The sequence below is a fragment of the Nonomuraea sp. NPDC051298 genome, assembly GCF_055586305.1.
Genome location: NZ_JBVJIM010000001.1, coordinates 500,915 through 616,257 on the forward strand (window position 1 = coordinate 500,915; position 115,343 = coordinate 616,257).

The following is a 115,343-nucleotide window of genomic DNA, read 5'->3' on the forward strand; positions in this document are numbered from 1 at the left end:
GGACGACATGCTGGCCAAGATCGACAGCAGTGAGGGCGTCGAGCGGCGCGGGCTGGTCCTGTCGGCCATGGCCAAGCTCAAGCAGGTCTGCAACCACCCCGCCCACCTGCTCAAGGACGGCTCGCGCCTGGCGGGCAGGTCCGGCAAGCTGGCCCGGCTGGAGCAGCTCTGCGAGGAGATCCTGGCGGAGGGGGAAAAGGCGCTGCTGTTCACCCAGTACGCCGAGTTCGGGACGATGCTCCAGCCCTACCTGGCCCAGCGCCTCGACCGCCCGGTCCTGTGGCTGCACGGCGGCCTGCCGAAGAAGACCCGCGACCGCCTGGTCGACAGGTTCCAGAGCGACCCCGAGCCCACGCTGTTCGTGCTCTCGCTCAGGGCCGCCGGGGTCGGGCTCAACCTGACCGCGGCCAACCACGTCGTCCACGTCGACCGCTGGTGGAACCCGGCCGTCGAGGACCAGGCCACCGACCGCGCCTTCCGCATCGGGCAGCGCAAGAACGTCCAGGTGCGCAAGCTCATCTGCGCCGGCACCCTGGAAGAGCGCGTCGACCAGATGATCGAGCGCAAGAAGGCGCTGGCCGAGCGGGTCGTCGGCACCGGGGAAGACTGGCTGACCGACCTGTCCACCGAGGAACTGCGCGAGGTGTTCAGGCTGACCGCCGAGGGGGTGGGCTGATGCCGCGCGGATGGTACGACGGCGGCGGGCCGATCAGGGTCGAGGGCGGGCTCAAGGCCCGTACGCGGCGCGGCAGCATCGGCTCCACCTGGTGGTCGCGCCGGTTCATCGACCTCCTGGAGCGCGTCTGCGACAAGGGACGCCTCTCGCGCGGCCGGGCCTACGCCCGCCAGGGCCAGGTGCTGTCCATCGATCTGACGCCGGGCGAGGTCAGGGCCGCCGTGCAGGGCTCGCGGCGCCGCCCGTACGAGGTGGTGGTCAGGATCGAGGCGTACGACGAGGCCCGGTGGAGCACCATCGAGGAGTCGATCGCGGCGCAGGCCGTCCACCGGGCCAGGCTCCTGGCGGGCGAGATGCCGCCGGAGATCGAGGAGTTGTTCGCCGCGCTGGGCGTCGACCTGTTCCCGCGCGACCTCGACATGGACTGCTCGTGCCCCGACTGGGGTTTCCCGTGCAAGCACCTGTCGGCGGTGCTCTACCTGCTGGCCGAGTCGTTCGACGACGATCCGTTCCTGGTGCTGGCCTGGCGCGGGCGCACCCGCGAGCAGTTGCTGGGGTCGCTGGCCGACGAGCCGGCGGCCGACCCGCTGGCGGTATCCGACGTGCCCTTCGCCGACCGGCTGGCCGACTTCTACGCCCCCGGCGCGACGGCGCACCGCCCGGAGGGCCGGCCTCCGGCGGCCGAGCCCGACCTGCTGCTGCGGGTCTTCCCGCCGCCGGGCGACCTGGCCGGGCCGCTCACCCCGGCCTACCGGGGGCTGGCGGAGGCGTGAGGTAAGCCCTTGTTACACGTTCGCCCTCGTGACGTACCGCGAGTGTTCGATTACCGTGGGTAGAGAGCAGCCGTACGTGAGGAAGGGCGGAACAATGGGTTTCTCCTGGGCGTGAACCGCTGACTCAGCGGTCCTCGAAATCGGCCGGCACCATGACACGCACCCCGTTCGGAACCACGCGGAGCCTGATCGGGGTGCGTAGCCGCACCTCGCCGTCGACGTCGGCGGCCATCGGCGGGTCGGTCTCCAGCAGCATCTCCCTGCCCATCACGAACGGCCCGCCCGCCAGGCTGCGCCACCGGCCGGTCGTCGCCCTGATCAGGGTCTCGCCGAGCAGGCGCAGCTTCTTGCCGGAGCCGAGCTGGTAGGCCACCAGCATGCCGTTGTCGATGCTGATGTCGCGGGCCACCTGCCAGCCGCCGTGGAAGCGGCCGTTGGCGATGTTGAGCTGGTGGGTGAGCAGCTCGTGCCGCTCTCCCTCCACCGTGATGTACGCGCGGAACGGCCGGTGGTTCGGCAGGATCGTCAGCGCCGTCATCGGGTAGGCCGGGCGGCCCACGATGCGCTTGAGCCACGGTTTGACCTTGCCCGCCACCTCGACGGACACCCCGAAGCTGGCCAGGTTGGCGAACGGCCGGTCGTCGGCCATGCCGAGGTCGATGTCGGCCACCTTGCCGGTGGCGAACACCCTGATCGCCCCCGCCAGGTCGAGCGGCAGGCCCAGGCTGCGGGCGAAGTTGTTGGTGGTGCCGAGCGGCAGGACGCCGAGCGCCACGTCGCGGTGGGCGACGTGGCGCACGGCGGAGGACAGGGTGCCGTCGCCGCCACCGACGATGAGCAGGTCGGGGTCGGTGGCGAGGGCGGTGTCGAGCAGGTCGCGCAGGCGCTTGGGGTTGTAGACCGACAGCTCCGCCAGCGGCTCGAACCCGAGGTTGTGGATCTGCTCGATCACCTCGAAGTAGTGGCGTCGGCCGCGGCGCGAGCGAGTGTTCACCACCACCGCCACCCGGCGATCCCTCCGGATCGCCTCGGTGTGCTCGCCCTTGGTGCGCAATTCGCTCATGGTCACCCATGTTAGGGGCCGCCAGGGTTCCTGGCGGCCCCTTGATTCACTTCTTCGGCGGGACCACGTGGACGACGGCGCCCAGGTTGCCCGGCAGCGGGCTCACCAGCTTGAACTGCACGCCCAGAGCCTTGCCCTCGTCACCGGGGTTGCCGGTGCCGAGCACCGAGCCGGCGGCCACCTGGCCGTACAACTCCGTGGCCGGGGTGCCGTCCTGGTGCACCACGCGGGTGGTGTAGCTCTGGTCGCCCTTCGACGGCACGACCACCGAGGCGTCGAAGTCCCGGTAGTACAGGCCGCCGTCGATCACCTCGAGGCCCGGGTACCAGGTCTTGGCGTCGGTGAACGTCGAGACGCCCTTCTGCGCGGGGAAGTCCGTGCAGTACGTGCTGTACGGCTCGTCCGCCGCCTCCAGGCACTCCTTGAACGGGTACGTCTTGCCGAACCCGAACGCGGCGTTCGAGGTCTGGACGCGGCCCTGCAGGTTCTTGTTGAGCGTCGGGTCCTTCTCCGCCGCGGTCCCGGTGCGGCGCAGCGGCTCGTAGTGGGAGTCCACGACCAGCAGGCTGCCCTTGGGCCCCACGCTCGGCGGGTTGCGGAGGGTGTCGCCGACGTTGTTGTTGATGAACGTCGAGTCGCGGTACCACACCAGCAGGCCGGGAGCGTTGTACTTCACCTTCTGCACCTTCCACGCCCCCTCACGGAGGTAGTCGGTGTCGTAGGTGTAGGCCAGGCCCTTGTCGAAGCCGTCGAAGTTGCGCCACTCCGCCAGGTAGAAGCGGGAGATCTCGCGCTCGCCGTTGTTGCGGGTCCAGCCCTCGCCGCTGGTGTTGGTGAACGTGCCGTGGACCGGCTTCCAGCCGGTGTCGCTCTCCACGTCGTCGCTCCACACGGAGGCGCCGCCGTTGGTCAGCTCGAAGTCGTCCACGTGCCAGCCGCGCATCTGGTAGGCGGCGTCGGTGTTGTACGCCAGCCGCAGCTTGATCGTCTGCCCCGCGAACGGCGTCAGGTCGACGTAGTCGTGCCGCCAGGCGCCGCCGGTGTCACCGGTGAGGCCGTACTTCTTGTTGCCGAACGTCTTCAGGTTCTTGTTCGGGTCCGGGTAGTCGTCGGGCGTGCTGACCTCGTTGCCGGCCTCGTCGTAGATCTTCTGCTGGGTCCACGACTCGCCGCCGTCGGTCGAGACCTCGACGAAGCCGAAGTCCCAGTCGGGCTCGATCTCGTAGTTGTTCCACATCCACAGCTTGAGGTCGGTGCCGGCCGGGACGGGCAGGTCGCGGCTCACCGTGAGGTTGGCCCAGTCCTGGTCGAGCCCGCTCCACCAGGCGTTCGAGCCGCTGTGGACGTCGATCATCTTGAGCGGCGAGGAGTCCAGGTTCACCCGGACGCCGTCCTGGGTGAGCTTGGGCGTTCGCGAGGACTGGCCGACCGTGACGAGCTTGGCCGCGTCGCCCGGGTTGAACACCTTCGGGTTCGCCCAGCCGAGCACCCACTTGTCCCAGAGGCCCATGTGGCTGGGCATCGACTGGAAGATGGGGCCTGAGTGGGAGCCACTGGACATCAGGTCCCAGAAGTCCACCGCGGAGCTGGCCTGGCCGGAGGTGTCGTACAGGTCGGGCAGGCCGAGGTCGTGGCCGTACTCGTGGGCGAAGACGCCGACGCCGGAGTCCTCGGGCTGCACGATGTAGTTCGAGATCTTCTTGTCGGTGCCGGGGATCTTGTAGCCGCCGGCGACCGCGCTGGAGTGGGCCCAGATCGCGTAGGTGCCCTCGGCGCCGCCGTCGGACGACTTGTCCTTGCCGGCGTGCACGAGCACGAGGTGGTCGATCACGCCGTCGGGCTCGGCGAAGTTGCCGTCGCCGTCGGCGTCGGAGATGTCCTCGACGTCGTAGTCGGCCCACGGGAAGTCGGGCTGCGACTTGGCCAGCGCCTCGACCGTGTCGATGGGAAGCTGCTGCGCGCCGAGCGGGTTGTCGGGGTGGCCCGACATGTCCTGGGGCGCGCCGCCGCAGGCCGCGGCGCCGTACCACGCCTCGGAGTGCGGGACCTTGATCCAGCCGACCGCGGAGCCGGTGACCGAGTAGGCGCCCTTCGACATCTCCTCGTACATCTTCTTCATCGTGAAGCCGGAGATGTCGATGCCGGCCTTGCCGTCGCGCGGGTCCTTCAGGTCGGGACGCACGCGCTCGGTGATGCCCGTGTCGGTGTAGAGCATCTTGTTGAAGTGCTCGGTGCTGAAGTCCTTGACCCAGAAGGAGTTGTTGTCCTTCTGCGGCAGCGTGGCCGGGTCGGGGATGTTGTTGTGCAGCGGGCCGTTCTTGAGCGTGCCCGCCGGCTCGACCGCGCAGTCGTTGGGGCCGCTGTTGACGGTACGCAGCCGGTTGAAGCCGGAGAAGTCGTCGTTGGCCTGCTCGTCGAACTCGACCAGGACGGTCAGGAGCTTGGCCGTACGCGTCTGCTTGGACTTTTTGAAGATCCATTCAGCCGGGTTGCGGCCGGTTCTGATGGCCTCGTTCTCGCGTTCGGCGAGGACGCGACCGGCCGCCGGGTTGCCGCTGCTGAACTTCCGGTCGTACTTCTGGGCCGGAGTGAGCGAGCGGGCCTTCTGGCTGTCGTTGAGCGTGGGCTCCTTCACGTCCTTCTCGACCTGTGGAGGAGCGTAGTTGATGTAGTAATCCGAGGCGGCGGGCTCGTAGCGGGCGACGGAGGTCGCCTGAGCCGGGGGCACCGTCAGGGCGGCACCGAGGACGGCGACCGCCGGGACCGTTGCTAACAGGCGCTTTCTGCTGGGCACCAGAAACCCTCTCTGCCCGGGATCGCCGGGCGCGATGGCCAAAAGGGTGGCAATGCCGGACGCTAGAGGGTGGGTCAAGGCATCGTAAAGTACGTTGTTGAAACGTGATCAAAATACGACATTCGTCGCATGAACTCATCGCGGCCCGAACATGAACACCGCCGCGACGACCCCGCCCGCCACGGCCGCCCCGTAACAGAGCAGCGCGATCGGCAGGTCGAATCGGGCGATGCCGAACAGTTCCTCGCTGGTGAAGCGGATCCGGTGCGCCGCGTGGAAGAGGCAGAGCACGACGACCACGACCAGCGCGAGGCGTACGAGGACGTGGCCGAGGAGCCCGCGCAGGTGCTCGGCCGTCGGCCAGTCCACCACGCCCAGCGGCATGAGCACCCCGAACAGCAGCACCAGCACCGGCAGCACCAGCGCCGCCACCACTCCGCCGCCGCTGAACAGCAGCCACAGGTACGGCTCCGGCGTGCGCCTCATCGAAATCCCCTCAGCACGAAGAAGGCGATGACCAGGGAGACCACCAGCCAGAGCGTGTGATTGCCGCCCTGGATCAGCCACGCGGGCAGCCGGTAGCCGTCCAGCCGGACGACGGTGGCCTTGGGCGCCAGGTTCAGGAACGTGACCGCGTGGAAGACGGTCGCGGCCAGCGCCACCAGGTTGATCGCGATCATCCACGGCCGGGCGGCCAGCGCCGCGAACTCCGGCAGGCTCCCGCCCAGCACCGCGTCGGCGAGCATCAGCAGGAACACGATCGTCCAGGCCACGAGCACGCTGGTCAGCTCGCGCAGCACGAACACCGCGTACGTGCGCCTGCGGGCGAACCAGAGCCAGTCGCGCCCCGGCCGGTAGTCACCCGAGCGGTCGATCTCCCTTCCCGCCCGCGCGTTCACCGCCTGCTCCACGGGAGCACCGAGCGCAGGGCGGCGGTCAGCTTGTAGCGCTGGATGGCCTCGGCCGGGTCCACGTGCTTGGGGCAGACCCTGGTGCACTCGCCGACGAACGTGCACCCCCACACGGCGTCGTCCGTGTTGAGCACGTCGAAGCGGTCGCCCATGTCCCGCGAGTCCAGGTTGTAGCGCTGGGCCAGCGCGATCGAGGCCGGGCCGAGGAAGTCGGGGTCGAGCACGTAGACCGGGCAGGCCGAGTAGCACAGCAGGCAGTTGATGCACATGCTGTACTGCTTGTACGCCTCCAGTTGCTCGGGCGTCTGGGCGTACTCGGTGGTCAGCGGCGGCTCCTCGCCCTCCCTGATCAGCCAGGGCCGCACCGACGACAGCTTGGCCAGGAAGTCGTCGATGTCCACCACCAGGTCCCTGATGACTGGGAATCCCTGCAGCGGCTCGATCCTGACCGGCCCGTCGCCGTACTCGCTGAGGAAGGCGCCGCACGTCAGCCGGGGCTCGCCGTTGACGGTCATGCCGCACGAGCCGCACACGCCCATGCGGCACGACCAACGGTACGACAGGCTGCCGTCGAGCTGGTCCTTGATGTGGTTGAGCGCGTCGAGCACCGCCCAGTCGGGCAGCAGGGGCACGTCGTAGCCCTGGAGGACCGGCTCGGCGTCCTCCCCCGGGCGGTACCTGGCCACCTCCAGGCGGATGGTCCGCGTGCCCGCCGCCTGCCCTACCGCTTCCGTCGTGTCAGTCACGGCCATAGACCCTTTCTCCAGGAGGCCAGCGGGTGATCGTCACGGGCAGCAGCCCGACGGACGGCGTGCCGTCGGGTGCGCGGTGCACGAGGGAGTGCGCCAGGTAGGTCTCGTCGTCCCTCGCGGTGAAGTCGGTGCGCTGGTGGGCGCCGCGCGACTCCTGCCTGTTCAGCGCGCAGGCCACGATGGTCTGCGCAAGCTCCAGCATGCCGTGCAGCTCCTGCAGGTTGATCAGCTCGGTGTTGAACGCCGTGCTGGTGTCGTCCACGCGGGCCTCCTTGGCGCGCTCGCGCAGGTCCGCGAGCGTGTCGACGGCCTTGGTCAGCGCGTCGCCCGTGCGGTAGATGCCGGCGGCCCCTTCGAGCGTGTGCTGCATCTGCTCGCGCAGGTCCGCGATCCGCTCACCGTGGCTGCTGCCCCCGCGGACGCCTTCCAACCGCCGCCGCTCGTCCCGCTCCTGACTCCGTACGGCCGCCGCCCCCGCGTCCTCGCCGCGATGTGACCTGGCGAACTCGGCGGCGGCCAGCCCGGCCCTGCGGCCGAAGACGAGGATCTCGGCCAGCGAGTTGGAGCCCAGCCGGTTGGCGCCGTTGATGCTCACACAGGCGGTCTCCCCGGCCGCGAACAGCCCGGCGATCGTGGTGGCCCCGTACAGGTCGGTGTGGACGCCGCCCATCATGTAGTGCACGACCGGGCGCACGGGGATCAGGTCGGTGGCCGGGTCGAGGTTCTGGTAGCTGCGGCACAACTCGCGCACGAACGGGATGCGGGAGTCGATCTTCGCCGCGCCGAGGTGGCGCAGGTCCAGGTAGACGACCGGGCCGTACGGCGTGTCCGCGGTGCGGCCCCTGCTCTGCTCGTGCACGAACGCCTGTGAGAGCCGGTCGCGCGGGCCCAGCTCCATGCTGCGCAGCTTCGGCGTGGGCGTGGGGCTGCCGAGGTCGTAGTCCTGCAGGTAGCGGTAGCCGTCCTTGTTGATCAGCCAGCCGCCCTCCGCCCTGGCCGCCTCGGTGATGAGGATCCCGGTGAACGGCAGGCCGGTGGGGTGGTACTGGACGAACTCCATGTCCTTGAGCGGGGCGCCCTCCCGGTAGGCCAGGGCCATGCCGTCGCCGGTCTTGATGGCGGCGTTCGTGGTGAAGGGGAAGACCTTGCCGCAGCCGCCGGTGGCCAGGATGACGGTCCTGGCGGGGATGGCCTCGATGCGGCCGGTCCGCAGCTCGACGGCGACGACCCCGTGGACGCGGCCGTCGTCCACGACGAGCTTGGTGACGTGCCACTCGTCGTACCTGATGATCTCCTGGTGTTTCAGCGTCGTCTGGAAAAGCGTGTGCAGGAGGTGGAAGCCGGTCTTGTCGGCGGCGTACCAGGTGCGCATCTTCTTCATGCCGCCGAACGGGCGCACCGAGACCCGGCCGTCGCTCTCCCGGCTCCAGGGGCAGCCCCAGTGTTCGAGCTGGATCAGCTCCGCGGGCGCGTCCCGTACGAACGCCTCCACCGCGTCCTGGTCGCAGAGCCAGTCGCCGCCCGAGATCGTGTCGTAGCAGTGCTCGTCGAGCGTGTCGTCGATGCCGATCACCGCGGCGGCCCCGCCCTCCGCCGAGACGGTGTGGCTGCGCATCGGGTAGACCTTCGACACGACCGCCACCTTGAGAGTGGGGTCCGTCTCGGCGACCGCGATGGCCGCTCTCAAGCCCGCTCCGCCGCCCCCGACGATGAGCACATCGATCATTTGGGTCACTTCCCGTGGTCGGGTTCTATCGGGTCCTTGACCCGTTTGCCGTCGTGGCGGACCGCCGACAGGTGGATGCTGCCGTCGTGGTAGTCGTGCCGGATCCGGCGGCAGCCGCAGTCGAACAACTGGTCGCGGATCACCAGGCCGTGGCCGTCGTCGTCGACGAAACGTTCACCGCCGGACGGCTTGCCGCAGGGCGCCTGCTCGGGATCGAAGGGGTGCTTCATGCCTGTCATCGCCGATCTCCTCGGACGGGCGAAACGTCAGGGGGTCAGCCGGGTGCGTCGTCGCGCGGCGGCACCTCGGGGGGCTCACGCCCGTCGGCCGCGAGCTTCTCGCGGTCGCCGGCCCCGGGGGCCTCGCCCTGCGGCACACGGGGATAGTGCAGGTCGAAGGCGGGCCGCTCGGAGCGGATGGGCGGCATGCTGGTGAAGTTGTGGCGCGGCGGCGGGCAGCTCGTGGCCCACTCCAGCGAGTTCCCGAAGCCCCAGGGGTCGTCGACCGTGACCTTGGGCGCGCGCCTGGCGGTCTTCCAGACGTTGTAGAGGAACGGCAGCGTCGAGGCGCCCAGCAGGAACGCGCCCACGGACGAGATCTGGTTGAACGCGGTGAAGCCGTCGGCCTCGCCGTAGTCGGCGTAGCGGCGGGGCATGCCGAGCTGGCCGAGCACGTGCTGGACGAGGAAGGTGGTGTGGAAGCCGATGAACAGGGTCCAGAAGTGGGCCTTGCCGAGCTTGTCGTCGAGCATCCGGCCGGTCATCTTCGGCCACCAGAAGTAGAACCCGGCGAACATCGCGAACACGACGGTGCCGAAGACCACGTAGTGGAAGTGCGCCACGACGAAGTAACTGTCGCTGAGTGGGAAGTCGAGCGGCGGCGAGGCCAGGATGACGCCCGTCAGACCGCCGAGGAGGAAGGTGATGAGGAAGCCGACCGAGAAGAGCATCGGCGACTCGAAGCTCAGATGGCCGCGCCACATCGTGCCGATCCAGTTGAAGAACTTCACGCCGGTCGGCACCGCGATGAGGAACGTCATGAACGAGAAGAACGGCAGCAGCACCTGGCCGGTCGGGAACATGTGGTGCGCCCAGACCGTGATGGACAGGCCCGCGATCGAGATCGTCGCCGCCACCAGGCTGATGTAACCGAAGATCGGCTTGCGGCTGAACACCGGGATGACCTCGGTGATGATGCCGAAGAACGGCAGCGCGATGATGTAGACCTCGGGATGGCCGAAGAACCAGAACAGGTGCTGCCACAGCATCGGCCCGCCGTTGTCGGCCACGAAGACCTGGGTGCCGAGCTTGCGGTCCGACTCCAGCACGAGCAGCGCGGCGGCCAGCACGGGGAACGCCATCAGCACGAGCATGCTGGTCAGCAGCACGTTCCAGGTGAAGAGCGGCAGCCGGAACATGGTCATGCCCGGCGCCCGCATGCCGATGATCGTGGTGACGAAGTTGACCGCCCCGAGGATCGTGCCGAGGCCGGACAGCGCCAGCCCCATGATCCACAGGTCGGCCCCGATCTGCGGCGTGTGCACCGCCGACGACAGCGGCGTGTACGCGAACCACCCGAAGTCGGCCGCGCCCCCGGCGTGACGAACCCGGCCACCACCATCAGCCCGCCGAACAGGAACAACCAGTACGCCACCGCGTTCAGCCGGGGAAAGGCCACGTCGGGGGCGCCGATCTGGAGGGGCATGACCACGTTCGCGAACCCGGCGAACAGCGGTGTGGCGAACAGCAGCAGCATCACCGTGCCGTGGACGGTGAAGAGCTGGTTGTACTGATGCTGGTTGACGAGCTGCATGCCCGGGAGCGCCAGCTCGGCGCGGATGACCATGGCCATCACGCCCGCGATCAGGAAGAACCCGAACGAGGTGATCAGATAGAGATACCCGATGACCTTGTGATCGGTCGTCGACAGCCAGGAGGCGATGACGGTCCCGGTGCGACGGCGCCTGACCTGCTCGATCGAGGTCTCTCGAACGGTCGTCACGGCTGCTCCCCTCCGACGCGGAGTTTTGCCTGCCCCGATCTACCCATTTCACGCCAACGATCGCCGCTCGTGAAGTCGTTCTTTGTTGTCGGCGGCGGAAAGCTTTGACGAAATTCCGGACTGGATGACCGAGCCGGATCTCCCGACCCCCCGTGTCCACATGGCGGATGGTTACCGGTCCACCTGGTGACATCTTCTATCCTTCGTGTGCCGGACCGACACGAAGGAGATGATCGTGACCGCTCAGCGTGACTACGCCGACCTCGTCCAGCGAGGGCTCTCGCTCGACCTCACCAGGGGCAAGCCGTCACCGCGCCAGCTCGATCTCTCCAACGACCTGATCAAACTGCCCACGTCGTATCGGGCGGCCGACGGCACCGACGGCCGCAACTACGGCAACCTCCAGGGCCTGGCGGAGCTGCGGGAGCTGTTCGCGCCGCTGGTCCAGGTGCCCGCCGGGCAGCTCGTGGTCGGGGGCAACTCCAGCCTGGCGATGATGCACGACACCGTGGTGCACGCGCTGCTGACCCCGGTGCCGGGGGCCGCGCGGCGGTGGGTCGAGGAGCCGAAGATCACGTTCCTTTGCCCCGTGCCGGGCTATGACCGGCATTTCACGATCTGCGAGCGGTTCGGGATCACGATGGTGCCCGTCCCGATGAACGCCGGCGGGCCCGACATGGACGTGGTCGAGCGCCTGGTCGCACAGGACGCGAGCGTCAAGGGCATGTGGTGCGTGCCGAAGTACAGCAACCCGTCCGGCGTCACCTACAGCGACGAGACCGTGCGCAGGCTGGCCGCCATGACCACGGCCGCGCCCGACTTCCGGATCTTCTGGGACAACGCGTACGCGGTGCACCACCTCACCGACACCCCGGACGAACTGGCCGACCTGCTCGCGCTCAGCGCCGAGCGAGGCAACGCCGACCGGGTGTTCGTCTACGCCTCCACCTCCAAGGTGACGCTGGCCGGCTCCGGCGTGTCGTTCTTCGGGTCCTCGCCCGCGAACGTGGCGTGGTTCCTGCACAACACCTCCAAGCAGTCCATCGGCCCCGACAAGATCAACCAGCTCCGCCACGTCGAGTTCCTGCGCGACGCCGCGGGCGTGGGCGCGCACATGCGGCGGCACGCCGAGCTGATCGGGCCGAAGTTCGAGCTGGTCGACAAGGTGCTGACCGAGCGGCTCGGCGGGCTGGCCACCTGGACGGCCCCGAAGGGCGGCTACTTCGTCAGCCTGGAGGTGCCGCACGCCGCCGAGGTGGTGGCCAAGGCCAAGGAAGCCGGGATCGCGCTGACTCCGGCCGGGGCCACGCACCCGTACGGGCAGGACCCCGACGACCGCACGATCAGGATCGCGCCGACCTACCCCGACCTGGACGAGGTGGAGCAGGCCATCAGCGGCCTGGCCGTCTGCGCCCGCCTGGTGGCCGCGGAGCACGCCTGAGCCCGGGGCCCCCGCCGCGGGTCAGCGGGGGCCGCCGGTCCTGAACCCGAAGATGTACTCGCGGGTCTCGCTCGGGTGGAACGTGACGTCGACGCCCGGCTCGAAGACGGCGTTGTCGCGGGCGCAGTAGTAGAGGCCCTCCCAGACGGCCAGCGCCTTCTCCCTGGCGGGGCCCTCGCGCGCGTCGCGCTTGCGGGCGCCGTGCGCGCCGAGCACGTTCAGCAGCCCGAGTCCCCAGAACAGGCCCGTCAGGCAGAACGGCGCCAGCAGCACCTCGCCCCACCGCGGGTCCTGCCCCATCGCGATCACCAGCGACACGACCAGGTGCACCAGAGCCGCGACGAGCAGCAGCACGTAGCCCTGGTTCCTGGCCCACGGGGTGTAGTGGCGGCTGGGGAACGACAGCCAGACCGCGAGCTGCGTGCGGCTCATGACGTGTTTCGACGCGCCCAGGGCCGCCGCGGTGGGCAGGTCGGCGATCTCACGCGCGCCCGGTAACCTGACCCGCCCGATCTTGTACGTGGTCCCGGCGGCCACCGCTCCGGGCACCGCGACAACCTGGTCAGTCTCCAAACACACCGGGCACCCGACTTTCACCCGGGCAGTCTGGCCGTAAGCCACGCACAGCGCAAACCGCCCCCGCACCGCGTTCACGGGCCGCTGCGGCGGCGGTTTCCCGCACCTAGAGTGCTCTTTGTGAGACCGATTGATGCCTTGGTGAACTCCCTGTCCGAAGCGCGCGTCGTGACCGACCCCGACGTGATCGACTCCTACGCCCGCGACCGTACGTTCCTGGAGCCCGGCAAACCGCTCGGCGTCGTGCTGGCCGCCTCCCGCGACGACGTGGTGACCACCATGAAGTGGGCGACCGAGCACCGGGTGCCGGTGGTGCCGCGCGGCGGGGGCACCGGGCTGGCGGGCGCGGCCGTGGGCACCGACGGCTCGGTCATCCTGTCGCTGGCCAGGATGACCGCGATCAGGGAGCTGTCGCCCGCCGACGAGATCGCGGTCGTGGAGCCCGGGGTCATCACCGCCGACCTGGACCGGGCCGCCCGCGAGCACGGGCTGATGTACGCGCCCGACCCGTCCTCGTACGAGATCTCCACCATCGGCGGCAACCTGGCCACCAACGCCGGCGGGCTGCGCTGCGTCAAGTACGGCGTGACCAGGGACTCGGCGCTCGGCCTCGAGGTCGTGCTGGCCGACGGCCGGATACTGAACACCGGACGGCGCACGATGAAGGGCGTCACCGGCTACGACCTGACCGGCCTCTTCGTCGGCTCGGAGGGCACGCTCGGCGTGATCACCTCCGCCACGGTGCGGCTGCGCCGCGCGCCGGCCGCGCCGCCGGCGACGTTCGCCGCCGAGTTCGGCTCGCTGCGGGACGCGGGGGCCGCCGTGTCGGCGATCATGGCGGCCGGCTGCCAGCCGTCGCTCATGGAGCTGCTGGACCGGGCCACGCTGGAGGCCATCGACGACTGGCGCAACATCGGCCTCGAAGCCACGACGCAGGCCATGCTGATCGGGCAGTCCGACGCGCCCGACGGGCAGGCCGCGGTCGAGCGCATGGAGCGGATCTGCACCGGCAACGGGGCCTCGTTCGTGGCCGTCTCCTCCAGCCCGGAGGAGGCCGAGGAACTGGTCGGGCTGCGGCGGCTGGCGTACGGGGCCAAGGAGCGGCAGGGGGCGTGCCTGGTCGAGGACGTGTGCGTGCCGCGATCCGTACTGCCCGAGATGATCACGGCGATCGAGGCGGCGGCGGCGCGGCACGGCGTGCGCATCGCCACGGTGGCGCACGCGGGCGACGGCAACCTGCACCCGGTCTTCATCTTCGAGCACGGCACCCTCGAACCGCCGGCCGAGGTGTGGGCGGCGGCGGACGAGGTGTTCACGCGGGCGCTGGAGTTCGGCGGCACGCTCACCGGGGAGCACGGGGTGGGGCTGCTGAAGCGGCGCTGGCTGGCGCTGGAGTCGGGGCCGGTGGCGAGCGAGGTGCAGCACGGGATCAAGGCCGTCTTCGACCCGCTCGGCCTGCTCAACCCCGGCAAGGCGATCTGACCGCGCCGATCTTGACGTCACCAAGCCGTGACCTAGCGTTGCAAACGCACACGACCTGCGATGAAACCTGACTTTGCTCGTAAAACATGAAACTTCTGACAGGTCCGGCAGACGACCCAAGGGTCACGCTGGTAGCGTTTTGCCTCATCTATTCGTTGTGATGGGGGTCCGACGTGAATCAGTTCCAGCCGTTGGCGGCGGACGATCCGCGGCGGCTGGGGGCGTATGACATCGTCGCCCGGCTCGGCGAGGGCGGCCAGGGCGTGGTGTATCTGGGCAAGAGCGACTCGGGGGAACAGGTCGCCGTCAAGCTGCTGCACCACGCGCTCGTGGCCGACGCCGACGCCAGGACGAGGTTCCTGCGCGAGGTGGCGGTGGCGCAGCGGGTGGCCCGGTTCTGCACCGCGCCCGTGCTGCACGCCGACCTCGACGGGAGCCGGCCGTACATCGTGAGCGAGTACGTCCCCGGCCCCTCCCTGCGCGAGCTGGTCATCAACGAGGGGCCGCGGCGGGGTGCGGCGCTCGAACGCCTGGCCATCAGTACGGCCACCGCCCTCGCCGCCATCCACCGGGCCGGGATCCTGCACCGCGACTTCAAGCCCGCCAACGTGCTGATGGGCCCCGAGGGTCCCGTCGTGATCGACTTCGGCATCGCCCGCGCCCTCGACTCCCCCGGCGCGACGGCCACCGGGATGGCCATGGGGACGCCCTCGTACCTGGCGCCCGAGCAGCTCAGCGGGGCTGCCGTGTCGGAGGCGGCCGACGTGTTCGCGTGGGGCGTCACGATGGTCTTCGCGGCGACGGGCAAGCCCGCCTTCGGCGCCGACTCCATTCCCGTGGTGATGAACCGGATCCTGAACGAGGAGCCGGAGCTGGGGAAGATGGAGGGGCTGCTCGGCGACCTGGTCGCGGCCTGCCTGTCCAAGGACCCGGCGCAGCGGCCCAGCGCCGACGAGCTGATCGTCCGGCTGACGGGCCAGCCCGCGCCCAACGCGGCCGTCGAGCCGGTCACCGGGCGGTCGATGACGATCCCCGCCGCGGGCGCTGCCGCGGCGGCAGCGGCGGCGGCGCAGATGGGTTCCGGCGGCGCGGGTTCCTCCGCGCCCGGCCGGGACGACTACCCGGGCCCGTGGACCCAGCCGACCGGGCCCGTCGCGGTGGGCGGCCCGCTCCAGGGCGGCCCGCAGTCCGCGGCCCCACCCCAGACCGGTGACTACGGCCACGCCGTCAGCCACGCTGTCGGCGGCGCGGGCGGCCCCGGCGGCGCACCCCATGGCGGCCCCCAGCCGGGCATGCCCCAGGGCGGGCCAGGACAGGGTGGGCTTGGGCCGGGCGGCCCCGGTCAAGGTGGCCCCGGACCCAGCGGACACGGACCCAGTGGACACGGTCAGAGCGGACACGGTCAGAGCGGGCAAGGCGGCCAGGGACAGGGCGCACCCGGAATGGGCACGCCGGGACAGAGCGGGCCCGGCTTGGGCGGCCCCGCTCAGGGCGTTCCCGGGCAGCCCGGACCAGGACAGAGCGGGCCGGGACAGAGCGGACCAGGACAGAGCGGGCCGGGACAGAGTGGCGGGCCGCAGGGCGGGGCCCCGTTCGGGGCGCCCGCGTCGCACCCCGCGGGCAACGGCCCCATGGGCGCGCCAGGCACGCCCCAGGGCCGCCCCTTCCAGGCGGGAGGCCCTGGCACCCGGCCAGGCGGGACGGCGGGCCCTGGAGGCACGCCACCGTCCAAGCAGCGCCGTACGCTGACCCTGGCCCTTTCCGGTGCCGCCGCCGCGGCCCTGCTCGTCGTCGTGGGCGCCGTGGTCGTGCAGGCCAACAGCCAGAAGGTCCCGGTCGTGGCCGTGGGCAGCGCCACCGACAACACCGGCGGCAACGGCTCTGGCGGCGGCCAGCCGCCCGCGTCGGTCGAGCAGTCGCCGCCCGTAACAGCCCCCACGGAGACCTCCGCCCCGGTCCCCACCCTGGACATCGAGCCGGAGAAGACCACCAAGAGCGAGCCCGCCAAGGAGCCGATCGCCCAGGTGCCCGACCCGGTCACGCAGGCTCCCAGGCCCGAGACCACCACGAGCAGCCCCGACCCCAAGCCGACGAAGAAGAAGCAGAGCAACCTCGTCGACCCGGACCCGGAGCCGACCGCCGCGCCGACCTCCGGCGCCACGAGGCCCACGACGACCCTGCCCCCCACCAAGAAGCCCACGGCCAAGCCGACCGCGGTACCGCCGAAGCCCAACACGACCAAGCCCACCACGGTGTGCGGCGCGGGCTACAAGGTCATCGACTCGCACGCCCTGGGCTCCAGCGCGACGATCTACCTGCTGTACCACAGCGGCGCGGCCAAGAACTGCGTGGTGACCATCTCGCGCATGCTGTGGCCCGGCAAGATGTCCATGAGCGCGACCCTCCAGGTCAAGGGCGGCTCCACGGGGAGCAACCCGGGCAAGTTCACCTCGTACGCCGGCCCGATCCGCCTGTCGGCCGCCAAGAAGTGCGTGATCTGGGGCGGCTCATGGGGGACGTCGAGCTGGAAGTCGGGCTGGAGTCACTGTGGTTGAGCCCTGCGCCCCTGTGTGACATTCGAGCCGCCGCCCACCACCGGGCGGCGGCTCGCTCTGTGCCGGAGCCCGCGGCTGCGCTAGCGTGCTTGGCATGATCATCGGCACTGCCGCGGGAGGGCGCGTGATCACGAGCGGACTCGACACCGGGAGCGACGACTACCGGGCGCGCCGCGAGGCGATGCTGGCCAAACTGGCCGAGCTGGACGCCGAGCACGCCAAGGCGGTGGCCGGCGGTGGCGAGAGGTACGTCGAACGCCACCGTGCCCGCGGCAAGCTGCTCGCCAGGGAACGCGTCGAGCTGCTGGTCGACCCCGACTCCCCCTTCCTGGAGCTGTCGCCGCTGGCGGCGTGGGGCAGCGACTTCCCCGTCGGGGCGAGCATGGTGTCGGGGATCGGGGTGATCGAGGGCGTCGAGTGCGTGATCACGGCGAACGACCCCACGGTCCGCGGCGGCGCCTCCAACCCGTGGACGCTGAAGAAGTCCCTGCGCGCGGCCGACATCGCGCTGCGCAACCGCCTCCCGTACGTGAACCTGGTCGAGAGCGGCGGCGCGGACCTGCCGACGCAGAAGGAGATCTTCATCCCCGGCGGCCAGATCTTCCGCGACCTGACCAGGTTGTCGGCGGCGGGCGTGCCGACCGTGGCGCTGGTGTTCGGCAACTCCACGGCGGGCGGCGCGTACGTGCCGGGGATGAGCGACCACGTGGTGATGGTCCGGGAGCGGGCCAAGGTGTTCCTGGGCGGTCCGCCGCTGGTCAAGATGGCCACCGGGGAGGAGTCCGACGACGAGTCGCTCGGCGGCGCCGAGATGCACGCCCGGATCAGCGGGCTCGCCGACCACCTGGCCCGCGACGAGTACGACGCGCTGCGCATCGGCCGGCGGATCATCGCCTCGCTCGCCTGGCGCAAGCTGGGCCGGCCGCCGGAGGAGGGCGCGCGGGATCCGGTGTATCCGGCCGACGAGCTGCTCGGGATCGTGCCGGAGGATCTCAGGGTGCCGTTCGACCCGCGGGAGGTGATCGCGCGGGTGGCGGACGGGAGCGAGTTCGAGGAGTTCAAACCGCTGTACGGGGCCTCGCTGGTGACGGGGTGGGCGCGGATCCACGGCTACCCGGTGGGGGTGCTGGCCAACGCGCGCGGCGTGCTGTTCAGCGCGGAGTCGCAGAAGGCCACCCAGTTCATCCAGCTCGCGAACCAATCGCGCACCCCGCTGCTGTTCCTGCAGAACACGACCGGCTACATGGTCGGCAAGGAGTACGAGCAGGGCGGCATCATCAAGCACGGCGCCATGATGATCAACGCGGTGTCCAACTCGACCGTGCCGCATCTGACCGTCGTCATGGGCGCCTCGTACGGGGCGGGGAACTACGGCATGTGCGGGCGCGCGTACGATCCTCGCTTCCTGTTCGCCTGGCCGAGCGCCAAGTCGGCGGTGATGGGGCCCGCGCAGCTCGCCGGGGTGCTGTCCCTCGTGGGCCGGGCCTCGGCGCGGGCGAAGGGGCAGGCGTACGACGAGGAGGCCGACGCGGCCATGCGCGCGATGGTGGAGGCGCAGGTCGAGGCCGAGTCGCTGGCGTTCTTCCTGTCGGGCCGGCTCTACGACGACGGGGTCATCGATCCGCGCGACACGCGTACCGTGCTGGGCCTGTGCCTGTCGGCGATCAACAGCGCGCCGGTGCCCGAGGCGGCGGGTTACGGGGTGTTCCGGCCGTGATCGACCGTCTGCTCGTCGCGAACCGGGGCGAGATCGCCCGTCGCGTCTTCCGTACGTGCCGTTCGCTCGGCATCTCCACGGTCGCCGTCTACTCCGACCCCGACGCGGGCGCGCCGCACGTGGCCGAGGCCGACCTCGCGGTACGCCTGCCCGGCGCCCGGCCCGCCGACACGTACCTGGACGTGGAACGCGTCCTGGCGGCCTGCCGGGCGACCGGCGCGGACGCCGTGCACCCCGGCTACGGCTTCCTGTCGGAGAACGCTGACTTCGCGCGGGCCGTGCTGGCGGCCGGGCTGGTGTGGGTGGGGCCGCCGCCGGAGGCCATCGCCGCCATGGGCTCCAAGGTCACCGCGAAGCGGCTGATGGCCGAGGCCGGGGTGCCCGTCCTGCCCTCGCTCGACCTGGCGGCGCCCGGGGAGTTCCCGCTGCTGGTGAAGGCGTCCGCCGGTGGGGGCGGGCGCGGGATGCGCGTGGTGCGTGGACTTGAGGAGCTGGCCGAGGCGGTGGAGTCGGCGCGGCGGGAGGCGTCGGCGGCCTTCGGCGACGGCACGGTGTTCGCCGAGCCGCTGCTGGAGCGGGCCAGGCACGTGGAGGTCCAGGTGCTGGCCGACGGCCACGGGACCGTGTGGGCGCTGGGCGAGCGCGAGTGCAGCGTGCAGCGGCGGCATCAGAAGGTGGTCGAGGAGTGCCCTTCGCCGGGCATCTCGGGCCCGGTGCGCGAGCTGCTGCACGCGGCCGCCGTCAGGGCCGCCAGGAAGATCGGCTACGTGGGCGCGGGCACGGTGGAGTTCCTGGTCAAGGGCGACCGGGTGGCGTTCCTGGAGATGAACACCCGGCTCCAGGTCGAGCACCCGGTGACCGAGCTGGTGTACGGCGTCGACCTCGTACGGTCGCAGCTCGAGGTGGCCGAGGGCGCGACGCTGCCGCCGGAGCCGCCCGCCCCCGCCGGGTGGGCGGTCGAGGCGCGGCTGTACGCCGAGGACGACGACCACGTGCCGCAGAGCGGGGTGCTGCGCCGGTTCGAGGTGCCGAGCGACGCGGCGGGCGGCGTCGCGGGCGGGGTGGCGGGCGGCGTCGCGGGCGGGGTGGCGGGCGGGGTGCGGGTGGACTCGGGCGTGGAGTCGGGGTCCGTGGTGTCGCCGCACTATGACGCGCTGCTGGCCAAGGTGGTCGCGCACGGCGAGACGCGGGCGCAGGCGGTGCGCAGGCTGGTGGCCGCACTGCGGCGGGCCAGGCTGCACGGCCTCACCACCAACCGCGATTTGCTGCTGAGAGTCCTGACAAATCGGGATTTTGTGGCTGGCGACACGCACACCGGCTTCCTCGACCCCGGCGGGCCCGTCCGCGGGGACACGAGCACGCCCGCGGGCCCCGGCGCGCTGACCGCCTCGGCCGCACCGACCGCCTCTGCCGCGCCGACCGCTTTGGCCGCTCTGGCCGCCGCCCTGGCCGTCGCCGCCGACAACCGCGGCCGGGCCCGGGTGCTGGCCGGTCTGCCGTCCGGCTGGCGCAACGTCCGCTCGCAGCCGCGCCGCGCCCACTTCGAGGAGTGCCCGCCGGTCGTCTACGACCCCCTCCCAGAAGGCGTCACGGTCATCAGCGCGGGGCCGCACGAGGTGGTCCTGGAGAGCGACGGCGTCCGGCGCGCGTTCGAGGTGGCCAGGTACGACGACGACCCCAGGGTGTACGTCGACCACGCCGAGGGCCGCGCCGCGCTGACCCCCGTCCCCGTCCTGCCCGAACCCGCCGACGACGTCGCGCCCGGATCCCTGCTGGCCCCGATGCCGGGTAGCGTGCTGCGGGTCGAGGTGGCACCCGGCGACCGGGTGGTCAGGGGCCAGGCGGTCGTGGTCATCGAGGCGATGAAGATGGAGCACCGGATCATCGCTCCGGCCGACGGCGTGGTGTCCGGCGTACACGTGGAGAAGGGCCGCCAGGTCGACGCGGGAGCGGTGCTGGCGGTCATCGAGGAGGGGAAGTCATGACGGGTCTGGTGCACAGGGACCTCGCGGCGGGGATCGCGACGATCACGCTCGACTCGCCGCCCAACCGCAACGCGCTGTCCGTACGCCTGCTCGCCGACCTGTCGGACCGGCTGGCCTGGGCGCTGGCCGAGCCGGCGGCCAGGGTGATCGTGCTGACCGCCACGGGCAAGGTGTTCTGCTCGGGGGCCGACCTCAAGGAGCAGCGCGCCGCGGAGGATCGGCCGGGCGCTCCCGTGACGGCGTCGTTCCCGCAGGTCCTGGAGCTGCTCTGGGAGAGCCCCAAGCCGGTGATCTGCCGGCTCAACGGCACCGCGCGGGCGGGCGGCCTGGGGCTGGTCGCGGCGTGCGACTTCGCGATCGCGCCGCTGACGGCGTCGTTCGCGTTCACCGAGGTACGCCTCGGGGTCGTGCCCGCCATGATCTCGGTGCCGGTGCTCAGGAGGCTCGGCCCGCGCGCGGCGGCCGACTACTTCCTGACCGGCGAGGTGTTCGACGCCGCGCGGGCCGTGGAGATCGGCCTGCTGTCGAAGGCCGTGCCGGAGGAGGAGCTCGACGCGGCCGTCGCCCACTACGCCGAGATGCTGACGAAGGGCGGGCCCGAGGCGCTGGCGATCACGAAGCGGATGGTCAGGGAGGTGCCCGAGATGTCGTTCGGCGAGGGGCTGCGGCGGATGACCGAGCTGTCGGCCGAGCGGTTCACCTCGGAGGAGGGCCAGGAGGGCATCGCCGCGTTCATGGCCAAGCGCCCGCCCGCGTGGGTCCCGCCCCAGGTCTGATCATGGTCTTGCGGATCGCGAACTGCAGCGGCTTCTACGGCGACCGGCTCTCCGCCGCCAGGGAGATGGTCGAGGGCGGGCCGATCGACGTGCTGACCGGCGACTGGCTGGCCGAGCTGACGATGTTCATCCTGGCGGGCAACCGGCTCAAGGGCCGTCCCGGCTTCGCGACGACGTTCCTGCGCCAGGTGGAGGACGTCCTCGGGCCCTGCCTCGACCGGGGCATCAAGATCGTGGCGAACGCGGGCGGGCTCGATCCGGCCGGGTGCGCGGCCGCCGTTCACGAGCTGGCCTCGCGGCTGGGCTTGTCGCCCGCCGTCGCGTACGTGACCGGCGACGACCTCACCGGCCACCCGCTCGACCTGGTCAACGCCGACACGGGCGAGCGCCTCGACGCCGCGCCCCTGACCGCCAACGCCTACCTCGGCGGCCGGCCCATCGCGGCGGCGCTGTCCGCGGGCGCGGACGTCGTGGTGACCGGCCGCGTGACGGACGCGGCGCTGGTGACGGGCCCCGGCATCTGGCGGTACGGATGGGGGCCAGGCGACCTCGACCCGCTCGCGGGCTCGGTGGTGGCGGGGCACGTCATCGAGTGCGGCTGTCAGGCGACCGGCGGCAACTACGCGTTCTTCCAGGACGTGCCCGACCTCGCGCACTGCGGCTTCCCGCTCGCCGAGCTGCGCGCGGACGGCTCGGCCGTGATCACCAAGCACCCCGGCACGGGCGGGCTCGTCTCGATCGGCACGGTCACCGCGCAGCTCGTCTACGAACTGGGCGGCCCCCGCTACCTCGGCCCCGACGTGGTCGCCCGCTTCGACACGATCACGCTGACCGACGACGGGCCCGACCGGGTGCTGGTCTCGGGCGTGCGCGGCGAGCCGCCGCCCGGCACGCTCAAGGTCGCGGTCAACCACCTGGGCGGATACCGCAACACGATGACGCTCGTGCTGACCGGTCTCGACGTGGCGGAGAAGGCGCAAGTGGCGGAGGAGGCGATCTGGGCGCGGGTCCCGCGGGAGTCGTTCGACGAGGTGGACGTGACGCTCACCGGCTCGGGGCTGCTGCGGATCACGGTCATGTCCGCGGACGAGCGGCTGGCGGGGCGCGCGTTCTCCGCGGCCGTGACCGAGACGGGGCTGGCGAGCTACCCGGGCCTCCACGGTCTCACCCCGCCCGGCAACGCCTCGCCGTACGGGGTGTACTGGCCGGTCCTGGTGCCGCGCTCGGAGGTCCGGCCCAGGGTGTTCCTGGACGGGCAGGAGATCCCGTACGCCGAACCCGACGTGCCCGACGCGGTCCCCGTGCCCTCCGGTTCGGCGGCGCGATCGGCGGCGGGCTCGTGGGGCGGGGAGGCGGCCGTCTCCGTGCCGCTCGGGCGGATCGCCGGGGCGCGGTCGGGCGACAAGGGCGGCAACGCCAACCTGGGCGTCTGGACGGACACCCGCGACCGGTACGACTGGCTGGCCGCCCACCTCACCACCGGCGCTCTCAAGCGGCTGCTCCCCGGCCTGGCCCCGTACCGGGTGGACCGCCACGACCTCCCCAACCTCAAGGCGCTCAACTTCGTCGTCCACGGCCTCCTTGGCCGTGGGGTGTCGGCCAGCCCGCGCATGGACCCGCAGGCGAAGGCCCTGGGCGAGGAGCTGCGCGCCTGCCCGGTGGAGATCCCCCGGTCCCTGACCCCCTGAGTGCCCGCGGACCGCCCGCCCGCCCCTCAACAAACACTTTGAGCGCGACCTCCCCCATGGAGAAGGATGTCCCCCATGACCGTACGCCGCCTCTCGACCGACGACCTCGACGACTGCGTCCGCCTGGCCGAAGACCGCAACTGGCCGCCCGAGCGGCGCAAGTGGGGGCTGCTGTTCGACCTCGGAGAGGCGTACGGCATCGACGCCCCCGACGGCGACGGCCTGGCCTCGACCGCCGTCCTGACCCGCTACGGCGACGACCACGCGGCGATCAGCATGGTCCTGACCGCCTCCAGGTTCGGCAGGCAGGGCCTGGCCCGCAGGGTCATGGAGCACCTGCTGGCGCAGGCCGGCGGGCGCACGGTCTCCCTCTACGCCACCGAGATGGGCCGCCCCCTCTACGAACGGCTCGGCTTCCGCGTCATCTGCCGCGCGGCCATGCACACGGGCGTCTTCCAGGGCGAGCCCTCCGGGCGGACCCGCCCGGCCACGGAGGCCGACCTGGACCGCGTCCTGGAGCTGGACGCCGAGGTGTTCGGCACGGACCGGTCGGCGGCGCTGCGGCGGATGTTCGACTTCGGCGTGCGCGTACGCGTGGCCGACGGCGGCTTCGGACACTGCTGGCGCAACGACGGCAACACCGTGATCGGGCCGGTCGTGGCCGGCGACGAGGAGACCGCCCGCGCGCTGATCGGTGACCTGGCGCTGGACGCGGGCGGCAAGGTGCGCATGGACTTCGACCTGGCCAAGGAGAAGATGATCAGGTGGGCGGGCGAGCACGGCGTCGGCGAGCCGTGGACGGTCTCGGTCATGTCGCGCGGCGGTGAGCCGCCCGGTGACCGCTCCCGGCAGTTCCTGCCGTTCATGCAGGCCCTGGGTTGACCGGGCGCGCGGCGCTCTCCAGGGTCGCCCGCTAGAATATCGTTCTACAGAAGGGCGGTCCATGAGTTCCACCCACATCGACGTCGGGGCCATCGACCTCGACGAGCTGGGCGCGTGGATGGACGCCCAAGGGCTGCCCGGCGGCCCGATCACGGACCCGGCGCCGGTCCTGGGCGGCACCCAGAACGTCATGGTCCGCTTCGAGCGCGGCGGCCGCCCCTACGTGCTGCGCCGCCCGCCCGTGCACGCCCGCCGCAGGAGCAACGAGGTGCTGCGGCGCGAGGCGCGGGTGCTGGCGGCGCTGCGCGACACCCCCGTGCCCGCGCCCCGGGTGGTGGCCGCCCAGACCGAGCGCGAGCCGGTGTTCTATCTGACGGAGCCGGTCGACGGGTTCAACCCCTCGACGGGGCTGCCCGAGCCGCACGCGTCCGACGCGGCGATCAGGCACCGCATGGGGCTGGAGGCCGCGGCGGCGCTGGCCGAGCTGGGGCGGGTCGATCCCGGCGTGCTGCCGGGGTTCGGGCGGCCGGAGGGCTTCCTGGAGCGGCAGGTGCCGCGCTGGCTCAAGGAGCTCGACTCGTACGGTGAGCTCGACGGCTATCCGGGGCCCGACATCCCCGGCCTGCGCGAGACCGCCGACTGGCTGACCCGCCACCTGCCCCGTACGTTCGCGCCGGGCGTCATGCACGGCGACTACCACTTCGCGAACCTCATGTTCGCCTGCGACGGCCCCCGCGTGGCCGCGATCGTGGACTGGGAGATGTGCACGATCGGCGACCCACTCTTGGACCTCGGCTGGCTGCTGGCCACCTGGCCCGCCGGCAACGGCCACGTTCCGGGGCTGCCGCCGCCGAGGGAGATCGTCGCGCACTACGCGGCGCTGTCGGAGCGTGACCTGTCGGCCGTCGGCTGGTACGCGGTCATGGCCTGCTTCAAGCTCGGCATCGTGCTCGAAGGCAGCCACGCGCGGGCGTTCGCCGGCAAGGCGCCCAAGGACATCGGCGACCTGTTGCACGCGACGACGCTGGGGTTGTTCGAGCGGGCGCGGGCGTTCATGGAGGGCGAGCTGGATTAGGCCGCCGGCCACAATGACCGGCGTTCACGGACAGCCTTTTATCACGATTTATGGAAGTACGAACGTGGATTGATCCATAGTCATACAATTGCGCGCAATTGCACCGATTTACGGGGAAGGATTGTCATGCGCATGCGGTTCCTCGGCTCCACCTCGGAGGCGGGCGCCTGCCCCACCCTGTACGAGACCGACCGCGGCACCATCGTGGTGCAGGGTCTGCAGGTGACCGACGCGGAAGCTCTCGCCGACCTCCGCGACGTGCTCGACGGCGAGACCGCGGTCGAGGTGCCCCGCGAGCTGATCACCGAGATCGCCCGCCGGGTCCTGCCCGACACCCGCGACGCCGCCGGCACGACGGCGGCAATCGCTTTCCCCACCAGCGGAGGAACACCCTCGGCCACCACCTGATCACAATCGGCGCGGGCCCTGGCATGATCGGCCGTCACAGGGCTAGCCTCTTGCTGCGTGACGTCCTTTCAGCAGGCGCGCATCGACCTCGGCAGCCAGTTGCGCCAACTGCGCGAGTCCGCCCATCTGTCGGGCAAGGAGCTGGCCGAGCGGCTGCGCTGGCAGCCGTCCAAGGTCTCCCGGCTGGAGAACGCCCGGCAGACGGCCACCGAGGACGACGTGGTCGTGTGGGCGCAGGCCGTCAACGCCCTGCCCGACACCACCGACGAGCTGATCAGGCAGTCGATCGCGCTGCTCGAACGGCACGACGACTGGAAGCAGCGCCACCGCAGCGGCCTGGCCGCGCTCCAGGAGGACATCCGCGACCTGGAGGCGCGCACGAAGCTCTTCCGCGTCTTCGAGCCGGGCATCGTCGTGGGCCTGCTGCAGACCTCCGAGTACGCCCGGCACGTGTTCCGCAAGGTCAAGCGGCTCTACAGCGCCGCCGACCAGATCGACGCGGCGGTCCGGGTACGCATGCAGCGCCAGGAGATCCTCTACGACCGGACCCGCACGTTCCGGTTCGTGGTGACCGAGGCGGCGCTGCGCACGGCGCTGGCCCCGCCCGACGTGATGCGCGGCCAGCTCGACCGCCTGCTCGCCGTCAGCACGCTGCCGAACGTGGAGTTCGGCGTGATCCCGTTCAGCACCGAACTGCCCGCCAACCCGATCAACGGCTTCTGGATCTACAACGAGGCCATGGTCGCGGTCGCCACGATGACGAAGGACTTCATCCTGCGCGACCCCGATGACATCGCCTTCTACGTGCGGGCCTTCGAGGACTACGCGAAAGCGGCCGAGTTCGAGGAGACGGGGAGAGAAGTCATCATCGCGATTCTTCGCGAATACCGGCAACAAACTGCACATTAACCGCAGCAATTGCTTGCCTCCCGGCCCAAGATCGTGCAATTCTGTCGCGAGACGTTGCGGAGGTGACGCATGATGCTGGATACCGCGCTCTGCCTCGAGCGGCTCGCGTGGCACGCGAGTCGGCACGCCGATCTGGCGGTCCACCGCCTCTCGTTGTCGAGCGAACCGGCCTACGTGTCGGTCCGCAACCGCTTCTCGGCCACCCTCGCGGAGACGGTGACCTGTTCCGAGGAGGGCGCCTTCATCACGTCGTGGGGCTACCGCCTGGGCACCGCCGACGACGTGGAGTCCGCCGCCGCCCGCCTCGCCTTCCTCCTGGCCGCGCTGCCCGCCTGACGCCCTCCCCCACCGGGTGCCGCGGGCGCCTGGGGTACGGGCGCCTGGGGTGCGGTGCCCCACCTCGTGGGGCACCTCGCGTGCCGTGGCCGTCAAGGCTCCGCCCCTGCGTCGGGAGGAGCCTCCGGCCCGGCTGTCCGGCGCGCCCGGCTATCCTGCGCAGTCGTACAGGCCGCTCTGGCCCTCGACCGCCGTGCAGTTCTCCTGCACCCAGGTCGTCGCCTCGCTGCCGCCCCGGCCGCCGCCGCCTGACATGACATAGCGGAGCTGCCCCGACGAGACCAGGGACCGCAGGCGTTCCACGGTCATGGCGGGGTCGCTGCCGGTGAAGCCGCCCATGGCGATCACGGGCTTGCCCGTGGACAGGATCAGGGCCGACGCCTCCCTGGCGCTGCCCACCGCCACCAGCCAGGTGGCGTCGCCCTGGTTGGCCACCAGGTAGTCGGCCATCGCGTCGTTGCCGCCGCCCTCGAATCCGCCGCCGGATCCGCCCCGGCCCGCGAAGCCGCCCCGGCCGCCGCCCGGTTGCCCCGTGGCGCCGGGCTGCGTGCTCTGGCCGGGCTGCGTGCTCTGACCGTCCTGGCCGGGCTGCCCGCCCTGCGCGTCCTGCCCGGTCTGACCGGTCTGACCGGTCTGATCGTCGTTCTGGCCGTTGGGCCGGGCCGGGCGGTCGGCCTGGGACGTCCCGGCCGGCTGGTCGTCGCCGCCCTGCTGGTCGCGCCAGCCACGGGGGGACTGGCCGCCTCCGGGCATCCCTCCTTGCCCCCCGAAGCGCATCCCGCCGCCCGTCGCGGGTCCTGCGGTCGGGTTCGTGCCGTTGATCGGCGACTGCAACGGCGTCACCGCGTACGCCGCGGGCCCGGCCAGCCCGCCGATCACCGCGGCCGCCAGCGCGACCGCCGTGACGCGTACGGTCACCAGCGCCCGCACCCTGGCCAGCGCGAGCACCCCCACGGCCACCAAGGTCGCCCCGAGCACGACCCAGGCCAGCCACGGCGCCCAGTCGGGCGTACGGCGCAGCACCACGAACGACCACGCGCCGGTCACGGCGACCGCCGTCGGCAGTACCCAGGCCCACGAACGCGACGCCCGGTACGCCTGCCACATCGCCACCACGCCCATCCCGCACAGCGCCGCCACCGCCGGAGCCATGGCGGTCGTGTAGTACGGGTGGAAGGTGCCGCTGGAGAAGCTGAACACCACGGCGTGCACGACCAGCCAGCCGCCCCACACCAGCCAGGCCGCCCCCGGCGGACCGTCACCGGACGTGAACCCCCGCCGCCTGGCCAGGGCCGCGAACACCAGCGCCACCACGCAGAACGGCAACAGCCACGAGATCTGCCCGGCGAGGATGTCGTTGAACAGCCGCCCGGCGCCCGACTCGCCACCGAAGCCACGGCCGCCCCCACCGCCGAAGCCCCCTCCGGCACCACCCTCCCCGAAGATCCGGCCCAGTCCGTTGTAGCCGACGACCAGGTCCCAGACGGTGTTGTCGGTCGAGCCGCCGATGTAGGGCCTGGAGTCCTCGGGCCACAGGTCGGCGACGACCATCCACCAGCCGCTCGACACGACCAGCACGCCCCCGGCCGCCAGCAGGTGCCCGATCCGCCGGGGCCACGTGACCCGCGCGCACACCAGGTACGCCAGCGCGAACGCCGGAACCACCAGGTACGCCTGCAACATCTTGGCGTTGAACCCCAGCCCCACGAAGAAGGCCGCCAGCAGCAGCGGGCGCAGCTTCCCCGTGCGCAGTGACTCCAGGCAGAACCACGCCGCCGCGACCAGCAGCAGCACCAGGACGGTGTCGGGGTTGTTGTCGCGGTTGATCGCCACGGTGATCGGGGTCACGGTCATGACGACGGCCGCGACCAGGGCCGCCACGTGCCCGGCGGCTCGCCCCGCACCACCGGCCGCGCCACCGGCCGCACCACCGGCCGCGCCGAAGGCCCGGCGGACGGCCGAGTACACCAGCCCGACGGCGGCCACCCCGGCCAGCGCCTGCGGGAGCAGCATGCTCCATGTGGAGTACCCGAAGATCCGCGCCGACAGGCCCATCACCCACAGCGCCAGCGGCGGCTTGTCCACGGTGATGAAGGAGCCCGCGTCGAGCGCCCCGAAGAAGAACGCCTTCCAGCTCTGCGTGCCGGACAGGACGGTGGCGGCGTAGTACTCGTTGGCGTTGCCGCTCAGCCCCCAGGCGTACAGGACGAACGCGACGGCCAGCACCGCCCAGAGCGCGGGCCGCGCCCAGCGGGGATCGTCCGCTGCGCCGAGGAACACGCGGGCGAGAAGGGGGCGGCTCCTGGGCGCCCGGTGCCCGGCCGCCCGCAGAGCGGTGACGGTCATCGGGTGTTCCCCTGCCGCTTGGGGTTGAAGACCCACACGCGCAGCAGCATGAACCGGACGAGGGTGGCGGCCGCGTTCGCGATCACGACGGCGACCAGCTCCACGCCGTGCGAGACCCCGTCGGGCAGCAGCGCCAGGCTGCCGGAGGTCAGGGCCAGCCCGACCAGGAACGCGATCAGCCCCTCGAACTGGTGCCGCAGCGCCCCGCCCGACCCCTTGACGCCGAAGGTGAAGCGGCGGTTGGCGGCGGTGTTGGCCACGGCGGTGACCAGCAGCGCGATCGCGTTGGCCGTCAGCGGCGGCACGATCTGACGCAGCAGGGAGTACAGCAGCAGGTACGACAGCGTGCTGATCGCGCCGACGATCGCGAAGCGCGGGAGCTGCCTGGCCATGCCCTTGGGCAGCTCGGCCCGCTCGACCCGGGCGGGCACCGGGATGCGCGCCGCGCCGGACAACGTCTTGCGCCCCACCCGCGCCAGGCCGCGCAGGTCGTCGAGCGCGGTCTGCACGATGTCCACCCGGCTGTCGGGGTCGTCCACCCAGTCCACGGGCACCTCGTGGATGCGCAGTCCGTGGCTCTCGGCCAGGAGCAGCAGCTCGGTGTCGAAGAACCACTGCTCGTCCTCTACGGCGGGCAGCAGGGCCTGGGCGATCTCCGTACGGACGGCCTTGAATCCGCACTGCGCGTCGGAGAAGCCCGCTCCCATGCCGAAGCGCAGCAGCAGGTTGTACGAGCGGGAGATGAACTCCCGCTTGGGCCCCCGCTCGACCCGCGACGCCTTGGCCAGGCGGGTGCCGATGGCCAGGTCGCTGTGGCCCGACAGCAGCGGCGCCACCAGCGGCAGGAACGCGTCCAGGTCGGTGGACAGGTCCACGTCCATGTAGCTGACGACGTCGGCCTCGCTCTGCGACCAGACCCGGCGCAGCGCCCGCCCGCGCCCCTTCTCTTCGAGGTGCACCGCTCGTACGCAGGTCAGCTCCCTGGCCAGTTCGACCGCGAGCTGCCAGGTGTTGTCGGTGCTGGCGTTGTCGGCGATCGTGATGCGGAAGCCGTAGGGAAAGTTCCTGGTGAGGTAGGTATGCAGCCGGGTGACGCTGTCCCGTAGCGCCCGCTGCTCGTTGTAGACGGGGACGACCACCTCGACCAGGCGTGTCCTTACTGCTGTTGTCTCCATGCAGCAAGCTCACGATTCAGGTCTTTAACGTGCCTTATCCATTTCTGAGTTGCGGATGAGAGTTCCCGGCAGCTCCAGGGTCGCGATGGCGCCGCCGCCCGGCGCGTTGGCCAGACTGACCGTCCCCCCGGCCTCGGCGACGGCCTGCGCCACGATCGCCAGCCCGAGCCCGGAGCCGGGCAGGCTGCGGGCCGACGGGGAGCGCCAGAAGCGTTCGAAGACGTGCGGCAGCTCCTCCTCCGACAGCCCGGGGCCGTGGTCGCGCACGGTCAGGCGGCCGTCGCGCAGCTTCACCTCGACCCGGCCGCCGGGGCTGAACTTGGCGGCGTTGTCGACCAGGTTGAGCACGGCGCGTTCGAGCGAGGGGGCGCTGCCCACGACGTACCAGGGGCGCAGGTCGGTGGAGACCTCCGCGCCGCGCAGCCTGGCGCGCTCGACGGCGGCGGTGACCACCCCGTGGAAGCCCAGCTCGACGTGCGGCTCGTGGTCGGTGTCGCCCCTGGCGAGCTGGAGCAGGTCGGCGACGAGCGTGGACAGCTCGGCGAACTGCGCCTTCACGTTGACCAGCAGGCGTTCCTTGGCGCCGGGGTCGAGGCTGCGGCCGGTCTGCTCGCTGCGCAGCAGCAGGTCGATGTTGGTGCGCAGGGTGGTGAGCGGGGTGCGCAGCTCGTGCCCGGCGTCGGCGACGAGCTGCTTCTGCCGCTCTCGTGACCCGGCCAGCGCGGCCGTCATGGCGTTGAAGGACGACGACAGCCGCGCGATCTCGTCGTTGCCCCTGACGGGGATGCGGGTGTCGAGGTCCTCGGTGTGCGCGATGTGCTCGACCGCCTGGGTCAGGTCACCCACGGGGCGCAGGGCGGCCCGCGAGATCGCCAGCCCGGCCCAGGCCGCGCCCACGACCCCGAGCGCGGTGATGCCGCCCAGCGTGATCGCCGCGATCCGCATCATGTTCTGGACGTCGTGGGTCGGCCGCGCCTCCAGGACCGCCACGCCGGGCCTGAAGTTGACCGCGACCACGCGGACCGGCTTGCCGTCACGGGTCTCGCCGGTGCGGAACTGCGGCTCGCACGGCTTCAGAGCCGTCAGGTCCTTCTTCAGGTCAGGCACGATGGGCGGGCCGAGCGAACACGTGGTGCCGTCGGCGTACAGCAGCGTCGCCATGCCGTCGTACAGGATGTACGAGCCGTCGGGCGTGCAGTTGCGCTCGAGGTAGCGCTTGTCGCCCTGCTTCGCCGACTCCAGGTTGCTCCGGTCGAGATTGCTCATGAGCTGGCTCTGCGTGATGTACCACGACACGCCCGCGCACATCGCGATGGCCAGCGCCACGGCCACCGTGACCAGCAGCGTCAGACGGGTGTGCAGGCTGCCGCGCATGAGCAGGCGGCTCACGCGCGCCCGTGGACCCTCCCTGCTCACGGCGCGGCCCGGAGCACATAACCCACCCCGCGGACCGTGTGGATCACTCTCGGCTCTCCGGCGGCCTCGGTCTTGCGCCGCAGGTACATCACGTAGACGTCGAGCGAGTTGGACGTCGGCTCGAAGTCGAAGCCCCACACCTCGCTGAGGATCTGGTCGCGGGTCAGCACCTGGCGCGGGTGCGCGAGGAACAGCTCCATCAGCAGGTATTCGGTGCGGGTGAGGTCGAGCGTGCGCGCGCCGCGGGTGACCTCTCTGGTCGCCGGGTCCATGCTCAGGTCGCCGTACGAGAGTGTGTCGCCCTCGGGGGTGCCCGCGCTCAGCGCGCCCCGGCGCAGCAGCGCCCGCACCCGGGCCAGCAACTCGTCCAGCTCGAACGGTTTGACCAGATAGTCGTCGGCCCCCGCGTCGAGCCCCGACACCCGGTCGCCCACCGCGTCGCGGGCGGTGAGCATGAGGACCGGGACGTGGTTGCCCGAGGCCCGGAGCCTGCGGCACGCGGTGAGCCCGTCGAGGCGCGGCATCATGACGTCGAGCAGCACCGCGTCGTAGGTCTCCGCCGCCAGCGCGTCGAGTGCCTGGTGCCCGTCGTCGGCGGTGGTGATCTTGTAGCCCTCGAACTCCAGGCTCGACTGCAGCGCCTCGCGCAACGCGGGCTCGTCGTCCACTACCAGCAACCGTGCGGGCTCACTCATGTTCACAAACGCTAGGGGTTGATCATGAAAACGCGATGAACGATTTCACGGAGATTTTATGAGGATCACATTCAGGAGGATCGCCACGTGACGGACACGGCTTTGAACCTCAAGACGGCTCCATCGTACTTCGCGGGCGGCTTCTCGTCGGCAACGGTGTCCGGCTGCGGCATTGCCGAGATCGAGCACCGGAGCGTCCCGTGAGTAATGCGCTCCGCGTTGCCAGCCGGTCAGGTGGTCGGGCGCAGTAGGGCCATCGCCGCGTTGTGACCGCCGATTCCGCTGACGCCGCCGCCCCTGCGCGCTCCTGCGCCGCACATCAGGAGGCGTTCGTGCTCGGTCTCCACGCCCCATCCGCCCTCCTCCGCGTACGGCCAGCTCAGGTCGGTGTGGAAGATGTGGCCGCCGGGGAGCGAGGCGTCCCGTTCGAGGTCGACGGGGGTTTTGACCTCCACGCACGGGCTGCCGTCGGGGGCGGTGAGCAGGCAGTCCTCGATGGGTTCGGCCAGCGCGGAGTTGATGGAGGCAAAGGTGGCGGCCAACGCCGCCTTTCGCGCTTTTTCTGGATCTTGCCGGAAAAGTCGGGCGGGCATGTGGAGGCCGAACAGCGTCATCGTCTCGGCCCTGCCTCTCAGCTCGGGCCCGAGGATGGAGGAATCGGTCAGGGAATGGCAGTAGACCTCGGCGGGCGGCAGCTCCGGGATCTCTCCCCGTGCCGCCTGCGCGTAGGCCGTCGCGAGCTGGGCGCGTCCCTCGTTGATGTGGAACGTACCGCTGAAGGCCGCCCGCGGATCCACGGACGGGTCCGCCAGCCTCGGCAGCCGCGTCAGCACCATGTTGACCTTGAGCTGCGCGCCCTCGGGCACCGCCGGACGCCCGCCCGTGAGCCGGTCGAGCACGGCCGGCGGCAGGTTGACCAGCACGTGGCCGCCGTTCACGGTGTGCTCGCCGTCCTCCGCCACGAACGTCACCTCGCCCGAGGACGGTGAGATGCCGATGATCTCCGCCCCGGTCCTGATCTCGGCGCCCGCCCGCCGCGCCGCCGCCTCCAGCGCGCCGGAGACCGCGCCCATGCCGCCGACGGGGACGTTCCACTCACCGGTGCCGTCGCCGATCACGTGGTAGAGGAAGCACCGGTTGGCCAGCAGGTCGGTGGCGGGGTCGGCGAACGTGCCGATCAGCGCGTCGGTCAGCACGACGCCGCGTACGGTGTCGTCGGCGAAGCGCTCGTCCACGGTCGCGCCGATCGGCCGCGCGAACAGGTCGCGCCACGCCTCCTGGCCGACCAGCCGCTCGACCTCGGCCTGGGGGCGCAGGGGTTCGAGAAGGGTGGGGGCGAGCACCCGCGCCACCTCGGCGGTCATGCCGTAGAACCGCCGCCACGCCCCGTGGTCGGCCTCACCGCCGGTCACCTCTCTGAACGAGGCCGCCGTACGCAGGTCGTCCTCGTTGTCGACGAGCAGGCCGGTGCCGCCCTTCGGGGTGTAGGAGGCGTACCGGCGGCGGCGCAGCTCCAGATCGAGCCCCAGATCGCGGACGATCCGCGACGGAAGCAGGCTGACCAGGTACGAATAGCGCGACAGCCGCACGTCCACGCCGGGAAACGCCTGGGCGGAGACCGCCAGGCCGCCCACCTGCCCGTAACGCTCCAGCACGAGCACCCGCCGCCCGGCCTTGGCGAGGTACGCCGCCGCGACCAGCCCGTTGTGCCCGCCACCTGCCACGATCACGTCATACGCGCCCATCCCCGCACCTTACGACCCACCCCGCACCCCGCGTCAACGCCCACCCGCCCCTCCCAGAAACCCCCAGAAAGCCACCGACAACGGTCAGGGGCGGCTGGCGATGGTGAGGAGGGTCGCGGCCGGGCCGGTCAGGGCGCGACCGCGACGCCACACCGCGCGCAGGCTCCGTACCAGGTTGATCCCCGACAGGGGCACCTCCACCAGCCGTCCCGTGGCCACGTCGGACTCCACCGCGTACCCGCTCAGCACCGCCGGGGCGGCCCCCGCCTGCGCCGCGCCCTTGACCGCCGAGTTGGACCCCAGCTCCAGCCGCGGGCTGGCCCGGTGCAGGCGGCCGAAGGCGACGTCGAGGGTCTCGCGCGTGCCCGAGCCCGGCTCCCGCACCACGAGCGGCGTGGCGGCCAGCTCCGGCCCCCTCAGCGCCGTACGCCGACGGGCCCACGGATGCCCCGGCGCCACCACGACGACGAGCCGGTCGGTCCCCACGACGCGCCCGGCCAGCCCGTCGGGCACCGTGGGCCCCTCGACGAAGCCCAGCTCCACCTCCTCGGCCAGCACCCGGGCCGCGACGTCGGCGGAGTTGACCACGTCGAGCCCCACCTGCACCTCGGGCTCCCGGTTCTGCAGCTCCCCGAGCCAGCGCGGCACCAGGTACTCGGCCACGGTCATGCTCGACGCCACCCGCAGATGGGCGGCCTCGGTGTGGCGTACGGCCTGGGCGGCGCGCATCAGCTCGTCCGCCGCGGCGAGCACCTGCGCGGCCCAGCCCGCCACCATCCTGCCCTCGGAGGTGAGCCTGGAGCCGCGCGGGGTGCGTTCGATCAGAGGCAGGCCGAGGCGGCGTTCGAGCTGGGCGATCCGCTTGCTCGCCGACGGCTGCGCGATGCCCGCGGCCCTGGCTGCCCGGCCGAGGCTGCCCAGCTCGCCGACGTCGACGAGGAGCTTGAGTGAGCCGAGGTCGGGGAGCGCAGTCATAGCCACAGGCTATGACCTCCCAGGCAATCACCGGCTACCGGTGAGGTCGGCCGCTCAAAAGACTGAGATCATGACCGTCGGCACCCGCGGACCCAACGCCGCCGCCCCGCCCCCCACCTCCCCCGGCAAACGCACGTCGGCCGGAAACTCCGCGCCCACCGCAGGGGCCGCATCCCCCGGCGACCCCGCGCCCACCGCTGCAGCCGCGCCTCCCGGTGACCCCGCGCCCACCGCAGAGGCCCCTTCCACCAGCCACTCCGCGCCCACCGTAGGGGCCGCGTCCACCAGCCGCTCCGCACCCACAGTCCGTCTCCCCGCCCCCGTCGCCGCTCTCCGAAGGGTGCGGCTGCTCTGGCCCGGGGTCGGGGCCACGGTGGTGGCGGTGCTGTTCTCGGTGCTCGTCAGCCGGTACGTCCCCGCGCTCAGCCCCGCCGTCGTCGCCGTGGTCACCGGGGCGGCCCTGGCCAACGTGGTACGGCTCGCCGAGCGGTCCAGGACCACGGCGTACCTGCCGACGTTCGAGCCAGGGCTGGCGTTCGTGTCCCGCCGGGTGCTGCGTACGGCGGTCGCGCTGCTCGGCCTGCAGATCGCCCTCCCGCAGGTGCTCGCGCTCGGCTGGCGGACGCTGGCCGTCGTGGTCGTCGCCACGGGGCTCACGTTCGCCGTCACGCCGCTGATCGGCCGCCGGCTCGGGCTGAGCCAGGGAACGTCGCTGCTCATCGCGACGGGCGTGTCCATCTGCGGCGCCTCCGCGATCGCCGCCATGCGTGAGAGCACCGACCTCCCCGACGGTGACGACGCCGCGGCAGGAGCCCTGAGCGTCGTGGTCCTGTACGGCACCGCGGCCATCGCCGTCATCCCCCTGCTGGCGTCCCTCGTGGACCTGTCGCCCGAGCAGCTCGGCGTGTGGACGGGCGCCGCCGTGCACGAGGTGGCGCAGGTGGCCGCGATCGGCGCGGCGTCGGGCGTGCTGGCCGGGGCCGTGACGGTCAAGCTGGCCCGCGTCGTCCTGCTGGCCCCGCTGGTCGCCCTGACGTCCTACCGGCACCACCGCGCCACCGCCACCGCCACCGTCCACCCGGCCCGGTCCCCCGCCGGACACCCCGGCACACGCCCGACCGAACCCCAGCCCGAACCTCAGACCCAACCCCCGGCCCAACCCCAGACCGAACGCGTCGCCCGACGCGTCTCGCGCCCGCCCGTCCTGCCGCTGTTCGTGGCCGTCTTCCTGGCGATGGTGGCCCTGCGCAGCACCGGCTGGGTGCCCGCGCCCGTCGTCCAGGCGGTGCCCACGGTCACGAACGTGCTCATGGCCGCCGCCCTCTTCGGCCTCGGCACCGGCATCGACCTTCGGAAACTGGTCAAGGGCGGCCGGGCTGCACTGCTCGGCGGCATCGCCACGGCGATCATCGCGGCCACGTCGCTGGCGGGGGTCGTCCTCGTCGTGTGATCCTCGAGTGGACGTCCGAGCCAGGCGGCCCGTACGCTGTTCCATTTGGAACAAAATTCGCGAAAGCGACCGTTCCCCGCTTGCTTGGCCAGGGACCACTCAAGGAGCACGAAACTCACGATGCGCACCGCCACCGACTCCGTTCTCCAACCGACCGACGAGGTCGCCGAGGCCCTGGCAACCGGCGCACCGGTGGTGGCGCTGGAGTCCACGATCATCTCCCACGGGCTGCCGCAGCCCCGCAACCTGGAGGTGGCGCGGGAGCTGGAGGGCATCGTACGGGCGGCGGGGGCCGTGCCCGCCACCATCGCCGTGCTGGACGGAGTGCCCCGCATCGGCCTGAACGAGGTGGAGCTGGAGCGCATCGCGACCGAGTCGGGCCTGCGCAAACTCGGCCAGCGCGACCTGCCCGTGGCCGCGGCGCTGAAGGCGAGCGGCGCGACCACCGTGTCGGCCACGTCGTTCCTGGCCGCCCGCGCCGGGATCCGCGTCTTCGCGACCGGCGGGCTGGGCGGCGTGCACCGCGACTGGACCGAGGACCAGGACGAGTCCGCCGACCTCGACACGCTCGCCCGTACGCGGATCACCGTGGTGTGCGCGGGCGTCAAGTCGATCCTCGACGTGCCCGCCACGCTCCAGCGGCTGGAGACGCGGGGCGTGAGCGTGGTGGGCTTCCGTACGGACACCTTCCCCGGCTTCTACCTGCACTCCTCCGGCCAGCCGATCGACTGGCGCGTCGAGTCGCCCGACGAGGCCGCGGACATCATGCGCGGCCAGGACGCGCTCGGCGGCCCGCGGACGGCGCTGATCGTGGCCAACCCGGTCCCCGAGGACCAGCAGCTCGACCCGGAGCTGCACGACCGCGTGCTGGGTGAGGCGCTGGCGGCGGCGGAGCGCGAGGGCGTCAAGGGTCAGGCGATCACTCCGTTCCTGCTCGGCTACCTGGTGAACGGCACCTCCGGCGCCTCGCTCGAAGCCAACCTGGCCGCCGTGCGCGGCAACACCGCGCTCGCCGCTCGGATCGCCCAGTCCTGGTCGCGGTCGTGACGGGCAACGCCCTCCTGGTCATCGGGGACGTCGTCACCGATGTGGTGGCGTTGCACGGCTCTCCGGTCATGTCCGGCACCGACACGGCCGCCGACATCGTCCTGCGTCCTGGCGGCTCCGGCGCGAACACCGCCGCCTGGGCCGCCTGCCTGGGCGCCGAGGTCCGCCTGCTCGCCAAGCTCGGCTACGACAGCAGCGAGTGGCACACCACCGAACTGATCAAGACGGGCGTGCACCCTCACATGGCCGTGGACCCCCACCACCCCACGGCCGTCGTGATCGCCATGGTCGACAAGAGCGGCGAACGCTCGATGCTCACCAACCGCGGCGCCGGGGGCCTGATCTCGGCGGCCGACTGGGACCCGGCCCTCCTCGACGGCGTGGTCTGGTTGCACCTGTCCGGGTACGTCCTGTTCGCCGAGGCGGGGCTCGGGCTGGCCAGGCGTGCCATGGCCGACGCGGGGGCCGCGGGCGTCACCGTCAGCATCGACCCGGCCTCCACGGGGCCGCTGCGCGACTTCGGCGTCGAACGTTTCACCCGCGAGACGGCCCCCGCCGGTCTGATCATCCCCAACCTCGACGAGGCCCTCCTTCTCACCGGGGCCACGACGGCGCAGGCGGCGGCCGTACAGTTGAGTGAGACGTACGGCACAGCGGTCGTGAAGCTCGGCGCGGAGGGCGCGCTGGCCGCCGTGGGCGGCGCGGTGGTGGCGACGACGCGGGGGGTGTCCACCGAGGTCGTGGACTCGACGGGAGCGGGCGACGCGTTCGCCGCCGGGTTCCTCTCCGCGACTCTGCGGGGCTCCGGCGAACAGGCGGCGCTGGAGGTAGGTTGCCGTGCTGGTGCCGAATGTGTGGCCCAGGTGGGGGGCCGTCCACGGTACGGTTTGGATCTGAACCGTCTTTACCCTATTCACACTGATTGATAGCTTGCCGCGTAGGCTGCACCATTAGCCACAAGCGTAACGAGCAGCACACGCGGCTCACTGGGGAGGATAAGGTCCGCCGATGGAAGTCGAGTCATCGATCTGCCTGAGCGACCTAGTCCCTGCGCTCCGCTGGAGCCGCCCGCAGCAGGTGGCCGAGGTGCTGGGCGATCCGCGCCTGCCTGCGGGGTGGTGGTCCTCCCTCGCGCTGTCGAAGGCCCTCGGCACGGCGGGGCTCGACTGGATCTGCGAACGCCTGGCCCGGCTGGCCTCCTCCCGCTGGGACCACCTGCCGCTGACCGACCTGCTGCCCGCACTGACGGTTCACCACATCGATCCCGCGCTGCCGGGCTGGCCCGAGCCCACCCGTACGGCGGTCACCGGCCTCGGCGGCTGGCAGCGGCTGCGCCGCCTCTCCCCCAGCGACCTGACCACCCCGTCGGCCACGCCCGAAGTCGTGATGGGCGCGGTCTTCCGCGAGATCCTCGGCCGCATCCCGGCCCAGCGCGAGGCGCCCGGGGCCGGTCACCCCGAGGTCACCCGGCCGCTCCAGCGCGGACAGGCGCCCGGTCGGCCCGCCTCCCCGCCCAGCACGGGGTCGTTCCCCGCACAGCCGGAAGGCGTGCCCCAGCCGCAGTCGGGCGCGTTCGCCGCCCAGGGCGGCGAGGCCGCGGCGGCCCAGGGCCCGGCCACGGGGGCGTTCGGCGGCCTTCCGCAGGGGCAGGGCGGCCCTTTCGCGGCGGCGGAGGGCGCGGCGGGCCCGCGTCAGCCGGGGTCGTTCCCCGCCCAGGCGGCGGCCCCCGACGAGGCGGCCGGCGCCCGTCAGACTGGGTCCTCCCCGCAACAGCCCTCGGGCGACGTCCCCGGAGTGCGGCAGACGGGGTCCTTCCCGGCCGTGTCCGAAGGCGGCCCAGGAACGCGTCAGACCGGGTCGTTCCCGGCACTGGGCGAAGGGGCCGCCGGAGGGCGCCAGACGGGGTCGTTCCCGGCACAGGCGGGTCCCCCGTCCGGACAGAGCGCCCCATTCCCGACACAAGCCGGTCCACCGCCCGGACAGAGCGCCCCATTCCCGGCACAAGCCGGTTCACCACCCGGACAAACCGGCCCATTTCCAACACAAGCCGGTTCGCCTTCAGGACAGAGCGGCTCTCTCCCGGCACAAGCCGGTTCACCGCCCGAGCAGGGCGGCTCGTTCGCTGAGCAACCGCAGGGCGGCGGGCCGCACCAGGGCTTCGAGGTCCTCCCACCGCGCCCCGCCCCGGGCGAGGGCCTGCCGCAACGCCCGGGCGAAGCGGCCCCGCCCCGCCCGGCCTCCGCCGAGCCCGGCCTGGCCGGACAGTCGGCCCGCCTCAGCCAACCCGGCCAGCCCGCCCAGTCGGAACGCCTCCCGCAGCGCCCCACGGGCTCCCAGCCCGTCCCTCAGCCCGGCTCTCCATCGGGCGGCGCGCAACCCGGCGGCCCTCAGCCCGGCGCTCAACCCGGCGGACCCCAGTCCGGCCCCCCATCCGGACGCCAGGACCTCGGCTCCCTCTCCACGGGCGCCCCGGCCCCCGGCAGCATGTTCACCAGCGGCGGCCCGCACACCGGCTCGATGCCCGCCGTCCCCGGCCCGCACACCGGCTCCATGCCCGCCGTCCCCGGCCCGCACACCGGCTCCATGCCCGCCGTCCCCGGCGCGGACGCCGCCAAGGGCACCCCCGGCGGCCCGTCCGCGCCCGGCTACCCGCCCTCCGGCCAGGCCGCCCCGTCCGACACCGACCACGCGATGGTCCGGGTCGTGGACAGCCTCTTCCGCAGTCTGGACAAGCTGGAGCTGGCGGTGGCCGTGCACCGGCTCTTCGCCGAGGACCCGGTCAGCCTGCGCACCCTCGCCCACAAGATGCTCGTGGACCGGGACGCGCTCTCCCAGGCCCAGCGCACGGCCGAGGAACGCGTGCTGCACTGGCTGCGCTCCTCCGAGTCGGCCCCGGTCACGGGTCACATGTTCCGGCTGACCGAGTGGCTGGGCGCGGCGGCCACCGAGGACCAGCTCGTCGGCGCCGACCCGGCCCACCCCGTGATGGTGCCGTCGCTGCGTACGCCGCTCTGGCGCGTGCTGGTGACGCTCATGCCGGACCGCCGCCTCCAGGACGACTGGCTGGTGGTGGGCGACATCCACGGCCTGCAGGCACGTACGCGGCAGCTCCTGGCCACCAGCCCGCCCGACGCCGACCCGGTGGCGCTCATGGGCGAGCTGGGCATCCGGACCCACTCGGCCAAGGCGTGGCTCGACGCCCTCCCCCCTGAGACGGCGGCCCCCGACCCGGCGGCCTCGGCCCCGGTCCCCGCGCAGCCCCTCCCCCGCCGTACCCCGGGGGCGAACGGTCACCACCACCGCGGCGGCCAGCCCATCCCGGCCGCGACCTCCGGCTCGATCGACCCGTCCGCCGCGCTCGCCACGCTGTCCGCCCTGTCGGGGGGCCGCTCGCCGATGCTGCCCGGCGGCCTCGCGGGCGCTCCCGCGACGCCTCCCCCGCCGCTGCCGAGCCCGTCGTCCGACCCTCGCCGCTGGCAGCGCATCGAGGTCACGCCGGAACACCTCAGGGGCGGCCCCGTGCCGGTCCCGGAGGGGTACGCGGCCCAGCTCGGCATGCGCCCCGGCACCCTCCTCTCGGTCACGGGCCCGGGAGACAACGCCATCGTCCTGGTCTGGCAGGGCCACCAGCCGGTCTTCGACTCACTCCAGCCGGTGCTCATGCGCCTGAACGCCCGCCCCGGCGACCAGGTCTACGTAACGGTGGACGGCTACCGCCTGGAAGCCCAGCTCACCGCCTGACCCCCACCCGCGAACCTCCCCCACCACGACCCCCGGCAGGCCGCCGGACACGACGGCCCGTAGTGGCTCACTCCCTGTGGCTCACTCTCCGTCGAACAGCCGCAGGCGGTGGGCGGTGGCGGCGGCCTCACCACGCGTGGCCACCCCCAGCTTGGCCAGAATGTTGGACACGTGAACGCTCACCGTCTTGGCCGAGATGAACAGCGACTGCGCGATCTCCCGGTTGCTGCGCCCGCCGGTCACCTCTCTCAGCACCTCCAGCTCCCGCGCGGTCAGCCCCAGCGGCTGCCCGTCGGAGCCCTGCTCGGAGCCGCCGACCCGGGACCGCCGACCGGGCACGTCGAGCTGCTCCAGCAGCGGCGCGGCGTCGAGCGCGCGGGCCAGGTCGCGCGCCCGTTCCAGCCGGTCCGCCGCCTCCTGCCGATCACCGCACGCGAGCGCCGCCTGCGCCGCCGCCGCCAGGCACTGAGCCTCCGCGTACGGCTGCCCCAACGCCGCCCAGGCCCCCACCGCCAGATCCCACGCCTTGAACCGCCACGCGGCCACCTCAGCAGCGTCGGCAGAGACCCCGGGAACAGCAGCGGCGAGAGAAGGAGCGGCCTCGGCGGGCTGAGCACCAGCGGAAGCACCGGCAGAAGCGGCGGCGGTCTCGGCGGCGGTCTCGTCGACCGATGGAAGGTCGGGGCCGGTCAAGGCGGTGAACGTGAGCCGGTGCGCCTCCTGCAGCTCACCCTCGACCTCGAGCCGCCCCGCGAGCTGCCGAAGCCGGGCCAGCAGCGACAACGCGAGCCGTTCGAGCGCACCCGCGCCATCGTCGGACGCGACATCTGCAGTCCCGACGCCTGCGGACGCCACGGCCACAGACACCCCCGTCCCCACGCCCACGCCCGCGACGGGCCGCTCGGACGGCACCGCGCTCCCGGTGGGCCGGCCGCCCGGCAGCACGGCCCCGACGAGACGGGCGGGCGGCACCACGGTCCAGACGAGTTGCGCGAACGCCACCAGCACCGGCCAGGCGTAGCGGGCGCTGTCGGCCAGGTCGCGCTCGTCCAGCGCCCGCGCCGCCATCTCCACGGCCGCGTCGAGCCGCCCCCGCCCCCGCAGAAACAGGACCTCCCTGCGCAGGTGGGGCAGCAGCGTCTGGTCGCGGAAGGTGCCGCGCGACAGCACCGTACGGGCCCACGCCAGCGACTTCTCCGCCCGGTCGTAGTGCCCCCGCGCGAGCGCGATGTCGGTCGCGAACCCCTGGAGGCTGGCCCGGTAGGGGGCGGGCGGCGCGAGGTCGAGCGCGCCCTCGATGACCTGGAGCGCCTCGTCCCAGCGCCCGAGCGACACCAGGGGCTCGGCCAGGTTGATCGACAGGAACGTGCCGGAGGTGCGGGCCAGGCCGTATTGCCCGGCCTCCTCGACCCCGTCGCGGGCAACCTGAGCGGCCCGCTCGTGCCGGCCCGCGCCTTCGAGCGCGTCGGACTCGGAGATCGCGCAGCGCATCAGCGCGCTGTAGGCGTCGCTGCGGTGGGCGATGCGGCGGGCCTCCGCGAACGCCCCGAGCTGGGACTCCATCTCGGAGTAGCGGGCCCGTGCCCAGGTGAGGCTGATGAGCGCGTGGGCCTCGACGTTGGCGTCGCCCACCGCGTGCCCGATCTCCATGGCGAGCTGGGCGGCGGCGAGCTTTTCCGGCCAGTCCTGCGGCCGGTGGAGCATGCGCGACAGCGTCTCCAGCACCTGGCCGCGCAGCCGGGGCTGGTCGTCGGGCACGAGCGCGGCGGCCTGGCGCAGGTCGTCGAGGTAGCCGGTGCGGCCGAGGTCGTAGCGGGTCAGGCCGCGCTGGCGGAGCATGGTGACCGACCTGATCGGGTCGGCGTCGTAGTCGAGGTCGGCGAGGACGGCTCCGGCCAGGGCGATGCTGCGTTCGTACTCGCCGGCCAGGTGGGCGACCGTGGCGGTCTGCCTGAACACGTCGAGCCGGTCGGCGTCGATGCGCTGGGCCGCGTCGGGCACCTGGTCCCACAGCTCCAGGACCCGGGAGAGCATCCGGAGCTGCTCGTCGTAGGCGGTGGACTTGCGGGCGGCGGCGGCCGCGTGCCAGGCGCTGACCAGCGCCCAGGTGGAGTCGTGGGCGGCGTGCCAGTGGTGGGCCAGCTCGATCGCGCCGCGCGGGGCGGGCAGGATCGACAGGTCGCGTTCGAGGGCCTCGGCGTAGCGGGTGTGCAGGCGGGTGTGCTCGCCGGGCAGCAGGTCGTCGTGGAGCGCCTCGCGGATGAGCGCATGCCGGAAGCCGTAGCCCTCGCCGTCGACCACGAGGACGTTGCCCGCGACGGCGGGCCGCAGCGCGCGTGACAGCGCGCTCTCGCCGAGCCCGGCGACGGCGCTGAGCAGGTCGTGCTCGATGCGCTGGCCGCCGGCGCTGGCCACCCGCAGCAGCTCCTGGGTCTCCTCGGGCAGCCGCTCGACGGCGGCCAGCAGCAGGTCGCGCAGCGACTCGGGCAGGGCCTCTCCCCCGCCGGACTCGCTGAGCAGGGCCTCGACGAACAGCGGGTTGCCCTCGCTGCGGGCGTAGATCAGGTCCATCGCGGCGGCGGACGGCTCGCGCTCCAGGATGCCGGCCGCCAGCGCCACGGCCTCCCTGCGGGTGAGCCTGCGCAGCTCGGCTCTGGTCACGCCCTCGACCCGGCCCAGCTCGGCGAGCAGCGGCCGCAGCGGGTGGGTGCGGTGCAGCTCGTCGGTGCGGTAGGTCACCACGATGAGCAGGCGGGTCGCGGCCCGCTGGTAGCGGACCAGGAACGTCAGCAGGTCGCGGGTGGAGCGGTCGGCCCAGTGGGCGTCCTCCACCACCAACACCACGGGACGCTCCTCGGCCAGCCGCTCCAGCAGCCCGAGCACCTGCTCGAACATCCGCGCCCTGGCCTCCGCGCCGTCCTTGCCCGGCTCGCCGAACTCGGGCAGCAGCCGCGCCAGCCCCCGCGCGTTGCCGCCCGGCACGAGCGCGGCCACCCCGTCGCTGCCCAGCTCGCGCACGAGCCCGCGCAGCACGGCGGTGAACGGCGCGAACGGCAGGCCCTCCGTGCCCAGCTCGAGACAGCCGCCGACGAGCACCCTGGCGTCGCCGGCCCGGCGGCCGGTGAACTCCTTGATCAGCCGGGTCTTGCCGACCCCCGCCTCACCGCCGACGAGCACCGTGGACGACGCCCCGGCACGCGCTCTGGCCAGCGCGTCACCGAGCGCGGTCAGCTCTCGGGCGCGCCCGACGAACAGCGGGCTCACGGCGTGGACTCTCACGCCCCCAAGGATGCCATCCGTCACCGACAGGAACGCCCCGGGTGGGTGGCGTCAGCCCGGACTCAGCGCAGGACCTTGCGGAAGAATGTGGCCGACGCCTCATATCCCAGCGCGTGGTAGAACTCCGGCGCGCGCCGCGTCGCCATGGCCACGTAGCCGGCCTCGCGCGACCTGGCCCACCGCTCGAACTCCTCCAGCAGCGCCCGCCCGGCGCCCTGCCTGCGCGACCCCGACTGGACCATGGCCTCCTCCACCCAGGCGACCGGCCCGTTGGCGAACAGCGTCAGGTGCACGAATCCCAGCAGGTAGCCGCGTACGCGCCCGCCTATGACGGCCGTGAGCAGCAGAGCGTCGTCGTTGGCCAGCAGCGCGGGCAGCGCGGCGTCGAAGGCGTCGCGCTCGGGCCTGAACGTCAGGCCGAACTCGCGGGCCAGCGCGAACACCTCGTCCGCGTCCGCCTTCTCCGCCTTCCTGATGAGAAGATCGTCAGCCGTCATGAGCAACGACACTAGATCGTCACACGGGCCGCGCGCAAACATGCCTCACAGGTCGCCGAGGCCGAGCTGCCGGGCGATGAGCATGCGCTGGACCTCGCTGGTGCCCTCGCCGATCTCCAGCACCTTGGCGTCGCGGTAGAAGCGCGCGACGGGGAACTCGTTCATGAAGCCGTATCCGCCGAACACCTGCGTCGCCTCCCGGGCGTTGTCCATCGCCGCGTTGGAGGCGACCAGCTTGGCGATCGCCGCCTCCTTCTTGAACGGCAGCCCGGCCAGCATCTTCTCCGCCGCGTGGTAGTAGGCCAGGCGCGCGGTGTGGGCGCGGGCCTCCATGTCAGCGATCTTGAACTGGATGGCCTGGTAGTGGCCGATCGGGTGACCGAACGCCGTGCGCTCCCTGACGTACTTCAGGCACTCGTCCACGCAGCCCTGCGCGAGCCCCACGCTGAGCGCCGCGAGCGCGACGCGGCCCTCGTCGAGGGTCTGCAGGAACTGGGCGTAGCCCCGGCCGCGCTCGCCCAGCAGGTTGGCGGCGGGGACGCGGCAGTCGGTGAAGGCCAGCTCGCGGGTGTCGGAGGCGTTCCAGCCCACCTTGGAGTACTTCTTCGACACCACGAAACCGGGGGTGCCGCTGGGCACGAGGATGGTGGAGATCTCCCGCTCGCCGGTGAGCGCGGCCACGCCGACGACGCCGGTGATGTCGGTGCCGGAGTTCGTGATGAAGGACTTCGTCCCGTTGATCACCCATTCGCCGCCGTCCAGCACGGCCGTGGTACGCATCCCGCCCGGCACGTCGGACCCGCCGCCCGGCTCGGTCAGCCCGAACGCGCCCAGCACCTCGCCGGAGGCCATCCTGGGCAGCCAGGCGGCGCGCTGCTCGCCGGTGCCGAACCGGAAGATCGGCATCGCGCCGAGCGACACCGCCGCCTCCAGCGTGATCGCCACGCTGGAGTCGACCCTGGCCAGCTCCTCCAGGGCCAGGCACAGGGCGAAGTAGTCGCCGCCCATCCCGCCGTACTCCTCCGGGAACGGCAGCCCGAACAGCCCCATCGCGCCCATCTGCCGCACGATGTCGTACGGGAACTCCTCCCGCTCGTAGAAGTCCCCGATCACGGGGGCGACCACCTCGCGGGCGAACGCCTCGACCGTCTTGCGCAGCTCTTCGTACTCGTCAGTGAGCATCTCTCAGCCTTTCGACAGCGCCTGTACGACGCGGGACGGGCTGGGCCGCCCGAGCAGCCCCGCCAGCCAGGTGCTGGTGGCGACGAGTTTGCCCAGGTCGAGCCCAGTGTCGATGCCGAGTCCGCGCAACATCCACACGAGGTCTTCTGTGGCGAGGTTGCCGGTCGCGGACTCGGCGTACGGGCAGCCGCCGATGCCTCCGGTAGAGGCGTCGACGGTGGTCACACCCGCTGTCAGGGCGGCCAGCGTGTTGCCGAGCGCCTGACCGTAGGTGTCGTGGAAGTGCACGGCGAGCCGTTCCGGGCTGCGGAAGGCCCGGATCAGGGCGGTCACGTGCCCCGGTGTGCCGACGCCGATGGTGTCGCCGAGCGACAGCTCGTAACAGCCGAGCCCGAGCAGCCGCTCCCCGACCGCGACCACCTGCGGGATCGGCGTGGGCCCCTCCCAGGGGTCGCCGAAGCACATCGACACGTACGCCCGCACCCTGACCCCGTGGTCCAGCGCCCTGGCCACGACCGGCTCGAACATCTCGAACTGGCTCTCCAGGCTGCGGTTCAGGTTCTTCGCGGCGAAGGTCTCGGTCGCGCTGGCGAAGATCGCGATCTCGTCCACGTCCCGGGCGAGCGCGCGGGCGAGTCCGCGCGGGTTCGGCACGAGGACGGGGTAGCGCACGCCCGGCCTGCGCCGCAGCCCGGACATCAGCTCGTCGGCGTCGGCGAGCTGCGGCACCCACCCGGGGTGCACGAAGCTGGTCGCCTCGATGACCTTGTGCCCGGCGTCGGCGAGCCGGTCGATGAACTCGGTCTTCACCTCGACGGGCACGACCGCGGACTCGTTCTGCAGGCCGTCGCGCGGGCCGACCTCGTAGATCGTGACCTGCTGCGGAAGACCCTCCAGCGGGTACGGCATCACGCCTCCTCAGCGGTGACCACGGCCAGGACGGCGTCCATGTCGACCGGCCGGCCCGCCTGTGCGGGCAGCTCGGAGAGCACGCCGTCGCACGGGGCGGTGACCGTGTGCTCCATCTTCATGGCCTCCACGATCACCAGCGGCTGCCCTTCGCTCACCCGGTCACCGACCTGGGCCTTGACCAGCAGGACCGTGCCGGGCATGGGGCTCCTGACGACGCCGTCGCCGGCCGTGGCGGCGCCTGGGCGGTCGCCGGGGTCGCCGATGAGGTGGCGGGTGAACGTCCAGGACGCGCCGTCCCTGCCCAGCCAGAGGGTGTCGCCGTGGCGTACGCACAGGTAGCGCTCGCCGCGCCCGCCGAGCGTGACGGTCAGGTCGGCGCCGTCGCGGCGGATCCGGGCCGGCACCGTCTCGTCAACCGTCCCGTCACCGGTACGGACCTCGGCCGACTCCTCGGGCAGCCCGCGGACCTGGATCGCGTGCACGCCGTCGCGCGACTGCAGCCGCCACGTCGTCCACGCCCGCTCCCCCAGCCGCCAGCCGTCGGTGACCTGCCACGGGTCGTCGCCCTGGGGCATGGCGTGGAAGACGAGCGCCGCCGCGGCGAGCACCTCCTGCGGCGCCTGCGCGGCCGGCAGGAGGCCGGGCAGCACCCGCTCGACCAGGCCCGTGTCCAGCTCGCCCGCCCGGACGGCCGGGTGGGCGGCCAGGGCGCGCAGGAAGGGGATGTTGGTGACCACGCCGAGGACCGCCGTACGGGCCAGCGCGCGGTCCAGCGCCCTGAGGGCGGCGGCCCGGTCGGGCGCCCGGACGACGACCTTCGACAGCATGGGGTCGAACTCGCTGCCGACGACCCCGCCCTCGACCAGCCCCGAGTCCACCCTGACGACCGTCTGCCCGGTGGCGGCCGGGCCCCGGTCTCCTGGTCCGCCTGGTTCGCCTGGTTCGCGCAGGAGGAGCACCCGGCCGCCGGTCGGGAGGAAGCCGCGCGCGGGGTCCTCGGCGTAGACGCGGGCCTCCACCGCGTGCCCGTCGAGCCGTACGTCGGGCTGCCCGAACGGCAGCGGCTCGCCCGCCGCCACCCGGAGCTGGAGCGCCACCAGGTCGAGGCCGGTGACCAGTTCGGTGACCGGGTGCTCGACCTGCAGCCGGGTGTTCATCTCCATGAAGTGGTGTGCGCCGGTGGTTCCGTCCACGATGAACTCGACGGTGCCCGCGCCGACGTAGCCGACCGCGCGGGCGGCCTCCACGGCCGCCGCGCCCATGCGGGCGCGCGTCTCGGGGGTCACGAAGGGCGACGGCGCCTCCTCGATGATCTTCTGGTGCCTGCGCTGCAGGCTGCACTCGCGCTCGCCGAGGTGCACGACGTCGCCGTGGGCGTCGGCGAGGACCTGGATCTCGATGTGGCGCGGGTTCTCGACGTAGCGCTCGATCAGCAGGGTGCCGTCGCCGAACGCGGCCCGTGCCGTCCGCCGGGCCGATTCGAGGGCGTCGGGCAGCTCGGCGGCCGAGCGTACCAGGACCATGCCCTTGCCGCCGCCGCCCGCGGACGGCTTGATCAGCGCGGGGAAGTCGCGCCACTCCGCCAGGACGTCGCCCGGCTCGGCCCCGCCCGGCACCACGGGCACCCCGGCGGCCGACACCGTGGCCTTGGCGCGGATCTTGTCGCCCATCGCCTCGATGGCCTCGGCCGGCGGCCCGACGAACACCAGCCCGGCCGCCGCGCACCGCCGCGCGAACCCGGCGTTCTCGGCCAGGAAGCCGTACCCGGGGTGCACGGCCTGGGCGCCCGACTCCAGCGCGGCTCCCACGATCGCCTCTCCGTCCAGGTAGCTCGGCACCTGGACGGCGACGTCGGCCTCGCGCACGTGCCTGGCCGCCGCGTCGGACGGCGTGTGCACGGCCACGGACGCGATGCCGAGCCCGCGCAGCGTACGCGCGATCCGTACGGCGATCTCGCCCCTGTTGGCGATGAGAACACGGTCGAACAACATGCGTCACATCCTGAAGACGCCATAACCGGCGGGCTCGAGCGGCGCGTTGGCCGCCGCGGACAGCGCCAGGCCCAGGACGGTGCGGGTGTCGAGCGGGTCGATCACGCCGTCGTCCCAGAGCCTGGCCGTGGAGTAGTACGGGTTGCCCTGGTGCTCGTACTGGGCCCTGATCGCGTCGGGGTCGGCGTCGCCGACGGTGGTGAGCACGTTCGCGGCCTGTTCGCCGCCCATGACCGAGATGCGGGCGTTCGGCCACATCCACAGGAACCTGGGCGAGTACGCCCGCCCCGCCATCGCGTAGTTCCCCGCCCCGAACGACCCCCCGATCACCACCGTGAACTTGGGCACCCGCGCGCACGACACGGCCGTCACCATCTTGGCCCCGTGCTTGGCGATGCCGCCCGCCTCGTACGCCTTGCCGACCATGAAGCCGCTGATGTTCTGCAGGAAGACCAGGGGGATGCGGCGCTGGTCGCACAGCTCGATGAAGTGGGCGCCCTTCATGGCCGACTCGCTGAACAGGATGCCGTTGTTGGCCAGGATGCCCACCGGGTGCCCGTGCACGTGGGCGAAGCCGGTGACCAGGGTCGAGCCGTACTCGGCCTTGAACTCCAGGAAGCGCGAGCCGTCGGCGATCCTGGCGATCACCTCGCGCACGTCGTACGGGCGGCGGGTGTCGGCGGGCACGATCCCGTACAGGTCGCGGGGGTCGTGGGCGGGCGGCTCCGGCGCGGCCGTCTCCCAGGGCCGGGGGGCGCGCGGGGCGAGGGTGGAGACGATGTCGCGGACGATGGCCAGCGCGTGGGCGTCGTCGTCGGCCAGGTGGTCGGTGACGCCGCTGACGCGCGCGTGCAGGTCGCCGCCGCCCAGCTCCTCGGCCGTGACCTCCTCGCCGGTGGCCGCCTTCACCAGCGGCGGGCCGCCCAGGAAGATCGTGCCCTGACCGCGCACGATGACCGCCTCGTCGCTCATCGCGGGCACGTACGCGCCGCCGGCGGTGCACGAGCCGAGCACGGCGGCGATCTGCGGGATGCCACGCGCCGACATCGTGGCCTGGTTGTAGAAGATGCGGCCAAAGTGCTCGCGGTCGGGGAACACCTCGTCCTGCCTGGGCAGGAACGCCCCGCCCGAGTCGACGAGGTAGACGCACGGCAGGTGGTTGTGCAGGGCCACCTCCTGCGCGCGCAGGTGCTTCTTGACCGTGACCGGGTAGTAGGTGCCGCCCTTGACCGTGGCGTCGTTGGCCACGATCACGCATTCGCGGCCCGAGACGCGGCCGACCCCGGTGATGATGCCCGCGGCCGGCGCCTGGTCGTCGTACAGGCCGTTGGCGGCCAGCGGCGACAGCTCCAGGAAACGCGAGCCGGGGTCGAGCAGGCCGTCGACGCGCTCGCGCGGCAGCAGCTTGCCGCGCTCGACGTGCCGCCGCCGCGACCTCTCCGGCCCGCCCAGCGCCGCGGTCGCCAGCCGGTCGAGCAACTCGGCGGCGAGCCGCTCGTTCAGCTCGGCATTCTGCTTGTACGCCGCGCTCCCCGGGTCGGCCGCGGATCTCAGCACGGGCCAGTCGCCGCTCATGACTCCCCTCTCATGGTTCGGATGTTAGCCATCATTAACGAAGTCGTCTAGCATGTGAGACGTGACCACCGTCTCCTCCTCTACCCGCAGCCGCGGCAACAGGCGTGCGGAGATCCTGGACGCGGCCGCCCGGCTGTTCGCGGCACGCGGCTTCCACGGCGTCTCGATCGAGGACATCGGCGGCGCGGTCGGCGTCTCGGGCCCCGCGCTCTACCGGCACTTCGACGGCAAGGACGCGCTGCTGTCGGAGATGCTGCTCGACGTCAGCTCGCGCCTGCGCGAGTCGGCCGGCGCGGTCGTCACCTCCGCCCCGGGCCCGGACGAGACCCTGGACGCGCTGCTCCACGTGCAGATCACGTTCGCGATCGAGCAGCCCGCGCTGATCACCGTCCACGACAGGGAACTGGGCAACGTGCCCGAGCCGCAGCGCAGGCAGATCAGGCGGCTGCAGCGGCTCTACGTCGAGGAGTGGGTGACGGTGCTGGCCGAACTGCACCCGGAGTGCCCGGCGGCCCGCCTGCGCGCCGCCACGCACGCGGCATTCGGGCTGCTCAACTCGACGCCGCACAGCGCGGGAGAACTGCCCGCCCGCGAGATGCGCCCGCTCCTGCACGCGATGGCCCGCGCGGCGATCAACGCCGCCGTTAAGGATCACTAACTTATTTGCAGCTCCCAGGAGAGGCTGGACGGGTCTCCTATCGAGATGACGCCCGAGCCAAGACACCAAGCTGCGGATGACGCGGGCAGGTGAGCCTCATGGGTTGAGGGGTCGATGGTGGTCACGGTGCTCTGTGACTGCCTCGGTGTAGTCCATGGTCGACAGATCGTCTTCGGTGATCCCGAGGTCGTACATCTGCAATCTCACCGCTTCAAGCGCGGCCGGAAGCTCGTCTCCTCCCCCATACCGCCACGCGGGTTCACTATTGGCCCACACCATTGGCCGTGCGGCCATGGCCGTCATCAATGGCTTCCTCAATGACATCGGCATGGCGCCCTGTGTGTGTCTGCTCTGGTCATGTAGCGCGCCGAATGAACACATGAAGAGGGGTGACATCGCGTGTCCCTCGTGTCCGTGAGGACGGACAGGCGTGTCCGCGTGTGTCAGTCATTGTCCTCCTGACAACGCTCTGCCGGAGCCCGTGTACTGAGAGTCATCCAAGACTTGCTGGCCGAGCCACCGCAGACGGCTCGGCCTCCTGCCTCGAAAGGAGCGCAGGCCACCATGCCTTCGACTATCTCTGTCGCCGACGCGATCACGATTCGCTCTGGCGAGCCACTGATCGGCGCCGTCCGAGTGGACGGATCGAAGAACGCCGCACTTCCGCTGATCGCGGCAGCCGCAGCCGTGCAGCGGCTGGCCCATCTGCGCAACGTGCCTCGATGTCAGGACGTGCGGACGATGCTCGACCTGCTCCAGCAGGCCGGCTACAGCGTGGCCCGCTCGACCACCAACCCGGAGGAAGTCGTCATCCTGCCCGTCTGCGGCGCGACCCCGCCCGCCGGACTCGTCGACGCGGCGGTCATCCGTGCCTCGTACTACCTGGTGCCGCCCCTCCTGGCCGCCTTCGGACAGGCACGGCTGCCGTGGCCGGGCGGCTGTCCCGTCGGGGAGCGTGGCATGGGCTTGCACTTCCGCGTCTATGAAGCGTTCGGCGACCGGGTCCTGCTGGACGGTGAGGGGTATCAGGTGGTCAAGGTCGGCGAGCGGGTCCGGCACGCGCGTGTCGCACTGCCGTACCGGTCACGCGGTGCCACGGTGGCTGCCGTCCTTCGGGCTGTGATCGACCGCTGCGAGCTGGTGGTGGCCCAGCCGAACCTGTCACCCGAGGTAGCCGAGGTCCTGGCCTTCTTGTGCGCGGCCGGGTGGGAGACGAACCGGAACGAGAACGCACTGTACATCGCACCCCCTCAGGTCGACAGCGACGCGACCCTGTCCTGGGAGGTGCCGGGTGACAAGGTCGAGGCCGTCACACTGGCCTGTGCCGTCGCGGTCACCCAGGGCTCCGCGCATATCAAGGGCGTACGAGCAGCCGACGTGCTCCTGGCCATGGAGACGTTCGCCTGGCTCGGGATACCGGCCCACGCGAGCGCGGACACGGTAACGGTGCAGGGTCAGGACACGCAGTTGACGGGGCAGCCATTGCGGGCGATCGCGTCCCTGGCACCAGGCGGGCTGGACGCCGACTTCGAGCCATCGCTGATGGCGCTCTCGCTCGGCATGCCCGGCGTGCATCTATTCGCCGACGCCATCAACCCCGGACGGCACGGCAACCTCATCCCGCAGTTGGCCCGCCTCGGCGCGGACATCGAGCAACTCTCCGCGACCCACTGCCGCATCACAGGGCCGCAGCGGCTGGTCGGAGCCGCAGTCAAGGCCAACGACATCCGCAGCGGCTCCACACTCATCGTCGCCGCACTGGCCGCCGACGGCGTCACCACCGTGAGCGGCCTGACCCAACTGCGGCGCGGCCATGCAGACCTGCCCGGCAAGCTGCGCCATCTCGGCGCGGACATCACCGAGGAAGCGGTATGAGCAGCCGACGGGCGCTGGAGGGCATCGTGGCCACCACGGACGTGCACTCCACCTTCGACCGCGCCGTGCCCATGCTCGCCTACCTGCATGCGGCCCGCCGACGAGGGCTGGTGGTCGATTGCGGCGACTTCTTCGAAGGCAGCGGTTACTACCGGCTGGGCGGCGGAGACATCGAACGCCGCATCCTGATCCTGCTGTACGACGTACTCGCACCCGGCAACCACGGCTGGCAGCACTACCTCGAGCCGGACCTGCGCGCCATGACAGTCTGCGCCAACGCCATCCACACCGCCACCGGCGAGCCACTGTTTCGGACGGCACGCATAGAACGGATCGGTGGCAGGCGAGTGGGCATCACCGCAGTGATCAGCGAGGATGCCTTCACTTCCATCCCCTTCACTCAGCGGACCGGCCATGACGTCGTCGAACCGGCTCTTGCGCTGCACGAGCTGCAACACCGCCACCAAGAGATGGTCGACGACTGGATCGTGCTCAGCCACTCAGGCTTCGACCACGACCTCACCCTCGCCGCCGCCTGCCCCTTCATCTCCCTGATCTTCTCCGGACACTGCCACAGCCCTCAAGACAGACCTGTCCGCGTAGGCAACACCGTGGTGCTCAAAGGACCGGAACTAGGCGCGGGCTACGCGCAAGCGGTACGAAGCCAACACGGCTGGACCGCACACACCGGCACGTTCCCGGACACGACCACTGCCACAGAGCCGGTGGCCGGACTGATGACACAGCTCACCACCCTGCACGAACGCCTGGCGCAACCGATCGGGACGGTCGCCGAGCCCTTCCACAACACGATTCTGGACCGCCACCACGTCCTGACGCTGATCACACGACATCTCCGCAGCCACCTGGACGCAAAGGCCGTCCTGCTCAACGAGACCAGCCTGCGTCCCGTCCAGTTGGGCACCGTCCTGCGCAAGGGTGACCTGCTGGCGATCGAGCCCTTCGACAACCAGCTCGTCCGTGCGCACGTCGCCGCCGAGGCGCCGGAAGACCTCCTCAACCGTCTCACCGCTCAGGTAGGTCCGCTGATCACGCACCGCGACCCCCGCACGCCGCAGCTCCGCTGCGCCATGACCACCCGCTACCTGGCCGACACCTTCCTCGGCGGCCGATGGAACGGCCCGCCCATCTCTCTCGCCCAGGTCGTACACGACGTCCTGACCGGACAGACGGGAGTCCAGCCATGATCCTCACCGGCCCGGAAATCTACGCCGCGGCCCACGACGGCCGCATCCGCATCTCCCCCTTCACCTCAGGCCAGGTCAACCCCAACAGCTACAACGTCCGCCTGGGCCAGACCCTGCTGACGTACACCGAGCCGGTGATCGACGCCCACCACCCCAACCCCACCCGCCCGATCACCCTCGGCCACGAGGGCTACGTCCTACGCCCCGACGAGCTCTACCTCGGCCACACCCTCGAAGCGGTCGGCTCCGACACCTTCGTACCGCTGCTGTTCGGCCGCTCCTCCGTTGGCCGGCTCGGCCTGTTCGTCGAGATCACCGCACCCATCGGCGACATCGGCTTCCACGGGCAGTGGACCCTGATGCTCTCCCCGGTCCGGCCGTTGCGCATCTACCCGGGCATGAAGATCGGCCAGATCATGTTCTTCGTCTCCATCGGCGCCGTCGCGCCCTACCACGGCAAATACCAGGACGCCATCGGCCCGCAGCCGTCCCAGTACTGGCGCGACCCGCTCGGGGCAGGTGCGTCGTGATCCTCACCGGGCCCGCCATCGCCGCCGCCATCAGCCGCGGCGACATCGCCATCGATCCCTACGATCCCCACCGGATCTCCTCCAACGCCTACGACTGGCGGCTGAGCGACCGCATCTGGACCTGCCACGGCCCGCTGGACGCCGCGCGCCCCACCCACTGCACCGAATCACTCATCCCCGGCACCGGCACGCTGCTCAAGCCCGGAGCCCTGTACCTCGGCCTCACCCACGAACGCACCTGGTCGGAACGCTACGCCCAACTCCTCAACGGCAACCGGACCACCGGCGCCCTCGGAATCTGGGTCCACGTCTCCGCGCCCCTCGGCCACACCGGCTACTCCATCGCCTGGACCCTGGAGATCCGGGTCGCCCGCCCGGTCCGGGTGTATCCCGGCATGACCTTCGGCAAGCTCGTCTTCCTGCAGCCCTTCGGCGCCACGACCAGCTACCAACAGCACGGCCACAAGTACGCCATCAGCACCGGCATCGACATCTCACGCCTCTACCACGAGCTCACCACCCTCGAGGAGGCATCATGACAGCGATCGTCACCGCCCTGGACCTGCCCGCAGGCAGCCCCGGCGGCAGCGTGGAACTGCTCCACGATCTCTACGCGGGCCCCACTCCTCTGATCCCGGCCAGAACCTTCATGCTCCAAAGCAACCAGCCACCGCCCCCGCCCATCGAAACCCTGCAGGTCAACGGCAAAACGCTGACCGGACGCAGCTTCCATACCTACACCGACAACCTCACCGCACAACTGACCGCCCTGCTCAACCCCGACGACATCGCCCTCACCCACCTTCAACACCTCACCTTCGGCGCCACACCAGCGCTGCTCCGCGCCCTCCCCAACGTCCCGAGCATCGCCCTGGTCCACGGCACAGACCTGCTCCACGCCGCCGGCTACGGAACCCAACACCGCGTCCTTCAACACACCACCGACACAGCCACGACCATCGTCGTCCCCACCCCCGCCATGGCCGACCGCCTACGACTGCTGGCACCCCACCTCAACCCCGCCAAACTCCAGCACATCCCCTGGGGCATACCAGACCACCTGCTCAAACAACCCCCACCACGAACCCGCCCAGACGGCTCCACACCGTTCCTGCTGCTCTACGCCGGCCGCCTCACCCCAGAAAAAGGTCTGCGAACACTCGCCGACGCATGCGCCACGAACCCCGACACCACACTGAGCATCGCCGCCCCCATCGACCAATACGCGACCCTTATCCCACACCTCCAGAAACTACGGTGCCCACACCGCTACCTCGGCTGGCTCACCCGACGCCAACTCTGGCAGTGCTTCGCCGAACACGACGCGCTCGCCGTCCCCTCCACCACCCTGGAAGCCTTCGGCCTCGTCGCCATCGAAGCCCAAGCATGCGGCCTACCCGTCATCTACCAGCCCGTCCCCGGCCTCGTCGACACCCTGGCCGACACAGCCCTGCCCCTCGACTTCACCGACCCGGCCGCTGTCACCACCACCCTGAACCAACTACGCCACAACCCCTCCCTGTCGGCCGATCTACGGTCCGCCGGACACACCAACGCCCGCCGCTACCCCATCAGCACCACCGCCACCGCACTCACCGACCTGGGCAACCAGATCATCTGACCCTGCACACCGCGCCGCTCACCATCCACAACCATCGTCCTCACTACGCTGACCATCGCAGCACACCGGCAGAAAGGCATCCCATGACGCCCGAGCGGGACCGCATCGAACACCTCCTCCGCGAAGGCGTCCGCAACAGGGTCTACCCCGGCGCCGTCTGGGCCGTCGGCGACGCCGACGGCACCCACATCAGCGGAACCTGCGGCCTGCTCGACCCCACCGATCCCGACCACCCGATGCGGCCGGACACCGTTTTCGACGTAGCCAGCCTCACCAAGATCCTCGCGGTCTGGACGGTCATCGGCACCCTCTGGGAAGAACGCCGCCTGAACCTCCACGACCGCCTCGCCGCCCACATCCCCCACCTGGACGGCCACCAAGTCGGCGACGTGACCGTACACCACCTCCTCACCCACACCGCCGGCCTCCCACCACGCGCCAACCTGAAGAACCTGTACGGAACCGACCCCCAGCAGATCCGCGACGGAGTCCTGCGCGAACCCCTCCACCGCCCACCCGGCCAAGCCGTCGAATACACCGACCGCGCCGCCCTCATCCTCGGCTACCTCGCCGAACACCTCACCGGCACCCCACTCGACCAACTCGCCCAAACCCGCATCTGGCAACCCCTCGGCATGACCACCACCAGCTTCGGGCCACTACCCGCCGACCTCGCCGCACGCTGCGCCCCCACCGAACACGACGAGGAAACCGGACACCACCTCAAGGGCACCGTGCACGACTTCTCCGCACGCCTGCTCAACGGCGTCTGCGGCATCGCAGGAGCCTTCTCCACCCTGGACGACCTCGCGACCTTTCTCCGGCACCTGCTCAAACCCAGCCCGGCCGCCGACCAACCCGGATTCAGCAGCGCCTGGACACAAGAATCCCTCCAGATCCACACCGGCAACCTGCAACCCGCCCGCGGCCTGTTCTGGCACCCCGCCCCGAACAACAACCCCATGAACAGCGTCTACGCACACTACGGCTTCACCGGCACAGCCATCTGGATAGACCCGAAGCAAGACTGCTGGGCAGTTCTCCTCACCAACAAGCTCTACTACGGCCGCGATCGTCAACCACACACCGAAATTCGCCGCGCCTTCAGCAAACTCGCCTTCGGCGAGGGCGCAGAGTGATCAGTAAATAGTCCGCCGCCGTCCTTCCAGACCGAACTGGGGACATCTAATACGTTTCGTTCCGGCTTCGAGCCTCGGACGCCCCATCGCCCCGCATCTCATCTGATCCCGGCTTCCTGCCAGAGCCGGCCAATAGCCGGAGTACGTCCCAACGACAAGGTCATGAGAACGAGTGGACGAAGGTTCAGGGAGTGGCGTTGTGTTGGATGGAACGGCTGGGCGCGAGGGCAACGTCGCAACGGTAGACGCCTGGCAGGCTGCCACCGCCATCGGCACGAGCAGGAGAGCACCAGCACGACCGCGAATCACCACAAACTCCCCATATCCACTCTCTGCATCCGACTGATCGCGAAGAGTAGCGTAGGTTTTGGCACGGCCTTATCAAGGCAGCGTGCAGTACATTCTCGCGAGGTGATGAACCATGGGCTGGTCGGCACGTATCCGGAGCGAACGCGAGGCGCGTGACTGGGATGTGCACAGCATGGCCCGCCACCTGAGAAACGCCGCGGGCAAGGACGCCCTCCCCGACCACGACTCGCTGGTGCGCTACATCCGACGCTGGGAGTCCGGCAAGGTCGCCACCATGACCGAGCGGTATCGGCTGCTATACGGTCGCGTGTTCTCCCGCGAGGCGCGAATGCTGTTCGCCGACAGCGGTGACAATCAGAACAACGGCGAACAAGAAGAGGACGATCTCACGAACCGGCGCGACGCACTCAAACTGGGCCTGGCCGCCACGGTGAGCCAGGTCCTGGGCGAGGCCGCGTACGAGGCGATGGAATTCACCCGGCGGGCCAGCACCTCGGCAGTCGGCCGCGCGACTCTGGACAACCTTCACAACGCCGTCAACGACATCACGGGCAGTTACTCGCGGCGTGCCCCGGCGGAGTTGTTCACTGTGGCCCGCCTCTACCGTCGCAAGGTCGACCAGCTCATCGCGGGCTCGCACACCCTCAAAGAAGAGCGGGAACTGTTCGTCTGCGCCGGATGGCTGTCGGAGATCCTCGCCTGGTTGGCCCACGACCTTGGTGACCCGCTGGCCGGGCAGGCTTACGCGCTCGACTGCTACGAGCATGCCGACCAGGCCGGTCACGACGAGTTGTGCGCCTGGGCGGCCGACGCGATGGCCTCGATCGCCCTGCACGCAGGCCAAGCCGAGCGCGCCATCGAAGCAGCCCAGCGGGGTCTGCACCGCGTCCCCGCCGGGCATCCGCTGGAGGTACGGCTGCACGCTCAGGCCTCGCGCGCTCATGCCCGGCTGGGCTCCCGCAACGCCTTCGACGCCAGCTACCGGCAGGGCGACCGGCTGTGGAACGCATTGCCTGCCGGTACGCCTCGTCGACCGGACGGCACCGACACCGGACCTCTGGCGGCCTACGCCATGACGACCTACACCGCCTCCTCCTACCTGTGGCTTGGGGATTACGAGCTGGCTCGCCAGCACGCCGAACGTGCCGTCGAGGCCCACACGGCGATCCCAGCCGCCCGGCGATCGATGAGCCGCGAGGCGATCGCACACCTCGACCTGGCCACGGCGATGGCGTTCCTCGGTTCGGCTAGGGATGCGGTGAAGCAGGGGCTACACGCGCTGGCCACGCCGAGGATGGTCGCCTCGGTCCACGCTCGGGCGACCGCACTCAACAACGTCCTGAATTCCAGGTACCCCGGAACGAGCCACGCTGTCGAGTATCACGCCGCCCTGACCGCCACCCGCCGAGCTGGAGCGACACCATGAGCGAGCCGCAAGACGTCCCGCCCCGCCGCGAGCTGAACATCCGCAAGCCGTACTTCGACCTCATCGCCTCAGGCGTCAAGACGGTCGAGGTGCGGGTGGGGTACCCGAGCATGCGCAAGATCCGTGCCGGCCAGCAGTTGGACTTCGTCTCAGGCGATCATCGGCTGCGAACCCACGTCCTGCGGGTGTCAGAATATGGCTCATTTGAAGAAATGCTCAAACACGAGGACCCGATCGCCATCGGCGGGGACCTCGGCGAAGACATCATTGATCTACTCGCAGTGATCAGGAGCATTTACCCACCGGAGAAGGAACGCCTGGGCGCCCTTGCCATCCAAGTCGAAATGATTGCCCAACCACCCTGCCCGAGAATTTGACCACGATCAGCGAGGCAAAGCGTCGCCCTGCCATTCGAAACCCCTGTGCACGATCCAGCCACGTGCGCCATTCCATCGTCAAATTCAGACCGAAAACGCATCTCGAACTGGCATGGCGTGGAGTTCTCGATTTCAATATGTGGACGCTTGCGATTGTAGTAGATTTCGATGTACTTGAATACCTCGCGCCGAACCTTTTCCAGTGTCAGCCAGATATGCAATCGGGAGCACTCCAGTCCAGCTCCCTCAAGCGGGCATCAGCAAGCTGGATACCGGCGGAGGCAGGCCGAAGGGTGCCGGGCATGGGCAGGGCCCGGGAGTGTCCCGGGCCCTGGCCGCGCCGTGCCGCCCTGCGGCGGTCAGCGCTTCACATCGGCGTGTCAGCGCGTCAGCGCTTGACGCGGACGTAGTCCGTGCCGCTGTGGTCGCCGTAGGTGTCGCCGTCACCGGCGAACACGAACTTCCAGGTTCCCGACTTGGCGGCCTTGGTCTTGGTGTAGAGCCGGCCGCTCGTGTTCGACCAGGTCGACTTCACGTACTTCCACTTCTTCGAGCCCAGCGGCTTGAAGTAGAGCGCCACCTTGGCCTTGTAGCCGTCCCACGAGCCCTCGTCATCGACCTGCAGCACGCCCCTGAACTTCAGGTACTTGCCGCGCTTGACCGGCTCCGGGGTGGCGTTGAACTTGGTCAGCCGCGTGTCCGCCTTCTCCGGCTCGGGCGCCGGGGCGGGCTGGTTGACGTGCACCCAGTCGGCGCCGCTGACCGAGCCGTCGACGCCGCGGACGCCGTCGAACTCCGCTCGCCACCAGCCGGAGTCATAGGCCACGGCGGAGGCCCAGAAGCGGCCGTGGCGGTCGGTCACGTCGCTGGTGACGTACTCCCAGCGGGACGTGCCCTCCTCCTTGAAGTAGACGGCCACGCGCCGGCCCGACGCGCTGCCGCCGTCCTCGACCTTCAGGGTGCCGGACAGGGAGAGCCTGTCGCCCCTGTCCACCGGCTCGGGCCGGGCATCGAATCCGGTGATGCGGCTGCCGAGGTCGCCGCGCCTGACGTCGACCCGGTCGGCGTCGCTGGTGGTGCCCAGCGCCACGGAGGTGGCCGCGAACTCGGCCCGCCACCAGCCGGTGGCCTCGGCCCGCACCCGGGCGCCGAACCAGCCGCCGCGGCCGGTCGTCACCTTGGCGACGTGCCGGTAGGCGTCGGTGCCGCGCTCGCGGAAGGTGATGGTGACGCTCTGGCCGTCGTACCCCTTGCCGTCGGCGAGGAGGCGGCCGGAGACCTTGACGGTGTCGCCCTTGTCGACCAGGTCGGGGCCGGCGTCGAAGTCGGCGATCTTGGTGGTGAGCGCCTTGACGACGTCGAACGAGCCCGACTTGGCGATGTCGCCGTCACCGCGGGCGGTGGCGGTGTAGCTCCACTTGCCGGCGGCGCCGGGGCCGAACGACTTGGTGCCCGTCCACTTCAGGCCGCCGGTGACCGGCGCGGAGGTGACGGCGACCGGGTCTCCGTTGAGCTTGAGGTCGGCCGTGGTCGCGTTCGTGGTGGTGAAGCTGAACGTGACGTTGACGTCGCCGCCGGAGACGACGATCGGCGCGGCCGGGCTGAGATCCACCGCGGAGATGGTGGGGGCGGCTGCCGCGGTCGCGGCGGACGGGGCCAGGACGAGTGTCCCGGCGCCGACCACGAGAGCGAGGGCGGCCGCATGGATGCGCTGTAACATGCGGGTTCCTTTCCTTCCGGAGACCCCAGGGGTTTCAACGCGGCATTGAGGGTGCCACGTGTGTTCTCTCAATAGACGTACGCGCCCCCAGAAAAGTTGAGAATTCTGACAAAGAGTTATAAGTCCGGGCCAATCGGACCGCTCCACGACATGGTCGGCGCCGTCCGTGAGACGTCGGGGCCGATCGAACGACATAATCGGAGGTGTGGCGCGCGACACAGTTGAGACTCATTTCGCCCAGACGGTTGTGACGCTGGAGGCGGGGCCCCAAGCTCCGCGAGATCCGGGGCTCCCGATCCGCGAGGGCACGACCCTGACCGGCGAGCAGTGCAGGGCCCTGTTCCGGCGGCAGTTGGACAGCCGCCTGCTCGACATCGCGGCCCGTTGGCTGCGCGAGCAGGACGAGGGCCACTACACGATCGGCTCCTCCGGCCATGAGGGCAACGCGGCCGTGGCCGCCGCCCTGCGGCCCACCGACCCGGCCTTGCTCCACTACCGCTCCGGCGCCTTCTACCTGACCAGGTCCGAGCAGGCCGGGCGGCTGCCCGAGCAGGGCATCCGCGACGTGCTCATGGGCCTGACCGCGGCGGCCGCCGAGCCGATCGCGGGCGGCCGGCACAAGGTGTTCGGCCATCCGGAGCTGGCCGTCATCCCTCAGACCTCCACGATCGCCAGTCACCTGCCCAGGGCCGTGGGCGTGGCGTTCGCCATCGAACGGGCGGGGGCGCTCGGGGTCCGCTCCGCCTGGCCCGACGACGCGATCGCGGTGTGCAGCTTCGGCGACGCCTCGATCAACCACGCCAGCGCCCTGTCCGGCTTCAACACCGCCTCCTACGTCACCTACCAGGGCATGGGGCTGCCGCTGCTGTTCGTGTGCGAGGACAACGGCATCGGCATCAGCGTGCGCACGGCCAAGGGCTGGGTGGAGGCGGCGGCGCGGCGGCCCGGGATCGAATACTTCGCCGCCGACGGCTGCGACCTGGTGGCCGCCTACGACGCCGCCGTCCGCGCCGTCGAGCACGTACGCGAGCGGCGCTCCCCCGCGTTCCTGCACCTGTCCACCGTGCGGCTCATGGGGCACGCCGGGTCCGACGTCGAGTCGGCCTACCGCACCCAGCGCGAGATCAGGGCCGACCTCGACCGCGACCCGCTGGTCCGTACGGCGGCGCTGCTGGTGGAGGCCGGGCTGGAGACGCCGGAGGGGCTGCTCAAGACGTACGAGTCCGTCCGCGAGCACGTGCTGCTGCTGGCCCGCGAGACCACGCGCAGCCCGCGGCTCGGCTCGGCCAAGGAGGTCATGGAGCCGATCGCGCCGCGCAAGCCCGACCTGATCGCCAAGATCGCCCCGACGGCGGCCCCTCCGGCGGTGCGGGAGAAGGCGTTCGCCGGTGCGCTGCCCGAGAACGACAAGCCCATGACGCTCTCCCAGTCGATCAACCGCACGCTCGCCGACGCGCTCGCCGTCCACCCCGAGATGACGGTGTTCGGCGAGGACGTCGCCAAGAAGGGCGGCGTCTACGGCGTGACCAGGGGGCTGCAGAAGCGGTTCGGGGCGGCGCGGGTGTTCGACACGCTCCTCGACGAGCAGGCCATCCTGGGGCTGGCCCTCGGCTCGGGGGTCTCCCACCTGCTGCCGGTGCCGGAGATCCAGTACCTCGCCTACCTGCACAACGCGCTCGACCAGATCCGCGGCGAGGCGGCCACGCTGTCGTTCTTCTCGCGCGGCGCCTTCACCAACCCGATGGTGGTGCGGGTGGCCGCCTACGCCTACCAGAAGGGGTTCGGCGGCCACTTCCACAACGACAACGCGGTGGCCGCGCTGCGCGACATCCCCGGGCTGGTCATCGCCTCGCCCGCGCGTCCCGACGACGCCTCCGCCATGCTGCGCACGTGCCTGGCCGCGGCCCGCGCCTCCGGCTCCGTGTGCGTGTTCCTGGAGCCGATCGCGCTCTACCACACGCGCGACCTGTTCGACGAGGGCGACGGCGGGTGGATGGCGCCGTACGCGCCGCCCTCTCGCTGGCCGGAGACGCACGTGCCGATCGGCCGGGCGCGCTCCTACGGCGACGGGCGAGACCTGACGATCGTCACGTTCGGCAACGGGCTGCGGATGAGCCTGCGCGCCGCGGTGCGGCTCACCCAGGAGGGGTACGGCTGCCGCGTCCTCGACCTGCGCTGGCTCGCGCCACTGCCGATGGACGACCTGGTACGCGCGGCGGAGCTGACCGGAAACGTGCTGATCGCCGACGAGACCCGGCGCTCCGGGGGCGTCTCCGAGGGCATCGTGACCGAGTTGCTCGACGCCGGCTACACCGGGAGGATCGCGCGGGTGACCTCGTCCGACAGCTTCATCCCGCTCGGGCGGGCGGCCGATCACGTGCTGCTGTCGGAGGAGGAGATCGAGCAGGCGGCCCGCAAGCTACTGGGCTGACCTGGCCACCGCGCCTCTGATGCGGTGCGGCTTCGACCAGGCGACCGGGGCCGTGGTGGCGCCCTGGCCGAGAGCGGTGATGGGCTGCTCGTCGATGGGGACGGGGTCCTTGTTCGCGGGGTCCTCGTTCCGTGGGTTCCGTGGCTGCCCGGTGGCGGTGGTCCGCGTGAGCCGCTGGGACGCGCGGAGCTTAGAGCGGGTTCATGAGGTAGGCGCCGAACACCACGGACGCCAGCGCCACCGCCATGAAGAGGAACACGTAGAACCCGCCGGGCAGGACCGTCAGCCGGGCGAGCTGGTCGGCGTCGGAGTCTCTGGCCTGGCGCCTGCGCCGCTTGCGCTGCAGCTCGATGATCGGCCGGACGCCGCCGAACAGCAGGAACCACACCGCGACCATGGCCACGGCCTGCTGCACCTCGGCGGGGGCGTACATGATCAGGGCGAACACCGCGCCGCCGGTGACCAGGAGGATGAGCGCGCCGTACAGGTTGCGGATCAGCAGCAGCATGCAGACCAGGAACAGCAGCACCCCCCAGATCAGCAGGGAGATGCGGCCCGCCTCGGTCAGCCACGCGGCGCCCAGGCCCAGCAGCGAGGGCGCGACGTAGCCCGCGAGCGCGGTCAGCACCATGCCGGGGCCGGTGGGCCTGCCCCGGGTCAGCGTGACGCCCGAGGTGTCGGAGTGCAGGCGGATGCCTTCGAGCTTGCGCCGCGTGAGCAGCGCCATGACCGCGTGCCCGCCCTCGTGGGCGATGGTGATCAGCCCTCTTGACAGGTGCCAGGGCATGCGGAAACCGACGAGCGCGAGCGCGACCACAGCCGAGATCACCACGACCAGGGGGTCGGGGTCAGGCTGAACCTTGATCAGGTGGGCCCAGAACTTGTCCATCGAGGACAAACCCTAATCGCTCCGCAACGCCTCTGCTGCCGAGAGTTTCCTATGAGAGCGCCCAACCACCCGCCCGAGGGCGTCCCAAGGTCCCGCCTGGGGGCCGTCCCGGTCCCTCCGGCGACGCCCGGCTGTGGGCCGTGTGGTGGGACAACGGCGTGGCCGTGGTCTGATGGAGGGGTGAAAAATCGCTATATGTCGCTGCCGTCCGAATAACGCAGAGGAGGGGACATGGCCAGGGTGAAGGGGTTCAGGCGCAGCGGACAGGTCCGCGAGGAAGCGCCCGAACACTCGATGGACCCGCGCGCCACGGAGGAGCCGCCCTACCGGCCGACGGTCATCGACAACGCGATCTACCAGGACGGCGAGCGGATCGACAACCCCGGCTCGCTCGCCGACGCCTTCGAGCGGCTCAAGCGGATGCCCGACGCCATGGCCTGGATCGGGCTCTACCGTCCGAAGGAGTGGGAGCTGGTCAAGCTCGGCGAGGAGTTCGAGCTGCACGAGCTGGCGCTGGAGGACGCGATCGTCGGCTCCCAGCGGCCCAAGGCCGACCGGTACGGCCACACGCTGTTCGTGGTGCTGCGCGCCGCCCGCTACCTGGACGACGTCGAGGAGGTGGCCTTCGGGGAGGTGCACGTCTTCGTCGGCCCCAACTTCGTGATCACCGTACGCCATGCCGAGGCTCCCGACCTGCAGTCCGTGCGCAAGCGCATGGAGTCCGACCCCGACCTGCTGCGGCAGGGCCCGCAGGCCGTCCTGTACGCCATCCTCGACGCCGTGGTGGACGGCTACGCGCCGGTGGTCGCCGGGCTGCAGAAGGACATCGAGGAGATCGAGGCCCAGGTCTTCGGCGGCGACCCGTCGGTGTCGCGGCGCGTCTACGACCTGTCGGGCGAGGTGATCGAGTTCCAGCGGGCCACGGCGCCGCTCGTCGGCATGGTGCACGGCTTCATCGCGGGGGCGCGCAAGTACGGCGTGACCGAAGAGCTGCAGAGCTACCTGCGCGACGTGGCCGACCACGCGATCACCGTGACCGAGCGCATCTCGTCGTTCCGCCAGATGCTGCAGAACATCCTCATCGTCAACTCCACGCTGGTGACCCAGGCGCAGAACGCGGAGATGGCCCGGATGACGGAGGCCAGCATCCGGCAGGGCGAGGAGGTCAAGAAGATCTCCGCCTGGGCCGCCATCCTCTTCGCGCCCACCCTCGTCGGCACCATCTACGGGATGAACTTCGACTTCATGCCGGAGACGCACTGGGCGTTCGGCTATCCGTTCGCCATCGTGCTCATGGGCGTGGTCTGCCTGCTGCTCTACACGGTCTTCAAGCGCCGCGACTGGCTCTGACGGACGCTCGCCCCGGCGGGGGGGCTCACGGGCGGGTCAGGAAGCGGCGGACGTCGGCGATCTCGTCGTCCAGCAGCCCCTCGGGCAGCTCGTCGAACGGCCGCACGCCCACCCGCGTCCCCTCCCGTCCCCACACTCCCCTGATCACGCCGTCCACCAGCACGAACGGCCGCAGGACGCCCCCGCCGGGGAACACCTTCCTCGTGTGCTCGGCGGCCAGCACCTGGTCTCGGCCGCGCCAGCCCATCAGGTACTCGTCGAAGGCGGGCGCGAGGCGGACCACCGGTTCCTCATGGGGCGGCGGCGGGTGCGCGGCGCTCAGGCGCCAGGCGGTTGGCCGCGTGCCCGGCCCGCCAGGCGTTCCGCCAGCTCGGCCTTGGTGAGCGGCCCTTGACCTGCCAGGGCGCGGCCGATCAGCGGGAGCAGGTCGCCGCCGGTGACGCCCTCCTCGGCCAGGCGGCGCAGGGTGTTCGTGGCGCGGCTGGTCAGGGCGTGGATCCAGGGCAGGTCGTCGGCGTGCACGAAGTGGAGAGTGCCGCGCGGGCCCCACGTGCGGACGATCTCGCGGGCCCGCCACGCGGCCTCGACGTCGGCCGCGGCGAGGGTGGCCGAACGGGCGCGGAAGGCGAGCAGGGCGGCGGGCACGTCCTGGGCCTGCACGGCCGTCAGGCGCCGGACGATCTCGCCCGCCTCCAGGCCGGGCGGGCGGTGCAGGAGCTGGGCCTCGACGCTTCTCACCCGGGCATCATCGCAGCAGGTCGCGGGCGGCATGGACCGGGTGCCGCGCCTCACGCCGCCTGCGGCACCGGCGTCCCTGCGAGGATCTCACCGAGCACGGCGGAGGCGGTGACCTCGCGCAGCTCCGCCTCGGGCGTCAGGATGAGCCGGTGGCCCAGCACCGGCAGGGCCAGCGCCTTGACGTCCTCGGGCACCACGTAGTGCCGTCCGGCCGCGGCGGCCTTGACGCGCGCCGCGCGCAGCAGCGCCAGGCTGCCCCGGGGGCTGGCGCCGAGGCGCAGGTACGGGCTCGTACGGGTGGCCCCGCACAGCGCCACGATGTAGTCGTAGACCGGGTCGGCCACGTGGATGCGCGAGGCGAAGTCGATCATCCCGGCGACGTCGGAGGCGCGGGCCACCACGGGCAGCCGTTCGACCTGCGGGCCCGTCGGCATGCCCTTGAGCACCTCGACCTCGGACACGTGGTCCGGGTACCCGACGGAGATCTTCATCAGGAACCGGTCGAGCTGGGCCTCGGGCAGCGGGTACGTGCCGTCCATGTCCACCGGGTTCTGCGTGGCCACCACCAGGAAGGGCCGGGGCACCGGGTGCGGCTCGGCGTCCACCGTGACCGTGCGCTCCTCCATCACCTCCAGCAGCGCGGCCTGCGTCTTCGGGGAGGCCCGGTTGATCTCGTCGGCGAGCACGATGTTGGCGAAGACCGGCCCCTGGTGGAACTCGAACTTCTGGTGCGCCTGGTTGAAGATCGACACCCCGGTGATGTCGCTGGGCAGCAGGTCGGGCGTGAACTGGACGCGCCGGCACTCGGCGTCCACGCTGGCCGCCACGGAACGGGCGAGCGTGGTCTTGCCGGTGCCCGGCACGTCCTCGACCAGCAGGTGGCCCTCGGCGAACAGGCAGATCAGGGCCCGTTCGACGGCCTCGTGCTTGCCGCGGATGACGCGCTCGATGTTCGTGGCCAGCAACTGGAAGCGCTGGGCGAACTGGCCGGCGAGCTGCGCGGGCGGCTGCGGTTGCGGCGGCTGCGGTTGGGGCGGTTGCTGCTGGGCGTAGGGCTGCTGCTCGAAGTGGTCCTGGTAGTTGTACTGGGTCAACTGAGTCCCCCTTCTCAGTCGGTGCGCTCGAAGAGCGGGCCCTCGGGGAGCCCGTCCGCCGGAGTCGCCACCAGAGTGTCGGTTCAGGTGGCCGGGCCCGCCCAGCGTTACTCATGCCGACATATACGACTACTTACCGCGATTTATCGATTTCCCCCGTAGTATCGGGCATCACCCTAGCGCTCGGCCATCCCTTGCGGAGGCGTACCGGGTGGAAGTCATGGGAGTCGGGGGGCGAGTGTGCCAAGAGTGTCGGTGTGACGCCGTACCTTAGTGCCGTGTCCGAACAGCCCCTGACCCTCGACTCCGTCCTCACCGACGAGGCGGTCCTGTCCACCTACCGCCGCATGTTCGCCGCGCTGGCCCGCGACAGCGGGGCGGTGGTCGACGATCCGGCCCTGGTCGACATCGCCGAGACGCTGTTCGCGGCGTTCGCGGAGGCGGGCGAGGAGTGGCTGACCCACGAGCAGATGCGCTTCGCCTGCCGCGCCTACCCCACCGACCAGTTCGACAACCGGCTGCGCGTGCTCAAGGGGCTCGGCGCGATCCGCGAGGTGTTCCCCAAGCCCAACCAGCTCCGCTACCGCGCCTCGTTCACCAGCGTGGTGGGGCTGATGTTCATCCGCCGGATGATGGACGACGGCGGCCAGTCGGAGATGCACCGGCTGCTCGCCCTCGAAGACCTCAACGTCGCCGACCCGCGCACCACGATGGACGAGGCCAGGCAGAGCGCGCTCAACCTGGCACGGGCCTTCCGGCTCTGGGCGCTCGAGCTGATCACCCTCACCACGGGCACGATCGAGGAGCTGCGCGAGCAGGCGCCCAAGCTGTGGGGCACCGAGGAGATCGCGCGGCGGGCGCAGGGCCTGCACGGCACCATCCTGACCCGCTGGCCCGAGCTCGACCGGGTCTGCACCGACCTGCGCGCGGCCATCTACGCCTACAGCGACGCCTCCCGCCGCGCGGCCGGCCGCCTGGCCGACTCGGCCGGCACCACCCGCAACCTGACGCTGCTGCCGACCGAGACGTGGCGCACGTTCGCGCAGACGGCGCCCAAGGAGCGGCTGGCGGCGGTCCTCGACGGGTTCGTGTTCGACGCGCCAGCGCCGTGGCACGATCCGGCCGCCATCGCCCGCGCCGTCGACGAGGCCCCGCGTCCCGCCCCCGCCCAGCCCACTCCCCCGCGCTCCAACCTGCCCGACGCCGGGCCCGAGTCCTCCCTCGACACCTCGCCCAGCGCGGCGCTGGAGCGGCTGACGCGGATGGCGGAGTCGCTGCTGGGCGGCGCCTCGCGGGTGGCGCTGTGCGACGTGCTGGGCTCCGACTGGCCCGCGGCGCGGCGGGTGCTGGCCGACCTGACGACCGTCGACCTGCGGCCCGAGCTGCCCTATCGGCTGGTCTGGTCCGACGGGCTGGCGATCGATCCGGCGCGGGAGCCCGCGTGGCTCTCCGACGGGCATCTGGAGCGCAGGTGATGACGGCGGGATCGCAGGTGACGAGGGCGGGATCCCAAGCTGTGACGGCGGGAGCGCGGGCGATGGGGGCGGGAGCGCAGGTGATGGGGGCGGCTGCTCGCGCGCACGCGCTGGCGCGGGCTCACGGGCCCGTACGGCTGGCGGCCGGGGAGGCGGCGGCGCCGGGGATGGTCCGGCTGACGCGGGGCGACTCCACCGGCGAGGCGCTGCCGGTGTGGCCCGACGGGGTGACGCCGTCCCTGCTCGACGAGCACCAGGTGGCGGCCGTTCCCGTGGAGCGGTCCGGGGAGACGCGGCGGGTGCTGGCGGCGGTGCTCAAGTGCTGCTGGAGCGACCTGTCCGTCGACCCGTGGCCCGGCGACCCCGCGCCCGTGGAGCTGGTGCTCGACACCTACCGCGAGCTGATCGGCCGCACCGACGACCTGATGCGCAACTGGGCGGTCGGCGCGCTGCGGCGGCTGCACGACTCCGCCTGGGTCGTGATGGACGACGGCGTGGTGTCGCTCGGCCCGCGCTGCGCGCTGTGGCCGGTGGAGTCGCACGCGCAGTTGCAGGAGCTCGTGCGCCGCCTGCCCGAGCCCCAGCGCCCCGAGCTGACCGTGGTGGGCGACGCCGACATCATCGCCGCCACCCGCCCCGCAGCGCCCGGCGAGCCCGTAGCAGCCAGCGAACCCGTGGCGCCCGGTGAGCCCGTGGGGGCCGGTGAGCCCGCCGTGGTCGCCGACCCCGACGCGGGCGGGGCGGGCGCGGGTGGGGTGGCGGTCTCTGGTGAGGTCGTGGGTGGGGCCGGGGGGCGGGTCGAGGGCGGCGGCGCCGAGTTCGACGACCTGCTGGGCGGCTACGACGAGCGGCGGCGGGCCGAGCTGGTGGCCGCGTTCATGGTGGTCGAGCACGCGGCAGAGCCCGTGCAGGAGGTGCGTTTCGCCGCCCTGCGCGACCCGGCGCTGCGTCGTACGCTGGGCGAGATGCTGGCCAGGCGGGGCCGCACGCTGATCCAGCACCGCGACCGCTGGACCTCCGGCTATGACGACGCCGTGGCGGCCGAGCCCGGCCCGCCCGATCCGGCGCGCGCCCGGCTGGGGGTGAGCGAGCGGGCGGTGCTCACGCTCGTGCTGGTGCACTCGGTGGCCATTCCGAGGGCTGAGGGCCTGCTGCCGGAAGACTCGTGGTTGTCGCCGCACCCCACGCCGGTCGACGAGCTGCGCAGGCACACCCAGCTCCCGATCGGCGAGCTGGAGGCGGCACTGCGCGTGTTGCGGCACGCGGGGCTGCTCGGCCAGGTGAAGGCGGGCGGGGAAACGGGTGGGGAGGCGGGCGGCTACGTGCCGGGGTCGCAGTTCCACCGGCTCACGCCGGCGGCGCGGCGGCGGTTGCAGGAGGAGCTGATCCTGGCGGCCGGGCCGAGCACGCCGCTGGCCGCCGCCGTGCTCTCGCGGAGATCGGCCAAGTGACGCCCACGTCGGCGTCTGTCATGGATGGAAGGGTTACGGGGGTTCGAGGTGTCACAGGTGGAGAACGTCGTCGGAGACCGGGTGCTGATCGCCGTGCAGGCGGTCAACATCTCACGGCTGTCGACCCATCCGGTGCCCACCGTCCCCGGCACGCTGATCGTCGTGGCGGGCGCGGGGCCGAAAGACTCCAACGGGGCGGGCAAGTCCTCGTTCATCGCGTCGATCACGGCGCTGCTCGGCGACGAGCAGTGGCGATTCGCCTCGGGCGCCAAGGCGGTGTCGGAGCTGCTGTTCAACGCGGAGCTGGCCAGCGGCGCGGGGGCCAGGCAGTGGGCGAGCGCCGACCACGGCTACATCGTGGGCGTGTTCGGCCCACCCGGGATGGACGGGTTCGCCCCCGCTCCTGAGGACCCCGGGCTCGACGCCGGTGCGCGAGAGGTGCCCGGCGGCCCTGTCTCGGACGAGCCGGGTCTCCTGCTCGACGAGGCCGAGGGGGCGGGCGGGGAGTTGTTCGAGGTGCCCGACGGCTCGGGCGGCGCCCTGACCGTGTGGCTGAAGGTCAACCAGGAGGCGCCGCACCTCGAGATCCGCTGGCGTGACGGGGTGCACCTGGCGGCGTCCCCGTCGGAGGCCGAGCGGGTGGCGCGGGCCGACGAGATCTGGGCGTCGCTGCCGAAGTCGGCCGGGCGGCGTGACGTCGTGGCGCGCGACCTGACCAAGGTCCTCTACGGTGACCGGGTCAGGTGCGTGTCGTTCCTGTCCACGTCCGTACGCAGCAAGGTCGCCACCAACCTGCTCTCCCAGCCGCTCAACGAGATCTCGCCCGAGCGGGTCTTCGAGGCCATCGCCGCGCTCACCGGCCTCGACGCCGAGTTGGAGCAGGAGCGCGAGGCCCGCCGCGACGAGCACGCCAAGCGGGTGCGCGCGGCGCAGGCGGCCGACCGGCTGGCCGAGTTCGAGACGGAGTCGAAGGCGCTGCTGACCACGTTCGACCGGCGCGACCAGGCCCGCGTCCGGCTGGCCGACGCGCTGCGCTGCTGGCGCGGGCGGCAGGCGCGCAAGCTGGCCGACGCGGCGGGCAAGGACGAGGCGCTGGCCGCCGACCTCGAGCGGCACCAGGCGGCCGGTGAGTCCGCCGCCGAGGCGATCGCCATGGTCAAGGCGGAGATCGCCACCCTGCGGGAAGACACGCTCGACCGGCAGGTCTCGCAGGCCCGCAAGGAGCTGGCGGCGTTGCACGCGCGCGCGGCCAAGCTCGACGCCGATCGGGCCGTGGCGGAAAACTCCGCCGACGAGTTGCGCGGGGCGATCCCGGCGCTGGAGGAGACGCGGCGGTTCGCCGACGGGCGCGACGTGCCGACGGCCGAGCGGGAGCTGGGCGAGGCCCGGCTGCGGCTCAACGAGGCGCTCAAGGCGCTCGGGGTGGCCGACCAGGAGGTGGCCTCGGCCCAGGCGGCGCTCGACGACGCCGAGGGCGGGCCTGCGGCGGCCCAGCTCAACGCGCTGGCGGCGGCGGGCATCGGCGCGACCGGCCTGCTGGACGCCCTCGACGTGGCCGAGCAGGCCCGCGACGCCGCCCACACGCCACCGCACGCCGGGCGGCCGGCCCACGGGCGGATGGACCACGGACTGCCCGACGACGGACGGACGGACCACGGGCTGTCAGACGACGAGCGGGCGGAGGCCGAGCGGGCGGGCGACGGGGGCGACGGGGCGGGGCTGGCGCTGGGCGAGGCGCTCAAGGCGCGCTACGGCAAGACGCGGGCCGCCGCCGGGGGTTCGCCGGACGGGCTCGCGATCGGGGAGCTGCGCGGCTGGCCCGACGAGCACGCCGTGATCGTCGACGCCGCCCAGCTCGGCGCGGCCGTCTCCGCCCTGGCCGACCTGCCCGGGTCCGTGCTGGTCAGCGCGGCGGGGGTGAGCGTCGTCGGGGCGTTCGACGGGGTGGCGACCGGCCGGGAGGCCCGGATCAAGGCGGCCGAGCAGCGGCTCAACCGGGCCAAAGACGTCCAGGAGAACGCGGCCCAGGCCGTGGGCGACGGGGAGGAGGCCGTCGCGCAGGCGCAGCGGCGGGTGGAAGGGGCCAGGGCCGGGGTGCGGCTGGCCGAGCTGGAGGCCAAGCTGGCCGACCGGCGTACCCGGCTGGGTGAGCTGAACTCGGCCGTCGACGAGCTGACCCCGAAGGTCGCCGAGGCCGAACGTCAGACGGCGACGCTCGACTTCCGTGCCCGTACGAGGGACATGGAGATCGAGCGCCTGGAGGGCCGCCGGCAGCGGCACGAGTCCGAGCGGGCACAGGCACGCGAGCAGGAGGCGAAGGTCGGCGCCGAACGCGCGGCGCTCAAGCTCGACGCGCTGGCCGCCGACTGGGGCGGCACGATCGAGACCGCCCGCGAATGGCTCCAGGCCCAGCCCGACGACGAACGCCCCCGCGCGGCCGACGAATGGTGGCGGGTCGCCGAACGCCATCTCGACCAGGCGCTGCGCGACTCGTTCCCCGAGGAGGAGGCCGAGCTGCCGGAGGAGCTGCGGTTCCTGATGAGCGAGCGGGAGGGCAGTACGGCGCGCGAGCAGGCGACGTTCGCGGCGGTGTGCGGGTCGCTGGCGTCCTACCTGCGCGGCCAGGAAGAGTACGAACGCCACCAGCGCCGCCAGATCGAGGCCCAGATCGTCACCCGGCAGCGCGACCTGGCGGCGGCGGCCCGTGGCGCGGACGAGGCGGCCCAGTCGACCGCCGTGCACCGGGCCGCGCTGACGGCGGCGATCAAGGCCCGGTTGACGCGGGTGGCCGAGGAGTTCGACAAGCTCGACACCTCGTACGGAGGCTACGGCGCGACGCTGGAGTTCCCGGTGCCGCCCGCGCCCGCCGATCCCGAGCAGCGCTGGCAGTGGCGGGTGACGCCGAAGTGGCGGCGGGGCGAGGGGCAGGGGTACGTGCCGTACAACCGGCGGGCCAACACGGCGCTCATGGACGAGAAGGCCGTCAAGCTGGTGTGCGCGGCGGCCATCGCCTCCTCCGGGGGCGGGCACCTGTGCCTGGTGCTCGACGAGCTGGGGCGCAACCTGGGCAAGGAGCACCGCAGGGAGGCGGTGGCGCTGTTCCGGCGGATCGGGGAGACGTACGGGATCACGGTGATCGGGGCGTTGCAGGACGACATGGAGCCGTACGCGATCGACGCCTGCGGGCAATACATCAAGCTGCGGCGGTCGTCGGACGCGATGCCGTACAACGAGCCGCCGGTGATCGTGGGCCACGACCAGCACGCCGACCGGGTGCGGGCACTGGCGGCCTACGTGGACCGGGGGGCGCCTGCCCTCGCATAGGCATTCGGGTCTCGCACGGGCCCCCGGTTATGGGCCCGTGCGGGAGGCTCGCAGGGGCAGGGGGGGCGCGCAAGGGCAGGAAGCACGCAGACGCAGGCCGTCCCAGGATCGCGACAGGCGCAGGCCACCCCGGGCGCGCGGGCGCAGGCCGCCCCGGGGGCTCAGAGGCGGGCCGCCCCGGGCGCTCAGAGGCAGGGCGCGGCGGGTCACAGGGGCCTGTCGCCGGTCTCGGGCAGGGCGAGCAGGCAGAGCAGGCTCAGCAGGGCCATCGCGGAGACGTACCCGCCGACGGCCAGCACCCCCAGCCCACCGGCCTGCAGCCCGGTGGCGACCAGCGGTGGCACCGCGCCACCGAGCACGCCGCCGAGGCTGTAGGCGACGGACGCGCCGCTGTAGCGGAACTCGGTCCTGAACAGCTCCGGCAGGTACGCCCCCATCGGCCCGAAGATCAGCCCCATCAGCGCCAGCGCCCCGGCCAGCGCCAGCCCCACGAGGACGACCGAGCGGGTCTCCATCAGCGGGAACATCACCAGCCCCCACCCGGCGGCCGCGATCGTCCCGGCGATCAGGATGCGGCGGCGGCCCACGCGGTCGGACACCACGGCCGACACCGCCGTGCCCGCCGCCATGAACAGCACCGCGACCAGGGTCAGCCCGAGCATCGTGGTCTGCGGGATGCCCAGCGTCCTGGTGCCGTAGGCCAGGCAGTAGGTGGTGGCGGTGTAGAAGAGCGTGTACACGATCGTCATGGCTCCGGCGCCGAGCAGCACCCGCCGCCACTGGTGGCGCATCAGCCCGGCGAAGGGCACCTTGGTGATCCGGCGCTGGTCGACGGCCGCCTGGAAGACGGGGGTCTCGGAGATCTTCAGCCGTACGTACAGGCCGACGACGACCAGCAGCAGGCTTGCCACGAACGGCAGCCGCCACCCCCAACTCCTGAACTCCTCGTCGCCCAGTGTCTCGCCGAGCACGAGAAACAGCCCGTTGGCCACGATGAACCCGACCGCCGGCCCGAGCTGCGGGAACATCGCGTACAGACCGCGCTTGCCGGGCGGGGCGTGCTCGGTGGCCAGCAGCGCGGCGCCGCCCCACTCTCCGCCGAGGCCGATGCCCTGGGTGAAGCGCAGCAGCACCAGCAGCACGGGCGCGAGCACGCCGATCGCGGCGTAGCCGGGCAGCAGCCCGATCGCGACCGTCGACAGCCCCATCACCAGCAGCGACACGACCAGCATGGACTTGCGGCCGATCCGGTCACCCCAGTGTCCGAACACGGCCGAGCCGAGCGGGCGCGAGATGAACGCCACGGCGAACGTCGAGAACGCCGCCAGGCTGCCCGCCACCGGGTCCATGCCGGGGAAGAACGCGGTGTTGAGCACCAGGGCGGCGGCGGTGCCGTAGATGTAGAAGTCGTAGAACTCGATCGCGGTGCCGATGAGGCTGGCCGCGGCGACCCTCGACATGTTGGGGGCGGCGATCTGGGGGGATATCGTCACATTCGTCTCACTATGCGGACCGACGTCTTGCGAGGCGATACGAACAGACGCTATCACCTGCGCGATGTTACGTTTCGTGGACTGATGATCTTTCGGTGAGAGGAAGTGTGGATTTGGCCGTCGAACTGGTGATCTTCGACTGCGACGGGGTGCTCGTGGACAGCGAGCCCATCTACGTGCGCGTCGGCACGACCGCGCTGCGCCGCCTGGGCTGGACGATCGACGAGGCCGAGTACGCCCACCGCTTCGTCGGCTGCACCAACGAGTACTGGGACGAGCAGGTCGGCCGGACCCCGCCCGGCTGGCGCGAACAGCTCGAGGCCGACTACGCAGCCGCCGTCAAGGCCGAGTTGTGCGTGGTCGACGGCATCGAGGAGGCACTCGACCGGCTGACCGTGCCGTACTGCGTGGCCTCGAACGGCCGTCACCGGACGATCCGCCGCAGCCTGGAGCTGACCGGGCTGGCGAGCCGGTTCGACGGACGGGTGTTCAGCGCCGAGGACGTGGCCAGGGGCAAGCCGGAGCCCGACCTGTTCCTGCACGCGGCGGCCACGATGGGCGTCGCCCCTGAGCGGTGCGTGGTCGTGGAGGACAGCCCGTTCGGGGTCACGGCGGCGGTGAGCGCGGGCATGCGCTGCCTGGCGTACGCCGGCGGCGTCACCCCCGTCTCCCGGCTGACCGGCCTGGGCGCACGGCTCTTCCAGGACCCGGCCACACTGCCCGACCTGATCCACTCCCTCGGCTGACTCCTCCCGCCTTCCACGAGCACGATCGAATCCCCTTCCACGAGCACGCTCGACACCCCTTTCACGAGCACGCCCGGCTTCCCTGCCACGAGCACGCCCGAATCCGCCCGAGCCGGCGCGTCAGCCGACCCCGACCGCCGTGAGGGTGGACCCCGTGCGGGTCTTGGTGACCTTGAGCTGTGCCGTGATCCGGGAGCGCAGCTCAGCCACGTGGCTGACGATGCCCACGGCCCGGCCGCCGTCGCGCAGCCCGTCGAGGATGTCGAGGACGCCGTCGAGGGTGTCCTCGTCGAGGGTGCCGAAGCCCTCGTCCACGAACAGCGTGCCCAGCTCCGCGCCGCCCGCCTCGGCCGTGACGACGTCCGCCAGCCCCAGCGCCAGTGACAGGGAGGTGATGAAGCTCTCGCCGCCGGACAGCGTGGCCGGGTCGCGGTCGACGCCGGTCCAGCCGTCGGCCACCCGCAGGCCGAGCCCGCCGCCGGCGCGCCCGCGCGAGCCCGCCGTCTTGCGCAGGTCGTGCCGGAGCAGGTAGCGGCCGCCCGACATGTGGTCGAGGCGTTCGTTCGCGGCCGCCACCACCTGCCGCAGCCGCTCCCCCAGCACGAACGACGACAGGCTCATGCTCCACTGGTTGTCACCCGAGGTGCCGCTGGTCAGCGCCGCCATCCGCTCGGCCAGCCGGTGACGCTCGGCCGCCGGTCGCCAGCTCTCGATGCGGTCGGACAGCTCGCCGTGCAGCTCCGCCAGCCGTCGCGCCCTGGCCGCCGCCCGGTCGCGCGCGCTCGACAACCTCGTGTGCGCCTCCTCCAACGCCTCCCGCTCCGCCCCGATCGCGGCCAGGTCGGGAACGGGCTCGGCGGCGGCGGCCACCAGCTCGGGGTCGGCCAGCACGCCGCTGACGGCGGCCTGCTCGTCGTCCAGCCTGCGCAGCAGCTCCGCCTTGCTCTCCCGCTCGGCCACGCTCCGGAAGGCGGCCTCCGCCTCCGGCACGTCGGCGAACCCCGCGTCGAACGCCGCCTCCACGGCCGCCGTCCTGGCCCTGACCAGCTCGTCGCGGGCCGCCACGGCCGCCTGCGTGGCCTCCAGCGCCTCGCGCAACAGCTCGGCCTCGTCGTTGAGCCTGGTCAGGCGGGCGGTCAGGGTGGCGTCGCCGCCGCGCGCGGCGTCGAGGCGGGCGCTGAGCCGCCCGGCGTCGCCGCTCAGCTCCTCATGCCGGGTGCGGGACGCGGCCAGCCGCGCGGCCACCCGGCGAGCGCGCTCCTCCAGCTCCGCCCGCTCACGACCGAGCCCGGCCGCCTCCTGAGCCAGCCTGCCCTCCCCGGCCGCGGACCCCTCCAGCCTCCGCAGCTCCCGCTCGGCAGCGGCCAGTCTCCCGGCCCCTGAGCCCTCGATCGCCCCCTCGGAGACCGTGGGCCCGTGGCCCCCGTCCGAGCCGGGCCCGCCGTCAGGCGCGGCAAGGCGAACGGGGCCTGCGTCGTGGGCAGCGTCATGGGCGACATCGTGAGCGCTGTCGTGGGCTGCATCGTGAGCGCTGTCGTGCGCGCTCGCTCGGGCGAATTGGTCGCGCAGGCGGGCGCGTTCGGATTCCAGGTGCCTGTGGTGGGCCCGGTGGGCGGCCAGCTCTTCGGCGATCTCCCGGACCTGGTCTCTGACGAGTTCGCGTTCGGTCTCGACGCGGTCGAGGGCGGCGGCCAGCGCGGGCTCCCGGTCGGCCACCGCCTGGAGGCCCGCGACCTCCTGCCCGGCCTGCGCCACCTGCGCCTCGGCCGTGTCGACGTCGAGACCCTCGGTGGCGGCGGCCGCGTCGGTGTGACGGGACTCCAACGAGGCCAGGGTACGCTCGGCGGCCTCGCGTTCGGCCGAGGCGGCTTCGTGGGCGTTCTCGGCCTCGTGCTCGTCGTCGGCCGAGGGCGCGCTCGGCGCGGGGGCGGCCGGGTGGGGGTGGTGGTCGGAGCCGCAGACCGCGCACGGCCGCCCATCGGCCAGGTCGCGCGCCAGCTCGGCCGCCATGCCGTCGATGCGGGCCTGCCGCAGGTCGAGCCAGTGCTCACGGAAGCTCTGGGCCCGGTCGACGAGCACCTGGTGGGCGGCGACGGCCGACTCCAGCTCGGCGGCCAGGGCCTCGCGGCGGTGGGTGGCCTCCAGGGCGGCTCGGGCGGCTTCGAGGCTCGCGGCGGCGGCGGGGATGGCCGCCGCCTGGGCGCGTACTTCGGCGAGGGCGGCGTTGGCGTCGGCGATGCGGCCGGGCAGCTCGGCGTCGGCGGCGGCGGCCTCGGCCTCGCGGTGTGCCAGCGCGTCCAGCTCGACCGCCAGGCGGGCCAGCTCGGTGTCGATCTCGATCAGGTGGGCGGCGGCGTCGCGTACGGCCCGCGCGGCCGGGATCCTGGCGGCGTCGGTCCGCGCCTCAGCGAGCCTCGCCTCGGCCTGCTCGATCAGGCCGGGCAGGACGGACAGCCGCGCGGCCACGGCCTCGTCGGCGCCGACCAGCTCGGCCAGCTCCGCCTCTACGCGCAGCAGGTCACGCCGTACCACGGACAGCCTGGCCTCTTCGGTGAGCAGTTCCTGCAGGCGGGCGATCTCGTCCTGCCGCCGCCGCTCCAGCACCGCCAGCTCGGCCACGGACGGCTCCACCGCGTCGCCGTCGGGCGGAACACCCTCACCAGACGGGTACGGGCTCTCGTCGGCGGCGCGGTGGGCATGAGGGGGCGGAGTGGTGGCGGTCAGGAGGGGACGGGCTCGGGCGAGGGCGTCGGCGGCCAGTTCGCGGGCCTTGGCGGCGGCCTCGGTGCGTTGCCGGGCGGCCATGATGAGCGGGATCACCCGGTCGGCGCGGGCGGCGTCGTCGAGGATCGCCTGCAGGTCGGCCCGTTCGTCGGCGCGTTCGTCGAGCGTGCGGCGCAGGGTGAGCGCCTCGGCGTGGCGGCGCTGGCGTTCGGCCAGGGCGGCGGCCCGCTCGAACCGCAGCCGCGCCGCCCGCAGCTCTTCACCCGACGCGCTGTGCTCGTCGTCCGCCCGCGCCACGACGGCCCGCGCGGCGTCGAGCAGCGCCCCCGCCCATCGCAGGGGATCGGTCTCCGGGGTCGGCGCCTCGCCATCGCCCTCCGGCCCGCCCCTCCCACCCGCCGCGACCTCAGCAGGACGGGCGGCGGATAGGGGAACGGGAGCGGAGGCAGGCGCGGCGGCGGGTGTGGGGGCAGGAGCCGAGGCGGGTGCAGGCGCGGGAGCGGTGCTGGGCGTCGGCGCGGGAGCGGGGGCGGGAGCGGGGGCGGGAACGGAGGCGAGTGAGGTGGCGGGTGCAGGCGCGGGAGCGGTGCTGGGTGAGGTGGCGGGTGTGGGAACGGGAGCGGAGGCAGGAGCGGTGGCGGGGGGCGGGGTCAAGGGTGCGGGCAGGGCGTCGCCGGCCGCCTCCTCCACTCGTTTGATGGCGAAGTCGACCTCCTGCCGCAGCTCCTGCGCCGCCCGCCAGGCCAGTTTGCGGTGCTCGGCGAGCCACGACTCCGCCGAGGTGAAGATCTTGACGGTGAACAGCCGTTCCAGCAGCTTCGACCGTTCGTCGCCGTCGGCCCGCAGGAAGCGCGCGAAGTCGCCCTGCGGCAACATCGCCACCTGGCAGAACTGGTCGGCGTTCATGCCGAGCAGCCCGCCCACCAGGTCGCCGGCCTCGTCGAGGCGGGTGGTCAGCCCGTGCCAGTTGGCGCCCTGCCACTCCGACAGGACGACCTTGGACTTCTCCTCGGTGAACCCCGTGCCCCGCAGCTTGGGCCGCTGCCAGGCCGGAGAGCGCTGGATGCGCAGTAACCGCCCCCTGATCGACACCTCCAGCGTGACCGACGGCCCCACCGTGGGCGCGGCGTGGTCGCAGCGCAGGCTGCGGGCGCTGTTGCGCTGCCCGGGCACCTGGCCGTAGAGGGCGAAGCACAGCGCGTCGAGGATCGTGGTCTTGCCCGCCCCCGTGGGACCGTGGACGAGGAAGAGGCCCGCTTCGGCCAGGGCGTCGAAGTCGACCGTCTCCGTGCCGGGGAAGGACCCGAACGCCGTCAGCGTGAGCCTGTGCGGCCGCATCTACGTCATCGTCTCCTTCGCCCTCGACGTCTCGATGGCCTGTCTTAGCAGGTCTTCCTCCTCGGGTGCGGCAGGCTCGCCGCGCACCTCCCGGACGAAATCGAGGGCCACCTCCGCTTCCGGCCGCCCGCTGACGCGTACGGGCTGGGCGGCGGGCGCGGCGCCGACCGGGTCGAAGGAGAGGGCGAGGGTGTGGGGGAAGCGGGCGCGCAGCCGGTCCATGGCCGACTTGGGGCGGACGGCGTCGGTCAGCACGACCTGCAGCCAGTGGTCTTCGCAGGCGGTGTGCCGGGGATCGGCCAGCAGGTCTTCCAGCTCTCCGCGCAGCCGCCCGACCGGACGCGGCACCGGGGCCGGGACGAACTCCGCCGACTCCCCCAGTGTCACCAGCCACGAGCCCTTGACGTGCCCGACCTCGGAGAAGGAGTAGGCCAGCGGCGAGCCGGAGTAGCGCACGGTCTCGGACATGCGCTGGCGGCCGTGCAGGTGCCCGAGCGCGACGTAGTCGACCCCGTCGAACGCCGCCAGCGGCACGTGGGCCACCCCGCCCACGCTGATGTCGCGTTCGCTGTCGCTGGCCTGCCCGCCGGTCACGAAGCAGTGCGACAGCACCACCGAGGCGCGGTGGCGCGGCACGTCGGCCCTGATGCGCGTCATGGCGTGCGAGATCGCGGCCGTGTGGCTGCGGTCGGGCAGCTCCCAGGCGGCCCGGACCAGCTCGGGCTCCAGGTAGGGGATGCCGTAGAAGGCGACGTCGCCGACCAGCACCGGCTCCCACGCCTGCTCGGGCGAGGTGCGCACGTGCACGCCCGCGGCCTCGAACAGCGCCGAGCCGAACCGCAGCCGCAGCGCCGAGTCGTGGTTGCCGCTGATCAGCACCACGCGCGCCCCGGCCGCGCGCAGCCGCGCCAGCGCCTCGTCGAGCAGCGCCACCGCGTCGACCGGCGGCAGCGCCCGGTCGTAGACGTCGCCGGCCACCGCCACCACGTCGACCCGCTCGGCCCGCACCGTCTCCACCAGGTGCTCGACGAACGCCGCCTGACCCGCGAGCAGGCTCTCCCGGTGGAAGGATCGGCCGAGGTGCCAGTCGGAGGTGTGCAGGATCCGCATGTCGCAGGAAGCTAACAGTTCTCACTGACAAATGCGGTCTCTCCAGTCCCACACGCCGGGAGTAGTCTGGAAGATCAGCGGGCAAACCAACACAACGTGGGGAGGCCAATGCGCACGGGCCGTGGCACGTTGAGCGTCGCCGCCGGTGTGGTCCTGGTGGTTCTCGCGACGGTCGGCTATGTTCTGCCGCCCGCGTTCGACCCACCGCCGCTCAAGGCCGATCCGGCCTTCGAGTCCATCGCGGCGCAGCCGGCCGGGGAGCTGAGGCCGGTGGTGGCGTCCGGCGCCATCCGCCGCGAGGAGATCTCGATCCCGGCGGAGGCCCAGCGTCTGGAGGGCACGCTCCGGCTGCCGCTGACGCCTGGGCGTCACCCGGCGATGGTGTTCGTGTCGGGGTCGGGCAACGGCTCGCGTACGGAGTTCACGCCGCAGGCGGAGTTCCTGGCCCAGGCGGGCGTGGTGACGATCGCCTTCGACAAGCGCACGATCGGCTACGACTTCCGCGACCGCGACTTCGGGCTGCTCGCCGACGACGCCCTGCGGATGGTCGACTACCTGCGTACGCGTCCCGAGGTCGATCCGTCCCGCGTGGGCGTGTGGGGCGTGTCGGAGGGCGGCTGGGTGGTGCCGATCGCGGCGGCCAAGAGCACGGGGGTCGGGTTCATCGTGCTGGTGTCGTCCCCCAACGTCTCCCCGCTGCGCCAGGTCGCCTGGGCGCTCAACGAGCAGTTGCTCCGGTTGCACGCCCCCATCGGCGCCCGCGACCTGCTGACCAGGGCGATGGGCGGGGTCGGCTTCACCTTCCTGCGCTACGACGCGCAACCGGCGTTGAGCCAGGTCAAGCAGCCGGTCCTGGCGTTCTACGGCACGACCGACCCCTCGATCCCCTTCGTCGAGTCCACCCAGGCGCTGGTCACGGCGCTCGGCAGGGCGGGCAACGACGACTACACGATCCGGTTCATGGCCAAGGGCGATCACGCGATGCGGGTCAACGGCGGCCCGTTCACCCAGGGCTACCTGGAGACGCTGACCAACTGGATCAAGGGCCTGCCCGGCACGGCCCGGCCGTCGGTGCACATGGCGGGCGCCACTCCGGTCCAGCGGTTCGAGGCCAGCGACGTGCCCGCCGCCCCCTGGTACGCCGGCGGCACGATGCTCGGGCTGACGATCTGCCTGGCCGCGGTGGGCTATGTGGCCGGCCCGGTGGCGGCCATGGTCTTCCGCCTGCGCCACGGCCCCCGGCCTCCCGCGGAGACCAACGCCCGCCTGTGGCCGCCGATCAGGCGCCGGCTGAGCCGGATGGCGTGGACCGGGCTGGGGCTGCTGCTCTCGGTGGTGGCGTTCATCATGCTGCTGGTGCTGTTCTCGGTCAACCAGGCCGGCGCCTGGCCCGCGGTGCTGGCGGGCTGGCTGGTCGTGCGCGTGCTCGCGGTGCTCATGCTGGTCCAGGAGGTCACGGCGGTGGCGGCGTTCGTGTCGGCGCTGCGTGAGGGGCTGCGGCCGAGCCGGTGGCAGCATGTGACGGTGGCGGGCGTGCTGGGCGGCAACGGCCTGCTGCTGGTGGCGGCGGCGTACTACGGGTTGTTCTCGTTCCCCTGGTAGACGTAGGCGTTCATCCAGCGGTCGAGTTCGGCGAAGACCTGCTTGCGTACGGGCTCGGCCGACAGCACCAGGTCGTGCAGGCCGTCGGCGACGCGTACGCACGTCACGTGCGGCCCGAGCCGGGTGGACCAGCGGGCGATGTGCCCGGGGTCGAGCACGATGTCGGCCGAGCGCGCCTCCGGCACGAAGTCGCGCACCCGCAGCCCGTTCGCGGACGCGAGCACCAGCACCGGAACGTCCACCGCCAGGCCCGCGTGCAGCCGGCGCTGGGCCCGCCGGATGGCGGCCAGCCACATGGCGTGCACCGAGAACCCGCCCAGCGGCTTCAGCTCCAGGTCGTAGTCCCATTCGCCGCGCTCGCTGCGGTGCAGCGTCTGCCCGTAGACGCTGCTGGCGCCCAGCGGCAGCGCCCGCCGCGTGTACGACAGCGGCGTCCTGAGCAGGTCGGCGGCCAGGCGCATCGGGGCGGACACGTTGAGGTCGAAGAAGGGGCTGTTGAGCGCGAGCCCCTGCACCAGCCCTCGGCCGCGCACCCGGTCGGCCCAGAGGGACGCGATCAGGCCGCCGGTGGAGTGGGCGTTGACGGTCAGCTCGTCGTGGTCGCGGCGGATGATGCGGACGGCCTCGTCGATCTCGGGGAAGTAGTCGGTGACGCTCCTGATCAGGCCCCTGGTCTGGTGCGGCAGCAGCGAGCGCCCGTATTTGCGCAGGTCGAGTGCGTAGAAGTCGATGCCGCGCTGCACGTAGTGCTCGGCCAGGTGGTCCTGGAAGAAGTAGTCGGTGAACCCGTGCAGGTAGAGCACCGCCCTGCGGGAGGCGGACTCGGCCCTCCTGGACACCAGCGTCGCCACGACCTCGCCCTCGAAGTCGTCGGGCAGGGGCAGCACGGTGATCTCGTACATATGAGACACGATAGGGATCGCCGGGCCGGGACGGCACATCGGGCGGCGGATCCGGGGCTCGCAGTTTGTCCGGGGGCGCGCGGGCGTGGTCGGCCAACTCGCCGCTCGTGGTGCGGGTGAACCCGTTGGGGGGCTCCGGACGTTTGAATGTGGAGATGGCGATGTGCCCGGTCACCCCGTACCCGGTCTCGCGGCCACCCATGTCCGGAACATTATTCGGTTACTGATGTTCACCCTCCGATAAAGACATATTTCGTATTTAGTGCATAGGCTGCCGCCTCTATGGGAGCCTGAGGCGACCGCTGCCACGCGGTTCACCATCAGGTTGCGGACTCGGCACCTATGGTGGAATGCGCGGAGAACGGGGAAGGCGTGCGGCAGGCTAGGAAACCGGCGGGCGGCAAGGATCCGGTGGGCGCTGGAGCGGTCCTCGGATGGCTGGCGCTGGCGGCACTCGCACCCGGCGCCGCCCACTTGCGTGCCGGCTGGCGCAAGACAGGTCTCGCCCTGATCTCCTGCTACGCCGCCCTGCTGCTGGCCGTGCTCGCCGTCGGCCTCACCAACGACCTCGGCAACCTGGCCGGCTCGCTCACCGACGACTCCTGGCTCCTCGCGATCGTGATCGGCGGGATCGTGCTGGGCCTGGCCTGGTTCGCGCTGATCGTGCACTCGTTCGTGGTGCTGCGGCCCGGGAGGCTGACGCAGACGGGGCAGATCCTCACCGGCACCGTCGCGGGGCTGCTCGCCGTCATCGTGGTGCTGCCGTTCGCGTTCACCGCGCAGTTCGCGCAGACCTCCCGCCAGGCGATCCAGGACATCTTCCAGGCGCCGGAGAACGAGGGCCAGCCCCCCGTCGCCGAGCCCAAGCCCGAGGACCCGTGGGCCGGGCGCGAGCGCGTCAACATCCTGCTGCTCGGCGGCGACGCCGACGACAACAGGACCGGCGTGCGTACCGACAGCATGAACCTGGCCAGCGTCGACGTGAAGACCGGCAACACCGTGCTGTTCAGCCTGCCGCGCAACCTCGAGGACGTCCGCTTCCGTCCGGGCACGCCGATGGCCCGCCACTTCCCCAACGGCTTCGACCTCCCCAAGGACGCCAACGGCGGCAGCAGCGACCTGCTCAACAGCGTCTGGGAGTACGCCGACGCCCACCCCGAGATCTTCGGCGGCAAGCAGCACCAGGGCCCCAAGGTCCTGATGGACACGATCGGCTACACCCTCGGCCTCAAGGTCGACTGGTACGCCCTGGTCAACATGTGGGGCTTCGCCCGCCTCATCGACGCCATCGGCGGCGTCACGATCACCGTCGAGCAGGACGTCGTGTTCGGCAAGTACAACGAGGGCCTGGTCAAGGCCGGTACGCGCAAGCTCAAGGGCGCCGACGCCATGTGGTACGCCCGCTCGCGCACGTACAGCGACGACTACACCCGCATGCACCGCCAGCGCTGCGTGCTCGGCGCCATCCTCGACCAGGCCGCCCCCGCCACCGTGCTGACCCGGTTCAACCAGATCGCGCTGGCCACCAAAGAGCTGATCAGGACCGACATCCCCCAGACGATGCTCAAGCACCTGGTGCCGCTGGCGCTGAAGGTCAAGAACGCCGAGGTGTCCAGCGTGCAGTTCGTGCCGCCGCTGATCAGCACCGGTTACCCCGACTGGGAGAAGATCCGCGACATCGCGGACAAGGCCCTCCGCGACTCGAAGCGGACGAAGGCTCCGGTCGCCGCCTCCGCCTCCGCCGCGCCCACCTCCTCCGCCGCGCCCACGTCCCCGGCCGGCCCCTCGGTCTCGCCCTCGCCGAAGAAGACGGCCAAGAAGCCGGCGCCGCAGGCCGCCGACGACCCGACGAAGGGCCTCACGGAGGGCTGCGGCCCGGCCACTCCCAAGAGCTGAGCGCGCCGCCCCCGCCTCATGTGGCGGGGCGGGCCCCCACCGAGAGCACGTGTCCGGTGAGGAGGGCGACCAGCTCGTCCCGGAAGGCGGAGCGGTCGCGGGTGGGCTGGTCGGCCAGGTAGCGGTGGGTGAGCGACTCGATGGCGGCGACCAGGAACCACGCGGTCAGGCGCGGATCGGGCGCACCGGGCGCGGCGTCCGCGCGCAGCAGGGCGGCCAGCCGGTCCACCAGGTCGTCCTGGAGGGCCCGCAGCTCGGCCAGGAGCGCGGGCGGGCGCGGTGACTCCTCGAACAGCACCTGGTGCAGGCGGGGATCGCCGCGGTGAACGCTCAGCGCGGTGTCCACCAGGACCGCGACGCGCTCGCGCCAGGTGGCGGGCGGCCCGGCCGCGAAGGCGGCGGCGACGGCCACGCGGCCCTCGTCGACGTGGCGCCGGGCGAGCTGGAGCAGGATCGCGTCCTTGTTGGGGAAGTACTGGTAGAGCGACCCGATCGACAGGCCCGCGGCCTCCGCGATGCGGTTGGTGGTGCCCGCGGCGTAGCCGTGCTCGGCGAAAACGCGAGCAGCCGACTCCAGGATCTGCTCCCGCGTCTCCTCGGAACGCTTCTGACGTGGGGTTTTCCGGGGCCTGAGCGGCTTGGGCAAGGTGGGCATCGGAGGGCCTAACGCGAGTACAAAAACGAGCAATTACTCACTATTGTCGCAGTGCTCGATAGTCCCTCACAAGGAGCGTCGCATGACCGTCGACTACCTGCGGTTCTTCCCCCGATGGGCACGGGAGGCCGAGGCGCCCGAGGCCGTGTCGGAATGGTGGCACTGGCGGGGAATGCGGGTGCATCTGGAGCGGGTGGCCGACCCCGCCGCGCCGGTGAAGCTCGTCGTGCTGCACGGGGCCGGCGGCTACGGCCGGATGCTGCTCCCCTACACCCGGCTGGTGGGGCCGGTGGAGGTCGTCGCCCCGGACCTGCCCGGCTACGGGCACACGCGCTGCGAGGGGCGTCCGGTGGAGTACGCCACCTGGGTGGATCTGGCCGCCGAGCTGATCGGCAGGGAACGCCGCCGCGACGCGCGCCCGGTGCTGGTGCTGGGCGCGAGCCTGGGCGGGATGCTCGCCTACAGCGCGGTCGCGCGGGCCGGGGCCGACGCGCTGGCCGTGACGTGCCTGCTGGACGTGCGCCGGGCCGAGGTGCGGGCGGCCGCGGCGCGGTACGGCGTGCTGGGCCGGGTCGCCGGGCCGGTCATGAACGCGCTGCGGGCGGCGGACGACCTGCGCGTCCCCGTCCGCCGGCTGGCCCGGATGTCGGCGATGTCGAACCAGGCGGAGCTGAACGCCGCCGTGTCGCGCGACCGGCTCGGCGGTGGGGGCCGGGTCTCTCTGCGGTTCCTGCGCACCTACCTGACCTCCGCGCCCGAGGTCGAGCCGGAGGCGTTCACCGCCTGCCCGGTGCTGATGGTCCACCCGGCCGCCGACCGCTGGACGCCCGCCGCGCTGAGCCTGCCCTTCTTCGAACGGATCAAGGCGGACAAGCGCCTGGTCATGCTGGAGGGGTGTGGGCACATGCCGGTGGAGGAGCCGGGCCTGAGCCAGTTCGCCCGGGCCCTGCGCGAACTGGCCGGCCGCTGACCGGCGCCTCAGCCGCCGTCCCGCCCCGCCGGCGGGTGCTCGCGGGCGCGGGCGATGATCGCCTCGACCACCTCGGTCTTGGCGTCGGCGTAGTGCTGCAGGCGTTTCCAGGCGCGCCGCGCCAGTGCGCGTTTGGTGCGCGCGTAGAACTCGCGATCGGCGTCGTCGGAACGCAGCCGGTCGCGGAACAACAACATGCGCTCGATCTCCGGGCACCCCTCGGAAAAGACGTGCAGAGTCACCGCGATTTCGCTTTCAGGGCGGCGGAGAACGCGGTGTTCGTACCAGTCGGGCTCGCGAATGTCGAGGCGATATCCGGCCGCTTCCAGGGGCGGGACATAGGCGGTCTCGCGCGCCGAGTCGGCCACCACGAGCAGCAGGTCGAGAATCGGCTTGGCGGGCATTCCCGGAATCGAGGTGGACCCGACGTGCTCCACCGCCGATCCGGCCGGGCCGAGCGCGCCGCGGATTCGGGCGGCCTCGCGTTCGTAAAGAGCCGGCCAGGCCGGATCGTATTCGATCAGCTCGATTTCCCGGTCGAGGATCGGCGCCTGCCCGAGGTGGGCCGCCTCGATCTCCTCGTCGGTCATGGCCACGCGTTTGATTTCCTCTGCCGGGCTCATCGTGCTGTGAGTTTCTCTCCGGTGCGTCGTCTGCGGTGTCTCGGTCGCGCCGGAAATCGCCGTGCGCTCCGGCACGCGCGTTTCCCTCCTACCAGTGCTGACAGGCCGGTGTCAAGCGCCGACCAGCCGGTCGCCGACCGCGCATGGGCCACGAACGGGCCGGTCAGTACGGGCGCCGCAAGCCCGCCAGAACGGCCGAACATGAGAAATAATTCCTCCCCTTGCTGGTTTGACAACCCGGTGTAATACTGGCCGACATGCACGGGAACATTGCAGTCAGATGACCGCGACAGGGTCACCATAATCTGGGGACTTCCACGTGTTCGGCTCGTTCGGACGATGCAATACCCGGGTTTTCGGACATCACGTCCGTCCTTAGCGGCGCCCCGCCGAAATCGCGGCCCCGGCGCCGGCTTCCACTGGGCCCGTCGTCGTTCCAGCCCTGGTCGCCTCAGATATTTGCTCGATATCGCACGCTATCGCAGTGAAATGTGAGGAGCACAATGATCAATCGCGCGCCCGAGGTCAGGCACTCTTACGAGCCGTTCACCTGGCACCTCGCCAGGAATCTGCTCGACACCGGACAACTGCGCGCGCTGGCGCAAAGCAGGCCCCTCATGAAAAGCGGCCGCCGCGCCATCGCGGAAAAGGCCGGACGCGACAAGCGGTATCGCATGAACGTGCTCACGTTGGTCGCCGACGGTGCCCGCACCGAGGCCGCGGCAAAGCTCTCACCGGAATGGACGGAGCTGCTCGAGGAACTCGACGGCGACGGCTTCATCGGCTGGCTGGGCGAGACGGTGGGCATCGAACTCCACGGCCTGCCCCGCGAGATCGGCGTCTACACCTTCGGCAGGGGCGACTACATCTCGCTGCACAAGGACAAGCCGACCAAGGCGCTGACCGGCATCCTCTACCTCAACGAGCACTGGCCCTCCGACGGCGGCGGGCACTTCGAGGTGCGCGCCTCGGGCAGGTCGGCGCAGCCGCCGGTGGAGACCGTTCCTCCGACCGGCGGGCAGTTGCTGGCCTTCCCGCCCAGCGACACGTCGTGGCACTCGGTGTCGAGCATCCTCACGGACGACGAGATCCGGCTCACCATCCAACTGGAGTTCTGGCTGCGGGAGAACTGACCCATGCCGGCCAACCAACCGACGGGCGACGCCGTACGGGTCACCGGCGGTCGCGTGCTGAGCGGCAGGGCAGCCGTTCCCGGCAGCAAGCACGGCATGGTGCTGGGGTTCGCCGCCGCCACCGCGCTCGGTGCCGAGCTGACCCTGCGCAACGCCCCCAGACTGACCGAACGGGACGCGCTGGCCGAGACGCTGACGCGGATCGGCGGCAGCGTCCACGACGCCGGCGCCACGGTGCGGATCGGCGGCGCGGTCACCGGATGGGAGCTGCCCCCGGCGAGCAGCCGGGCGATCCACGGCTCGATCTACCTGCTGCCCGCGGTGCTCGCGCGCCACGGCAGGGCCTCCTTCCCCGGGTCGGGCGGCGACCCGCTCGGCAGCTTCGAGTGGGGGCTGCCGCGTCCGCTCAAGCACATGCTGGACGTCATGGAGTGCTTCGGCGCCCGCTGGGAGTGGCGGGGCGAGGCGCTGCACGTCGAGGCGCCCGAGCTGCGGCCCGCCACGGTCGACGTCCTGCGCTGGTCGCGGGAGCCCGGCAGGCCGGCGGGGCCGTACGTGTCGGGCGCGACCAAGACCGCGCTGCTGCTGGCGGCGGCGGTCCCGGGCACGAGCCTGATACTCAACCCGCACGAGAAGGAGGCGCAGCACGAGCTGATCGGCATGCTGCGGCAGTTCGGGGTGGAGATCGAGCAGCGCGACGCCTGCTGGGTCGTCCGCGGCGGCGCGAGCCGCCCGGCCAGCCAGTACGAGCTGATGCCCGACCCGGTGGAGGTGATCACCTGGCAGGCGCTCGCGGCGATGACCGGTTCCACGGTCGAGCTGGAGTGCGGCGACACCGTCAGGGCCTACACGACGCTCCACCGTGAGCTGCGCTTCCTCAAGGGGCTGGGCATCGAGCCGGAGTTCGGCCTGGACACGATCACGGTGCGGCCGGGCGCGTACCCCTACGACGGCGCGCGGCTGATCGCCGAGTCGACCGGCATCTCCACCGACATCGCGCCGCTCATCGCCGTGCTGCTGCTCCGCGCGCGCAGCCGGTCCGTCGTGGAGGACCGGGTGTGGGCCGACCGGTACGACTACGCCCGCCAACTGCGCCGCATGGGCGCCCGCATGCGGATGGAAGGCGGCCGGCTGCTCATCGACACGTCCGTGCTGACGACCCCGGAGGAACCGCTCCGGCCCCGCGACACCCGCAGCGCCGCCGTGTGCCTGACCGCGGCGCTGGCCACCCCCGGCGTCAGCACCGTCACCGGAATGACCCATCTGGACCGGGGTTACCAGGACCTGATCGGACGGCTGGCCGCGCTCGGGGCCGGCGTCGAGACGGTCGACGCGGCCGGATGCCACCCCTAGGACCGTGCCCCCGGCCACCCCCTCCTGCCCCGGCCCGTACCCGCGCCCCGGCCACGGAAGGCGGCGGCGAGGCGCGATTGGAGCGTCACCATGAAGATTCTCGTGCTGTGGCCACCGCAGGTGCCCAGCTATTTCAACGCCGGACACCATCTGACCGTGTTCAACGTGGCCGCCCACCTGCGCGCCGCGATCCCGGCGGCGCAGGTGCGGGCCGTCGACGCGGCCGCGCTCAACCTCACCTGGAAGGCGCTCGGCGACCTGCTCGTCGGACGGCCCGAGGTGATCGCCCTGGCCAACGACTTCGACTCGATCGACAGCCTCCGCCGCACCACCCAGTACGCCCGCACGCTCGCGCCGGAGGCGACCATCGTCACCTTCGGCCGGCTCAGCGCCCGGCTGCCGCGGTTCTTCCAGCGCTACGACGTCGACGCGATCGCCGGGCCGGGCGACCCGGAGACGGCGGTCGAGGACGTCGTCCGCTCCCGCGCGGAGGGCGGCGCGCTGCCGGGCAGCGTGTGGCGCCGCGTGGACGGCCGGTGGTCGGCCCCCGACGGGCCGCCCCGGCTGCTGCCCGGCGAGCGGCTGCCGCTGCCGGACGTCACGGAGATCCCCTACGCGGCCTACGACCGGCTCTACGCCGACGACACCGCCCGCTTCTGCGGCATCCCGGCGCGGCGCGAACTGGTCGTGCCGGTGGCCCGCGGCTGCCCGGTGAACTGCGCCTTCTGCGAGATCCCCGGCCGGGAGGGAAAGGCGGAACGGCGGCTGCCCGTCTCCACTGTCATCGCCTACATCGCCGAGGCGACCCGCGAGCGGCACTTCGACTACGTGTCCATGTACGCGCCGACGTTCACGCTGCGGCGCCCCTGGGTGCGCGACTTCTGCGCCGCCTACGCCGCCACCGGTCCAGGGCTGCCGTGGAAGTGCACCACCACGCTCCACCACCTCGACGACGACCTCGTCCGCCTGATGGGCGCGAGCGGGTGCGTACGGATCAGCGTCGGCCTCGAGACCCTCGAACCGGCCGGGCACGCCGCGCTGCCCCGGGTGAAACAGGTCGAACGGGAGCGGTTCCGGACGATCGCCGACTCCTGCCGCCGCGCCGGCGTCGAGCTGAACTGCTTCGTCATCCTCGGCCTGCCCGGCACCTCGCTGGCCGGGGTCAGGCGCACGATCGAGGCGGTACGCGAGATCGACGGCCGGGTGCGGCCCACGGTGTACACCGACTTCGAGCAGATGCGGGCCACGATGGACGAGGCGACGATCGCCTCGTTCAACCGGCAGTTGTTCCGCCCTGGGGACGAGCCGGAGCCCGCGGAGGAGTACTACCGCATCCTGTTCGACCCGGACGCGCCCGTCACCCGGGTGCAGGAACGCATCCCGCGGCAGCGGAGCGCCGGATGACCGGCTGGCTGCGCACGCACTTCGTCCACGACGACGCCGGGGTCACGGCGCACTGGCGGCGGAGCCTGCACGGCCTGGTGAACCTCGCCAACAACGAGATGTGCCACCCCGCGGTCGGCCCGATGATCAGGGAGGCCGCCGACCGCCTGCGCCCGGAGGACTGGATCTCCTACCCCGACTACGCCGTGGCCCGCACCCGCTTCGCCGCCGCCCTCGGGGTGCCGGCGCAGTCGCTGCTGTTCACCGCCGGGTCCGACCAGACCTACCGGGCCGTCTTCCACGCCTTCGGCGGGCCGGGGCGCGTGCTGCTCACCCAGCGGCCCAACTACGCGCAGATCACCCCGTACGCCACGCTGACCGGGCTCACCGAGTGGGGCGTCGACTACCGTCCAGGGCGGGGGTTCCCGATGGCGGCGTTCCACGGCGCGCTGCGCCGGGTGCCCCCGGGGAGCATCGTGACCGTCTCCAACCCGAACGGGCCCACCGGGGCGTGGTGGCCGGCCGCCGAGGTGACGGAGCTGGTGGAGGCGTGCGCGCGGCGGGAGTGCCTGCTGCTGCTCGACGAGACCTACGCCGCCTTCGCCCCCGAGCAGGTGCTGACGCGGGCCCCGCGCTGGCCGCACGTGATCGTCGTCCGTTCCTTCAGCAAGGAGTACGGGCTGGCCGGCGCGCGCCTCGCGGTCGCGGTGTGCGGCAGCGTGGAGGTGGCCGCCCACGTCCAGCGCTGGAACGTCTCGAACCCGGTCAGCGGCCCGGCGCTGCGGGTGGGCGCGGAGCTGGTGCGGCGGCGCGAGGAGCTGGCCCGGGTGCACGCGGAGCTGAACTCCGCCCGCGCGCTGCTGGCCCGCGAGGTGCCGGGGCTGGTCGGCGGCGTCGCCGAGGTCTCGCAGGGCAACTTCGTCCCCGTCCGCTGCGCCGACGCGCGCAGCGCCGCCCGGTACGTCGCCGGGCTGGCCGAGCACGGCTACGCCGTCCGCCACCTGGCCAGGTTCGGGCTGCCGGACCACCTGCGGATCGCCGCGGCGGACCACGCGACGGTGGCGCGGGTGCTCGGCGCGTTGCGCGCGGTCGCCGCCCGCGAGGGACAGGGGGTGGAGGCCAGGTGACGGCGCCCGCGACGGCCGCGCGGGCCCCCGCCCTGCTCGCCGGGGCCCGCCGGGTGCTGGTCATCGGGTGCCCGGGGGCGGGCAAGACGACGTTCGCCGGGAGGCTGGGCGCGCTGACCGGACTGCCGGTGACCTCGCTCGACACGCACTACTTCGGGCCCGGCTGGCGGCCCGCCGAACCCGGGACGTGGGCCGGGACGGTGCGGGAGCTGTGCGCCCGTCCCGCCTGGATCGTGGACGGGAACCACGCGGCCACCCTGCCCGAGCGGCTGGCCAGGGCGGACGTCGTGGTGCTGCTCGACCGGGCGCCCGCGGCGTGCCTGGGCGCCTACCTGCGGCGGCTGGTGACGTACGCGCGGCTGGAGCACGGGCGGCTGCCGCACTACATGCGGCTGGAGGACGGGCGGCGCCGGGTGGCCGACCGTCCGGTGGCGTTCGCCTGGTTCATCCTCACGTTCCGGCGGCGCGGGCTGCCCGCCATCGCGGCCTGCCTGAACGCCCGGCCCGAGGTGCCGGTCGTCGAGCTTCGCACCAGGCGGGACGCGGCACGCCTGCTGACGGCCCTGCGAGGACAGGGACGCGGGCACGGGGACGGAAGATCGGGGAGCGCGGCGTGGGACTGCTGAACCTGGCGGCGTTCGAGTCCGCCGAGATGCGGGAGGAGCCCTTCCGGTGGGGCACGGTCACCGGCACGTTCGCGGCCCCGCGCGTCGCCGGGGAGGTCGCCGCGCAGTTCCCGTTCGACGAGGTGCGAGAGCGGGAGTCGGGGCGGGACGCGGAGAAGGCGTACCGGATGCTGTCGGCGGCGCTGGTGTCGGAGGGCCGCCGCCTTCCCCCGGTCGAACGGCTGACCCCGCGCTGGCGGGAGCTGGTCGCCGAGCTGCTCTCCCCCGGGTTCACCGCCGCCGTCTCGCGCGGCACCGGGGTCGCGGCGGCCGGGGCCGGTCTCGAGATCCGCGCCTGCGGGTACGCCGACGGCTGCTACCTGGGGCCGCACACCGACCGGGCCGACAAGCTGCTGTCGCTGGTGCTGTACCTGGAACCCGAGTGGTCGCCCGCCGAGGGCGGGGAGTTGAGCATCCTGCGCTCCGGCGAGGCGGACGACGAGCACGCCCGGGTCCAGCCGCGCCTGGGCACGACGGCGGTGCTGGTCAGGTCGGACCGGTCGTGGCACCAGGTGCGACGGGTGCGACGGCCCCGGGCCAGGTGCCGGCGCAGCGTCCTCGTCCACTACTGGGCCTGACGGTGAACGCCGTGTGGGTATCGGGTCCTGTGTCAGCCCGCCAGCCGGCCGAAGACCTCTCTGAGCCGGTCGAGGGTCCCGGCGACGTGCGGCAGGCGCAGCGGGTCGTCGGCGCGCAGGGCCGACCAGCGCTCCTCCTCGCTGTCGCCGTACAGCATGCTGGTGGCCAGCCGGAAGCGCAGCTCCTGCGGCGGGTCGCCGAAGTGGTGCCCGCCGAGCACCGCCACGTGGCAGGTCTCCAGCAGGTGGCGTTGCAGCGAGGCCGAGTCGTGGACGCCGCGCCTGGCGAGGGACTGCCAGATCGGCCCGAGGTCGGGGTAAAGGTAGAAGCCGCCCGCCGGGGGGCGGCAGGCCGCGCCGACCTCCGTGACGATCTTGTAGACGGCATCGGTCACCACGGCGTACAGGCGGGCGCTGCCGCGGATGTGCTCGGCGATCGACGGCGGTTCCGTGAACGCCTCGGCGGCCACCTCCTGCATCGGCGCCGGCATGCTCGTCCAGACCTCGCTGGCCACGGCGGTCACGTCGGCGCGCAGCGCCTCGCCGGACGTCGTGCCGGGGAACCTGGCCGCCCCGATGCGCCAGCCGCCGACGGCCAGGCTCTTGCTCAGCCCGGTGATCACGACCGTACGCTCCGGCGCGACCTCGGCCGGGCTCAGCATCGGCGTCGCGGGGTCGTGCAGCAGGTCGCGGTAGATCTCGTCGGAGACGATCAGCAGGTCCTCCTGCTCGGCGACGGCGCAGACCTGGCGTACGAGGTTTGGCGGGGCCAGGGTGCCGGTCGGGTTGTCCGGCAGGGTCAGCACCAGCAGCCGGGGGTCGCCGCCACGGCGCCGGGCCGAGCGGAGCGCGGCGGCGAGGACGTCGGGGTCGGGCACCCCTCCGTACTCGCCGGGGACGCGGATCCGCAGGACCCGGCGGTCGAACAGGCGGGCCTGCGGCGCGTACGTGACCCACGACGGGTTCGGCAGCACCACGTCGCCCTCGACGACCGCCATGAGCGCCATCAGCAGCGGCTTGCTGCCGGGGGCGAGCACGATCTGGTCGGGACGGGTGGGCAGGCACCGGCGGGCGAAGTAGCCCGCGACGGCCTCGCGGGTCGCGCCCGCTCCCGCGACCGGTCCGTAGCCGGTGTGGGCGGCGCCCGCGACGAGCCGTTCCACCAGCCGCCGTGGCAGCGGGAGCTGGGACTCTCCGAACGCCAGGTGCACGATGCGCGCGCCACCGGCGCGCAGCCGCTCCACCGTCTCGTTCAGCGCGAGGTTGGGCGCGACGGCGAACCTGGAGGCCATCACCGGACCCGCCCTGCCACGGTTTCGGCCACGGTTTCAGAGGCGGTTTCGGCGGCGGTTTCGGCGGCGCGCTGGAGCGGATGCGAGCATTTCACGTCGATACTCCTTGCCGGGCAGGGAAACGCCCGTACGCGGCGTTTCCGTTGTCGGGCGGAGGTCGGGATATTCGTATTTCCTGCGATTCCGGTGCGAGCCAAATGTAGCGAATCAGCACAACCAAGTAAAGGATAGTTCCAAGTCGATCTGACAATTGTCGATGTGGAGGTCAAGCCGCGAATGAGCCGGGCCAGAATCCAAATTGACCGCGCCGTCGAAGTGCTGCGTGCTTTCTGGCGGGGGCGGCGGGCGGTGCTCGTCGCCGACCGGATGCGGTTCAGCACCACGCTCCTAGCCCAGGAGCTGACCGCCTGCGGCGCCGCCGTGACCGGGCTGGTGCTCGGGACGCGCCCGGACGCCGACGCCCTGCCCGGCGTGCCCGTGTGGAGCGTGCGCGAGGCCGACCGGCCGATGGAGAGGCACGAGTTCGACGCCTGGCTGCACGAGCCGGACGACGGCCTCGCCGCCTGGCTGGACCGCATCGACCCCGGCCGCTCCAGCGTCGTGGTCGGCTCCATCTGGACCGAGGTCGGGCGGCTCTGCGGTCGCCCGGTGCACGGCTGGCGCAGGCCGGAGTGGGCCGCCTGGGAGGACAAGACGAGGGTCGAGGAGCTGTGGCGGGCGGCGGACGTGCCCTCGCCGCGGCACGCCGTGCTCGCGCTCGGCGACCCCGCCCTCGCCGAGCGGACGGCGGCCCTCGACGCCGGGCGCGGGGTGGTGCTGGCCATGGACTCCTCGCGCGGGATCCGCGGCGGCGGCACCGGCCTGCGGTGGGTCCGGCACCCGGACGAGCTGGACGCGGTGCTGGCCGAGTTCGCCGGCCGGACCGACCGGGTGCGCGTGACCGAGTTCGTCCAGGGGGTGCCGTGCAGCACCCAGGCGATGCTGCTCGACGACGGGGTCGCCGTGTTCGACCCCGCGGAGGAGGCCATGCTGCGCCACCCTGGCACCGGCGCCTTCTTCTACTGCGGGACCTCCACCTGGTGGCGGCCCGGCTCCGGGGTGCGGCGGGAGATCGAGCGGCACGCCCATCGGGTCGGCGACCTGCTCTCCGCGCGGACCGGCTTCCGCGGCATCTTCACGGTGGACGGCCTGCTGACGCCCGACGGATTCCTGGCCACCGAGCTGAACCCCAGGGCGGGCGGCGGCCTCGGCCTGCGCCCCGGCTGGCCGGACCTGCCCGTCTACCTCTTCCACCGGGCGGTGCAGGAACGCGTTCCTGGCATCGCCGGGCTCGCCCCGCAGGACGTCGAGAGCGCGTTCCTGGCCGCGATCCGCGGGCGGCCGTCGTACTCGGGGACGGTGCCGCTCGGCCCGCGGGCCGGCCGGGCCGTACGTGCCGCCGGGGTCTTCACGGCGTCCCGTGGCGACAGGGTTCGCTACCGCCTCGATGACGGCGCGGCGCAGGTGCGCGAGGTCGAGCCGGTCGCCGCCGACGGGGCCATCGGGCCGGCCATGGCCGAGTTCGCCGACGTGCTCGGCAACCCGGGGCTGGTGAGCTTTGGCGACGACTCCGTGCGCTCCACCCTCCGCTCCCACCTGCCCGTGGAGCCCCGATGACGTTGCTGCTGGTCAACCGCCGGCCGATCCTGGAACGGCTGCCGTCCTGGTTCCCGGACGCGGCGGGCGAGCTGGTCGTCTTCACCGACGCCTCCGCGCTGCGGGGCCGGGACCCGTACGAGGTGGGCCGGTCCTTCCTGCACCTGGAGGTGGCCCGCGACTACGCGGGCCCCGAGGGGACGGCGCGGATCGCGGCGCTCTGCCGCGAGCACGACGTGGAGCGCATCCTGACCGTCGCGGAGGGCGACCTGGTCCGCACCGCCCGGCTGCGGTCCGAGCTGGGGCTGCCCGGCCAGGACGAGCGGAGCGCCCTCGCCTACACCGACAAGTACGTGATGAAGACCGCCGCCGCGGCGGCCGGGATCCCGGTGGCGCCCATGCGCCGGGTCACCCGGGGGGCCGAGCTGGCCGAGTTCGCCGCCGAGCACGGCTTCCCCACGGTGGTCAAGCGGCTCACCGGAGGCGGGGCGGTGGGCATGTCGGTGCTGCGCGACCGCGCGGAGCTGGACGCCTTCGCCGCGACGTGGGCGGAGGGCGGCGGGCCCATGCTCGCGGAGGGGTGGATCGAGGGCGAGCTGTACCACGTCAACGGCATCATGGCCGACGGGGCACCGCTGCACTGCTGGCCGTCGCGCTACCTGCACACCCAGTGGGCCAACTACCACCTCAGCGTGCCGCTGATCAGCGGCATGCTGCCGGAACGCGACCCGCTGTGGCGACGGCTGGCCGACCGGTCGGCCGAGGTCATCGCCGCCCTCCCCAAGGCGCCGGGCATCCTCCCCTTCCACGCCGAGTTCTTCCACACGCCCGGAGCCACCGGCGGGAGTACGGCCGGGAGTACGGGCGGGGACATCGTGCTGTGCGAGATCGCGTGCCGGGCCGGGGGCGCCGGGATCGTCGAGGGGCACGCGCTCTCCTTCGGCCTCGACCTCCACCACGCGGGCCTGGCCGGGCAGGCCGGGCGATCGGCGCAGGTCACCTGGCACGAGACCGGCGAGCGGCACGGCCACGGCTGGTTCCTCCCACGGCGGGGCACGCTGCGCCGGCTTCCAGAACGCTGCCCGTTGCCGGGCGCCGTCCGCTACCGGGCCAAGGGCCAGGAGGGAAGGCGCTATCCCGGCCCCGACCACGCCAACCACGGCATCGCGGAGCTGATCTTCAGCATTCCCCCGGACGCCGAGCTGATCCCCTTCCTGCGGGAGGTGCGGGACTGGTGGGAGGCGGCGGCGCTGTGGGAGTGACCCCGCGCACCGGACCGGTCACCCGCGCGCCGCGCCCCGAGCGCTCGCGTACCGGACAGGAGGCCCGCGTCACCGCGCACCGAGCGCTCGCGTACCGGACAGGACAGACCCGCGTCAGCAACCATTCGCGAAGAGGAGTCGCCATGTCGGTGTCCCGCCGGCCCGAACCCGAGATCGTCCACGCCTTCACCGCCGAGAGCCTGCGCCGGCTGGCCGGGCGGGAGATCGCCGCGATTCACGTCCGGCGGTTCTTCCCCGCCGAGCTGGCCCATGCGGCGGCCGAGCGGGCGTTGCGGCACGAGGCGCTGGGCTTCTACCACAAGGAGCTGTCCAGCTCGGTCGCCCGGGTCCACATGCCGCACGTGGACACCGCCTTCGACCCCGAGCTGACCCGGCGCTACAACGACGCCGCCGTACCGTCCATCCATGACGTGCGGTCGATGTTCGCGCCGCACCTGTCCCCCATCGACCACGTGCGGCTGCTGCTCCAGGAGCTGTGGCCGGCGGGTGCGAACCTGCTGCGGCTGCGCGGCCACGCCTGCTTCGTCGGCGCGCTGCGGGTCTTCCAGCCGGGCGTCTCCGAACTGCTGCCGCACAACGACCTGCTGCGGCAGGAGACCGACGCGCCCGAGGCGGCCACGCTGACCGAGCAGCTCACCGTGAACGCCTACCTGCGGGTGCCCGGCGAGGGCGGCGACCTGCTGCTGTGGCTGCGCGAGCCGACGGAGGACGAGACCGAGACCATCCTGTGCGTGGAGGGGCTCGACCCGAGCGGCATCGAGCCGCCCGAGCTGCGCATCCATCCGGAGCCCGGCGACGTGATCGTGTTCAGCTCGGCGATGTTGCACGCGGTGACGTCGAGCCCGTCGGGGCACCGGGTCGGCATGGCGGCCTTCGTCGGCGTGACCGGTCCCGGCGTGCCGCTGGTCTGTTGGAGCTGAACCGGGTGGCGACTCCTGCCCAAGCGGGGGCGGGTCACCGGTGGGCGGTCACCGGTGGGCGGTCACCGCTGGGAGGGCCCGCCTCCCGCGGTCTCTGGCAGCAGTTCGAGCAGCAGGTGCGGGTGCCTGATGACCAGCGTCTCGCTGCGGGAACGCGCCAGCTCGGCCACCCGCAGACCGGCCTGGGCGGCGAGCCGGGTGAGCAGGCCGAGGTTGCCGTGCCCGCTGAAACCGAGCAGCAGCCGCCCGCCGAGGGCCAGATGATCGCGGCCCTCCAGCAGGTAGCGCCGGTGGGTGTCGTAGCCCGGGTCGAAGAACGCCCGTTCCAGGTCGGAACGGCAGTCGCGGCCGGCGGGCAGCTCGATGCCGTTGGAGTTCCAGAAGATCAGGTCGAACCGCTCACCGGCGTCGCCCAGCGCGTCGAACAGGTCGCCGTGGCGCGCTTCGGCCCTGTCGCCCAGGCCGTGCCGCCGGAGGTTCAGCTCCGCGTTGTGGACCGCCGCGCCGTTGATGTCACAGGCGACGACCCGCGCGCAGCCCGCCAGCCCGGCCACGGTCGCGACGAGCCCCGCGCCACAGCCTATTTCCAGGAAACTCCCGGACGGAGGATACGGAATGTGCTCGGCGAAGAAGGCGGTCGAGGTGAAGTCTCGCGGCGAATACACCTCGGGCAGCAGGTGCCATTCCCGGCCGAGCAGCTCGAACGTGGTCGGCGTTTTCGTCACTGACTGGCGCATGCGCTCGCGGGTGCCCTCTTCCACGTCGCGTGACACCGGCATCACCTCTATGAGAGAAGCTGGAATATGTTCAGTGAACCGCCCGGCGTGCCGAATCCAGGGTAACACCGGATATGCCGAATGAATACCGGAAATGTAGCCGTCAAAGCATGAATACCGTGAATACCATATGGCGTGATGTGAGTTTGCTTCGCGAACGGGACTTTCTGCTGCTCCTGCTCGCCCGCGGCTCGTCGTTGTCGGGCAACGCGATGGCGCCGCTGGGGCTGTCGTTCGCCGTGATCGGGTCGGGGGGCGGGGCCGCCGAGATCGGGCTGCTGCTGGCGGCGCGTACGATCGCCCAGGTCGCCTCCCTGCTATTCGGCGGCGTACTGGCCGACCGGCTGCCCCGCGCCCGCCTGATGCTCTGGGCCGACGTCACCGCCGGCGCCGCCCAGGCCCTGACCGCCGCCGCCTTCTTCGCCGAGGGCCCGGCGGCGATGGGCGTGCTGCTGCCCCTGTCCGCGATCGGGGGCGCGGCGGCGGCGCTGAGCCAGCCCGCGGTCATGGGCATCGTCCCCGAGGTCGCGGCGGAGGACCGGATCCAGGCCGCGAACGGCCTGCTCCGCCTGTCGGCGAACGCGGCCAGGGTCGGCGGGGCCGCGCTGGGCGGCGTGCTGGTGGCGGCGGCCGGTCCCGCCTGGGCGCTGGCCGCCGACGCGGCGACCTTCTGGCTGGCGGCCCTGTTCCTCACCGCGCTCAAGGTCCGGCAGGAACGCTCCGCGGACGGCCCGCGGAAGGGGACGATGCTCGGCGAGCTGCGGGACGGCTGGAAGGAGTTCACCGCGCTGCGCTGGATGCCTCCCTTCGTGCTGTCCGCCGCGGTGACGAACGCCGTGTTCGGCGGCGCCGTCATGGCCCTGGGGCCGGTGGTGGCCGCGCGCGGGCTGGGCGGCGCCGGCGCCTGGGCGACGGTCCTGGCCGCGCACTCGGCCGGTTTCGTGCTGGGGAGCGTGGTGGCCATCCGCTTCCGGCCGCGGTTCCCGTTGCGGGCGGCCGTGCTGGCGGTCCTCGCGCTGGTGCCGCCGCTGGTGCTGCTGGCCGCGCCGGGCCCGGTCTGGGCCATCGCCGCCGCCATGGTGCTCGCCGGAGCCTGCGTCGACGTGTACGAGGTGCTCTGGCGTACCGTCATGCACCGGCACGTCCCCGCGGAGGCGCTGTCGCGGGTCAGCTCGTACGACTACTTCGCCTCGTTCCTGCTCTCCCCCATCGCCCTCGCCGCCGCCGGACCCGTCGCCGCGGCCTGGGGCACCGCGGCGACCCTGCACGCCGGCGCCGTGGTCGTGGCCTGCGCCTGCGCCCTGGCCCTCGCGTCACCGGCGGTGCGCTCCCTGGGCCCCGCCCCCGGCCGTCCCGCGAGCCGGGGCGAGGTCAACGCCGGTCGAGGCCGTCGAGCATGAGAGGGAGGAAGCGCTCAGGAACGACACCCGGGTGGCAGGCGAACACGCTGAGCAGCTCCATGATGTCGTCGGTCCCGGCGTCCGCCCGCATCGCGCCGTCCGCCTGCGCCTGCCGTACCAGGTCGTCGACCCGTCGCACCAGCGCCTGCCGAGCCTCGGGTGCGGAGGTCCCGGCCAGCGCGGCGGCGATGGCGCCGCGGCCCCGCTCGACGCTGTGGAGGACGAACGCGCGCAGGGCCGCCCACGCGTCGGGCTCGGCCGCCGCGGTGCGGTCGAGCGCGTCCATCAGCTCGTGCGTGTACTGCTCCGCCAGGGCGGCGAGCAGCCCGCCTCGGTCGGGAAAGCGGCGGTAGAGCGTGCCGACGCCGACACCGGCCCGGCGGGCGATCAGCTCCATCGGCGCGTCCTTGCCGCGCTCGGCCACCACGTCGCGGGCCGCCTCGAGGATCCTGTCCCGGTTGCGGCGGGCGTCGGCGCGCATCGAACCTCCGTTGAAGTGGACGACGAGTTTCCGCTTAGTATATAAGAGGAAGGCGACATTCCGCTTAGGAGGTTGTGATGATCGTGGTGACGGGTGCGACGGGCACGATCGGGCGCGCGCTGATCGAGGAGCTGGGCGGCGCGGCGCGGGCCCTGGTACGGCGCGCCGAGCAGGGCGATGAGCTGGGATGCGACTACGTGGTCGGCGATCTGGAACGGCCGGAGAGCATCCCACTGGAGCCGGGCGACCGGCTGTTTCTCAACAGCGGGCTGTGGCCGGGGTTCGTGCGGGCGCACCAGGCGGTTATCGATCACGCGGCGGCCGCGGGGGCGGCCCAGGTCGTGGCCGTCTCCGTGCGCGGGGTGACGTCGTCCAGCCTGCTCGGGTTCGGCCAGCACGGGCAGGTGGACGAGCATCTCAAGGCGTCGGGCGTGCCGTGGTCGATCCTGGCGCCCGTCGGCTTCATGCAGAATCTCGCGGGCGACGTCGACGAGGAGGGGCGGTTCTTCGGCTCGTACGGCAGGGGCCGCGTCGGCTACATCGACGGGCGTGACATCGGGGCGGTCGCGGCCGTCCTGCTCACCCGTCCGATCGGGACCGACGCCGTCTACGAACTCACCGGCCCGGTGGCGCCCACGCACGACGAGATCGCCGCCGAGCTGACCAGGGCGCTCGGCCGGAGCGTGCGCTACGTGGACCTGCCGGTCGAGGAGGCCGCCGCCCACCTGGAGCGGCGCGGCACGCCCGCCCCCGCGGCCCGCGACCTGGCCGAGCTGATGGCGCAGATCGGGGACGGGCGCTGGGCGAGCACGACCACGACCGTGGCCGACCTCCTGGGGCGCGAACCGCGTTCGCTCCGGGAGTTCCTCACGCGGGCGCACTGAGGGACGGCGGCCCGCAGGGCGACGTCGGCGGCCGTCCGGAGACCAGCGCGGGCGATCCGCGACGAGTCAGTGCGCGGGGTCAGCCTGCCGGGGCGTGGAGGAAGCGGTCGCGGGCGGCCGTCAGGTGGTCGCGCATCGCCTGCTCGGCCGCCCCGGCGTCGCCCGCCGTGACGGCCTCGACGATGCGGGCGTGCTCGGCCAGCGTGGGTTCGCCGCTGCGCCGGCCCTCGTACTCGATCCGGAAGAGGTGCAGGTGGCTGTGCGTACGCTGGAGCGACGCGCGCAGCGCGGGGCTGCCCGACAGCTCCGCGACCAGGTCGTGGAAGCGGGCGTCGTGGGCCACGATGTCGTGGTAGTCCTCGTACCGGGTGCCCTGGGGGGCCCTCGACTGGCTGCCCAGCTCGGCGCGCAGGCGGGCGGCGGCCTCGGGGGTGATGCGCCCGGCCGCGCCGGCCGCCGCCCACGGCTCCAGGAGCAGCCGGAGCTGGTAGAGGTCGGCGACCTGCTCGGAGGTGAGCACCGGGGCCACCGAGTAGCCGCGCAGCGCCTCCTTGGTGAGCAGCCCCTCCGACTCCAGGGCCGCGAGCACCTCGCGTACCGGGGTCTGTGAGACGTCGAGCAGCCTGGCCACGGCGTAGATGTTGACGCGGGCGCCCGGTTCCAGGTCGCCGTCCATGATCAGGCTCTTGACGCGCTCGTAGACGTCTTCGGTCAGTACGGTGCGGCGCGCGGCGCGTACCCGCCCCTTCAGGCGGCTCTCCAGCTCACTGGCCACGACCACACTCCTGATGACGACCCTTGACGGACATAGTGAACTCTAGGCAACATATCCGAAATATCCAATAGGAAATAGTACTGAGGATCGCTGATGGCCCCATCCCTCCGGAGAACCGTCCGCGGCCGGCTGCGCTGGTACATGATCAGCTACGTCTTCGCCGGTCTCGTCATCAACTATCTCGACCGGGCGAGCCTGGGCGTCGCGCTGCCGTTCATGGGAGAGACCTTCAATCTCACCAAGACAGAAGAGGGCATGATCCTGGCCGCGTTCTTCTGGTCGTACGACTTCTTCCAGCTCGCCGCCGGCTGGTTCGTCGACCGCTACGGGCCGCGCAGGACGTTCACCTTCGCCGCCGTGTGGTGGTCGCTGTTCACCTCGCTGACGGCACTGGCGAGCAGCTTCGCGTCACTGTTCGGCGTGCGGCTGCTGCTCGGCATCGGGGAGAGCCCGGCCGCCACCACGAGCGCCAAGGTCGTGGGCCGCTGGTTCCCCCGGCACGAACGCGCGCTGGCCACCGGGATCTGGGACTCGGGCTCCCGGGTGGGCGGCGTCATCGCGCTGCCGGTCGTCACGGGGCTGATCGCGTGGCTGGGGTGGCGCTGGACGTTCGCCGTCATCGGGGTCGTGGGGCTGTTCTGGGCGTTCGGGTGGTGGCGGGCGTACCGGGATCCGCAGGAGCACCCGAAGATCACGGAGGAGGAGCTGACATACCTGCGGGAGGGCGGGGCGCGCGGCTTCGAGGGCGACGACGAGGGCGAGGGTGACCGGATCCGCTGGCGGGACCTCTTCCGCTACCGCACCATCTGGGCGATGATGCTGGGCTTCTTCTGCCTCAACATGGTCGTCTACTTCTTTCTCACGTTCTTCCCGACCTACCTGGTGGAGGAGCGGGAGTTCAGCCTGCTGAAGCTGGGCCTGTTCGGCGCGATTCCGGGGCTGGTGGCGATCTGCGGCGAGTGGCTGGGCGGCTGGCTGGCCGACCGGCGCATCGCGGCGGGCGACTCGGTGACGAAGGTCAGGAAGCTGTTCATCTCCGGCGGGTTCCTCGTCTCGACCGTGATCGGCGTGGCGGTGTGGGTGCCGGAGGCGTGGATGGCGCTGGCGCTGCTGTCGGTCGCGTACGCGGGCTCGACGTTCGCCGCCGCCAACATCTGGTCGCTGCCGGCCGACGTCGCCCCGGCCGACCGGCACGTGGCCTCGATCGGCGGCATCCAGAACTTCGCCTCCAACTTCGCCGGCATCATCAGCCCCATCATGATCGGCGTACTGGTCGACCGGACGTCGTCGTTCACCGTGCCGCTCATGGTGATCGCGGGGGTGGCGCTGCTGGGCGCGTTCACGTACGCGGTGATCCTCAAGCGGGTGGAGCCCATCGGGCTGCGCACGTCGGCGGGAGCGTAAAGAACCCGCCTTGCCGCTGTGGCGTACCGGCCGGGGCCGCGAGCGGACATGATCTCCTGGGCGATGTCATCACCGCACCTCACCCAGGAGGTCCACCATGCACCGTCGCGCCCACCTGATCGCCGCCGCCCTGGCCGCCGCCTCCATCGTGCCGATCGCCGCACCGGGCGGCACGACGACCGGGCTGGTGGACCGGGTGCACAACGTCAGGGACACGGTCATCGAGGCGGGCTCGCGCTTCCACGGCCTGGCCGAGATCCTCACGGGCGTCAGCTTGCACAGCACGCTCCCGCTCTGACCGTTCCCGCCGGACGCGCGTGACCGTAGGGCGGCCGATCACGCGTGGAACGACTCTTTGGCCAGCCGCCTCAACCGCACCTCGTCGATGTCGTGCCCGAGGCCCGACTGCGTCAGCGGGACGGCGATCATCCCGGCGCTGGCGCCCACGATGGGCGTGACGATCTGGTTCTGCCGCGGCGGCTGCGTGACGTCGCACGGCAGCGTGCACCCCGGCAGGCTCGCCACCGCCACCGTCGCCGCCCTGGCCAGCCCGGCGCCCTGGCCGCCCGTGCACTGGATGTCCCAGCCCGCGGCGGCGGCCCGGTCGTGCGCCCGCCTGACCTCCGACAACGACGAGAACGCGGCCGGCCGCAGCAGCAGCACGCGCGCGGCCCGCAGCGCCAGGTAGTCGTCCAGCTCCGCCGTCGAGCCGACCTCGACCGCCACCGAGGCGGCCACCTGGTCCTGGAGCGCGGCGTGGGCGTAGCGGTCGGAGGTGGCGAAGGGCCGCTCGATGACCCCGAGGCCGTAGGAGTCGAGCGCGACGAGCTGGCCGAGGTCGGTGTAGGCGTTGCCGCAGTCGACGGCCAGGGTCAGCGCGGGGAACGTCTGCCGCACCGCGCGTACGGGCTCGACGTCCCAGCCGGGCCTGATGTCGAGCGTGACGTGCCCGTATCCGGCGCAGATCTGCTGGTTGACCCGGGCCACGAGGCTCTCCACGGACGCGTCGGGGGCCAGGCGCACGGTCGCCATGAGGGACGTGCGGGTGCCGCCGATCGCCTCGGCGAGTGGCACGCCGCGCATCCGCGTCCACAGGTCCCAGCAGGCCATGTCGACCGCGGGGTCACCGCTCGGCACGGTGTCGGGATGCTCCCAGTCGACCCCGATCAGCAGCGCCGCCAGGCTCTCCTCCAGCTTGGACCAGGTCTTCCCCCCGGGCGCGGTCGCCTCGCCCCACCCGGTCATGCCGCCGTGGTCGGTGAGCTTGACGAGCAGGCTCTCCGACCTCCTGCCGTAGGGCAGGACCAGCCGGAAAACCTCAAGCTCCCGCACTCGCGGCATGTACCCCCCTTTTATGACGCGGCTCCCTCCATAGTGCCCGCTCCGGCGGCCGGCACAAAACGGGGGGCCAGCAGGAACGCCATCACGGCCAGGACGACGGTGAACACGAGACCGGCCAGGTAGCTGCCGCCCGCCGCGGTGAACAGGGCGCCGCTGACCGCCACGGCCACCACGGTGAACACCGACTCACCCACGCCCACGGCCGCGCTGTTCTGGCCCTCCTCGCCCTCCTTGGACATCTCCAGCACCAGCACGGACACGGTCGGGTGCAGCACGCCGATGCCGAGCCCGGCGACGGCCATGGCGACGTACGCGACCGCGAGCGGCATCGAGTCGACGAGCACGAGCGTCACCATCGCGATCCCGACGGCGATCATGGCGGCGCCGCCGCGGACGGCGGCCATGTTGCCGATCGTGCCGCGGCCCTTGATCCAGGAGCCGGTGGACCAGCCCAGCGCCCCGATGGTGAGCACGATCCCGGCCCCGGTGGCGGACAGGCCGCGCTCGTTCATCAGCATGAGCGGGATGAGCACCTCGGCCGCCATGAGCGAGCCGTAGGCCAGGCCGCGCAGGACGGGCGCGCTGGGCAGGCCGCGGGCGGCCCGGAGCGAACCGGGGAGCAGCAGCTTGGGCAGGGCCACGGCCAGCAGGACGACGCCGATCGCGAGCAGGGGCAGGCCGGCCAGTTTGAGCGCGCTGCCGTACTGGATGAGGGCGGCGGCGACGGCGGTCACCGTGGCCCAGACGAGCTTGCGGCCGAGGCCGGGGGCGGGCTCGGCGATGCCGTTCTCGATGGCCCGGCCGGCGGTGCCGCGCCACAGCAGCAGCGCCGACGGGATGACGATCAGCGTGACGCCCAGGAAGATCCACCGCCAGTCGGCCTTCTCCACCACGAAGCCGGCGATGGCCGGGCCGACCATCGAGGGCACCACCCAGGCCGCCGAGAACAGCGCGAACACCTTGGGATGCAACGCCCCCGGATAGACCCTGGCCACCAGGACGTACAGGGCCACCTGGGTCAACCCGGTGCCCAGCCCCTGGACGAACCGGCCCGTCACGAACAACTCCATCGTGGGCGCGAACCCGGCCAGCAGCAGCCCGGCCACGAACGTCACCACGCCCACCCCAATGGGCTGGAGCGGCCCCCGCACGTCGCTCCACCGCCCGCCCAGCACCGTCGCGATCACACTGGCCGCCAGGGTGGCGCTGAAGGCCAGGTTGTACAGGGGCATGCCGTCCAGCTCCCGCGCCACCACCGGCATCGCCGTGGCCACCGCCATCGCCTCGAAGGCCAGCAGCGTGACCAGCGCGACCAGGCCGACGCTGAGGGCCCGGTAGCGCGGCGACAGCACGCCGGCCGGGGCCGCCACGGTTTGTTCAACAGTCGTTGTCATGCTCGGCAACGTATGGCGAAGCCCCAGGTCGGCACATCGGGCGCGGGGCCTAGGCATTTAGCCCTAAGGCGGGCCCGCGCCCTCGGGCATGTGGGCCTCGATTCCGTCGAGGAGCAGCTCCAGGCCGTATCGGAAGCGACTCTCCCCGTCGTCGGCTGACGAGCGCGTCCACGCGTTTGCTCAGGTACGGGAAACGGTCCGGCGGCAGCGCCCGATGGTAGCCGGTGAGACGCCGACTTCTTCGGTACGGTCTGGCGCATGATCTTCCTGATCAACCGCGACTCCCCTCAGCGCATCAGGTTCGACCCGGTCAAGCGTGCGACACAGCCCCAGCTCACGGCCTACATCGTGAGTCTGGGGCTTCTTGTCGTTTGCCGTTGTTCAGAGGCATGCGTCGGCAGCGTGCTGACCTTGTGCTGACCCCTTCTTGTAGGGCCGCGATCGCAGGTATTGACGCCGGTCGTGCGAGAGTTCAGGCTCGCAGGTGCGCAAGGAGTCGCAAGCCCCAAACGTAGGAGACCGTCATGGCGCTAGCGTTCTACGGCAAGGACCCCAACAACCCGGGCAACAACTGCCCGGCCGTCTTCAGGGACCCCGGTACGGGTGACTTCTTCTTCCAGGGCGCGACCGTAACGGACCCGGAGATACTCGCGTGGGTCAACGACAAGAGCCCGATTCTGGACAGCGAATCAGTTGTGCGCCTTCCTGCGCGCATGATCGGGATCATCATGGAGGCGTGCCGTGGCGGACTTCAGCGAACTCCTGGCGGCGTGTGAGCGCACCGCGTTCAAGCTGGAGATGCGAGACCAGTACATGACCGGTGACCCTGGCTATCTGGCCTGGGAAGCTGGCGATGTCGATGAGGCTGTCCGTCAGTATTCGGACTGGGCAGCCACCGCACGGGCTGCTGTCACACGCGGTGTGGCCATGCATCGGGTCCGCATCGTGTCAGAACCTGTCAGCACCTACATCACCTTCGAGCACGCGGTTACTCCCGGCGTAAATCTGTCCGCCGGGGAGGTGATCAGGTGGCTCCCTCGGCGCTTGGCGTCTGGCCTGACCCTGCCAGGGAACGATGTGTGGATCTTCGATGACAGGTTGGTTCAGTTCTGCCATTTCGCCGGGGATGGCGCGTGGGTCTCCAACGACGAAACCGATGACGCCACCACGGTGAAGCTCTGTGCTGCCGCCTTCGCGGCGGCATGGGAACGGGCAACCGATCATGCGGAGTATCGGATCTGAGCGAACTGCTGATCACACCGGTCTCATAGATCCATGCACAGTTCACCCTCGCCCAGCTCCAGCGCTCAGGCGGCCAGGCAAGCGCTTGCACTGCGGCTACGCGATATCCGACTTGACGCCCGCCTCAACGCCAGGGCGCTTGCGGCCCTTGCTGGTTGGCACGAGTCCAAAACCTCTCGGATCGAAAACGCCAAGAAGCAGCCGTCCGAAAGCGACCTGGCCTCCTGGGTACAAGCGTGTGGAGTGCCCGGCCTGCTGCCTGAGTTGGTTGCTGAGCTACGTGCGGTTGACTCGGCATGGCTGGACTGGCGGCGAGCGGAGAAGACCGGCCTGACCCATCTCAACGTCGCGGTGCGCGAGTTGTACGAACGTACCCGGCTCTACCGTTCGTACTGCCAAGACGTCATTCCAGGGCTCCTTCAGACGGCCGGGTACACCACGGCGACGTTGGCGGCCATCCGCGACGGCAGAAAGGTACCGGTGGATGATGTCACCGATGCCGTCGCTGAGCGCCTGGCCCGTCAGCACATCCTTTACGAGGGCAATCACCGATTCGTCTTCATCTTGGAGGCGGCAGCGCTCACCTATCGACGTGGCGGGCCTGAGGTGATGATCGGACAGCTCGGATATCTGCTGGAGGCCATGGCGCTGCCCTCTGTGTCCCTGGCTGTGATACCGCCCTACGCGGAGCGTGCGGGCCGCTGGCCTGTCGAGAACTTCTACATCTTCGATGACGTCCAGGCCAACGTGGAGCTGGTCTCCGGCTTTCTTACGATCACTCAACCGCGAGAGATCGAGATGTACGCTGAGACCTTCATGCGCTTCCACGAAATAGCCATTTTCGGTCGAGAAGCCCGAGCCCTAATCAAGCGAGCGATGGACTCCCTTGAGTAACCGTCCGCAAGTATCCGCAAGTTTGTAGAGTCGTCGAAACGCTCTCTCCTACCGTCGAGGGCATGGCGGGCACACACACCACAGATTCGGACGCTGACCTGCTCTGTCAGCCGATCTCGGAGGAGGCGGCGACAGCCCAGAACGCTGCCCTCAACCGCGTCATCACGCACCTGACGGCACGCGGTATCCACGCGCAATTGATCAAGCGTCGTGCCGACCGATGCGAAATCAAGCCCTACAGCAGCACCGAAACGCTCTGGCATCCACCGCAGCTCATCATCTTCGCCAACGCCGGATGGAAGGTCGCGACGGTATCCGTCGGGGAACGCTCCGGTAGCTACATGATCGAACTGCCGAGCGTCGAGGCAGACAACGAGCCGCAGTCCACCAGTGTGGAAGTCGTCCCAGCAGCCCAGCCACAACGCGTGGGCCTGCTGGTCGCGCAGAACGCGGGGAACAGCATGGCCGCCGGAAACCTCGACGAACTGGCCGAAAGGCTCTCCAAGCAACGGAGGGCGTAGTGGGCACCAGCAAGACGGCCCGCCCCGCAGCCGTCCACGTTCCCGAACTCGTCTGGATCGTCCGTGACAAGCGGACCCAGTACGGCATGCTCGGGTGCATCAAGGCATTCTCCATCCACGACCAAGGCGACTGCTGGCGCCTCGACCCCCGACTGCCCGCCCGCGATGGTGTCGCATACCCGTCCCAAGAATTCAGGGAAACGGAAGACGCGAAGGCATCGGCAGCGACAATCCGTACGGAGTGGCTGAAGGACGCACAAACGCCCTACGAAGGACAATTTAGCTGCGCTCCCTAGACGCGCCCCCGGCTAAGCAGGCGCCGCTCTTAGCTGGGAAGCCAACGGCCCCGATCAGGTTTCGGCGCTGACGTTCGCGCTGTCGTTCCTGCTGCCGCGCCGGGCCAGGCCCGAACAACCGCACGGTGCCTGACCCGCGCGGGCCCGCACCTTACGGGGCGGAGTGGCGTTCGGCCCACCGGACGAGGTCCCGCCGCTCGATCGCGGCCGCCATCAGGTCGGGGAAGGCGTCGGGCGTGCACGCGAACGCGGGCACGCCCATCGCGGCCAGCGCGGCGGCGTTCTCGTGGTCGTAGAACGGCGCGCCCTCGTCCGACAGCGCCAGCAGCACGATCACCTGGACGCCCGCCTGCGTCATCGCCGCCACCCGGCGCAGCATCTCCTGCCTGATCCCGCCCTCGTACAGGTCGCTGATCAGGATGAAGATCGAACCGGCCGGCCGGGTGATGAGGCCCTGGCCGTAGGCGACGGCCCGGTTGATGTCGGTGCCGCCGCCGAGCTGGGTGCCGAACAGCAGCTCCACCGGGTCATGCAGCTTGTCGGTGAGGTCCACCACCGCCGTGTCGAACACCACGAGCGACGTCTTCAGCGACCGCATCGACGCCAGCACCGCCCCGAACACGCTCGCGTAGACCACCGAGGCCGCCATCGACCCGCTCTGGTCGATGCACAGCACCACCTCGCGCTGCACCGAGCGCTGCCTGCGGGCGTAGCCGACGAGCCGGGAGGGGACGACCGTGTTCCGCTCGGGCAGGTAGTTGCCGAGGTTCGCCCTGATCGTACGGTCCCAGTCGATGTCGGCCACCCGCCGGGGACGATGGGTCCTGGCCGAACGGTCGAGCGCGCCCGTCACCGCCGCCCTCGTCCGCTGGGCGAGCCTGCGCTCCAGCTCCGCCACCACCTTGCGCACCAGCGCCCTGGCTGACTCGCGGGCCTGGTCGGGCATGACCTTGTTGAGCGCCAGCAGGGTGCCCGCCAGGTGCACGTCGGGCTGCACGGCCTCCAGCATCTCGGGCTCGAGGAGGAGCCTGGTGAGGTCGAGGCGCTCGATCGCGTCCTTCTGCATGACCTGGACGACGGTGGACGGGAAGTACGTACGGATGTCGCCCAGCCACCGGGCCACTTTCGGGGCCGAGGCGCCCAGCCCGCCCTCCCGGCCCGCACCGTCGGGGCCGCCCCGGTCGTAGACGGCCGCCAGCGCCGCGTCCATCCGCGCGTCCGCGCCTTCCAGGCCGTGCCCGGTGCCGTCGGCCGGGCCGCCGCCCAGCACCAGCCGCCACCGCCGCATCCGCTCATCCGCCGCGCTCATGTGCCCGTCCTCCCGATGATCAGGCGGACGGTGGCGGCGGCCGCCGCGGCGCGCCGCTCGTCCAGGCCGGGCCCGCCCCGCCCATCGTCGTGTCCGTCGTCGTGTCCACCGTCGTGTCCACCGTCGGGGCCCGCAGAGCGGAGCCGCTCTCCGATGGCCCGGCGCTCCGGCGCCTCGAAGGCGCCGAACGTACGGCGCAGCAGCGGCAGCACATCGGTGAACTGCTCCGGCGGCAGCCCGGTCAGCCAGCCGTCCACCAGCCCCAGCAGGCGCGCGTCGTGCACCAGCAGCAGCCCGCCCCCGCCCAGGAACCCCTCGACCCACGCGGCCGACCGCGCCGGGACCTGCCCCCTGGACATCGCCCTGGACATGCGGTCACCGGCATCGTCCAGCTCTCCGGCGTCCAGCAGGATCCTGGTGAGCCGCCCCTCGATGAGCCCGTGCAGGTCGTGCCGGTCGCTGATGCCGCGCAGCGTCGCCATCCACCGCTCCCGCGCGCGCGACCCATCGGCGGCGCCGTCGGCCGGCAGCGCGACGGCCGAGTGGACCGCGTCCACGTGTTTGAGCAGGTCGGCCGCCGCCTCGTCGGCCACCCCCGTGACGGCGACCGGCAGTCCGACGCAGATCCGTTCCAGCATCGACCGGACGATCACCGCCAGCCCCTCCGCCGACGTCCCCCGTACGTCGCCGTACCGGTGTGCCCGCACCATCGCGGGCAGCGCCGCCATGAGCCGCGTGACGTCGGTGTCGAGCGCGGCCTTGGCCGACAGAGCCGCCAGCACCCCGGGCAGCGCCTCCGGCAGGTCGGCCAGCAGGCACCGCTCCACCAGCGACGTCAGATCGGCCAGCGTCGCCGACGCGGCCCCCGCCAGGTCACGCGCGCGCTGCGCGGCGGCGGCGCGCACGGTCGTGCCCAGGGCGGCGTGCTCGATGAGCGCGAGGTCGTGCTCGGGACGCCACCGCAGGGTCCACGACTCCCTGAACGTCCCCTTGCCGCGCGCCTGCCCCGGCGTGCCCCAGTCGACCTCGAGCAGCCTCAGCCGGTGCAGCAGGTGGCTGCGGTCGAGGTCGAGGGGCTTGCGCAGGTCGAGGTCGATCTCGCGGTCGGGAGCCTCGGGCTTGAGCTTCAGCCGCCGCTGCCGCTCGCGCAGGTCGCGCTGGAGCGGCACCATCGGGGTGCCGTCGGAGACGTGGCCGAGCCGGTCGCCGACGACCAGGCGCCGCTGGATCAGCTCGACGGCCAGGTCGTCGCCCTCGCACAGCACGGCCCTGGCCGCCTCGGTGACCTCGCCCAGCCCGGCCAGCGGCCGTCCACGCAGGGCCGCCAGGCTGTCGGCCAGCCGGACGGACTCGATGACGTGCGCCGACGACACCGGCAACCCCTCGTCGCGCAGCACCGCCGCGGCCTCGGTGAGCCACCGTTCCACGGGCCGGTCGGGCGTCTCGAACAGGTGGTGGTACCAGCCGGGCGAGGTGATGCCCGCGCCGTAGCCGCTCCACGAGGCCAGCCGTCCGTACGTCCACGGCACCCACGTCAGCTCGGCCTTCACCTTCGGCAGGCCGCGCAGCACGGCGTTGTCGGAGGCGGCGGACGGCAGCGGGCCGGTCAGCGCGGGCACGTGCCAGGCGCCGCAGATCACCGCGACCCGGCCGAAGCCCTGCTTGAGCACCGCGCGCAGGGTCCTGCGCATGTACGCCTCGCGCCTGGCCTCCCGCTCGCCGGGCACGTGGCCGTCGCGTACGGCGGCCATGACCTCGGCGATCACCTCGAACGGCGTGTCACCGCCCCGGTGCTCGACGACGTCCTCCCACCAGCGCTCGGGATCGTCGTACCCGGCCGCGGCGGCCAGGGAGCCGATGGGGTCGATGGGGTCGGCGGACGGCGGGCCGGATCCGGACCGGGCGTCGGGGCCGGAGTCGGAGTCGGAGTCGGAGTCGAGGTCGAGGTCGGGGGCCAGGGAGTGGGCGGCGGGCAGGTCGCAGAAGCGCACCGGGATCCCGGCGGACGTGCCGTACAGGATCGCCTGCCACTCCGGCGAGAACACGGCGAACGGCCAGAACGCGGCACCCGCCCGTCCCCCGGGCACGTGCGCGAGCAGCGCGACCGGCGGTTCGAGGCCGGGCGCGTACGTGACGAGGGCGTCGGCCTCGGGCGGCCCTTCGATGAGGATCGCGTCGGGGCGCAGGCGGTGCAGCTCGCGCCGCACGGCCCGCGCCGAGCCGGGCCCGTGATGGCGTACGCCCAGCACGAAAACACCAGGACCGCCCCGCCCGGAGACGCCGGGACCGCCCGGGGCAGGGACATCCGGCCCACCCGGGACGGACACACCCGACCCACCCGGGGCGGGGACGACCGGTCGGCGCTGCGCGGTGATGCCCGGGTCGTCCGGGTGGGGGGCGTTCATGACACCTCGCGGCAGGCGCGGTAGAAGTCGCGCCAGTCGCCGCGCTCACGGACCACGGTCTCCAGGTATTCGCGCCACACCACCCGATCGGACACCGGCTCCTGCACCACCGCCCCCACGATCCCCGCCGCCACGTCGGACGGCCGCAGCACGCCGTCACCGAAGTGGGCCGCCAGCGCGATGCCGCTCACCAGCACCGAGATGGCCTCGGCCGTGGACAGGGTGCCGCTGGGCGACTTCACCTTCGTACGCCCGTCTTCGGTCACCCCCGCGCGCAGCTCCCTGAACACCGTCACCACCCGCCGGATCTCGTCCTGCCCCGTCGTCGTCGCGGGCAACTCCAGGGACCGGCCGAGCTGGGCGACGCGGCGGGCGACGATGTCCACCTCCTCCTCGGCGGAGGCCGGGACGGGCAGCACGACGGTGTTGAAGCGGCGGCGCAGCGCGCTGGACAGCTCGTTGACACCCCGGTCGCGGTCGTTGGCGGTGGCGATGACGTTGAAGCCGCGCTCGGCCTGCACCTCGCGGTTCAGCTCGGGGATCGGCAGCGTCTTCTCCGAGAGGACGGTGATCAGCGCGTCCTGCACGTCGGACGGCATGCGGGTCAGCTCCTCGACGCGGGCCAC

The 115,343-nt window shown here is 71.9% G+C and carries 96 protein-coding genes and 2 pseudogenes (2 of these 98 running past the window's edge); 56 read left to right on the forward strand and 42 right to left on the reverse strand.

Features of this window, described 5'->3' with window-relative positions:
* Together ACZ6S0_RS02520 and ACZ6S0_RS02525 are read left to right on the forward strand one after the other, a co-directional pair.
* A protein-coding gene (locus ACZ6S0_RS02520; protein WP_465912810.1) for a DEAD/DEAH box helicase crosses the window boundary here: on the forward strand, positions 1-676 show its final stretch. 2,375 nt of this gene lie to the left of the window's left edge; only the last 676 of its 3,051 coding nucleotides appear in the window; its start codon lies off the left edge, out of view; it ends in the stop codon at positions 674-676.
* Positions 676-1,449, forward strand: a complete 774-nt coding sequence (locus ACZ6S0_RS02525) for an SWIM zinc finger family protein (RefSeq protein ID WP_465912811.1) — start codon at positions 676-678, stop codon at positions 1,447-1,449. The genes ACZ6S0_RS02520 and ACZ6S0_RS02525 overlap by 1 nt, the downstream gene beginning before the upstream one ends.
* A 124-nt stretch (positions 1,450-1,573) precedes the next feature.
* On the opposite strand, the gene ACZ6S0_RS02530 is transcribed toward ACZ6S0_RS02525, so the two are convergent.
* The 8 genes and pseudogenes from ACZ6S0_RS02530 to ctaD form a co-directional block, all read right to left on the reverse strand.
* Positions 1,574-2,512: a diacylglycerol/lipid kinase family protein gene (locus ACZ6S0_RS02530; RefSeq protein WP_465912812.1), complete on the reverse strand. Its 939-nt coding sequence runs from the start codon at positions 2,510-2,512 to the stop codon at positions 1,574-1,576.
* A 46-nt stretch (positions 2,513-2,558) separates the two neighbouring features.
* Positions 2,559-5,306, reverse strand: coding sequence for an immune inhibitor A domain-containing protein (locus ACZ6S0_RS02535; RefSeq protein ID WP_465912813.1), 2,748 nt, complete (start codon positions 5,304-5,306; stop codon positions 2,559-2,561).
* Between the two features lie 135 nt (positions 5,307-5,441).
* Positions 5,442-5,792, reverse strand: a complete 351-nt coding sequence (gene frdD / locus ACZ6S0_RS02540) for a fumarate reductase subunit FrdD (RefSeq protein ID WP_465912814.1) — start codon at positions 5,790-5,792, stop codon at positions 5,442-5,444.
* A complete protein-coding gene (locus tag ACZ6S0_RS02545) occupies positions 5,789-6,205 on the reverse strand; it encodes a hypothetical protein (protein ID WP_465912815.1) in 417 nt (138 codons plus the stop codon). The genes frdD and ACZ6S0_RS02545 overlap by 4 nt, the downstream gene beginning before the upstream one ends.
* Positions 6,202-6,963, reverse strand: a complete 762-nt coding sequence (gene sdhB / locus ACZ6S0_RS02550) for a succinate dehydrogenase iron-sulfur subunit (protein WP_465912816.1) — start codon at positions 6,961-6,963, stop codon at positions 6,202-6,204. The genes ACZ6S0_RS02545 and sdhB overlap by 4 nt, the downstream gene beginning before the upstream one ends.
* Positions 6,956-8,695 (reverse strand): fumarate reductase (quinol) flavoprotein subunit, encoded by a 1,740-nt coding sequence (frdA, locus tag ACZ6S0_RS02555; protein WP_465912817.1) that lies wholly within the window; start codon positions 8,693-8,695, stop codon positions 6,956-6,958. The genes sdhB and frdA overlap by 8 nt, the downstream gene beginning before the upstream one ends.
* Positions 8,696-8,700: 5 nt before the next feature.
* Complete coding sequence (locus tag ACZ6S0_RS02560; RefSeq protein ID WP_465912818.1) at positions 8,701-8,934, reverse strand: hypothetical protein; 234 nt, start codon at positions 8,932-8,934, stop codon at positions 8,701-8,703.
* 35 nt (positions 8,935-8,969) lie between these two features.
* Positions 8,970-10,696: pseudogene (ctaD, locus tag ACZ6S0_RS02565) on the reverse strand (aa3-type cytochrome oxidase subunit I).
* 229 nt (positions 10,697-10,925) lie between these two features.
* On the opposite strand from ctaD, the gene ACZ6S0_RS02570 reads away from it, so the two are divergent.
* Positions 10,926-12,137, forward strand: coding sequence for an aspartate aminotransferase type Ic (locus ACZ6S0_RS02570; RefSeq protein WP_465912819.1), 1,212 nt, complete (start codon positions 10,926-10,928; stop codon positions 12,135-12,137).
* Between the two features lie 21 nt (positions 12,138-12,158).
* Here the strand turns inward: ACZ6S0_RS02570 and ACZ6S0_RS02575 are convergent, their stop codons facing one another.
* Positions 12,159-12,710 (reverse strand): hypothetical protein, encoded by a 552-nt coding sequence (locus ACZ6S0_RS02575; protein WP_465912820.1) that lies wholly within the window; start codon positions 12,708-12,710, stop codon positions 12,159-12,161.
* Between the two features lie 123 nt (positions 12,711-12,833).
* On the opposite strand from ACZ6S0_RS02575, the gene ACZ6S0_RS02580 reads away from it, so the two are divergent.
* From ACZ6S0_RS02580 to ACZ6S0_RS02630, 11 genes are all read left to right on the forward strand, one after another.
* Positions 12,834-14,195: an FAD-binding oxidoreductase gene (locus tag ACZ6S0_RS02580; RefSeq protein ID WP_465912821.1), complete on the forward strand. Its 1,362-nt coding sequence runs from the start codon at positions 12,834-12,836 to the stop codon at positions 14,193-14,195.
* A gap of 173 nt (positions 14,196-14,368) precedes the next feature.
* Positions 14,369-16,750 (forward strand): serine/threonine-protein kinase, encoded by a 2,382-nt coding sequence (locus tag ACZ6S0_RS02585; protein ID WP_465912822.1) that lies wholly within the window; start codon positions 14,369-14,371, stop codon positions 16,748-16,750.
* 94 nt (positions 16,751-16,844) lie between these two features.
* Positions 16,845-18,467, forward strand: coding sequence for an acyl-CoA carboxylase subunit beta (locus ACZ6S0_RS02590; RefSeq protein WP_465912823.1), 1,623 nt, complete (start codon positions 16,845-16,847; stop codon positions 18,465-18,467).
* The gene (locus ACZ6S0_RS02595) at positions 18,464-20,452 is read left to right on the forward strand and encodes an acetyl-CoA carboxylase biotin carboxylase subunit (protein WP_465912824.1); all 1,989 of its coding nucleotides are present in this window, start codon (positions 18,464-18,466) and stop codon (positions 20,450-20,452) included. The genes ACZ6S0_RS02590 and ACZ6S0_RS02595 overlap by 4 nt, the downstream gene beginning before the upstream one ends.
* Positions 20,449-21,228 carry an enoyl-CoA hydratase-related protein gene (locus tag ACZ6S0_RS02600; RefSeq protein ID WP_465912825.1) on the forward strand — a complete coding sequence of 260 codons (780 nt, stop codon included), beginning with the start codon at positions 20,449-20,451 and terminating at the stop codon, positions 21,226-21,228. The genes ACZ6S0_RS02595 and ACZ6S0_RS02600 overlap by 4 nt, the downstream gene beginning before the upstream one ends.
* A 2-nt stretch (positions 21,229-21,230) precedes the next feature.
* Positions 21,231-22,916, forward strand: coding sequence for an acyclic terpene utilization AtuA family protein (locus tag ACZ6S0_RS02605; protein WP_465912826.1), 1,686 nt, complete (start codon positions 21,231-21,233; stop codon positions 22,914-22,916).
* Positions 22,917-22,991: 75 nt separating this feature from the next.
* On the forward strand, positions 22,992-23,798 hold the full coding sequence (locus ACZ6S0_RS02610; protein ID WP_465912827.1) for a GNAT family N-acetyltransferase: 807 nt from the start codon (positions 22,992-22,994) through the stop codon (positions 23,796-23,798).
* 61 nt (positions 23,799-23,859) lie between these two features.
* Complete coding sequence (locus ACZ6S0_RS02615) at positions 23,860-24,873, forward strand: phosphotransferase family protein (protein WP_465912828.1); 1,014 nt, start codon at positions 23,860-23,862, stop codon at positions 24,871-24,873.
* A 126-nt stretch (positions 24,874-24,999) separates the two neighbouring features.
* A complete protein-coding gene (locus ACZ6S0_RS02620; RefSeq protein WP_465912829.1) occupies positions 25,000-25,281 on the forward strand; it encodes a hypothetical protein in 282 nt (93 codons plus the stop codon).
* A gap of 57 nt (positions 25,282-25,338) precedes the next feature.
* Positions 25,339-26,190 carry a helix-turn-helix domain-containing protein gene (locus tag ACZ6S0_RS02625; protein WP_465912830.1) on the forward strand — a complete coding sequence of 284 codons (852 nt, stop codon included), beginning with the start codon at positions 25,339-25,341 and terminating at the stop codon, positions 26,188-26,190.
* Positions 26,191-26,259: 69 nt separating this feature from the next.
* Complete coding sequence (locus ACZ6S0_RS02630; protein WP_465912831.1) at positions 26,260-26,526, forward strand: hypothetical protein; 267 nt, start codon at positions 26,260-26,262, stop codon at positions 26,524-26,526.
* Between the two features lie 150 nt (positions 26,527-26,676).
* On the opposite strand, the gene ACZ6S0_RS02635 is transcribed toward ACZ6S0_RS02630, so the two are convergent.
* The 6 genes from ACZ6S0_RS02635 to ACZ6S0_RS02660 all read right to left on the reverse strand — a co-directional run bounded on the left by ACZ6S0_RS02635 (position 26,677) and on the right by ACZ6S0_RS02660 (position 34,878).
* The gene (locus ACZ6S0_RS02635; protein WP_465912832.1) at positions 26,677-28,872 is read right to left on the reverse strand and encodes an ArnT family glycosyltransferase; all 2,196 of its coding nucleotides are present in this window, start codon (positions 28,870-28,872) and stop codon (positions 26,677-26,679) included.
* Positions 28,869-30,047, reverse strand: coding sequence for a bifunctional glycosyltransferase family 2/GtrA family protein (locus ACZ6S0_RS02640; RefSeq protein WP_465912833.1), 1,179 nt, complete (start codon positions 30,045-30,047; stop codon positions 28,869-28,871). Before ACZ6S0_RS02640 ends, ACZ6S0_RS02635 begins: the two co-directional genes overlap by 4 nt.
* Positions 30,048-30,071: 24 nt before the next feature.
* A complete protein-coding gene (locus ACZ6S0_RS02645) occupies positions 30,072-31,436 on the reverse strand; it encodes a sensor histidine kinase (protein WP_465912834.1) in 1,365 nt (454 codons plus the stop codon).
* A 23-nt stretch (positions 31,437-31,459) separates the two neighbouring features.
* On the reverse strand, positions 31,460-32,158 hold the full coding sequence (locus ACZ6S0_RS02650; protein ID WP_465912835.1) for a response regulator transcription factor: 699 nt from the start codon (positions 32,156-32,158) through the stop codon (positions 31,460-31,462).
* Positions 32,159-32,388: 230 nt separating this feature from the next.
* Entirely contained in the window at positions 32,389-33,903 is a 1,515-nt protein-coding gene (locus ACZ6S0_RS02655) for a phytoene desaturase family protein (RefSeq protein ID WP_465912836.1), read from the reverse strand.
* A gap of 84 nt (positions 33,904-33,987) precedes the next feature.
* Positions 33,988-34,878 carry a LysR family transcriptional regulator gene (locus ACZ6S0_RS02660; RefSeq protein ID WP_465912837.1) on the reverse strand — a complete coding sequence of 297 codons (891 nt, stop codon included), beginning with the start codon at positions 34,876-34,878 and terminating at the stop codon, positions 33,988-33,990.
* A gap of 70 nt (positions 34,879-34,948) precedes the next feature.
* On the opposite strand from ACZ6S0_RS02660, the gene ACZ6S0_RS02665 reads away from it, so the two are divergent.
* The 4 genes from ACZ6S0_RS02665 to ACZ6S0_RS02680 all read left to right on the forward strand — a co-directional run bounded on the left by ACZ6S0_RS02665 (position 34,949) and on the right by ACZ6S0_RS02680 (position 41,116).
* Positions 34,949-36,328 carry a YeiH family protein gene (locus tag ACZ6S0_RS02665; RefSeq protein ID WP_465912838.1) on the forward strand — a complete coding sequence of 460 codons (1,380 nt, stop codon included), beginning with the start codon at positions 34,949-34,951 and terminating at the stop codon, positions 36,326-36,328.
* A 120-nt stretch (positions 36,329-36,448) separates the two neighbouring features.
* The gene (locus ACZ6S0_RS02670) at positions 36,449-37,375 is read left to right on the forward strand and encodes a pseudouridine-5'-phosphate glycosidase (protein WP_465912839.1); all 927 of its coding nucleotides are present in this window, start codon (positions 36,449-36,451) and stop codon (positions 37,373-37,375) included.
* Positions 37,372-38,301: a carbohydrate kinase family protein gene (locus ACZ6S0_RS02675; RefSeq protein ID WP_465912840.1), complete on the forward strand. Its 930-nt coding sequence runs from the start codon at positions 37,372-37,374 to the stop codon at positions 38,299-38,301. The genes ACZ6S0_RS02670 and ACZ6S0_RS02675 overlap by 4 nt, the downstream gene beginning before the upstream one ends.
* Positions 38,302-38,383: 82 nt before the next feature.
* Positions 38,384-41,116, forward strand: coding sequence for a hypothetical protein (locus tag ACZ6S0_RS02680; RefSeq protein ID WP_465912841.1), 2,733 nt, complete (start codon positions 38,384-38,386; stop codon positions 41,114-41,116).
* 81 nt (positions 41,117-41,197) lie between these two features.
* On the opposite strand, the gene ACZ6S0_RS02685 is transcribed toward ACZ6S0_RS02680, so the two are convergent.
* From ACZ6S0_RS02685 to ACZ6S0_RS02710, 6 genes are all read right to left on the reverse strand, one after another.
* Positions 41,198-44,395, reverse strand: coding sequence for a helix-turn-helix transcriptional regulator (locus ACZ6S0_RS02685; RefSeq protein WP_465912842.1), 3,198 nt, complete (start codon positions 44,393-44,395; stop codon positions 41,198-41,200).
* 62 nt (positions 44,396-44,457) lie between these two features.
* The gene (locus tag ACZ6S0_RS02690) at positions 44,458-44,892 is read right to left on the reverse strand and encodes a GNAT family N-acetyltransferase (RefSeq protein WP_344883266.1); all 435 of its coding nucleotides are present in this window, start codon (positions 44,890-44,892) and stop codon (positions 44,458-44,460) included.
* 45 nt (positions 44,893-44,937) lie between these two features.
* Positions 44,938-46,074: an acyl-CoA dehydrogenase family protein gene (locus ACZ6S0_RS02695; RefSeq protein WP_465912843.1), complete on the reverse strand. Its 1,137-nt coding sequence runs from the start codon at positions 46,072-46,074 to the stop codon at positions 44,938-44,940.
* Positions 46,075-46,077: 3 nt separating this feature from the next.
* Positions 46,078-46,983, reverse strand: coding sequence for a hydroxymethylglutaryl-CoA lyase (locus ACZ6S0_RS02700; protein WP_465912844.1), 906 nt, complete (start codon positions 46,981-46,983; stop codon positions 46,078-46,080).
* On the reverse strand, positions 46,983-48,977 hold the full coding sequence (locus ACZ6S0_RS02705; RefSeq protein WP_465912845.1) for an acetyl/propionyl/methylcrotonyl-CoA carboxylase subunit alpha: 1,995 nt from the start codon (positions 48,975-48,977) through the stop codon (positions 46,983-46,985). The genes ACZ6S0_RS02700 and ACZ6S0_RS02705 overlap by 1 nt, the downstream gene beginning before the upstream one ends.
* 3 nt (positions 48,978-48,980) lie before the next feature.
* A complete protein-coding gene (locus ACZ6S0_RS02710) occupies positions 48,981-50,552 on the reverse strand; it encodes a carboxyl transferase domain-containing protein (RefSeq protein ID WP_465912846.1) in 1,572 nt (523 codons plus the stop codon).
* 61 nt (positions 50,553-50,613) lie between these two features.
* On the opposite strand from ACZ6S0_RS02710, the gene ACZ6S0_RS02715 reads away from it, so the two are divergent.
* From ACZ6S0_RS02715 to ACZ6S0_RS02755, 9 genes are all read left to right on the forward strand, one after another.
* A complete protein-coding gene (locus ACZ6S0_RS02715; protein WP_465912847.1) occupies positions 50,614-51,210 on the forward strand; it encodes an SACE_7040 family transcriptional regulator in 597 nt (198 codons plus the stop codon).
* A 504-nt stretch (positions 51,211-51,714) separates the two neighbouring features.
* Positions 51,715-53,085 carry a hypothetical protein gene (locus ACZ6S0_RS02720; protein ID WP_465912848.1) on the forward strand — a complete coding sequence of 457 codons (1,371 nt, stop codon included), beginning with the start codon at positions 51,715-51,717 and terminating at the stop codon, positions 53,083-53,085.
* The gene (locus tag ACZ6S0_RS02725; RefSeq protein ID WP_465912849.1) at positions 53,082-54,293 is read left to right on the forward strand and encodes a metallophosphoesterase; all 1,212 of its coding nucleotides are present in this window, start codon (positions 53,082-53,084) and stop codon (positions 54,291-54,293) included. Before ACZ6S0_RS02720 ends, ACZ6S0_RS02725 begins: the two co-directional genes overlap by 4 nt.
* Positions 54,290-54,823, forward strand: a complete 534-nt coding sequence (gene dcd / locus ACZ6S0_RS02730; RefSeq protein WP_465912850.1) for a dCTP deaminase — start codon at positions 54,290-54,292, stop codon at positions 54,821-54,823. Before ACZ6S0_RS02725 ends, dcd begins: the two co-directional genes overlap by 4 nt.
* Positions 54,820-55,362 (forward strand): dCTP deaminase, encoded by a 543-nt coding sequence (locus tag ACZ6S0_RS02735; protein WP_465912851.1) that lies wholly within the window; start codon positions 54,820-54,822, stop codon positions 55,360-55,362. The genes dcd and ACZ6S0_RS02735 overlap by 4 nt, the downstream gene beginning before the upstream one ends.
* The gene (locus ACZ6S0_RS02740) at positions 55,359-56,444 is read left to right on the forward strand and encodes a glycosyltransferase family 4 protein (RefSeq protein WP_465912852.1); all 1,086 of its coding nucleotides are present in this window, start codon (positions 55,359-55,361) and stop codon (positions 56,442-56,444) included. The genes ACZ6S0_RS02735 and ACZ6S0_RS02740 overlap by 4 nt, the downstream gene beginning before the upstream one ends.
* Positions 56,445-56,527: 83 nt before the next feature.
* Entirely contained in the window at positions 56,528-57,583 is a 1,056-nt protein-coding gene (locus tag ACZ6S0_RS02745; RefSeq protein WP_465912853.1) for a serine hydrolase domain-containing protein, read from the forward strand.
* Between the two features lie 421 nt (positions 57,584-58,004).
* Positions 58,005-59,318 (forward strand): hypothetical protein, encoded by a 1,314-nt coding sequence (locus tag ACZ6S0_RS02750; protein WP_465912854.1) that lies wholly within the window; start codon positions 58,005-58,007, stop codon positions 59,316-59,318.
* Positions 59,315-59,695, forward strand: a complete 381-nt coding sequence (locus tag ACZ6S0_RS02755; protein ID WP_465912855.1) for an ASCH domain-containing protein — start codon at positions 59,315-59,317, stop codon at positions 59,693-59,695. Before ACZ6S0_RS02750 ends, ACZ6S0_RS02755 begins: the two co-directional genes overlap by 4 nt.
* Here the strand turns inward: ACZ6S0_RS02755 and ACZ6S0_RS02760 are convergent.
* Positions 59,614-59,916, reverse strand: a complete 303-nt coding sequence (locus ACZ6S0_RS02760; RefSeq protein ID WP_465912856.1) for an IS3 family transposase — start codon at positions 59,914-59,916, stop codon at positions 59,614-59,616. The genes ACZ6S0_RS02755 and ACZ6S0_RS02760 overlap by 82 nt on opposite strands.
* A 167-nt stretch (positions 59,917-60,083) precedes the next feature.
* Positions 60,084-61,415: a hypothetical protein gene (locus ACZ6S0_RS02765; protein ID WP_465912857.1), complete on the reverse strand. Its 1,332-nt coding sequence runs from the start codon at positions 61,413-61,415 to the stop codon at positions 60,084-60,086.
* A 205-nt stretch (positions 61,416-61,620) separates the two neighbouring features.
* Between ACZ6S0_RS02765 and ACZ6S0_RS02770 the strand changes: the two genes are divergently transcribed.
* Positions 61,621-63,846 carry a dehydrogenase E1 component subunit alpha/beta gene (locus ACZ6S0_RS02770; RefSeq protein WP_465912858.1) on the forward strand — a complete coding sequence of 742 codons (2,226 nt, stop codon included), beginning with the start codon at positions 61,621-61,623 and terminating at the stop codon, positions 63,844-63,846.
* Positions 63,847-64,036: 190 nt separating this feature from the next.
* Here ACZ6S0_RS02770 and ACZ6S0_RS02775 read toward each other — a convergent pair whose 3' ends face one another.
* Positions 64,037-64,735 (reverse strand): M50 family metallopeptidase, encoded by a 699-nt coding sequence (locus ACZ6S0_RS02775; RefSeq protein WP_344883240.1) that lies wholly within the window; start codon positions 64,733-64,735, stop codon positions 64,037-64,039.
* A gap of 231 nt (positions 64,736-64,966) precedes the next feature.
* On the opposite strand from ACZ6S0_RS02775, the gene ACZ6S0_RS02780 reads away from it, so the two are divergent.
* Entirely contained in the window at positions 64,967-66,085 is a 1,119-nt protein-coding gene (locus ACZ6S0_RS02780) for a magnesium and cobalt transport protein CorA (protein WP_465912859.1), read from the forward strand.
* A gap of 25 nt (positions 66,086-66,110) precedes the next feature.
* On the opposite strand, the gene ACZ6S0_RS02785 is transcribed toward ACZ6S0_RS02780, so the two are convergent.
* The 3 genes from ACZ6S0_RS02785 to ACZ6S0_RS02795 are packed head-to-tail and all read right to left on the reverse strand — an operon-like array spanning position 66,111 to position 67,917.
* Positions 66,111-66,368, reverse strand: a complete 258-nt coding sequence (locus ACZ6S0_RS02785) for a DNA glycosylase AlkZ-like family protein (protein ID WP_465912860.1) — start codon at positions 66,366-66,368, stop codon at positions 66,111-66,113.
* A 35-nt stretch (positions 66,369-66,403) separates the two neighbouring features.
* Positions 66,404-66,823 carry a DNA glycosylase AlkZ-like family protein gene (locus ACZ6S0_RS02790; protein WP_465912861.1) on the reverse strand — a complete coding sequence of 140 codons (420 nt, stop codon included), beginning with the start codon at positions 66,821-66,823 and terminating at the stop codon, positions 66,404-66,406.
* Between the two features lie 50 nt (positions 66,824-66,873).
* Positions 66,874-67,917, reverse strand: coding sequence for an AAA family ATPase (locus tag ACZ6S0_RS02795; RefSeq protein ID WP_465912862.1), 1,044 nt, complete (start codon positions 67,915-67,917; stop codon positions 66,874-66,876).
* A gap of 278 nt (positions 67,918-68,195) precedes the next feature.
* Between ACZ6S0_RS02795 and ACZ6S0_RS02800 the strand changes: the two genes are divergently transcribed.
* Genes ACZ6S0_RS02800 through ACZ6S0_RS02810 form a run of 3 tightly spaced genes read left to right on the forward strand, consistent with a single transcriptional unit; the run spans position 68,196 to position 74,167 of the window.
* Positions 68,196-69,392, forward strand: coding sequence for a hypothetical protein (locus tag ACZ6S0_RS02800; protein ID WP_465912863.1), 1,197 nt, complete (start codon positions 68,196-68,198; stop codon positions 69,390-69,392).
* Positions 69,393-69,433: 41 nt separating this feature from the next.
* Positions 69,434-70,843 carry a hypothetical protein gene (locus ACZ6S0_RS02805; RefSeq protein WP_465912864.1) on the forward strand — a complete coding sequence of 470 codons (1,410 nt, stop codon included), beginning with the start codon at positions 69,434-69,436 and terminating at the stop codon, positions 70,841-70,843.
* A gap of 57 nt (positions 70,844-70,900) precedes the next feature.
* On the forward strand, positions 70,901-74,167 hold the full coding sequence (locus ACZ6S0_RS02810) for a coiled-coil domain-containing protein (protein ID WP_465912865.1): 3,267 nt from the start codon (positions 70,901-70,903) through the stop codon (positions 74,165-74,167).
* A gap of 206 nt (positions 74,168-74,373) precedes the next feature.
* On the opposite strand, the gene ACZ6S0_RS02815 is transcribed toward ACZ6S0_RS02810, so the two are convergent.
* On the reverse strand, positions 74,374-75,660 hold the full coding sequence (locus ACZ6S0_RS02815) for an MFS transporter (protein WP_465912866.1): 1,287 nt from the start codon (positions 75,658-75,660) through the stop codon (positions 74,374-74,376).
* A gap of 95 nt (positions 75,661-75,755) precedes the next feature.
* On the opposite strand from ACZ6S0_RS02815, the gene ACZ6S0_RS02820 reads away from it, so the two are divergent.
* Positions 75,756-76,406 carry an HAD family hydrolase gene (locus ACZ6S0_RS02820; RefSeq protein WP_465912867.1) on the forward strand — a complete coding sequence of 217 codons (651 nt, stop codon included), beginning with the start codon at positions 75,756-75,758 and terminating at the stop codon, positions 76,404-76,406.
* 120 nt (positions 76,407-76,526) lie between these two features.
* On the opposite strand, the gene ACZ6S0_RS02825 is transcribed toward ACZ6S0_RS02820, so the two are convergent.
* Complete coding sequence (locus ACZ6S0_RS02825) at positions 76,527-80,468, reverse strand: AAA family ATPase (RefSeq protein WP_465912868.1); 3,942 nt, start codon at positions 80,466-80,468, stop codon at positions 76,527-76,529.
* A complete protein-coding gene (locus ACZ6S0_RS02830; RefSeq protein ID WP_465912869.1) occupies positions 80,469-81,578 on the reverse strand; it encodes an exonuclease SbcCD subunit D in 1,110 nt (369 codons plus the stop codon).
* Between the two features lie 108 nt (positions 81,579-81,686).
* Between ACZ6S0_RS02830 and ACZ6S0_RS02835 the strand changes: the two genes are divergently transcribed.
* A complete protein-coding gene (locus tag ACZ6S0_RS02835) occupies positions 81,687-83,180 on the forward strand; it encodes an alpha/beta hydrolase family protein (RefSeq protein ID WP_465912870.1) in 1,494 nt (497 codons plus the stop codon).
* On the opposite strand, the gene ACZ6S0_RS02840 is transcribed toward ACZ6S0_RS02835, so the two are convergent.
* Entirely contained in the window at positions 83,153-84,082 is a 930-nt protein-coding gene (locus ACZ6S0_RS02840) for an alpha/beta hydrolase (RefSeq protein ID WP_465912871.1), read from the reverse strand. The genes ACZ6S0_RS02835 and ACZ6S0_RS02840 overlap by 28 nt on opposite strands.
* 411 nt (positions 84,083-84,493) lie before the next feature.
* Between ACZ6S0_RS02840 and ACZ6S0_RS02845 the strand changes: the two genes are divergently transcribed.
* The gene (locus ACZ6S0_RS02845) at positions 84,494-85,978 is read left to right on the forward strand and encodes an LCP family protein (protein WP_465912872.1); all 1,485 of its coding nucleotides are present in this window, start codon (positions 84,494-84,496) and stop codon (positions 85,976-85,978) included.
* Positions 85,979-85,994: 16 nt separating this feature from the next.
* Here ACZ6S0_RS02845 and ACZ6S0_RS02850 read toward each other — a convergent pair whose 3' ends face one another.
* Positions 85,995-86,624 carry a TetR/AcrR family transcriptional regulator gene (locus ACZ6S0_RS02850; RefSeq protein WP_465912873.1) on the reverse strand — a complete coding sequence of 210 codons (630 nt, stop codon included), beginning with the start codon at positions 86,622-86,624 and terminating at the stop codon, positions 85,995-85,997.
* Positions 86,625-86,715: 91 nt separating this feature from the next.
* On the opposite strand from ACZ6S0_RS02850, the gene ACZ6S0_RS02855 reads away from it, so the two are divergent.
* Positions 86,716-87,603, forward strand: coding sequence for an alpha/beta fold hydrolase (locus tag ACZ6S0_RS02855; protein WP_465912874.1), 888 nt, complete (start codon positions 86,716-86,718; stop codon positions 87,601-87,603).
* 8 nt (positions 87,604-87,611) lie between these two features.
* Here ACZ6S0_RS02855 and ACZ6S0_RS02860 read toward each other — a convergent pair whose 3' ends face one another.
* Positions 87,612-88,301 carry a GrpB family protein gene (locus tag ACZ6S0_RS02860; protein WP_465912875.1) on the reverse strand — a complete coding sequence of 230 codons (690 nt, stop codon included), beginning with the start codon at positions 88,299-88,301 and terminating at the stop codon, positions 87,612-87,614.
* A 428-nt stretch (positions 88,302-88,729) separates the two neighbouring features.
* Between ACZ6S0_RS02860 and ACZ6S0_RS02865 the strand changes: the two genes are divergently transcribed.
* The 6 genes from ACZ6S0_RS02865 to ACZ6S0_RS02890 all read left to right on the forward strand — a co-directional run bounded on the left by ACZ6S0_RS02865 (position 88,730) and on the right by ACZ6S0_RS02890 (position 94,465).
* Entirely contained in the window at positions 88,730-89,359 is a 630-nt protein-coding gene (locus ACZ6S0_RS02865) for a 2OG-Fe(II) oxygenase (protein WP_465912876.1), read from the forward strand.
* Between the two features lie 3 nt (positions 89,360-89,362).
* Positions 89,363-90,712 (forward strand): hypothetical protein, encoded by a 1,350-nt coding sequence (locus tag ACZ6S0_RS02870; protein ID WP_465912877.1) that lies wholly within the window; start codon positions 89,363-89,365, stop codon positions 90,710-90,712.
* A 90-nt stretch (positions 90,713-90,802) separates the two neighbouring features.
* Positions 90,803-92,116: a B12-binding domain-containing radical SAM protein gene (locus ACZ6S0_RS02875; RefSeq protein ID WP_465912878.1), complete on the forward strand. Its 1,314-nt coding sequence runs from the start codon at positions 90,803-90,805 to the stop codon at positions 92,114-92,116.
* Positions 92,113-93,222, forward strand: a complete 1,110-nt coding sequence (locus tag ACZ6S0_RS02880; protein ID WP_465912879.1) for a pyridoxal phosphate-dependent aminotransferase — start codon at positions 92,113-92,115, stop codon at positions 93,220-93,222. The genes ACZ6S0_RS02875 and ACZ6S0_RS02880 overlap by 4 nt, the downstream gene beginning before the upstream one ends.
* Complete coding sequence (locus ACZ6S0_RS02885; protein WP_465912880.1) at positions 93,219-93,848, forward strand: P-loop NTPase family protein; 630 nt, start codon at positions 93,219-93,221, stop codon at positions 93,846-93,848. Before ACZ6S0_RS02880 ends, ACZ6S0_RS02885 begins: the two co-directional genes overlap by 4 nt.
* Entirely contained in the window at positions 93,836-94,465 is a 630-nt protein-coding gene (locus ACZ6S0_RS02890) for a 2OG-Fe(II) oxygenase (RefSeq protein WP_465912881.1), read from the forward strand. The genes ACZ6S0_RS02885 and ACZ6S0_RS02890 overlap by 13 nt, the downstream gene beginning before the upstream one ends.
* Positions 94,466-94,497: 32 nt before the next feature.
* Here the strand turns inward: ACZ6S0_RS02890 and ACZ6S0_RS02895 are convergent, their stop codons facing one another.
* Complete coding sequence (locus ACZ6S0_RS02895; RefSeq protein ID WP_465912882.1) at positions 94,498-95,757, reverse strand: pyridoxal phosphate-dependent aminotransferase; 1,260 nt, start codon at positions 95,755-95,757, stop codon at positions 94,498-94,500.
* A 276-nt stretch (positions 95,758-96,033) separates the two neighbouring features.
* Here ACZ6S0_RS02895 and ACZ6S0_RS02900 point away from each other — a divergent pair, with 276 nt between their 5' ends.
* The 3 genes from ACZ6S0_RS02900 to ACZ6S0_RS02910 all read left to right on the forward strand — a co-directional run bounded on the left by ACZ6S0_RS02900 (position 96,034) and on the right by ACZ6S0_RS02910 (position 99,595).
* The gene (locus tag ACZ6S0_RS02900; protein WP_465912883.1) at positions 96,034-97,413 is read left to right on the forward strand and encodes an ATP-grasp domain-containing protein; all 1,380 of its coding nucleotides are present in this window, start codon (positions 96,034-96,036) and stop codon (positions 97,411-97,413) included.
* On the forward strand, positions 97,410-98,654 hold the full coding sequence (locus ACZ6S0_RS02905) for an ATP-grasp domain-containing protein (protein ID WP_465912884.1): 1,245 nt from the start codon (positions 97,410-97,412) through the stop codon (positions 98,652-98,654). Before ACZ6S0_RS02900 ends, ACZ6S0_RS02905 begins: the two co-directional genes overlap by 4 nt.
* A gap of 143 nt (positions 98,655-98,797) precedes the next feature.
* Positions 98,798-99,595, forward strand: coding sequence for a hypothetical protein (locus ACZ6S0_RS02910; RefSeq protein WP_465912885.1), 798 nt, complete (start codon positions 98,798-98,800; stop codon positions 99,593-99,595).
* A 62-nt stretch (positions 99,596-99,657) separates the two neighbouring features.
* Here the strand turns inward: ACZ6S0_RS02910 and ACZ6S0_RS02915 are convergent, their stop codons facing one another.
* Positions 99,658-100,368 carry a methyltransferase gene (locus tag ACZ6S0_RS02915; RefSeq protein ID WP_465912886.1) on the reverse strand — a complete coding sequence of 237 codons (711 nt, stop codon included), beginning with the start codon at positions 100,366-100,368 and terminating at the stop codon, positions 99,658-99,660.
* A 143-nt stretch (positions 100,369-100,511) separates the two neighbouring features.
* Here ACZ6S0_RS02915 and ACZ6S0_RS02920 point away from each other — a divergent pair, with 143 nt between their 5' ends.
* Positions 100,512-101,771: an MFS transporter gene (locus tag ACZ6S0_RS02920; protein WP_465912887.1), complete on the forward strand. Its 1,260-nt coding sequence runs from the start codon at positions 100,512-100,514 to the stop codon at positions 101,769-101,771.
* Here ACZ6S0_RS02920 and ACZ6S0_RS02925 read toward each other — a convergent pair.
* Positions 101,743-102,252: a TetR/AcrR family transcriptional regulator gene (locus ACZ6S0_RS02925; RefSeq protein WP_465912888.1), complete on the reverse strand. Its 510-nt coding sequence runs from the start codon at positions 102,250-102,252 to the stop codon at positions 101,743-101,745. The two genes, ACZ6S0_RS02920 and ACZ6S0_RS02925, sit on opposite strands and share 29 nt — an antisense overlap.
* A 77-nt stretch (positions 102,253-102,329) precedes the next feature.
* Between ACZ6S0_RS02925 and ACZ6S0_RS02930 the strand changes: the two genes are divergently transcribed.
* Entirely contained in the window at positions 102,330-103,136 is an 807-nt protein-coding gene (locus tag ACZ6S0_RS02930) for an NAD(P)H-binding protein (RefSeq protein ID WP_465912889.1), read from the forward strand.
* 79 nt (positions 103,137-103,215) lie between these two features.
* Here ACZ6S0_RS02930 and ACZ6S0_RS02935 read toward each other — a convergent pair whose 3' ends face one another.
* On the reverse strand, positions 103,216-103,911 hold the full coding sequence (locus ACZ6S0_RS02935; protein WP_465912890.1) for a GntR family transcriptional regulator: 696 nt from the start codon (positions 103,909-103,911) through the stop codon (positions 103,216-103,218).
* A 93-nt stretch (positions 103,912-104,004) separates the two neighbouring features.
* On the opposite strand from ACZ6S0_RS02935, the gene ACZ6S0_RS02940 reads away from it, so the two are divergent.
* Positions 104,005-105,315, forward strand: a complete 1,311-nt coding sequence (locus ACZ6S0_RS02940; RefSeq protein ID WP_465912891.1) for an MFS transporter — start codon at positions 104,005-104,007, stop codon at positions 105,313-105,315.
* A 97-nt stretch (positions 105,316-105,412) separates the two neighbouring features.
* Positions 105,413-105,613 carry a hypothetical protein gene (locus tag ACZ6S0_RS02945; protein WP_465912892.1) on the forward strand — a complete coding sequence of 67 codons (201 nt, stop codon included), beginning with the start codon at positions 105,413-105,415 and terminating at the stop codon, positions 105,611-105,613.
* 38 nt (positions 105,614-105,651) lie between these two features.
* Here ACZ6S0_RS02945 and ACZ6S0_RS02950 read toward each other — a convergent pair whose 3' ends face one another.
* Positions 105,652-106,656 carry an enolase C-terminal domain-like protein gene (locus tag ACZ6S0_RS02950; protein WP_465912893.1) on the reverse strand — a complete coding sequence of 335 codons (1,005 nt, stop codon included), beginning with the start codon at positions 106,654-106,656 and terminating at the stop codon, positions 105,652-105,654.
* A gap of 11 nt (positions 106,657-106,667) precedes the next feature.
* A complete protein-coding gene (locus tag ACZ6S0_RS02955) occupies positions 106,668-108,050 on the reverse strand; it encodes an MFS transporter (protein WP_465912894.1) in 1,383 nt (460 codons plus the stop codon).
* A gap of 258 nt (positions 108,051-108,308) precedes the next feature.
* Here ACZ6S0_RS02955 and ACZ6S0_RS02960 point away from each other — a divergent pair, with 258 nt between their 5' ends.
* The 7 genes and pseudogenes from ACZ6S0_RS02960 to ACZ6S0_RS02990 all read left to right on the forward strand — a co-directional run bounded on the left by ACZ6S0_RS02960 (position 108,309) and on the right by ACZ6S0_RS02990 (position 111,003).
* Complete coding sequence (locus tag ACZ6S0_RS02960) at positions 108,309-108,470, forward strand: hypothetical protein (protein ID WP_465912895.1); 162 nt, start codon at positions 108,309-108,311, stop codon at positions 108,468-108,470.
* 104 nt (positions 108,471-108,574) lie between these two features.
* On the forward strand, positions 108,575-108,826 hold the full coding sequence (locus tag ACZ6S0_RS02965; protein ID WP_465912896.1) for a hypothetical protein: 252 nt from the start codon (positions 108,575-108,577) through the stop codon (positions 108,824-108,826).
* Complete coding sequence (locus tag ACZ6S0_RS02970) at positions 108,792-109,292, forward strand: DUF6879 family protein (RefSeq protein WP_465912897.1); 501 nt, start codon at positions 108,792-108,794, stop codon at positions 109,290-109,292. Before ACZ6S0_RS02965 ends, ACZ6S0_RS02970 begins: the two co-directional genes overlap by 35 nt.
* A 33-nt stretch (positions 109,293-109,325) precedes the next feature.
* Positions 109,326-109,532, forward strand: a pseudogene (locus tag ACZ6S0_RS02975) (helix-turn-helix domain-containing protein); the annotation flags it as partial.
* Positions 109,533-109,535: 3 nt separating this feature from the next.
* The gene (locus tag ACZ6S0_RS02980; RefSeq protein ID WP_465913376.1) at positions 109,536-110,186 is read left to right on the forward strand and encodes a DUF5753 domain-containing protein; all 651 of its coding nucleotides are present in this window, start codon (positions 109,536-109,538) and stop codon (positions 110,184-110,186) included.
* 62 nt (positions 110,187-110,248) lie between these two features.
* Entirely contained in the window at positions 110,249-110,707 is a 459-nt protein-coding gene (locus tag ACZ6S0_RS02985; protein WP_465912898.1) for a hypothetical protein, read from the forward strand.
* Positions 110,707-111,003 carry a hypothetical protein gene (locus tag ACZ6S0_RS02990; protein WP_465912899.1) on the forward strand — a complete coding sequence of 99 codons (297 nt, stop codon included), beginning with the start codon at positions 110,707-110,709 and terminating at the stop codon, positions 111,001-111,003. The genes ACZ6S0_RS02985 and ACZ6S0_RS02990 overlap by 1 nt, the downstream gene beginning before the upstream one ends.
* Before the next feature lie 151 nt (positions 111,004-111,154).
* Here the strand turns inward: ACZ6S0_RS02990 and ACZ6S0_RS02995 are convergent, their stop codons facing one another.
* The 3 genes in view from ACZ6S0_RS02995 to ACZ6S0_RS03005 are tightly spaced (each overlapping or abutting the next) and all read right to left on the reverse strand, a layout consistent with a single transcriptional unit that may run on beyond the window.
* Positions 111,155-112,312, reverse strand: coding sequence for a VWA domain-containing protein (locus tag ACZ6S0_RS02995; protein WP_465912900.1), 1,158 nt, complete (start codon positions 112,310-112,312; stop codon positions 111,155-111,157).
* Positions 112,309-114,717 (reverse strand): DUF5682 family protein, encoded by a 2,409-nt coding sequence (locus ACZ6S0_RS03000; RefSeq protein ID WP_465912901.1) that lies wholly within the window; start codon positions 114,715-114,717, stop codon positions 112,309-112,311. The genes ACZ6S0_RS02995 and ACZ6S0_RS03000 overlap by 4 nt, the downstream gene beginning before the upstream one ends.
* Positions 114,714-115,343, reverse strand: partial view of an ATP-binding protein gene (locus ACZ6S0_RS03005; RefSeq protein WP_465912902.1) — the 3' portion only. It continues 435 nt past the right edge of the window; 630 of the gene's 1,065 nt are visible here — the last part of the coding sequence; its start codon lies beyond the right edge, outside the window; the stop codon is at positions 114,714-114,716. The genes ACZ6S0_RS03000 and ACZ6S0_RS03005 overlap by 4 nt, the downstream gene beginning before the upstream one ends.

Coding starts and splice junctions, on each gene's coding strand:
- ACZ6S0_RS02525 (WP_465912811.1), top strand. CDS start 676: ATGCCGCGCGGATGGTACGACGGCGGCGGGCCGATCAGGGTCGAGGGC.
- ACZ6S0_RS02530 (WP_465912812.1), bottom strand. CDS start 2,512: ATGAGCGAATTGCGCACCAAGGGCGAGCACACCGAGGCGATCCGGAGG.
- frdD (WP_465912814.1), bottom strand. CDS start 5,792: ATGAGGCGCACGCCGGAGCCGTACCTGTGGCTGCTGTTCAGCGGCGGC.
- frdA (WP_465912817.1), bottom strand. CDS start 8,695: ATGATCGATGTGCTCATCGTCGGGGGCGGCGGAGCGGGCTTGAGAGCG.
- ACZ6S0_RS02560 (WP_465912818.1), bottom strand. CDS start 8,934: ATGACAGGCATGAAGCACCCCTTCGATCCCGAGCAGGCGCCCTGCGGC.
- ACZ6S0_RS02570 (WP_465912819.1), top strand. CDS start 10,926: ATGATCGTGACCGCTCAGCGTGACTACGCCGACCTCGTCCAGCGAGGG.
- ACZ6S0_RS02590 (WP_465912823.1), top strand. CDS start 16,845: ATGATCATCGGCACTGCCGCGGGAGGGCGCGTGATCACGAGCGGACTC.
- ACZ6S0_RS02600 (WP_465912825.1), top strand. CDS start 20,449: ATGACGGGTCTGGTGCACAGGGACCTCGCGGCGGGGATCGCGACGATC.
- ACZ6S0_RS02605 (WP_465912826.1), top strand. CDS start 21,231: ATGGTCTTGCGGATCGCGAACTGCAGCGGCTTCTACGGCGACCGGCTC.
- ACZ6S0_RS02610 (WP_465912827.1), top strand. CDS start 22,992: ATGACCGTACGCCGCCTCTCGACCGACGACCTCGACGACTGCGTCCGC.
- ACZ6S0_RS02615 (WP_465912828.1), top strand. CDS start 23,860: ATGAGTTCCACCCACATCGACGTCGGGGCCATCGACCTCGACGAGCTG.
- ACZ6S0_RS02620 (WP_465912829.1), top strand. CDS start 25,000: ATGCGCATGCGGTTCCTCGGCTCCACCTCGGAGGCGGGCGCCTGCCCC.
- ACZ6S0_RS02630 (WP_465912831.1), top strand. CDS start 26,260: ATGATGCTGGATACCGCGCTCTGCCTCGAGCGGCTCGCGTGGCACGCG.
- ACZ6S0_RS02635 (WP_465912832.1), bottom strand. CDS start 28,872: ATGACCGTCACCGCTCTGCGGGCGGCCGGGCACCGGGCGCCCAGGAGC.
- ACZ6S0_RS02640 (WP_465912833.1), bottom strand. CDS start 30,047: ATGGAGACAACAGCAGTAAGGACACGCCTGGTCGAGGTGGTCGTCCCC.
- ACZ6S0_RS02650 (WP_465912835.1), bottom strand. CDS start 32,158: ATGAGTGAGCCCGCACGGTTGCTGGTAGTGGACGACGAGCCCGCGTTG.
- ACZ6S0_RS02655 (WP_465912836.1), bottom strand. CDS start 33,903: ATGGGCGCGTATGACGTGATCGTGGCAGGTGGCGGGCACAACGGGCTG.
- ACZ6S0_RS02660 (WP_465912837.1), bottom strand. CDS start 34,878: ATGACTGCGCTCCCCGACCTCGGCTCACTCAAGCTCCTCGTCGACGTC.
- ACZ6S0_RS02665 (WP_465912838.1), top strand. CDS start 34,949: ATGACCGTCGGCACCCGCGGACCCAACGCCGCCGCCCCGCCCCCCACC.
- ACZ6S0_RS02670 (WP_465912839.1), top strand. CDS start 36,449: ATGCGCACCGCCACCGACTCCGTTCTCCAACCGACCGACGAGGTCGCC.
- ACZ6S0_RS02680 (WP_465912841.1), top strand. CDS start 38,384: ATGGAAGTCGAGTCATCGATCTGCCTGAGCGACCTAGTCCCTGCGCTC.
- ACZ6S0_RS02690 (WP_344883266.1), bottom strand. CDS start 44,892: ATGACGGCTGACGATCTTCTCATCAGGAAGGCGGAGAAGGCGGACGCG.
- ACZ6S0_RS02695 (WP_465912843.1), bottom strand. CDS start 46,074: ATGCTCACTGACGAGTACGAAGAGCTGCGCAAGACGGTCGAGGCGTTC.
- ACZ6S0_RS02700 (WP_465912844.1), bottom strand. CDS start 46,983: ATGCCGTACCCGCTGGAGGGTCTTCCGCAGCAGGTCACGATCTACGAG.
- ACZ6S0_RS02705 (WP_465912845.1), bottom strand. CDS start 48,977: ATGTTGTTCGACCGTGTTCTCATCGCCAACAGGGGCGAGATCGCCGTA.
- ACZ6S0_RS02710 (WP_465912846.1), bottom strand. CDS start 50,552: ATGAGCGGCGACTGGCCCGTGCTGAGATCCGCGGCCGACCCGGGGAGC.
- ACZ6S0_RS02725 (WP_465912849.1), top strand. CDS start 53,082: ATGAGCAGCCGACGGGCGCTGGAGGGCATCGTGGCCACCACGGACGTG.
- dcd (WP_465912850.1), top strand. CDS start 54,290: ATGATCCTCACCGGCCCGGAAATCTACGCCGCGGCCCACGACGGCCGC.
- ACZ6S0_RS02740 (WP_465912852.1), top strand. CDS start 55,359: ATGACAGCGATCGTCACCGCCCTGGACCTGCCCGCAGGCAGCCCCGGC.
- ACZ6S0_RS02745 (WP_465912853.1), top strand. CDS start 56,528: ATGACGCCCGAGCGGGACCGCATCGAACACCTCCTCCGCGAAGGCGTC.
- ACZ6S0_RS02750 (WP_465912854.1), top strand. CDS start 58,005: ATGGGCTGGTCGGCACGTATCCGGAGCGAACGCGAGGCGCGTGACTGG.
- ACZ6S0_RS02755 (WP_465912855.1), top strand. CDS start 59,315: ATGAGCGAGCCGCAAGACGTCCCGCCCCGCCGCGAGCTGAACATCCGC.
- ACZ6S0_RS02765 (WP_465912857.1), bottom strand. CDS start 61,415: ATGTTACAGCGCATCCATGCGGCCGCCCTCGCTCTCGTGGTCGGCGCC.
- ACZ6S0_RS02775 (WP_344883240.1), bottom strand. CDS start 64,735: ATGGACAAGTTCTGGGCCCACCTGATCAAGGTTCAGCCTGACCCCGAC.
- ACZ6S0_RS02780 (WP_465912859.1), top strand. CDS start 64,967: ATGGCCAGGGTGAAGGGGTTCAGGCGCAGCGGACAGGTCCGCGAGGAA.
- ACZ6S0_RS02825 (WP_465912868.1), bottom strand. CDS start 80,468: ATGCGGCCGCACAGGCTCACGCTGACGGCGTTCGGGTCCTTCCCCGGC.
- ACZ6S0_RS02830 (WP_465912869.1), bottom strand. CDS start 81,578: ATGCGGATCCTGCACACCTCCGACTGGCACCTCGGCCGATCCTTCCAC.
- ACZ6S0_RS02835 (WP_465912870.1), top strand. CDS start 81,687: ATGCGCACGGGCCGTGGCACGTTGAGCGTCGCCGCCGGTGTGGTCCTG.
- ACZ6S0_RS02840 (WP_465912871.1), bottom strand. CDS start 84,082: ATGTACGAGATCACCGTGCTGCCCCTGCCCGACGACTTCGAGGGCGAG.
- ACZ6S0_RS02855 (WP_465912874.1), top strand. CDS start 86,716: ATGACCGTCGACTACCTGCGGTTCTTCCCCCGATGGGCACGGGAGGCC.
- ACZ6S0_RS02865 (WP_465912876.1), top strand. CDS start 88,730: ATGATCAATCGCGCGCCCGAGGTCAGGCACTCTTACGAGCCGTTCACC.
- ACZ6S0_RS02870 (WP_465912877.1), top strand. CDS start 89,363: ATGCCGGCCAACCAACCGACGGGCGACGCCGTACGGGTCACCGGCGGT.
- ACZ6S0_RS02875 (WP_465912878.1), top strand. CDS start 90,803: ATGAAGATTCTCGTGCTGTGGCCACCGCAGGTGCCCAGCTATTTCAAC.
- ACZ6S0_RS02880 (WP_465912879.1), top strand. CDS start 92,113: ATGACCGGCTGGCTGCGCACGCACTTCGTCCACGACGACGCCGGGGTC.
- ACZ6S0_RS02895 (WP_465912882.1), bottom strand. CDS start 95,757: ATGGCCTCCAGGTTCGCCGTCGCGCCCAACCTCGCGCTGAACGAGACG.
- ACZ6S0_RS02900 (WP_465912883.1), top strand. CDS start 96,034: ATGAGCCGGGCCAGAATCCAAATTGACCGCGCCGTCGAAGTGCTGCGT.
- ACZ6S0_RS02905 (WP_465912884.1), top strand. CDS start 97,410: ATGACGTTGCTGCTGGTCAACCGCCGGCCGATCCTGGAACGGCTGCCG.
- ACZ6S0_RS02910 (WP_465912885.1), top strand. CDS start 98,798: ATGTCGGTGTCCCGCCGGCCCGAACCCGAGATCGTCCACGCCTTCACC.
- ACZ6S0_RS02925 (WP_465912888.1), bottom strand. CDS start 102,252: ATGCGCGCCGACGCCCGCCGCAACCGGGACAGGATCCTCGAGGCGGCC.
- ACZ6S0_RS02930 (WP_465912889.1), top strand. CDS start 102,330: ATGATCGTGGTGACGGGTGCGACGGGCACGATCGGGCGCGCGCTGATC.
- ACZ6S0_RS02940 (WP_465912891.1), top strand. CDS start 104,005: ATGGCCCCATCCCTCCGGAGAACCGTCCGCGGCCGGCTGCGCTGGTAC.
- ACZ6S0_RS02945 (WP_465912892.1), top strand. CDS start 105,413: ATGCACCGTCGCGCCCACCTGATCGCCGCCGCCCTGGCCGCCGCCTCC.
- ACZ6S0_RS02950 (WP_465912893.1), bottom strand. CDS start 106,656: ATGCCGCGAGTGCGGGAGCTTGAGGTTTTCCGGCTGGTCCTGCCCTAC.
- ACZ6S0_RS02955 (WP_465912894.1), bottom strand. CDS start 108,050: ATGACAACGACTGTTGAACAAACCGTGGCGGCCCCGGCCGGCGTGCTG.
- ACZ6S0_RS02960 (WP_465912895.1), top strand. CDS start 108,309: ATGATCTTCCTGATCAACCGCGACTCCCCTCAGCGCATCAGGTTCGAC.
- ACZ6S0_RS02965 (WP_465912896.1), top strand. CDS start 108,575: ATGGCGCTAGCGTTCTACGGCAAGGACCCCAACAACCCGGGCAACAAC.
- ACZ6S0_RS02985 (WP_465912898.1), top strand. CDS start 110,249: ATGGCGGGCACACACACCACAGATTCGGACGCTGACCTGCTCTGTCAG.
- ACZ6S0_RS02995 (WP_465912900.1), bottom strand. CDS start 112,312: ATGAGCGCGGCGGATGAGCGGATGCGGCGGTGGCGGCTGGTGCTGGGC.
- ACZ6S0_RS03000 (WP_465912901.1), bottom strand. CDS start 114,717: ATGAACGCCCCCCACCCGGACGACCCGGGCATCACCGCGCAGCGCCGA.